The 112,371-nt window shown below is 71.4% G+C and carries 103 protein-coding genes and 2 pseudogenes (1 of these 105 only partly in view); 38 read left to right on the top strand and 67 right to left on the bottom strand.

Annotated elements, in window-relative coordinates; translation table 11 throughout:
* Nucleotides 1–106 precede the first annotated feature (106 nt).
* From ACQUQD_RS33250 to ACQUQD_RS33225, 6 genes are all read right to left on the bottom strand, one after another.
* Complete coding sequence (locus ACQUQD_RS33250) at nt 107–670, bottom strand: arginine repressor (protein WP_428955880.1); 564 nt, start codon at nt 668–670, stop codon at nt 107–109.
* Between the two features lie 17 nt (nt 671–687).
* Entirely contained in the window at nt 688–1,893 is a 1,206-nt protein-coding gene (locus ACQUQD_RS33245; RefSeq protein WP_428955879.1) for an acetylornithine transaminase, read from the bottom strand.
* Nucleotides 1,890–2,816, bottom strand: coding sequence for an acetylglutamate kinase (gene argB, locus ACQUQD_RS33240; RefSeq protein ID WP_428955878.1), 927 nt, complete (start codon nt 2,814–2,816; stop codon nt 1,890–1,892). The genes ACQUQD_RS33245 and argB overlap by 4 nt, the downstream gene beginning before the upstream one ends.
* Entirely contained in the window at nt 2,813–3,964 is a 1,152-nt protein-coding gene (argJ, locus tag ACQUQD_RS33235; RefSeq protein WP_428955877.1) for a bifunctional glutamate N-acetyltransferase/amino-acid acetyltransferase ArgJ, read from the bottom strand. Before argJ ends, argB begins: the two co-directional genes overlap by 4 nt.
* Before the next feature lie 88 nt (nt 3,965–4,052).
* A complete protein-coding gene (gene argC / locus ACQUQD_RS33230; RefSeq protein WP_428955876.1) occupies nt 4,053–5,081 on the bottom strand; it encodes an N-acetyl-gamma-glutamyl-phosphate reductase in 1,029 nt (342 codons plus the stop codon).
* A 123-nt stretch (nt 5,082–5,204) separates the two neighbouring features.
* Complete coding sequence (locus tag ACQUQD_RS33225; RefSeq protein ID WP_428955875.1) at nt 5,205–5,684, bottom strand: hypothetical protein; 480 nt, start codon at nt 5,682–5,684, stop codon at nt 5,205–5,207.
* A gap of 365 nt (nt 5,685–6,049) precedes the next feature.
* Between ACQUQD_RS33225 and ACQUQD_RS33220 the strand changes: the two genes are divergently transcribed.
* Complete coding sequence (locus tag ACQUQD_RS33220; protein ID WP_428955874.1) at nt 6,050–7,042, top strand: aldo/keto reductase; 993 nt, start codon at nt 6,050–6,052, stop codon at nt 7,040–7,042.
* 12 nt (nt 7,043–7,054) lie between these two features.
* The gene (locus ACQUQD_RS33215) at nt 7,055–7,873 is read left to right on the top strand and encodes a hypothetical protein (protein WP_428955873.1); all 819 of its coding nucleotides are present in this window, start codon (nt 7,055–7,057) and stop codon (nt 7,871–7,873) included.
* Nucleotides 7,874–7,877: 4 nt separating this feature from the next.
* On the opposite strand, the pseudogene ACQUQD_RS33210 reads toward ACQUQD_RS33215, so the two are convergent.
* Nucleotides 7,878–8,537, bottom strand: a pseudogene (locus ACQUQD_RS33210) (carbohydrate binding domain-containing protein); the annotation flags it as partial.
* Between the two features lie 130 nt (nt 8,538–8,667).
* Here ACQUQD_RS33210 and ACQUQD_RS33205 point away from each other — a divergent pair.
* Nucleotides 8,668–9,138, top strand: coding sequence for a DUF6314 family protein (locus ACQUQD_RS33205; RefSeq protein ID WP_428955872.1), 471 nt, complete (start codon nt 8,668–8,670; stop codon nt 9,136–9,138).
* On the opposite strand, the gene ACQUQD_RS33200 is transcribed toward ACQUQD_RS33205, so the two are convergent.
* Together ACQUQD_RS33200 and ACQUQD_RS33195 are read right to left on the bottom strand one after the other, a co-directional pair.
* The gene (locus tag ACQUQD_RS33200; protein WP_428955871.1) at nt 9,086–9,664 is read right to left on the bottom strand and encodes a histidine phosphatase family protein; all 579 of its coding nucleotides are present in this window, start codon (nt 9,662–9,664) and stop codon (nt 9,086–9,088) included. The two genes, ACQUQD_RS33205 and ACQUQD_RS33200, sit on opposite strands and share 53 nt — an antisense overlap.
* Before the next feature lie 82 nt (nt 9,665–9,746).
* Entirely contained in the window at nt 9,747–11,228 is a 1,482-nt protein-coding gene (locus ACQUQD_RS33195; protein WP_428955870.1) for a PLP-dependent aminotransferase family protein, read from the bottom strand.
* Between ACQUQD_RS33195 and ACQUQD_RS33190 the strand changes: the two genes are divergently transcribed.
* Nucleotides 11,182–12,129: a DMT family transporter gene (locus tag ACQUQD_RS33190; protein WP_428955869.1), complete on the top strand. Its 948-nt coding sequence runs from the start codon at nt 11,182–11,184 to the stop codon at nt 12,127–12,129. The two genes, ACQUQD_RS33195 and ACQUQD_RS33190, sit on opposite strands and share 47 nt — an antisense overlap.
* A gap of 81 nt (nt 12,130–12,210) precedes the next feature.
* Nucleotides 12,211–12,420 (top strand): DUF1918 domain-containing protein, encoded by a 210-nt coding sequence (locus ACQUQD_RS33185; RefSeq protein WP_428955868.1) that lies wholly within the window; start codon nt 12,211–12,213, stop codon nt 12,418–12,420.
* Here ACQUQD_RS33185 and ACQUQD_RS33180 read toward each other — a convergent pair.
* Nucleotides 12,417–13,637 (bottom strand): glycoside hydrolase family 10 protein, encoded by a 1,221-nt coding sequence (locus ACQUQD_RS33180; protein ID WP_428955867.1) that lies wholly within the window; start codon nt 13,635–13,637, stop codon nt 12,417–12,419. The genes ACQUQD_RS33185 and ACQUQD_RS33180 overlap by 4 nt on opposite strands.
* 157 nt (nt 13,638–13,794) lie before the next feature.
* Between ACQUQD_RS33180 and ACQUQD_RS33175 the strand changes: the two genes are divergently transcribed.
* Together ACQUQD_RS33175 and ACQUQD_RS33170 are read left to right on the top strand one after the other, a co-directional pair.
* Nucleotides 13,795–14,655, top strand: a complete 861-nt coding sequence (locus ACQUQD_RS33175) for a 3-hydroxybutyryl-CoA dehydrogenase (protein WP_428955866.1) — start codon at nt 13,795–13,797, stop codon at nt 14,653–14,655.
* A gap of 202 nt (nt 14,656–14,857) precedes the next feature.
* Complete coding sequence (locus ACQUQD_RS33170; protein ID WP_428955865.1) at nt 14,858–15,115, top strand: hypothetical protein; 258 nt, start codon at nt 14,858–14,860, stop codon at nt 15,113–15,115.
* Nucleotides 15,116–15,130: 15 nt separating this feature from the next.
* Here the strand turns inward: ACQUQD_RS33170 and ACQUQD_RS33165 are convergent, their stop codons facing one another.
* From ACQUQD_RS33165 to infC, 10 genes are all read right to left on the bottom strand, one after another.
* Nucleotides 15,131–15,661, bottom strand: coding sequence for an NUDIX hydrolase (locus tag ACQUQD_RS33165; RefSeq protein WP_428955864.1), 531 nt, complete (start codon nt 15,659–15,661; stop codon nt 15,131–15,133).
* A gap of 72 nt (nt 15,662–15,733) precedes the next feature.
* A complete protein-coding gene (locus ACQUQD_RS33160; RefSeq protein ID WP_428955863.1) occupies nt 15,734–17,074 on the bottom strand; it encodes a transcriptional regulator in 1,341 nt (446 codons plus the stop codon).
* A 257-nt stretch (nt 17,075–17,331) separates the two neighbouring features.
* Complete coding sequence (locus ACQUQD_RS33155) at nt 17,332–18,354, bottom strand: PP2C family protein-serine/threonine phosphatase (protein WP_428957717.1); 1,023 nt, start codon at nt 18,352–18,354, stop codon at nt 17,332–17,334.
* A gap of 294 nt (nt 18,355–18,648) precedes the next feature.
* A complete protein-coding gene (pheT, locus tag ACQUQD_RS33150; protein ID WP_428955862.1) occupies nt 18,649–21,171 on the bottom strand; it encodes a phenylalanine--tRNA ligase subunit beta in 2,523 nt (840 codons plus the stop codon).
* On the bottom strand, nt 21,171–22,298 hold the full coding sequence (gene pheS / locus ACQUQD_RS33145; RefSeq protein WP_428955861.1) for a phenylalanine--tRNA ligase subunit alpha: 1,128 nt from the start codon (nt 22,296–22,298) through the stop codon (nt 21,171–21,173). The genes pheT and pheS overlap by 1 nt, the downstream gene beginning before the upstream one ends.
* A 152-nt stretch (nt 22,299–22,450) precedes the next feature.
* Entirely contained in the window at nt 22,451–23,569 is a 1,119-nt protein-coding gene (locus ACQUQD_RS33140) for an ATP-binding protein (RefSeq protein ID WP_428955860.1), read from the bottom strand.
* 143 nt (nt 23,570–23,712) lie between these two features.
* Nucleotides 23,713–24,543, bottom strand: coding sequence for a TrmH family RNA methyltransferase (locus ACQUQD_RS33135; protein ID WP_428955859.1), 831 nt, complete (start codon nt 24,541–24,543; stop codon nt 23,713–23,715).
* A 175-nt stretch (nt 24,544–24,718) separates the two neighbouring features.
* Nucleotides 24,719–25,105, bottom strand: a complete 387-nt coding sequence (gene rplT, locus ACQUQD_RS33130; protein ID WP_006350245.1) for a 50S ribosomal protein L20 — start codon at nt 25,103–25,105, stop codon at nt 24,719–24,721.
* Nucleotides 25,106–25,205: 100 nt separating this feature from the next.
* A complete protein-coding gene (rpmI, locus tag ACQUQD_RS33125; protein WP_007829094.1) occupies nt 25,206–25,400 on the bottom strand; it encodes a 50S ribosomal protein L35 in 195 nt (64 codons plus the stop codon).
* Between the two features lie 123 nt (nt 25,401–25,523).
* Complete coding sequence (gene infC, locus ACQUQD_RS33120; RefSeq protein WP_428955858.1) at nt 25,524–26,207, bottom strand: translation initiation factor IF-3; 684 nt, start codon at nt 26,205–26,207, stop codon at nt 25,524–25,526.
* Between the two features lie 350 nt (nt 26,208–26,557).
* Between infC and ACQUQD_RS33115 the strand changes: the two genes are divergently transcribed.
* Complete coding sequence (locus ACQUQD_RS33115; RefSeq protein WP_428955857.1) at nt 26,558–26,938, top strand: DUF1844 domain-containing protein; 381 nt, start codon at nt 26,558–26,560, stop codon at nt 26,936–26,938.
* 3 nt (nt 26,939–26,941) lie between these two features.
* Here the strand turns inward: ACQUQD_RS33115 and ACQUQD_RS33110 are convergent, their stop codons facing one another.
* On the bottom strand, nt 26,942–27,673 hold the full coding sequence (locus tag ACQUQD_RS33110) for an SseB family protein (RefSeq protein WP_428955856.1): 732 nt from the start codon (nt 27,671–27,673) through the stop codon (nt 26,942–26,944).
* A 95-nt stretch (nt 27,674–27,768) separates the two neighbouring features.
* On the opposite strand from ACQUQD_RS33110, the gene ACQUQD_RS33105 reads away from it, so the two are divergent.
* On the top strand, nt 27,769–28,713 hold the full coding sequence (locus tag ACQUQD_RS33105; protein ID WP_428955855.1) for a serine hydrolase: 945 nt from the start codon (nt 27,769–27,771) through the stop codon (nt 28,711–28,713).
* Here the strand turns inward: ACQUQD_RS33105 and mycP are convergent.
* Entirely contained in the window at nt 28,697–29,857 is a 1,161-nt protein-coding gene (gene mycP / locus ACQUQD_RS33100) for a type VII secretion-associated serine protease mycosin (protein ID WP_428955854.1), read from the bottom strand. The genes ACQUQD_RS33105 and mycP overlap by 17 nt on opposite strands.
* Nucleotides 29,854–31,125, bottom strand: coding sequence for a hypothetical protein (locus tag ACQUQD_RS33095; protein ID WP_428955853.1), 1,272 nt, complete (start codon nt 31,123–31,125; stop codon nt 29,854–29,856). Before ACQUQD_RS33095 ends, mycP begins: the two co-directional genes overlap by 4 nt.
* A gap of 139 nt (nt 31,126–31,264) precedes the next feature.
* On the opposite strand from ACQUQD_RS33095, the gene ACQUQD_RS33090 reads away from it, so the two are divergent.
* Complete coding sequence (locus tag ACQUQD_RS33090) at nt 31,265–32,467, top strand: amino acid deaminase/aldolase (RefSeq protein WP_428955852.1); 1,203 nt, start codon at nt 31,265–31,267, stop codon at nt 32,465–32,467.
* A gap of 6 nt (nt 32,468–32,473) precedes the next feature.
* On the opposite strand, the gene ACQUQD_RS33085 is transcribed toward ACQUQD_RS33090, so the two are convergent.
* Genes ACQUQD_RS33085 through ACQUQD_RS33065 form a run of 5 tightly spaced genes read right to left on the bottom strand, consistent with a single transcriptional unit; the run spans nt 32,474 to nt 38,277 of the window.
* On the bottom strand, nt 32,474–33,397 hold the full coding sequence (locus tag ACQUQD_RS33085; RefSeq protein ID WP_428955851.1) for a DUF2510 domain-containing protein: 924 nt from the start codon (nt 33,395–33,397) through the stop codon (nt 32,474–32,476).
* Between the two features lie 28 nt (nt 33,398–33,425).
* Nucleotides 33,426–34,706, bottom strand: a complete 1,281-nt coding sequence (locus ACQUQD_RS33080; RefSeq protein WP_428955850.1) for a haloacid dehalogenase-like hydrolase — start codon at nt 34,704–34,706, stop codon at nt 33,426–33,428.
* A 33-nt stretch (nt 34,707–34,739) separates the two neighbouring features.
* Nucleotides 34,740–35,522, bottom strand: coding sequence for a 3-oxoacyl-ACP reductase (locus ACQUQD_RS33075; protein ID WP_428955849.1), 783 nt, complete (start codon nt 35,520–35,522; stop codon nt 34,740–34,742).
* Nucleotides 35,519–36,922, bottom strand: a complete 1,404-nt coding sequence (locus ACQUQD_RS33070) for an aldehyde dehydrogenase family protein (protein WP_428955848.1) — start codon at nt 36,920–36,922, stop codon at nt 35,519–35,521. The genes ACQUQD_RS33075 and ACQUQD_RS33070 overlap by 4 nt, the downstream gene beginning before the upstream one ends.
* Nucleotides 36,919–38,277 (bottom strand): glutamine synthetase family protein, encoded by a 1,359-nt coding sequence (locus ACQUQD_RS33065; protein ID WP_428955847.1) that lies wholly within the window; start codon nt 38,275–38,277, stop codon nt 36,919–36,921. The genes ACQUQD_RS33070 and ACQUQD_RS33065 overlap by 4 nt, the downstream gene beginning before the upstream one ends.
* 94 nt (nt 38,278–38,371) lie before the next feature.
* Between ACQUQD_RS33065 and ACQUQD_RS33060 the strand changes: the two genes are divergently transcribed.
* From ACQUQD_RS33060 to ACQUQD_RS33050, 3 genes are all read left to right on the top strand, one after another.
* Nucleotides 38,372–39,097, top strand: a complete 726-nt coding sequence (locus ACQUQD_RS33060) for a FadR/GntR family transcriptional regulator (RefSeq protein ID WP_428955846.1) — start codon at nt 38,372–38,374, stop codon at nt 39,095–39,097.
* Between the two features lie 128 nt (nt 39,098–39,225).
* Nucleotides 39,226–40,671, top strand: coding sequence for an ethanolamine permease (gene eat / locus ACQUQD_RS33055; protein WP_428955845.1), 1,446 nt, complete (start codon nt 39,226–39,228; stop codon nt 40,669–40,671).
* A gap of 38 nt (nt 40,672–40,709) precedes the next feature.
* Entirely contained in the window at nt 40,710–41,408 is a 699-nt protein-coding gene (locus ACQUQD_RS33050; protein ID WP_428955844.1) for a gamma-glutamyl-gamma-aminobutyrate hydrolase family protein, read from the top strand.
* Here ACQUQD_RS33050 and ACQUQD_RS33045 read toward each other — a convergent pair.
* Nucleotides 41,362–42,345: an aminoglycoside phosphotransferase family protein gene (locus ACQUQD_RS33045; protein WP_428955843.1), complete on the bottom strand. Its 984-nt coding sequence runs from the start codon at nt 42,343–42,345 to the stop codon at nt 41,362–41,364. The two genes, ACQUQD_RS33050 and ACQUQD_RS33045, sit on opposite strands and share 47 nt — an antisense overlap.
* A 158-nt stretch (nt 42,346–42,503) precedes the next feature.
* Nucleotides 42,504–43,454, bottom strand: coding sequence for a LysR family transcriptional regulator (locus ACQUQD_RS33040; RefSeq protein WP_428955842.1), 951 nt, complete (start codon nt 43,452–43,454; stop codon nt 42,504–42,506).
* A gap of 70 nt (nt 43,455–43,524) precedes the next feature.
* Here ACQUQD_RS33040 and ACQUQD_RS33035 point away from each other — a divergent pair, with 70 nt between their 5' ends.
* A complete protein-coding gene (locus ACQUQD_RS33035) occupies nt 43,525–44,652 on the top strand; it encodes a TDT family transporter (protein WP_428955841.1) in 1,128 nt (375 codons plus the stop codon).
* Nucleotides 44,653–44,656: 4 nt separating this feature from the next.
* Here ACQUQD_RS33035 and ACQUQD_RS33030 read toward each other — a convergent pair whose 3' ends face one another.
* From ACQUQD_RS33030 to ACQUQD_RS33010, 5 genes are all read right to left on the bottom strand, one after another.
* Nucleotides 44,657–45,367, bottom strand: a complete 711-nt coding sequence (locus ACQUQD_RS33030) for a helical backbone metal receptor (protein ID WP_428955840.1) — start codon at nt 45,365–45,367, stop codon at nt 44,657–44,659.
* Nucleotides 45,368–45,376: 9 nt separating this feature from the next.
* A complete protein-coding gene (locus ACQUQD_RS33025; RefSeq protein WP_428955839.1) occupies nt 45,377–45,964 on the bottom strand; it encodes a helix-turn-helix domain-containing protein in 588 nt (195 codons plus the stop codon).
* A gap of 94 nt (nt 45,965–46,058) precedes the next feature.
* The gene (locus tag ACQUQD_RS33020; RefSeq protein WP_428955838.1) at nt 46,059–47,048 is read right to left on the bottom strand and encodes a hypothetical protein; all 990 of its coding nucleotides are present in this window, start codon (nt 47,046–47,048) and stop codon (nt 46,059–46,061) included.
* Nucleotides 47,049–47,163: 115 nt separating this feature from the next.
* A complete protein-coding gene (locus ACQUQD_RS33015; RefSeq protein ID WP_428955837.1) occupies nt 47,164–49,770 on the bottom strand; it encodes an ABC transporter permease/substrate binding protein in 2,607 nt (868 codons plus the stop codon).
* The gene (locus tag ACQUQD_RS33010; RefSeq protein ID WP_428955836.1) at nt 49,763–50,911 is read right to left on the bottom strand and encodes a quaternary amine ABC transporter ATP-binding protein; all 1,149 of its coding nucleotides are present in this window, start codon (nt 50,909–50,911) and stop codon (nt 49,763–49,765) included. Before ACQUQD_RS33010 ends, ACQUQD_RS33015 begins: the two co-directional genes overlap by 8 nt.
* 241 nt (nt 50,912–51,152) lie before the next feature.
* Between ACQUQD_RS33010 and ACQUQD_RS33005 the strand changes: the two genes are divergently transcribed.
* From ACQUQD_RS33005 to ACQUQD_RS32995, 3 genes are all read left to right on the top strand, one after another.
* Nucleotides 51,153–52,103: a 5'-3' exonuclease gene (locus ACQUQD_RS33005; protein WP_428957716.1), complete on the top strand. Its 951-nt coding sequence runs from the start codon at nt 51,153–51,155 to the stop codon at nt 52,101–52,103.
* Nucleotides 52,104–52,158: 55 nt separating this feature from the next.
* Entirely contained in the window at nt 52,159–53,001 is an 843-nt protein-coding gene (locus tag ACQUQD_RS33000; protein ID WP_428955835.1) for a siderophore-interacting protein, read from the top strand.
* A 366-nt stretch (nt 53,002–53,367) separates the two neighbouring features.
* Nucleotides 53,368–54,315: an RluA family pseudouridine synthase gene (locus tag ACQUQD_RS32995; protein ID WP_428955834.1), complete on the top strand. Its 948-nt coding sequence runs from the start codon at nt 53,368–53,370 to the stop codon at nt 54,313–54,315.
* Here the strand turns inward: ACQUQD_RS32995 and ACQUQD_RS32990 are convergent.
* Genes ACQUQD_RS32990 through ACQUQD_RS32970 form a run of 5 tightly spaced genes read right to left on the bottom strand, consistent with a single transcriptional unit; the run spans nt 54,309 to nt 59,018 of the window.
* On the bottom strand, nt 54,309–55,877 hold the full coding sequence (locus ACQUQD_RS32990) for a cytochrome P450 (RefSeq protein ID WP_428955833.1): 1,569 nt from the start codon (nt 55,875–55,877) through the stop codon (nt 54,309–54,311). The two genes, ACQUQD_RS32995 and ACQUQD_RS32990, sit on opposite strands and share 7 nt — an antisense overlap.
* A gap of 58 nt (nt 55,878–55,935) precedes the next feature.
* Nucleotides 55,936–56,586, bottom strand: a complete 651-nt coding sequence (locus ACQUQD_RS32985) for a GTP-binding protein (RefSeq protein WP_428955832.1) — start codon at nt 56,584–56,586, stop codon at nt 55,936–55,938.
* On the bottom strand, nt 56,567–56,974 hold the full coding sequence (locus tag ACQUQD_RS32980; RefSeq protein ID WP_428955831.1) for a DUF742 domain-containing protein: 408 nt from the start codon (nt 56,972–56,974) through the stop codon (nt 56,567–56,569). The genes ACQUQD_RS32985 and ACQUQD_RS32980 overlap by 20 nt, the downstream gene beginning before the upstream one ends.
* Nucleotides 56,971–57,378, bottom strand: a complete 408-nt coding sequence (locus ACQUQD_RS32975) for a roadblock/LC7 domain-containing protein (RefSeq protein ID WP_356494233.1) — start codon at nt 57,376–57,378, stop codon at nt 56,971–56,973. The genes ACQUQD_RS32980 and ACQUQD_RS32975 overlap by 4 nt, the downstream gene beginning before the upstream one ends.
* Nucleotides 57,375–59,018: a sensor histidine kinase gene (locus tag ACQUQD_RS32970; protein WP_428955830.1), complete on the bottom strand. Its 1,644-nt coding sequence runs from the start codon at nt 59,016–59,018 to the stop codon at nt 57,375–57,377. The genes ACQUQD_RS32975 and ACQUQD_RS32970 overlap by 4 nt, the downstream gene beginning before the upstream one ends.
* Nucleotides 59,019–59,494: 476 nt before the next feature.
* Here ACQUQD_RS32970 and ACQUQD_RS32965 point away from each other — a divergent pair, with 476 nt between their 5' ends.
* Nucleotides 59,495–60,595 carry an LLM class flavin-dependent oxidoreductase gene (locus tag ACQUQD_RS32965; RefSeq protein WP_428955829.1) on the top strand — a complete coding sequence of 367 codons (1,101 nt, stop codon included), beginning with the start codon at nt 59,495–59,497 and terminating at the stop codon, nt 60,593–60,595.
* Between the two features lie 39 nt (nt 60,596–60,634).
* On the opposite strand, the gene ACQUQD_RS32960 is transcribed toward ACQUQD_RS32965, so the two are convergent.
* The 12 genes from ACQUQD_RS32960 to ACQUQD_RS32905 all read right to left on the bottom strand — a co-directional run bounded on the left by ACQUQD_RS32960 (nt 60,635) and on the right by ACQUQD_RS32905 (nt 72,852).
* Nucleotides 60,635–63,445, bottom strand: a complete 2,811-nt coding sequence (locus tag ACQUQD_RS32960) for a DEAD/DEAH box helicase (protein ID WP_428955828.1) — start codon at nt 63,443–63,445, stop codon at nt 60,635–60,637.
* Between the two features lie 43 nt (nt 63,446–63,488).
* Nucleotides 63,489–64,379: a diacylglycerol kinase gene (locus ACQUQD_RS32955; RefSeq protein ID WP_428955827.1), complete on the bottom strand. Its 891-nt coding sequence runs from the start codon at nt 64,377–64,379 to the stop codon at nt 63,489–63,491.
* Between the two features lie 43 nt (nt 64,380–64,422).
* Nucleotides 64,423–65,391 carry a twin-arginine translocase subunit TatC gene (tatC, locus tag ACQUQD_RS32950; RefSeq protein ID WP_428955826.1) on the bottom strand — a complete coding sequence of 323 codons (969 nt, stop codon included), beginning with the start codon at nt 65,389–65,391 and terminating at the stop codon, nt 64,423–64,425.
* A gap of 61 nt (nt 65,392–65,452) precedes the next feature.
* Nucleotides 65,453–65,752, bottom strand: a complete 300-nt coding sequence (gene tatA / locus ACQUQD_RS32945) for a Sec-independent protein translocase subunit TatA (protein ID WP_428955825.1) — start codon at nt 65,750–65,752, stop codon at nt 65,453–65,455.
* A gap of 259 nt (nt 65,753–66,011) precedes the next feature.
* On the bottom strand, nt 66,012–66,209 hold the full coding sequence (locus ACQUQD_RS32940) for a hypothetical protein (RefSeq protein ID WP_428955824.1): 198 nt from the start codon (nt 66,207–66,209) through the stop codon (nt 66,012–66,014).
* 9 nt (nt 66,210–66,218) lie between these two features.
* Nucleotides 66,219–66,464 (bottom strand): hypothetical protein, encoded by a 246-nt coding sequence (locus ACQUQD_RS32935; RefSeq protein ID WP_428957715.1) that lies wholly within the window; start codon nt 66,462–66,464, stop codon nt 66,219–66,221.
* A 110-nt stretch (nt 66,465–66,574) separates the two neighbouring features.
* Nucleotides 66,575–67,531, bottom strand: a complete 957-nt coding sequence (locus ACQUQD_RS32930; RefSeq protein ID WP_428955823.1) for a helix-turn-helix transcriptional regulator — start codon at nt 67,529–67,531, stop codon at nt 66,575–66,577.
* Nucleotides 67,532–67,560: 29 nt separating this feature from the next.
* Nucleotides 67,561–68,514, bottom strand: a complete 954-nt coding sequence (locus tag ACQUQD_RS32925; protein ID WP_428955822.1) for a helix-turn-helix transcriptional regulator — start codon at nt 68,512–68,514, stop codon at nt 67,561–67,563.
* A 129-nt stretch (nt 68,515–68,643) separates the two neighbouring features.
* Nucleotides 68,644–69,018 carry an FKBP-type peptidyl-prolyl cis-trans isomerase gene (locus tag ACQUQD_RS32920; RefSeq protein WP_428955821.1) on the bottom strand — a complete coding sequence of 125 codons (375 nt, stop codon included), beginning with the start codon at nt 69,016–69,018 and terminating at the stop codon, nt 68,644–68,646.
* 61 nt (nt 69,019–69,079) lie between these two features.
* Nucleotides 69,080–70,093: an FKBP-type peptidyl-prolyl cis-trans isomerase gene (locus tag ACQUQD_RS32915; RefSeq protein ID WP_428955820.1), complete on the bottom strand. Its 1,014-nt coding sequence runs from the start codon at nt 70,091–70,093 to the stop codon at nt 69,080–69,082.
* Nucleotides 70,094–70,221: 128 nt separating this feature from the next.
* The gene (pafA, locus tag ACQUQD_RS32910; RefSeq protein WP_164558827.1) at nt 70,222–71,583 is read right to left on the bottom strand and encodes a Pup--protein ligase; all 1,362 of its coding nucleotides are present in this window, start codon (nt 71,581–71,583) and stop codon (nt 70,222–70,224) included.
* 9 nt (nt 71,584–71,592) lie between these two features.
* Nucleotides 71,593–72,852: an MFS transporter gene (locus tag ACQUQD_RS32905; protein WP_428955819.1), complete on the bottom strand. Its 1,260-nt coding sequence runs from the start codon at nt 72,850–72,852 to the stop codon at nt 71,593–71,595.
* Between the two features lie 120 nt (nt 72,853–72,972).
* Here ACQUQD_RS32905 and ACQUQD_RS32900 point away from each other — a divergent pair, with 120 nt between their 5' ends.
* The gene (locus ACQUQD_RS32900; RefSeq protein ID WP_428955818.1) at nt 72,973–74,013 is read left to right on the top strand and encodes a LacI family DNA-binding transcriptional regulator; all 1,041 of its coding nucleotides are present in this window, start codon (nt 72,973–72,975) and stop codon (nt 74,011–74,013) included.
* A gap of 60 nt (nt 74,014–74,073) precedes the next feature.
* Here ACQUQD_RS32900 and prcA read toward each other — a convergent pair whose 3' ends face one another.
* The 6 genes and pseudogenes from prcA to arc all read right to left on the bottom strand — a co-directional run bounded on the left by prcA (nt 74,074) and on the right by arc (nt 79,819).
* The gene (prcA, locus tag ACQUQD_RS32895; protein ID WP_428955817.1) at nt 74,074–74,838 is read right to left on the bottom strand and encodes a proteasome subunit alpha; all 765 of its coding nucleotides are present in this window, start codon (nt 74,836–74,838) and stop codon (nt 74,074–74,076) included.
* Between the two features lie 61 nt (nt 74,839–74,899).
* The gene (gene prcB / locus ACQUQD_RS32890; protein ID WP_428955816.1) at nt 74,900–75,745 is read right to left on the bottom strand and encodes a proteasome subunit beta; all 846 of its coding nucleotides are present in this window, start codon (nt 75,743–75,745) and stop codon (nt 74,900–74,902) included.
* Nucleotides 75,697–75,843 (bottom strand): annotated as a pseudogene (locus tag ACQUQD_RS32885) (endonuclease domain-containing protein); the annotation flags it as partial. The gene prcB and the pseudogene ACQUQD_RS32885, both read right to left, overlap by 49 nt.
* A 58-nt stretch (nt 75,844–75,901) precedes the next feature.
* Nucleotides 75,902–76,120, bottom strand: a complete 219-nt coding sequence (locus ACQUQD_RS32880; protein WP_037739193.1) for a ubiquitin-like protein Pup — start codon at nt 76,118–76,120, stop codon at nt 75,902–75,904.
* A 163-nt stretch (nt 76,121–76,283) separates the two neighbouring features.
* Nucleotides 76,284–77,795 carry a depupylase/deamidase Dop gene (dop, locus tag ACQUQD_RS32875; protein ID WP_428955815.1) on the bottom strand — a complete coding sequence of 504 codons (1,512 nt, stop codon included), beginning with the start codon at nt 77,793–77,795 and terminating at the stop codon, nt 76,284–76,286.
* Between the two features lie 257 nt (nt 77,796–78,052).
* On the bottom strand, nt 78,053–79,819 hold the full coding sequence (gene arc, locus ACQUQD_RS32870; RefSeq protein WP_428955814.1) for a proteasome ATPase: 1,767 nt from the start codon (nt 79,817–79,819) through the stop codon (nt 78,053–78,055).
* A 264-nt stretch (nt 79,820–80,083) separates the two neighbouring features.
* On the opposite strand from arc, the gene ACQUQD_RS32865 reads away from it, so the two are divergent.
* Nucleotides 80,084–80,398, top strand: a complete 315-nt coding sequence (locus tag ACQUQD_RS32865) for a ferredoxin (protein WP_428955813.1) — start codon at nt 80,084–80,086, stop codon at nt 80,396–80,398.
* 78 nt (nt 80,399–80,476) lie between these two features.
* Here the strand turns inward: ACQUQD_RS32865 and ACQUQD_RS32860 are convergent, their stop codons facing one another.
* From ACQUQD_RS32860 to ACQUQD_RS32850, 3 genes are all read right to left on the bottom strand, one after another.
* Nucleotides 80,477–81,052 (bottom strand): hypothetical protein, encoded by a 576-nt coding sequence (locus tag ACQUQD_RS32860; RefSeq protein WP_428955812.1) that lies wholly within the window; start codon nt 81,050–81,052, stop codon nt 80,477–80,479.
* 215 nt (nt 81,053–81,267) lie between these two features.
* Nucleotides 81,268–82,173 (bottom strand): tRNA (adenine-N1)-methyltransferase, encoded by a 906-nt coding sequence (locus ACQUQD_RS32855; protein ID WP_428955811.1) that lies wholly within the window; start codon nt 82,171–82,173, stop codon nt 81,268–81,270.
* Between the two features lie 46 nt (nt 82,174–82,219).
* Complete coding sequence (locus tag ACQUQD_RS32850; RefSeq protein WP_428955810.1) at nt 82,220–83,692, bottom strand: site-2 protease family protein; 1,473 nt, start codon at nt 83,690–83,692, stop codon at nt 82,220–82,222.
* Between the two features lie 176 nt (nt 83,693–83,868).
* Between ACQUQD_RS32850 and ACQUQD_RS32845 the strand changes: the two genes are divergently transcribed.
* Together ACQUQD_RS32845 and ACQUQD_RS32840 are read left to right on the top strand one after the other, a co-directional pair.
* Nucleotides 83,869–84,744, top strand: coding sequence for a RecB family exonuclease (locus ACQUQD_RS32845; protein ID WP_428955809.1), 876 nt, complete (start codon nt 83,869–83,871; stop codon nt 84,742–84,744).
* Between the two features lie 38 nt (nt 84,745–84,782).
* Nucleotides 84,783–85,454: a response regulator gene (locus ACQUQD_RS32840; RefSeq protein WP_428955808.1), complete on the top strand. Its 672-nt coding sequence runs from the start codon at nt 84,783–84,785 to the stop codon at nt 85,452–85,454.
* A gap of 83 nt (nt 85,455–85,537) precedes the next feature.
* Here ACQUQD_RS32840 and ACQUQD_RS32835 read toward each other — a convergent pair whose 3' ends face one another.
* The 4 genes from ACQUQD_RS32835 to metH all read right to left on the bottom strand — a co-directional run bounded on the left by ACQUQD_RS32835 (nt 85,538) and on the right by metH (nt 93,465).
* Nucleotides 85,538–87,124, bottom strand: a complete 1,587-nt coding sequence (locus ACQUQD_RS32835) for an ABC transporter substrate-binding protein (protein ID WP_428955807.1) — start codon at nt 87,122–87,124, stop codon at nt 85,538–85,540.
* Nucleotides 87,125–87,198: 74 nt separating this feature from the next.
* Nucleotides 87,199–88,806 carry an ABC transporter substrate-binding protein gene (locus ACQUQD_RS32830; RefSeq protein WP_428955806.1) on the bottom strand — a complete coding sequence of 536 codons (1,608 nt, stop codon included), beginning with the start codon at nt 88,804–88,806 and terminating at the stop codon, nt 87,199–87,201.
* A 354-nt stretch (nt 88,807–89,160) separates the two neighbouring features.
* Entirely contained in the window at nt 89,161–89,856 is a 696-nt protein-coding gene (locus ACQUQD_RS32825) for an HAD-IA family hydrolase (RefSeq protein WP_428955805.1), read from the bottom strand.
* Nucleotides 89,857–89,955: 99 nt separating this feature from the next.
* A complete protein-coding gene (gene metH, locus ACQUQD_RS32820) occupies nt 89,956–93,465 on the bottom strand; it encodes a methionine synthase (protein WP_428955804.1) in 3,510 nt (1,169 codons plus the stop codon).
* A gap of 351 nt (nt 93,466–93,816) precedes the next feature.
* Here metH and ACQUQD_RS32815 point away from each other — a divergent pair, with 351 nt between their 5' ends.
* From ACQUQD_RS32815 to ACQUQD_RS32785, 7 genes are all read left to right on the top strand, one after another.
* Nucleotides 93,817–94,590, top strand: a complete 774-nt coding sequence (locus ACQUQD_RS32815; protein ID WP_428955803.1) for an IclR family transcriptional regulator — start codon at nt 93,817–93,819, stop codon at nt 94,588–94,590.
* 351 nt (nt 94,591–94,941) lie between these two features.
* The gene (locus ACQUQD_RS32810) at nt 94,942–95,733 is read left to right on the top strand and encodes an MIP/aquaporin family protein (protein WP_428955802.1); all 792 of its coding nucleotides are present in this window, start codon (nt 94,942–94,944) and stop codon (nt 95,731–95,733) included.
* Nucleotides 95,734–95,789: 56 nt separating this feature from the next.
* Nucleotides 95,790–97,328 (top strand): glycerol kinase GlpK, encoded by a 1,539-nt coding sequence (glpK, locus tag ACQUQD_RS32805; protein WP_428955801.1) that lies wholly within the window; start codon nt 95,790–95,792, stop codon nt 97,326–97,328.
* A 9-nt stretch (nt 97,329–97,337) separates the two neighbouring features.
* Complete coding sequence (locus ACQUQD_RS32800; protein WP_428955800.1) at nt 97,338–98,954, top strand: FAD-dependent oxidoreductase; 1,617 nt, start codon at nt 97,338–97,340, stop codon at nt 98,952–98,954.
* 119 nt (nt 98,955–99,073) lie between these two features.
* Nucleotides 99,074–100,186 carry an LLM class flavin-dependent oxidoreductase gene (locus tag ACQUQD_RS32795; RefSeq protein WP_428955799.1) on the top strand — a complete coding sequence of 371 codons (1,113 nt, stop codon included), beginning with the start codon at nt 99,074–99,076 and terminating at the stop codon, nt 100,184–100,186.
* On the top strand, nt 100,183–101,106 hold the full coding sequence (locus ACQUQD_RS32790; RefSeq protein ID WP_428955798.1) for an LLM class flavin-dependent oxidoreductase: 924 nt from the start codon (nt 100,183–100,185) through the stop codon (nt 101,104–101,106). Before ACQUQD_RS32795 ends, ACQUQD_RS32790 begins: the two co-directional genes overlap by 4 nt.
* Before the next feature lie 25 nt (nt 101,107–101,131).
* Nucleotides 101,132–102,190, top strand: a complete 1,059-nt coding sequence (locus ACQUQD_RS32785) for an LLM class flavin-dependent oxidoreductase (protein ID WP_428955797.1) — start codon at nt 101,132–101,134, stop codon at nt 102,188–102,190.
* 10 nt (nt 102,191–102,200) lie between these two features.
* On the opposite strand, the gene ACQUQD_RS32780 is transcribed toward ACQUQD_RS32785, so the two are convergent.
* Complete coding sequence (locus ACQUQD_RS32780) at nt 102,201–102,725, bottom strand: MarR family winged helix-turn-helix transcriptional regulator (protein WP_428955796.1); 525 nt, start codon at nt 102,723–102,725, stop codon at nt 102,201–102,203.
* 189 nt (nt 102,726–102,914) lie between these two features.
* Nucleotides 102,915–104,279: an MFS transporter gene (locus ACQUQD_RS32775; RefSeq protein ID WP_428955795.1), complete on the bottom strand. Its 1,365-nt coding sequence runs from the start codon at nt 104,277–104,279 to the stop codon at nt 102,915–102,917.
* 281 nt (nt 104,280–104,560) lie between these two features.
* Between ACQUQD_RS32775 and ACQUQD_RS32770 the strand changes: the two genes are divergently transcribed.
* The 9 genes in view from ACQUQD_RS32770 to ACQUQD_RS32730 are tightly spaced (at most 37 nt apart) and all read left to right on the top strand, a layout consistent with a single transcriptional unit that may run on beyond the window.
* Nucleotides 104,561–106,045 carry an aldehyde dehydrogenase gene (locus ACQUQD_RS32770; protein WP_428955794.1) on the top strand — a complete coding sequence of 495 codons (1,485 nt, stop codon included), beginning with the start codon at nt 104,561–104,563 and terminating at the stop codon, nt 106,043–106,045.
* Nucleotides 106,046–106,076: 31 nt separating this feature from the next.
* Nucleotides 106,077–106,982: a VOC family protein gene (locus ACQUQD_RS32765; protein WP_428955793.1), complete on the top strand. Its 906-nt coding sequence runs from the start codon at nt 106,077–106,079 to the stop codon at nt 106,980–106,982.
* Nucleotides 106,979–107,776 (top strand): aspartate dehydrogenase domain-containing protein, encoded by a 798-nt coding sequence (locus tag ACQUQD_RS32760; RefSeq protein ID WP_428955792.1) that lies wholly within the window; start codon nt 106,979–106,981, stop codon nt 107,774–107,776. Before ACQUQD_RS32765 ends, ACQUQD_RS32760 begins: the two co-directional genes overlap by 4 nt.
* Nucleotides 107,773–108,543 (top strand): alpha/beta fold hydrolase, encoded by a 771-nt coding sequence (locus ACQUQD_RS32755; protein WP_428955791.1) that lies wholly within the window; start codon nt 107,773–107,775, stop codon nt 108,541–108,543. The genes ACQUQD_RS32760 and ACQUQD_RS32755 overlap by 4 nt, the downstream gene beginning before the upstream one ends.
* Before the next feature lie 15 nt (nt 108,544–108,558).
* Entirely contained in the window at nt 108,559–109,080 is a 522-nt protein-coding gene (locus ACQUQD_RS32750) for a cupin domain-containing protein (protein WP_428955790.1), read from the top strand.
* A 10-nt stretch (nt 109,081–109,090) separates the two neighbouring features.
* A complete protein-coding gene (locus ACQUQD_RS32745) occupies nt 109,091–109,846 on the top strand; it encodes an SDR family oxidoreductase (RefSeq protein ID WP_428955789.1) in 756 nt (251 codons plus the stop codon).
* Nucleotides 109,847–109,883: 37 nt separating this feature from the next.
* Nucleotides 109,884–110,660, top strand: a complete 777-nt coding sequence (locus ACQUQD_RS32740) for an SDR family oxidoreductase (RefSeq protein ID WP_428957714.1) — start codon at nt 109,884–109,886, stop codon at nt 110,658–110,660.
* Between the two features lie 9 nt (nt 110,661–110,669).
* Nucleotides 110,670–112,301 (top strand): thiamine pyrophosphate-binding protein, encoded by a 1,632-nt coding sequence (locus ACQUQD_RS32735; RefSeq protein WP_428955788.1) that lies wholly within the window; start codon nt 110,670–110,672, stop codon nt 112,299–112,301.
* A gap of 12 nt (nt 112,302–112,313) precedes the next feature.
* A protein-coding gene (locus ACQUQD_RS32730) for a PDR/VanB family oxidoreductase (RefSeq protein ID WP_428955787.1) crosses the window boundary here: on the top strand, nt 112,314–112,371 show its start. Its footprint extends 887 nt past the window's final position; the window shows 58 of its 945 coding nt (coding positions 1–58); the start codon lies at nt 112,314–112,316; the stop codon falls past the right edge of the window.

Genomic DNA, 112,371 nt, shown 5'->3' with positions numbered 1-112,371 from the left:
GCCCCCGGCGCGGGAGTTCAGGTCTCGGGGCTCTGCCCCGGACCCCGCTCCTCAATCGCCGGAGGGGCTTGAATGTGCCGGACTGGCTTGAAGTGCTGGCCAGGGTTCAGTGGTCGTTCTGGGCCAGGCGCAGGAGGTGTTCCGCCAGGGCCTGGCCGCCGGCCGGGTCGCGGCTGATCAGCATCAGGGTGTCGTCGCCGGCGATCGTGCCGAGGATGACGTGGAGTTCGGCCTGGTCGATGGCCGAGGCGAGGAACTGGGCCGCGCCCGGTGGCGTACGGAGCACGACGAGGTTCGCCGACGCCTCCGCGGAGATGAGCAGCTCACCGGCGAGGCGGCGCATGCGCTCCTCCTTCGCCGACTCGCCGAGCGGGGCCTGCGGGGTGCGGAAGCCGCCCTCGCTGGGCACGGCGTAGATCAGCTCGCCGCCGGTGTTGCGGATCTTGACCGCGCCCAGCTCGTCCAGGTCGCGGGAGAGCGTGGCCTGGGTGACGTTCAGTCCGTCGTCGGCGAGCAGCTTCGCCAGCTGGCTCTGCGAGCGCACCGGTTGCCGGTTGAGGATGTCCACGATCCGGCGGTGCCGCGCGGTGCGCGTCTGCGGCACGGCAGGGCCGTGCGCGCCGTTCGCGCTCTGCTCACCGTTCTCGGCGTGCTCCGCTTTGCTACTCATCGTCGTCGTCCCATTCCTCAGGATCGTCCTTCCCCGTCGGCCGCGGCCGTGTCCAAGGCGGCGGGCAGCGCCGCGAGGAACGTGTCCGCTTCGGCGTCGGTCAGGTTGAGCGGCGGCATCAGCCGGACGACGTCGGGTGCGGGCGCGTTCACCAGGAGGCCCGCGTCCTGGGCCGCCTGCTGCACCTGAGGTGCGCGCGGCCCGGTGAGCACGATACCCAGCAGGAGGCCCGCGCCCCGGACATGGCTGACCAGCGGGTGGCCGAGTGATTCGATTCCGGCCGTGAGCTTGGCGCTGATGCTCTTGGTGTTCTGCAGCAGGTCCTCGGCCGTGATGGTGTCGAGGACGGCGAGTCCGGCGGCGCAGGCGACGGGGTTGCCGCCGAACGTCGTGCCGTGCTGTCCCGGCTTCAGCAGCTTCGCCGCCTCGCCGAACGCGACGGTCGCGCCGAGCGGCAGGCCGCCGCCCAGGCCCTTGGCGAGGGTGACGACGTCCGGCTCGATGCCTTCGTCGGCCTGGTAGGCGAACCAGTGGCCGGTCCTGCCGACGCCGGTCTGCACCTCGTCGAGGACGAGGAGGGTGCCGGTGGCGCGGGTGATCTCGCGGGCCGCCTTGAGGTAGCTCGGGGGCGGCACGACCACGCCGTTCTCGCCCTGGATGGGCTCGATGATGACGAAGGCCGTCTCCTCGGTGACCGCGGCCCGGAGTGCGTCCACATCGCCGTACGGGACGTGCGTGACGTCGCCGGGCAGCGGGGTGAAGCCGTCCTGCTTGCCGGGCTGGCCGGTCAGGGCGAGGGCGCCCATCGTCCGGCCGTGGAAGCCGCCGGTCGTGGCGACCATGTGGCGGCGTCCGGTGAGCCGGCCGATCTTGAAGGCGCCTTCGTTGGCCTCGGCGCCGGAGTTGCAGAAGTAGACGGCGCCGTCCCGGCCGAAGAGCTGGAGCAGCCGCTCGGCGAGCGCGACGGGCGGCTCGGCGATGAACAGGTTCGAGACGTGGCCGAGGGAGGCGATCTGGGAGCTGACCGCTTCGACGATCGCGGGGTGGGCGTGGCCCAGCGCGTTGACCGCGATGCCGCCGACGAAGTCGAGGTACTCGGTGCCGTCGGAGTCCCACAGCCTGGCGCCGGCGCCCTTGGCCAGGGGCAGGCGCGGGGTGCCGTAGTTGTTCATCAGGGCGTCCTGCCAGCGCTGGGTGAGCCCCTGGTTCGCGGTGCCGGTCATGATGCGTCCCCCTGTTCCCCGTGGTGCTCCGCATCGGGCACGACCATCGTGCCGATGCCTTCGTCGGTGAAGATCTCCAGCAGGATCGAGTGCTGGACGCGGCCGTCGATGACGCGGGCCGTGTGCACGCCGTTGCGCACGGCGTACAGGCAGCCCTCCATCTTCGGGACCATGCCGCTCGCCAGCTCCGGGAGCAGCTTCTCGAGTTCGGTGGCGGTGAGCCGGCTGATGACCTCGTCGGAGTGGGGCCAGTCCTCGTAGAGGCCCTCGACGTCGGTCAGGACCATCAGCGTCTCGGCGTCCAGCGCAGCAGCGAGTGCCGCAGCCGCCGTATCAGCATTGACGTTGTAGACATGGTGGTCGTCCTGGGAGCGGGCGATCGAGGAGACGACCGGGATGCGGCCGTCGGCGAGCAGGGCCTCGATGGCGCCGGTGTCGATCTCGGTGATCTCGCCGACGCGGCCGATGTCGACCAACTCGCCCTCGATGCGGGGCTGGTGCTTGGTGGCGGTGATGGTGTGGGCGTCCTCGCCGGTGAGGCCGACGGCGAGCGGGCCGTGCTGGTTGAGCAGCCCGACGAGCTCGCGCTGCACCTGTCCGGCGAGCACCATCCGTACGACGTCCATGGCGTCCTCGGTGGTGACCCGCAGGCCGGCCTTGAACTCGCTGACGATGCCGTGCCGGTCGAGTGCCTTGCTGATCTGCGGGCCGCCGCCGTGCACGACGACCGGCTTGAGTCCGGCGTGGTGCAGGAAGACGACGTCCTGGGCGAAGGCGGCCTTGAGCTCCTCGTCGACCATGGCGTTCCCGCCGAACTTGATGACGACGGTCTTGCCGTGGTGGCGGGTCAGCCAGGGCAGCGCCTCGATGAGGGTCTGGGCCTTGGGGAGCGCGGTGTGCTTCCGCGCGGCGGGCTGGCTCATGACGAGTACGCGCTGTTCTCGTGGACGTAGTCGGCGGTCAGGTCGTTCGTCCAGATCGTCGCCGTCTCGGCGCCCGCGGCGAGGTCGGCGGTGACGACGACCTCCCGGTAGCGCATGTCGACCTGGTCACGGTCCTCGCCGACGCCGCCGTTCTTGCAGACCCAGACGCCGTTGATGGCGACGTTCAGCCGGTCGGGCTCGAAGGCGGCCCGGGTGGTGCCGATGGCGGACAGGACTCGGCCCCAGTTGGGGTCCTCGCCGTGGATGGCGCACTTGAGGAGGTTGTTGCGGGCGATGGAGCGGCCCACCTCGACGGCGTCGTCCTCGCTCGCGGCGTTGATGACCTCGACCTTGATGTCCTTGCTGGCGCCCTCGGCGTCGCCGATGAGCTGGCGTCCGAGGTCATCGCAGACGACGCGCACGGCGTTCGCGAACTCGACGTACTCCGGGGCGACTTCGGAGGCGCCGGAGGCGAGGAGGAGCACGGTGTCGTTGGTGGACATGCAGCCGTCGGAGTCGACCCGGTCGAAGGTGAGGCGGGTGGCGTCGCGCAGCGCCTTGTCCAGCACCTCGCTGTCGAGGTCGGCGTCCGTGGTGAGGACGACGAGCATGGTGGCGAGGCCAGGGGCGAGCATGCCCGCGCCCTTCGCCATGCCGCCGACCGTCCAGCCGTCGCCCTCGTACACGGCGGTCTTGTGCACGGTGTCGGTGGTCTTGATGGCGATGGCGGCCTTCTCGCCGCCGTGCTCGGAGAGCTGACCGGCCGCGGTCTCCACGCCCGGGATCAGCTTGTCCATGGGGAGCAGGACACCGATGAGGCCGGTGGACGCGACGGCGACCTCGCCCGCGTTCAGGCCGAGGACCTCGGCGGCCTTCTCGGCGGTGGCGTGCGTGTCCTGGAAGCCCTTGGGTCCCGTACAGGCGTTGGCGCCACCGGAGTTGAGGACGACGGCGGAGACGAGTCCGCCCTTGAGGACCTGCTCGGACCAGAGGACCGGGGCGGCCTTGACGCGGTTGGAGGTGAAGACGCCCGCGGCGGCCAGGCGGGGGCCGCGGTTGACCACGAGGGCCAGGTCCGGGTTCCCGCTCTCCTTGATTCCGGCGGTGATGCCCGCGGCCTGGAATCCCTTGGCTGCCGTCACACTCACTGTGTCTCCTTGTTCGCTTCTCCGCCCGTGCAGCGCAGCGGTGCGGCCATCGTCGTCGTCTGCTGCCCGGCGGCCGCACGTGCGTCGCTCACGGCGCGACTCCGATCGTCGAGAGCCCGGTGGTCTCGTCGAGACCCAGGGCGATGTTCATGGACTGCAGGGCGCCGCCGGCGGTGCCCTTGGTGAGGTTGTCGATGGCGCTGATGACGATGACGCGGCCGGCCGCCTCGTCGTACGCGACCTGGATCTGCACGGCGTTCGACCCGTACACGGAGGCCGTGGCGGGCCACTGCCCCTCGGGCAGCAGCTCCACGAACGGCTCGTCGGCGAACGCCTTCTCGTACGCGGCCCGTACGCCCTCTGCGGTGACGCCGTCCTTGGCCTTGGCGCTGCACGTGGCGAGGATGCCGCGCGGCATGGGCGCGAGCGTCGGCGTGAAGGAGACGGAGACCCGCTCCCCCGCGGCGGCGCTGAGGTTCTGGATCATCTCGGGGGTGTGCCGGTGGCCGCCGCCGACGCCGTACGGCGACATGTTGCCCATGACCTCGCTGCCGAGCAGGTGCGGCTTGGCGGCCTTGCCCGCACCGGAGGTGCCGGACGCGGCGACGACGACGGCCTCGCTCTCCACGAGCCCCGCGGCGTACGCCGGGAAGAGGGCGAGGGAGACGGCGGTCGGGTAGCAGCCGGGCACCGCGATGCGCCTGGTCCCCGCCAGCGCGGCGCGGCCGCCCGGGAGTTCGGGAAGGCCGTAGGGCCAGGTGCCGGCGTGCGGGCTGCCGTAGAACTTCTCCCAGTCCCCCGCGTCCTGGAGCCGGAAGTCCGCGCCCATGTCGACGACGAGGACGTCGGGGCCGAGCTGCTCGGCGACGGCGGCGGACTGCCCGTGGGGCAGCGCGAGGAAGACGACGTCGTGCCCGGCGAGCACCTCGAGGGTGGTCTCCTGGAGGACGCGGTCGGCGAGCGGGCGCAGGTGGGGCTGGAGCGCACCGAGCCGCTGCCCCGCGTTCGAGTTGCCCGTCAGGGCGCCGATCTCCACCTCGGGGTGGGCGAGCAGCAGGCGCAGCACTTCGCCGCCCGCGTATCCACTCGCTCCCGCCACTGCTGCGCGTACCGCCATGGAACCCTCCTCTTGGATGGCATGACTATACGTCGCGATGCACGTTTATGCAATCGAATGCTCTGGTCGCCGGCCCTCCGTGTGACGTGCTCCCGCAGCGCCACCCCAGTGGCCCGCACTGCCTCACATGACGGACAGGCTCCATGCCCCTGCCGAGCGCACCTGGTAGTAGCCGCGGCCCGGCCACTGGAACGCGTGCTCGCCGGCACGTCCCTCGGCCACCGTCACCCGGTGGGCCATACGGTCGTCCAGGGCCTCCAGCTGGATCAGGCTCGGCCCGGCGTAGTGCAGGACGCCCGGGCCCGGTCCTCCTCGGTAGTGCACGACGTCCGATCCGGTTCCGTGGATGTCGTCGTGGAACCTCGGGACCTCTCGCAGCGGGGCCGCGGTCGCTGTCCACGCTTCCCGGTCGCCTTCGGCGAACACACGGAAGGCGACGGCCCTGCTCTCCTCCGGCAGCGGTACCCGGGCGGTGACGGGGGTGCCGTCACCGGACAGCCGGTACAGGCGTGAGGAGCGTCCCTTCTTGCCTTCGAAGCGCAGGTGGACGCGCGTCCGTCCGTCGGTCGAGAAGACCATCACGGCCGGGCGGTACGGCGGCATTCTCAGCTGATGGATCTGCTCACCGTTTCCCCCCTTCCCGCTGACCTGCGGCTCGGGGGTACGCCTCTGGGGCGTCGGGCGCGGCTGAACCCGGACGCGTCCGTCCGGGCCCGACTGTCCCGGAGCGATCGGGCGCGGGTTCTGCGCCAGACGGATCTCGTCCTCGATCGCGGCGAGCGCAGGCTCCCGGTGCCCCCGCCATGGCCACAGTCCGCGGAGTCCCCTGCTCGCCCCTCTGCCCATGCGCGCCATCATGCCGCACGGCCCGGCCGCCGCAGCGGCTGATCGCGTGCTTGACTTCGAGCGCACTCCAAGTCCTAGCGTCGATCCCGTCCACACCGGCCCCCCGCAAGGAGGCAGTACTCGTGACAGGCCTTCCCACCCGCCGCCTCGGCTCGCTCCCGGTCTCCGCGCAGGGCCTGGGCTGCATGGGCATGAGCCACGGCTACGGCGCGTCCGACGACGCGCAGTCCATCGACACTCTTCACGCCGCGCTCGACCTGGGCGTCACCCTGCTCGACACGTCCGACTTCTACGGCTCCGGGCACAACGAGGAGCTGATCGGCCGGGCCCTCGCGGCGCCCGGTCGGCGTGAACAGGCGGTGCTGGCGACGAAGTTCGGCTTCACGAACCGGCTGGGCGAAGCGACCGGGATCCGGGGCGACGCGGCGTACGTGCGCCAGGCGTGCGAGGCGTCGCTGCGTCGGCTCGGCGTCGACCACATCGACCTGTACTACGTGCACCGCGTGGACCGCGGCGTGCCGATCGAGGAGACCGTGGGCGCGCTCGCCGAGCTGGTGCGGGAGGGCAAGGTCCGCCACCTCGGGCTGTCGGAGGCGGGCGCGGGGACCCTGCGCCGGGCGCACGCCGTGCATCCGATCGCGGCGCTGCAGAGCGAGTACTCGCTGTGGACCCGGGACGTTGAGGACGAAGTGCTGCCGGTGTGCCGGGAGTTGGGCATCGGGCTCGTGCCGTTCTCGCCGCTGGGCCGGGGCTTCCTCACGGGCCGGTACACGTCGACGGACGGTCTGCAGGAAGGGGATGTGCGCCGCAGTCAGCCGCGGTTCGCCGACGGGAACCTGGAGCGCAACCTCGCCATCGTCGCCCGCCTGGAGGAGCTCGCGGCCCGCAAGGGCGTCACGGCGGGCCAGTTGGCGCTGGCCTGGGTGCAGCACCAGGGCGGCGACGTGGTGCCGATCCCGGGGACGCGGCGTCGCACGTACCTGGAGGAGAACATCGCGGCCGCCACGCTGGAGCTGTCGGCGGACGACCTCGCGGCGATCGACGCGGCGGCGCCCGCGGACGCGGTGGCGGGGGCCCGCTACGACGAGCGCAGCATGCAGTTCGTGAACGGATAGGCGGACCGGCGGATGGCGGCAGTTGTCTGGCTGGGCGGGCCGCCCGGCGTCGGGAAGTCGACGGTCGCCGAGCGGCTGGCCCGGCGTCACGGGCTGCGGCGGTACCACGCGGACACCCGCACCTGGGCGCACCGCGACCGGGCGCTCGCCGCGGGCAGCACTGCGGCGGCCCGCTTCGAGTCGCTCCCGCCCGAGGACCGCTGGGCGGCGCCCGTGCCGGACCTGCTCGCGATGTCGCTGCACCACGAGCGGGGCCGGATGGCCGCGGACGATGTACGGGCCCTGCCCTCGGCCCCGCTGACCGTGGCCGAGGGCACGGTGATCACCCCGGGGACGGCCCGGCTGCTGCCGGGCCGGGCCGCGCTGTGGCTGCTGCCCACGCCGGAACTGCTCGAGAAGCGGCTCGCGGAGCGGGAGTTGGGCCCCGGCCCCCTGGCCCTGTACCGGCGTCTCGCGGAGGTCATCGGGGACGAGGTACGGGCCTGCGGCGCCCCGCACCTCGTCGTCGACAGCGGCACCGACCTCACCGCGGAGGTCGGCGCACGGTGGGCCGGCCTGCTGGCCGCCGGGCCGCACGCCGCCTCCCGCGAGGAACGCCGCGCCCTGCTCCGCGAGGCCAACGAGGCCGTCGTGGCGCAGTACACGGGGTACTTCGCCCGCCCGTGGTCGCGCGGCGACGTGGCATCGGCGGTGGCCCGGTTCTCCTGCGAGTGCGGGGACACCGGCTGCACGGACCACGTGGAGCGGGCGGTCACGGCGCTTTTGCCGGCTCCGCTCGTGGCGCCGGGGCACTCCGCGACCGCCGCCCGGCCCGGGGTCAGCCCTTCTTGATCCTGGTGTCGCGCGGGAAGAGGGACACCATGTCGAGCGCGGCGTCCCGGGCGGTGGAGACGGAGAGGCGGCCGGTGGTGCTGCCCCGGGTCGCGGTGAAGGTCGCTCTGTACTCGGTCCAGCCTCCCTTGGTCGCCACCCGCTGCGGCGCGGCCAGCGAACCGTCCGCGTCGGCCAGGGTGACGGTCAGCGTGGAGTCGGCGCGGGCCCACACCGAGAAGTCGTACGCGGCGCCCTTGCGGACGGTGATGCCGCTGCCGTAGCCGGAGTTGGTGACGGACGCGCCGGCTCCCAGGGAAAGGTAGGCGCGGTTGCGCGCGTCGAGCCGGCCGTCGTCGTCGGTGACCCGGGCCGTGCCGCTGGTCGCCCATGCGGTCAGCGGCGTGTACGCCGTGTTGTCGGCGGTCGCGTACTCGAAGGAGCGATTCTGCACGAGTTCGGCGTAGAGCCCGCCGTCGGCGGCGCGGTTGATGTCCTCGAAGAAGACGCCGTACATCGAGTCGTCGATGGTCGCGCCCGTGCGGCTCCGGTCGACGGTGACGGTGCAGTCGGTGACGTCGGCCGCGTCGGCGGCCGACGACGGCAGCACGGCGGTCCCGGCGAGCAGGGAGCCCACCGCGGCCCCGAGCCCGATGCTCCAGCGCCTGCGTCGTCCACGCGTCATGCGCATCCCCTTGTCCGTAGCCCTCGAGTTGTTCGAGATCTCGTACGGCGTCCTAAACTGCGAACGGCAAGATAGGAAGCGGCGGTACGCGCGTCAACGGTTCGCGCAGAGGTGTACGGGAGTGATGTGCGTGACGAGTGAATTCTGGCCGGTTTCCGACGTGTTGGCGTTCCTGGCCGGGAGCTGGCGGGTGGAGCGGACCGTGCGGGATCTTGCCGCCGACGCGACGGGTACGTTCACCGGCACCACGGAGTTCACGGCGGCGGACGGCGACGGGCTGCTGCACTTCGAGTCGGGCACGTTCGAGTGGCGCGGGGTGTCCCGCCCCGCCGAGCGCACCCTGCGCTATCTGCCCGGCGAGACGCACGGCACGGCCGTGGTCCGCTTCATGGACGGCCGCTTCTTCCACGGCCTGGATCTGCGCGGCGGCCACCACATCGCCGACCACCCCTGCTCGGCGGACCTCTACCGGGGCGAGTTCGAGGTGTACGACGCCGGTCGCTGGCGGACGGTGTGGCGGGTGCGGGGACCGGCGAAGGACCTGGTCCTCACGACGGACTACCGCCGAGCCGCAGACTCCAGCGGCCCGGATACCCGATGACGGTGGCCGTCGACAGCGGGCGCACATCGAGGTTCCAGTACGCCGACGGCGGCGCCTTCAGGGCGTAGACGACGGCGGCCCTCACCACCGACGGCTCGGCGATGGCGACCATCCGTGTCCCGTCGTCGGAAGGCCGCGTGTCCAGCCAGGAGCCGATCCGCGAGATGAAGCCGAGCAGCGGCTCCCCGCCGTGCGGCGCCGAGCGGGGATCGGCGAGCCAGTGGTCGACGGCGGCCGGTTCGACGGCCGCGACCTCGGCGAACGTATGTCCCCGCCAGCGGCCCATGTCGCAGTCCCGCAGGGCGGGCTGGGCCAGCGGGGCGAGTCCCAGGGCGTCGCCGGTGGCGCGGCTGCGCGGGGTCGGCGAGCAGTAGCGCAGTTCGGCGGCGGCGAGCTGCCCGAGTTCGGGCGCCGCGCGCCGCACCTCGTACCAGCCGGCCTCGTCGAGCGGCCGGTCGTCGTCGAACCGCTCCGCGAGCAGGGACGAGCTGCGCGCGGCGGCCAGGAGCGTGACGCTGAGCTGCATGCGCGTGATCGTGTAACTCGCCAGTAGCCCAGGTCAAGACCTCGCCCCGCGTCACCGCACATTCACAGCCTCGGCCCGGGTCTCAGCCGGGCGGCAGTTCATCGCAGGCCGCCCTGAGCCGGCGCACTCCCTCGGTGATCTCCGCCGTCCCGCCGACCGCCACGAAGCTGAGCCGGAGGTACGGGGCCGGCGGTTCGGCCGCGAAGTACGGACGGCCGGGGGCGACGGCGACACCCGCGCGCAGGGCGCCCGCGACGAGCCGGCGCTCGTCCGTGCCGTCGGGCAGCCGCGCCCACAGGTGGTAGCCGCCCACCGGGATGTGCGGCAGGGACAGCTCGGGCAACTGCGCGGTGAGGGCCGCCGCGAGGGCGTCCCTGCGGGTTCTCAACTCCCCCGACACCGTGCGCAGATGGCGCGGCCAGGCCGGTGAGCCGACCAGTTCGAGCGTGGCCTCCTGGAGGGGACGCGGCACGAAGAGATGGTCGACGACCTGGATGGCGCGCAGCCGCTCCAGGACCGGGCCGCGGGCGGCGAGGCATCCGATGCGCAGGCTCGGCGAGGTCGCCTTGGTGAGGGAGCAGACGTGCACGACGACGCCGTCGGGGTCGTCGGTGGCCAGCGGCCGGGGCAGCGGTCCCGCGTCGTCGTGCACGAGGCGGCGCACGAAGTCGTCCTCGACGACGAAGGCCCCGGCCTCACGGGCGATGCGCAGGACCTCGGGGCGCCGCTCGGCGCTGAGCACCGCGCCGGTCGGGTTCTGGAACAGCGGCTGGCACACGAACAGGCGGGCACCGGTCGCCCGGAAGGCCTGCGCGAGCAGCTCCGGGCGGACGCCGTCCCGGTCGACGGGCACCGGCACGGGGCGCAGTCCCGCGGCCCGCGCGATCGCCAGCATGCCGGGGTAGGTGGGCGATTCGACCAGGACGGGGGCGCCGGGCGGGGCGAGCGCGCGCAGCGCCGTGGCGAGCGCCGACTGGCCGCCGGACGTGATCAGCACCTCGGCGTCGGTGATCGCGCCGCCGATGCCGCGGGCGAACCAGGCGCGCAGTTCGGGCAGTCCGTCGACGGGCGGCCGGTCCCACGCGCCGGGGCGCCGGCCCGCGCGGGCGAGCGCGGCGGCCATCGCGCCCGTGGGCTGCAGGACCTGGTGCAGATAGCCGCCGTTGAACTCGATGACTCCGGGCGGGGACGCGGCCAGCGTCACCAGCACCCCCGAGGCGTCGACGGCGCGCGGCACCGGGTCGGTGGCGGCGTCGGCGCTCAGCGCGACCTCCTGCCAGGACGTGTCGCCCACGGGGGCGGCGGAGCGCGGCGTCGACCTGAAGGCGCCCGCACCGGGCCGGGTCACCACGAGCCCTTCCGCGGCGAGCTGGGCGAGCGCCCGCGACACGGTCACCGGGCTGACCCGGAACCGCTCCACGAGGGCCCGGCTCGACGGCAGCTTCTCACCATCTGAGTAGCGGTTCAGCTCTTCTCGTAGCTGTTTCGCCAGATCACCCACACTGCTACGCTCATGCATGAGGACAGAGAATAGCGCTACCGAACACAATGCGATAGCAGTCACCGAGCGGCCCGCCCCGGGCCCGACGCCGGTCGCGGCGCGCGTCCCGACCGCCCGCGGCACGGTTCTGGCCGCTCTCGGCGTCATCGCGTTCTCCCTCACCTTTCCCGCCACCGCCTGGGGCCTGGAAGGCTTCGGCGCCTGGTCCCTGGTGAGCGTGCGCAGCGTGCTCGCGGCCGTGATCGCGGGGGTGTGCCTGCTCGCCCTGCGCGTACCGGTCCCGGAGCGGCGGCACTGGACGGGGCTCGCGGTCGTCGGGGCCGGTGTGGTCCTGGGCTTTCCGATCCTGACCACGCTCGCCCTGCGGACGGCGACGACCGCGCACTCGGCGGTGGTGGTGGGCCTGTTGCCGCTGACCACCGCCGTGTTCTCCTCGCTGCGCACCGGGGCCCGACCCTCGCGCGCCTTCTGGATCGCGGCGTGCGCGGGCGCCGCGGCCGTGATCGCGTTCACGGTGCAGCAGAGCGGGGGCGCCCTCACCCGGGCCGACCTGTATCTCTTCGCGGCGCTGCTGATCTGCGCGGCCGGCTACACCGAGGGCGGCCGGCTCGCCGGGGTCATGCCCGGCTGGCAGGTCATCGCGTGGGCGCTGGTGCTGTGCCTGCCGGTCGCCGTGGCGGGCACGGCGGTCGCGCTCGGCCACGAGCCGGTGCGGCTGACCGGACACGCCCTCGCGGGCCTGCTGTGGGTGGCGGCGGGCTCGCAGTTCCTCGGCCTGGTCGTCTGGTACAAGGGCATGGGGCTGATCGGCATCCCCAAGGCGAGCCAACTCCAGCTCGCCCAGCCGCTGTTGACGCTCGTGTGGTCGGTGTTCCTGCTGGGCGAGTCGCTGCCCGTCGCGGCGCCGCTCACGGCGGTCGCGGTCCTCGTGTGCATCGCGGTCACCCAGCGGGCCCGCGGCTGAGCACCCCACTCGGGGTACCAACTCCCTTGCCCCGCCGTAGACTTGGCGCAACTCACGGGCACGGCGAGGAGGTCACTCCTGATGCACGCAACCGTAGGCGACCAGCTCCTGGTGCACGGCCGGATCGTCGGACAGCACGACCGGGTCGGCCGGATCATCGAGGTCCTCGGCAGCGACGGCGGCCCACCGTTCCGCGTCCGCTTCGAGGACGGCCACGAGGCCATCATGTCGCCGGGCCCCGACGCGGTCGTCCGGCCCGTCGTCGGGGGCAAGGGCAAGGGCCTGTCCTAGGATCCGGCGCCGTAGTGGTCCGCGACGACGCGGGCCATGGCGCCGATCCGGTCCTGCCTCACCTCTTTCGCGGAGAAGAAGACGTGCCCGAGCGCCTCGGGGAAGGCGGCCGCGAACGTGAGGTGCCGGGACAGCTCGGCGGGGTCCTGCCAGGCGGCGGGCTGCGCCGGATCACCCGCCTTGTAGAGGGCCTCGCCGAGGTACAGGCGCACCCCGGTGCCGCGCACGGTGTCGGCCCACCACGGCACGAGCTTCGCGTAGTCGGCCGCGCGGAACCCGATGTTCCAGTACGCCTGGGGCACGACGTAGTCGATCCACCCCTCCCGCACCCATTTCCGGGTGTCCGCGTGCAGGTCGTCGTACGTCTGCACGCCGGCCGCCGTGTCGGACCCCGCGGGATCCGTCGCCCGGTTGCGCCACACGCCGAACGGGCTGATGCCGAACCGGACGCGCGGTCTGATCCGCTCGATGCCGAGGGCCGTCTCGCGCACCAGCCGGTCGATGTTGTCGCGCCGCCAGGCCGCCCGGTTCGGGAAGCCGCCGCCGTACCGCGCGTAGGCGGCCGCGTCGTCGAAGGTCCGGCCGGCGACCGGGTACGGGTAGAAGTAGTCGTCGAAGTGCACGGCGTCGATGTCGTATGTGGCGACGGCGTCGAGCATCGCCTGCCGGACGAAGCGCCGGACCTCCGGCAGGCCGGGGTTGTAGTAGAGCTTCCCGCCGTACGTGACGACCCAGTCGGGGTGGACGCGCGCCGGGTGCGTGGCGACCAGCCGGCGCGGGTCGGTGTGGTTGGCGACGCGGTACGGGTTGAACCAGGCGTGCAGTTCCAGGCCGCGGCGGTGCGCCTCCGTCACGGCGGTGCCCAGCGGGTCCCAGCCCGGGTTCGCGCCCTGGGTGCCGGTGAGGACCTCGGACCACGGCTCGTACGGGGAGGGCCACAGGGCGTCGGCGGCGGGCCGCACCTGGAAGATCACCGTGTTCAGGCGGCGGCGGACCGCCGTGTCCAGGTGCGCGAGCAGCTCGGCCCGCTGCTGGGCGGCGGTCAGTCCGGCGCGTGAGGGCCAGTCCCGGTTCGCCACGGTGGCCAGCCACATGCCACGCATCTCGGGCCCGGGACGGCCGTGGTGGCGGGGCCCCGCCACGGCGTCGCCCGCCGCGAGTCCGGTCAGCGCGAGTGCGGCCCCGGCCGTGAAGGCCCGACGTGAGATACGTCCCATGGTTCCCCTCGGATTCCTGTGCCACGGTGTGGGCGGATGAACAGGCGTTAACCCGGGCTCCACCCCTCCTATGTCTACGGGGTAACGTGCAGGTCCGGAAGACCCCGACTGCCGGCGACCCCGGACGAACTGCGAAAGGCACGAGGTGACGGACACCTTGACTGACATCACACGCGTCGGCGTGGTGGGCTGTGGCCAGATGGGCGCCGGAATCGCGGAGGTCTGCGCCCGCAGCGGCCTGGACGTGATGGTGGCCGAGACCACCGGGGAGGCGCTGGAGATCGGCCGGACGCGGCTGCTCAACTCCCTCGCGAAGGCGGCCGAGCGCGGCAAGATCACCGAGGAGGAGCTGGCGGAGACGCTGAACCGGCTCACCTTCACCACGGACCTGGGCGAGTTCGCCGACCGTGACCTCGTCATCGAGGCGGTCGTGGAGAACGAGCAGGTGAAGACGGAGATCTTCCAGGTCCTGGACCAGGTGATGACCCGTCCCGACGCGATCCTCGCCTCGAACACCTCGTCCATCCCGCTGGTGAAGCTGGCCGTGGCCACCTCGCGCCCGGACCACGTCATCGGCATCCACTTCTTCAACCCGGCCCCGGTGCAGAAGCTCGTCGAGCTCATCCCGGCGCTCACCACGTCCGAGGGCACCATCAGCCGTGCCCAGGCCCTGGTGGAGAAGATCCTCGGCAAGCACGCGATCCGCGCCCAGGACCGCTCGGGCTTCGTGGTGAACGCGCTGCTCGTGCCGTACCTGCTCTCCTCCATCCGGATGTTCGAGTCCGGCATCGCCAGCCGCGAGGACATCGACAACGGCATGGAGCTGGGCTGCGCCCACCCGATGGGCCCGCTCAAGCTGTCCGACCTGATCGGCCTCGACACCATCGTCTCCATCGCGGACTCGATGTACGCCGAGTACAAGGAGCCGCTGTACGCCGCTCCCCCGCTGCTCCAGCGGATGGTCGACGCGGGCCGGCTCGGCCGCAAGTCCGGCTCGGGTTTCTACACCTACGCCTGATCACGGGGCCGCGCCCCTGATCACACTCCGTGCTCGCCAGTGGGCCCGGTGCTCTTCGGAGCACCGGGCCCACTGCGTTCGCACGGGGTGTGCGCGAGTGACCCGCATATGCTCTTTGCACACGCTCCCGCCGCGTCCACCAGGCGAGTTGACTTCCGGTGCGCACATCAAGGATGTGCCGACTACGGAAAGGAGCGGACTAGTGACCACCGACCCGGAGCATTCCGTGGTCCCGGAAGAACTCGCAGAGTTACGCCGTGTCTTCGAGGTGGGGCTGACCCGTATCGACGGTCAGATGGCCCTGCTCGCCCACCGCGACGACCAGACGGTCAAGGATCATGACGATCTGAGCGCGCGGATCAGTGCGCTCGAACACACCCGCTGGCCCCTGCCCGCGGTCGCCGCGCTGACCGCGGTCGGGGCACTGGCCATCACGGTGTGGCAAGTGCTCGGGCATTAGCGGCGAGGGCGGGCGCTAGCCGAGCCGGAGATGGTGCAGGAGCAGTAACGCGGCCGCCATGTTGGCGGCCGGGACCTCTCCTCGAGCGATCATGTCGGGGACGAGTTTGAGCGGGACCCATTCCCTGCGGTCCGACTCGAAGTCGTCCTGGGGGTGGCCGATGTACGTTCCCTCGTCGGTCCAGTAGATGTGGTGCCGGGCGTCCGTGAGTCCGTTGGACGGTTCGACGCTCAGCAGGTGCCGCAGCGGTCCCGGCCGCCAGCCGGTCTCCTCCTCCAGTTCCCGGGCGGCCGCGTACGCGATGTCCTCGCCGTCCTCGACGACGCCCGCCGCCAGTTCCCAGCCCCAGCTGTCCGTGATGAAGCGGTGCCGCCACAACAGCAGTACCTCGTCCGCGTCGTTGACCACCGTGGCCACGGCCACGGGGCGGAGCCGGATGAGGAAGTGGTCGAGATGCCGGCCGTCCGGCAGTTCGACATCCGCCAAGTTGACGCTGAACCAGCGGTTTTCATACACAGTTTGTTCGTTCTGTTTCGTCCACTGCACGGTTCTGCCACCTTCCGTCGAGTTGATGGCAATATCGCAGCAGTGGCGCCCTCGGGCGTCCTACGTAATGGCTCAGAGCGGTACGCGCAGCGCCCCGTCGATGAGTTCGGCGGCCTCGGCCGTGCCGGCACAGCCGCTGGCGACGAGGTGCTCGCGTACCGCCCGGAGTCGGTCGCGCAGGCGCTGGGACTCCATCCCCCGCGCCGTCTCCGCCATTTCGACGGCGGTGGCCACCGCCTGTTCGGCGTTGCCCTGTCTGAGCTGGATCTGGCTGAGCACGGCGAGCCGGTGCACGCGCCCGCGGTCGTGCGCCGGGGTGTGCACGGCCTCGGTGGCGTGCTCCTTGGCCGCCGCGTAGTCGCCGAGGCTCAACAGGGCTTCCGCGATCTGGACGTTGACGAATCCGGGCTGCACGTATCCCGTCTCGTCCGGTTCGTGTCCGCGCCGGATGCGGTCGGCGGCGGACTCGGCACGGCGGATGCACTCCAGCGCGCTCGTGCCGTCACCGAGGTGCGCGTACGCCTTCGCCTGCATCGCGTACAGGTCGGAGGCGAGCGCCGGGGTGATGTGCCGTCCGGCGGCGCGCAGCGCGGCCTCGGCGAAGGCGACGGCCTGGCGGTAGTCACGCATGTGCAGCGACTGATTGACGAGGAGCGCTATGACGTAGGCCCCAAGTCCCCGGTCACCGCTGGCCTTCGCGAGCCGCAGGGCCTGGTGGAAGTAGCGCTGGGCGAGGCCGTGCGCGTCGGAGTCGTACGCGCAGATGCCCGCGATGGCGACCAGCCCGCCGGTGGCCCGGTGCAGTTGGCGGCCGGTGGCGTCGGTGTAGCTGCCGCGCAGCAGCGGCGTGGCCTCGGTGTTGAGGAAGCCGACGATGCGGGTGCGTGTCGCGATGCCGCCGGCCTTGCGGTACATCTGCTCGTAGTGGCTGCGGGCCGAACGCATCATCTCGATGTCGGCGGCGCTGACCAGATGGCGCCCGCCGCGCGAGACGTCGGTGTCCTCCGGCGGGTTCTCCCACTCCCACACGGGCATCACGGCGGGGGTGCCGGTGACGGCCGGGGCGTCGAGGACGTGGCGGCGCTGCTGTTCGTCGGAGCGCCACAGCGCGGTGGCCCGCTCGACGAAGCCGGACAGCGAGGAGCTGTGCGGGGCCGCCGGTTCGCCGGGGATGCCGAGGCCGATGTCGTCGAGGGTGACATGCCGCTGCAGACGGCCCGCCAGGACCTCACAGATCAGGTCGGGGACCTGTCCCCGTGGCCGCTGGCCCTTCAACCAGCGGGCGACGGCGGTGTGTTCGTAGCGCAGCGCGAGTCCACGGGCCTTCCCCGCGTGGTTCACATGGGCCGCGAGGCCCGCGTGGGAGATCCCGGCCTCGTCGAGAATCGCGTCGAGCAGGGTGTTGGGCTGCATGGATGCCCTCCGTTGGCTCGGTGGCGCCAGCCTAGTGGAGGTGGCTTCACACGGGGTGTGATCGGAATGCTCAACTCCGGGCGCTGTGCACTCTGTTGTGGCCGGTTTCCGCCCGCTTGACTGAACTGCCTCGAAAGAGGCCGGCCGGGCCGTCGGCTCCCCCTCGTACAGACGGCGGCCCGATCCCGCGTCGTCCGCCCGCTCGCCTGCCCACAACTCCGCGGCGGGCGGACGACGCCCCCCTGGGACGGGAGGTGTCAGAGAACGGTGTGGGCGGTGCGGACGACGGGCTCGCCGTGCTGGACGGGTACGCGCCTGCGGTCGTTGCGCAGGACGAGCAGGGCCGCGTCGTCGCTCGGCGGTCCGCCGATGTGCCGCAGCAGCCGGCTGTACACGGCGTGGATGGCGGCCTTCGGCACGACGGTCCGGCAGCCCATGGCCTCGGTGAGCGCGGCCTGCAGAGGAAAGAACCGGCCACGCGCGTCGCGGGCGTCCTCGATGCCGTCGGTGTGCAGCGCGAGCCCCTCCCCCGGCAGGATCCGTCCGCACCGCACCGGCGCGAGCTCGGCGGGCAGCGGGAACGGGCCGAGCGGCGGCATCGGATCGCCGCCGGGCAGCGGCTCGACGGAGCGTGCCGCGCCGGGCCGCAGCAGATAGGGCCAGGGATGACCGCAGTTGAGCGCGTACACCGCGCCGTCCTGCCGGATCTCCAGGAGCAGCACGGTGACGAACTCCTCGGCGAGCGGACTCTCCGGCTCACCGCCGCCGAAGGCCGGATGCTCGTCACGGGACCGCTGGCGCAGATGCCGCGCGTGGGCGCGCTCCAACCGCCGCAGCACCCGGCCGAGTTCGTCCTCGTCGTGGGCGGCCTCACGGAAACTGCCGAGGACCGCGCCGACCGTGGCGAGCGCGCCGAGCCCGTGCCCGCGGACGTCCCCCATGACCACCCGGACCCCGTGGTCGGTGGCGACGACGTCGTACAGATCGCCGCCGATGCTGGCGCCGCGGTCGGCGGAGAGCTGGCCCGCGGCGAGGGCGAGCCCGTCGAGCCGCGGCGGCAGGGGCCGCAGCAGCACGGACTGGGCGGCCCCGGCGACGGCCTTGAGCTCCCGCACCTCCCGCATCAGACCGTGCCGTACGTGGAGTATGAGTCCCGTTCCCACCACGAAGAAGACGGCGCTGCTCACGATCCGCGCGCCCAGTCCGTTCTGCTGCGCGAGCGGGCAGGTCAGCTTGTACGTGACGGCGACCGCGCCCCAGACCGTGGGCAGGCCCAGCATCAACGCACGCCGGATCCGCCGGGGTTCGGCCCGGACGACCTTCACGAGGCGGGTACGGAGAGAGGTGCGGAGGGCGGTACGGACGGATCGGGCGGGCGCCCTGGTCTTGGTACGAAACATGCCGCCGGCCCCCTAGGCCCCGTTCAGCGCGCTCGCCGGTCGGCCCGACGACCGGATCGATTCTTACGACCGTCTGCCCCGATCGGGCCAGATCGCCAAGAATCCTCACTCGAACGAGTGAGGGGCGCACCCGGTGATCCGGATGCGCCCCTCAACGGGCTCCTGCCTGCGCCGTTACGCGCCGCGCAGCACCGCGCCCGCGCTCTCGGCGGCCTGGGCGACCGCCGCGTCCCGGGCGGCGCTGGCCTCGTCGACCGTCAGGGTGCGGTCGGCGGCACGGAAGCGCAGCGCGTACGCGAGGGACTTCTTGCCCTCGCCGAGCTGCTCCGCGTTCTCGTACACGTCGAACAGGCGGATGGACTCGAGGAGTTCACCGGCGCCGAGGCGCAGGTAGTGCTCCACGGCCGCGGCCGGGACGTCCTGGTCGACGACGAGCGCGACGTCCTGGGTGGCCACGGGGAACGTCGAGATCCGCGGCGCCTGCAGGGCACCGTCGCTCGCCTGCTCCACGAGGTCCAGGTTCAGCTCCATCGCGCTGGTGCGGGCCGGCAGGCCGAGGGCCTTGACGACGCGCGGGTGCAGCTCACCGGCGTGGCCGACGAGGGTCTTCACCCCGTCGATCACGGCGTACAGCGCGGCGCACCGGCCGGGGTGCCACGGCCCGTACTGGCCCTGGTCCACGGCCAGCTGGGTGCCGGCCTCGGTGGCGATGGTGCGCGCCGCCTCGACGGCGTCGGCCCAGGTCGCCGGGTGGCCCTTGCCCCACCAGCCGGACTGCTCGCGGGCGCCGGACAGGACGACCGCGGCGTGCCGGGGCTGGTTCGGGAGGGCGGCCGTGAGGGACGCGATCTCCTCGTCGGTGGGACGCCGGTCGACGGGCAGCCGGGTGGCGATGCGCAGCTCGTCCTGGGGGTGGAAGACCAGGCCGGTCTCGAAGAGCGCCAGGTCGTGGCTGCCCCGCCCGTCGTTGCGGCGCAGCGCGGACAGCAGGCCCGGCAGCAGCGTCGTACGGAGGGCGGGCTCCTCGTCGGAGAGCGGGTTGACGAGGGTGACGACGCGGCGGGCCGGGTCGTCCTTCTCCAGGCCCAGCTGGTCGAAGACGCCCTCGCCGATGAACGGGTAGCTCAGCGCCTCGACGTATCCGGCGCCGGCCAGGGCGCGGCCGACACGGCGGTGCGTGCGCTGGCGCTCGGTCAGGCCGCGGCCCGCCGGGGGCTTGGGCAGCGTGGAGGGCAGGTTCTCGTAGCCCTCCAGGCGGATGACCTCTTCGGCCAGGTCGTTCGGGTCGGTCAGGTCGGGCCGCCAGGACGGCACGGTGACCGTCAGGGCGTCCTGGCCGTAGACGTCGCAGCCGACCTGCTGGAGGCGGCGCACGACGGTCTCGCGGCCGTAGGCGACACCGGCCACCTTGTCCGGGTGGTCGGCCGGGATGGTGAGGGTGCGCGGGGCGCCGGGCGCGATGACCTCGGTGACGCCTTCCTCGGCGGTGCCGCCCGCGAGCAGCACGAGGAGGTCGACGACGCGCTGGGCCGCGGCGGACGTGGCCTGCGGGTCGACACCGCGCTCGAACCGCTTGGCCGCCTCGGAGGACAGCTTGTGGCGGCGCGAGGTGCGGGCGATGGTGAGCGCGTCGAAGTGCGCGGCCTCGATGACGACGTCGGTGGTCCCGGCGGCCCCCGTGGGATCGGCGTGGTCGGCGATCTCCGTGTTGGCGCCGCCCATCACGCCGGCGAGGCCGATGGGGCCGCGCTCGTCGGTGATGACGAGGTCCTCGGCGTCGAGCGTGCGCTCGGTGCCGTCGAGGGTCTTGAGCTTCTCGCCGGGCAGGGCGCGGCGCACCCCGATCGCACCCTGCACGAGGGAGCGGTCGTAGGCGTGCAGCGGCTGGCCGAGCTCCAGCATCACGTAGTTCGTGACGTCGACGGCGAGCGAGATCGGGCGCATGCCGGCCTTCTGCAGGCGGCGCTGCAGCCAGATCGGCGAGCGGGCCTCGGGGCTGAGGCCGGTGACGGTGCGCGCGGTGAAGCGGTCGCAGGCGATCGGGTCGGAGACCTGGACCGGGTAGCCGAACGCGTTCGGCGCGGGCACGTCCAGGAGCGCCGGGTCGCGCAGCGGCAGCCCGTACGCGGTGGCGGTCTCGCGGGCGATGCCGCGCATCGACAGGCAGTAGCCGCGGTCGGGCGTGACGGCGATGTCGAGCACCTCGTCGACGAGCTCCAGGAGCTCGATGGCGTCGGTGCCGGCCTCGTGCTCGGGCGGCAGCACGATGATGCCGTGCGTGCCGTCGTCGCCCATGCCCAGCTCGTCGGTGGAGCAGATCATGCCGTGCGAGGTCTTGCCGTACGTCTTGCGCGCGGCGATCGCGAAGCCGCCGGGCAGCTCGGCGCCGGGCAGCACGACGACGACCTTGTCGCCCACCGCGAAGTTCCGGGCGCCGCAGACGATCTCCTGCGGCTCGCCCGTGCCGTTGGCCTGGCCGACGTCGACCGTGCAGAACCGGATCGGCTTCTTGAAGCCTTCGAGCTCCTCGATGGTCAGCACCTGGCCGACGACGAGGGGGCCCTTGAGGTCGGCGCCGAGCTGCTCGACGGTCTCGACCTCAAGCCCTACGCCGACCAGCTTGGCCTGCACGTCGCGGCCGGTCTCGGTGGCGGGGAGGTCGACGTACTCCCGCAGCCAGGAAAGCGGGACCCGCATCAGATCTCCATCCCGAACGGCCGGGTGAACCGGACGTCACCCTCGACCATGTCTCGCATGTCTTCGACGTTGTGGCGGAACATCAGCATCCGCTCGATGCCGAACCCGAAGGCGAATCCGCTGTACTTCTCGGGGTCGACGCCGCACGCGGTCAGCACGCGCGGGTTGACCATGCCGCAGCCGCCCAGCTCGATCCAGCCCTCGCTGCCACAGGTGCGGCACGGCCGGTCCGGGTTGCCGACGGACTCGCCGCGGCACACGTAGCAGACCATGTCCATCTCGGCGGACGGCTCGGTGAACGGGAAGTAGTTCGGCCGCAGCCGCGTCTTCATGTCGTCGCCGAAGAGCGCCTTGACCATGTGGTCCAGGGTGCCCTTCAGGTCGGCCATGGTGAGGCCCTCGTCCACGGCGAGCAGCTCGATCTGGTGGAAGACCGGGGTGTGCGTGGCGTCCAGCTCGTCGGTGCGGAACACGCGACCGGGGCAGACGACGTAGACGGGCGGCTCACGGTCGAGCAGCGTGCGGGCCTGCACGGGCGAGGTGTGCGTGCGCAGCACGACACCCGACTCGTCTCCCTCGGTGCCCTTGGGGCCCTGCACGAAGAAGGTGTCCTGCATCTGCCGCGCCGGGTGATCCGGCGTGAAGTTCAGGGCGTCGAAGTTGAACCACTCCGCCTCGACCTCGGGGCCCTCCGCGATCTCGTATCCCATGGACACGAAGACGTCCGCGACGCGCTCCATCATCGTCGTGAGGGGGTGGCGGGCGCCGGCCGGAGTGCGGTCGTAGGGCAGCGTGACGTCCACGGCCTCCTCGACCAGGACGCGCGCGTCGCGCTCGGCCTCCAGCTCGGCCTGGCGGGCGGCGAGGCCCCGGCCGACGGCGGCGCGGGCCTGCCCGACGAGCTTTCCGGCCGCGGCCTTGGCCTGCGGCGGCAGCGCGCCGATCTCGCGGTTGGCGAGCGACAGCGGCGACGTGCCGCCGGTGTGCGCGACCTTGGCCTCCTGAAGCGCCTCGAGCGAGTCCGCGGCGGCGAAGGCGGCGAGCGCCTCGTCCCGCACGCGCTCGATCTCTTCCGGTTTCAGTGCCTCGACCTCGACAGGGTCGTACGACTTGTTCGGTGCCGACATCTCTTCCCGTGCTTCCGATTGGCTGGCGGATGGCCCCGTCTACGACCCGTCCCTGATTCGCTGACGAACCGTCCCTGACGTGGAGACGCAATGTGCCAAAGGACGAGTCTAACGGGGGTGAGGTGTACGAACGCGCCCGTGGGGGCCGGTGCTCAGGCGTTGAGGTACGCCGGCGCCGCCACGGGCAACGTAAATCGGAACTGGGCGCCGCCACCGGGCGCCCGCCCGACGGTGATGGTGCCGCCGTGGGCTTCGACGATGCCCTTGACGATGTAGAGGCCGAGCCCGGTCCCGCCGCGCTTGCTGCCCCGCCAGAAGCGGGTGAAGACGCGGTTCATGGACTCCTCCGGGATGCCGGGCCCCTCGTCGCTGACGGTGACCGAGGTGGATTCCTTGGCCGTCGTGGTGGGCTCTACGTCAATGGTGACGGCTCCCTCGCCGTGCCGCACGGCGTTTTCCAGCAGGTTGCTCAGCACCTGGTCGACCTTGTCGGGGTCGGCCCACAGGTCGGGCAGCGGCTGGCCGACGCGGAGCAGGAACCGCTGGGCCGGCTGACCTGCGGCGACATGGGCCTGGATGTGCCGGGAGACGGCGGCTCCGATGTCGACGGGCTGCCGGCGCAGTTCGAGGCGTCCGGAGTCGATCCGCGAGATGTCGAGGAGCTCGGCGATCAGCCGCGTCACCCGGTTCGCGTCGGCGTCGACGGTCTCCAGCATCAGCCGCTTCTGCTCGTCCGTGAACCGCTCCCACTTGGCGAGCAGGGTCGCCGTGAACCCCTTGACCGAGGTCAGCGGCGAGCGCAGCTCGTGGGCGACGGTGGCGATGAGCTCGGCGTGGCTGCGCTCGGTGCGGCGCCGGGCCTCCGTGTCGCGGATCGAGACGACGACCCGGCGCACGGGCCCGGTCGGGCGGGTCCGCACGTAGCGCGCGGTCACCAGGACCTCCCGGCCGCCCGGCAGCAGCAGGTTCCGCTCGGGCTGTCCCACGCGGGTGGCGAGGCCGCCGTAGGGGTCGGTCAGCTGCCACCAGCGGCGGCCTTCGAGGTCCTCCAGGGGCAGCGCACGCTCCAGCGCCGTGCCGAGGGCGCGTGCGGCGGGTACGGCGGTGATGCGCTCCGCGGCGGCGTTGAAGCAGACGATGTGGCCGCTCTCGTCGGCGACGACGAGTCCGTCGGGCAGGTCGTCGGGGTGGAGGCCGGGTCCGGCGGAACCGAGCGTGGCCATCTCCGGGGGTGTGCTCACCCTCGATGCCCTGCTGGTGCGGACCGTCATCTCCCCGTACCCCACCTCTCGAAACGGCACAGTGGGCCCCGAGTTCGCCACCCTACTAGTCGCAGGTGACGGACTACCAGTCACCGGTGACGCAGAGAGAGCGCACGAGGCCCGCGCGCGCCGCGCCGGAGCGCCGGTGCCGGTCAGCGGCGGCATCCTCCGGGGGCGCGCTGGGCGCGGGCGGAGGCGTACAGGCAGACGGCGGCGGCCGTCGCGAGGTTGAGGCTCTCGGCCTTGCCGTGGATGGGCACGCGGACGACGGCGTCCGCGAGGGCGCGGGTCTCCTCGGGCAGCCCCCACGCCTCGTTGCCGAAGACCCAGGCGGTCGGGGTGCCCATGGTGCCCTTGTCGAGCTCGTCGTCGAGGTCGTCGTCACCGGCGCCGTCGGCGGCGAGGATGCGCACACCGGCGGCCTTCAGCCCGGCCACGGCCTGCTCGACGGGCACGCCCACGGCGACCGGCAGATGGAACAGCGACCCGACGGACGCCCGGACGGCCTTGGGGTTGTACAGGTCGACGGACGCGTCGGTGAGGACCACGGCCTCGGCGCCCGCGGCGTCGGCGCAGCGCAGCACGGTCCCGGCGTTCCCGGGGTCGCGCACGTGCGCGAGGACGGCGACGAGCCGGGGCCGGGCCGCGAGGATCTCCTCGAACGGGGTGTCCAGGAACCGGCAGACGCCCACGAGTCCCTGGGGCGTCACGGTCGTCGAGATGTCGGCGACGACGCTCTCGTCGGCGAGGTGCACCCGGGCGCCCGCGGCGCGCGCCTCCCCCACGATGTCGGCGTACCGCTCGGCGGCGTCGAGGGTGGCGAACATCTCGACGAGCCCCCCGTGCGCGGCGGCCTCCCGCACGGCCTGCGGCCCCTCGGCGAGAAACAGCCGTTCCTTCCCCCGGAAGTTCCGCTTGCCGAGCCGCCGGGCGGCGGACACACGGGACGACTTGGGAGAGATCAGCTCGGGAACGGCAACCATGACAACTCACCTGGGGAGGAAGCGCCCCGAAGGGGGCGCGGGGAACTGCGCGACCAGCCACAACCGGCCCGCGCACGGCACACGACGCTCGACGGCAGACGAGCCGCCGAACGCACTCGGACCCGCAAGCACTCGGCTTGCGGGTCCGAATATCACGTCCGGCTCAGCGGAGCGATCAGGCGGCAGCCTTCGGGGCGTTGACGTCCGCCGGCAGAGCCTTCTGCGCGACCTCGACCAGCGCGGCGAACGCGTTGGCGTCGTTGACGGCGAGCTCCGCGAGGATCTTGCGGTCCACCTCGATGTTGGCGGCCTTCAGACCCTGGATGAGGCGGTTGTACGTCATGCCGTTCTGGCGGGCAGCGGCGTTGATGCGCTGGATCCACAGCTGACGGAAGTCGCCCTTGCGCTTCTTGCGGTCGTTGTAGTTGTAGACCAGGGAGTGGGTGACCTGCTCCTTGGCCTTGCGGTACAGACGCGAACGCTGACCGCGGTAGCCGCTGGCCTGCTCGAGGATCGCCCGACGCTTCTTGTGCGCGTTGACTGCGCGCTTGACGCGTGCCACTTGTTAACTCCTTGTAGCGGGGCCGGGGTTGACGTCACCCGACCCGAATTCGAATAGGTCCCGGTCTAGCCGACGTGCGCGGCGCCGAAGCGCCGGTACGTCACTTGCCGAGAAGCTTCTTGATCTTCTTGGCGTCGCCCGGGGCCATCTCGGCGTTGCCGGTGAGGCGACGCGTCAGGCGCGACGACTTGTGCTCGAGCAGGTGGCGCTTGCCGGCGCGCTCACGGAGCACCTTGCCGGAGCCGGTGACCTTGAAGCGCTTGCTGGCACCGCTGTGCGACTTGTTCTTCGGCATAGCGCCGTTCTCTCCTCGTCAGTGGCGTTCCCGGCCGGTTCGTGCCGTGGGCGCGAACCGGCCGTGAGGGAACGTCAGTTGTGTCAGTTGGTATCCGTGGCGCACAGGCTGTACGCCGCCGGATCATGCCTCGGCAGGAGCCTCGGCGGGGGCTTCGGCAGGAGCCTCGGCGGGCTGCTCCTCGGCGGCGTTCTGCGAACGCCCCGGGTTGGCCTTCGCGTCGGCCTTGCGGGCGGCCTGCGCCTCGCGAGCCTCGGCCATCGCCTCGGTCTTCTTCTTGTGCGGACCGAGGACCATGATCATGTTTCGACCGTCCTGCTTCGGGTTCGACTCCACGAAACCGAGGTCCTCGACGTCGTTCGCGAGACGCTGCAGCAGTCGGTAGCCGAGCTCCGGCCGGGACTGCTCGCGACCACGGAACATGATCGTGATCTTGACCTTGTCGCCCTGCTTGAGGAACCGGACGACGTGACCCTTCTTGGTGTCATAGTCGTGCGGGTCGATCTTCGGCCGGAGCTTCATCTCCTTGATGACCGTGTGCGCCTGGTTCTTGCGCGCCTCACGGGCCTTCATGGCCGACTCGTACTTGAACTTCCCGTAGTCCATGAGCTTGCAGACGGGCGGGCGGGCGTTCGCCGCCACCTCGACCAGGTCGAGGTCGTACTCCTGAGCAAGCTCAAGGGCCTTGGCAAGCGGAACAATCCCGACCTGCTCGCCGCTGGGACCGACAAGACGCACTTCGGGAACGCGAATCCGGTCGTTGATGCGGGGCTCGGCGCTGATGGATCCTCCTCGGTAGCACCACACGACGGCCTGGCGGACCGCCGCGTACGATTTTTCCTAAGTACCAACCGCGCCGACGCACAAAAAATGCCCCGGACGGTACACACGCGGGGCTCCAAGGAAGTACCGGAACACCGCCACGGTGGACCGCGGGGCGCAACTCGGACGGCTCCATCGTCCGTACGGAACGATGGGGACCGCCTGACCGGTGACCCGCCGCCCGTGAGGGCGGTCAGGTGGGAGATCGGAGCCTCCACTTGTGGGCCGGGTACTCAGGTCGTGCAGACGTGGGTCTCCGGCCGGTCGTTACACAAGGTTAGCAGCACTTGGGGGGTGCGCCCAACCGGGTGCGCGGGCGGCATATCGTGTGGGGCATGAGTGACGCCATCCCCGCAACCCCGTCTCTTGATTCCCCCGAGACTCCCGACTACGACGCGCTGACCCGCGACATCGCCGAGGTGCCCGCCGTCGAGGTCATCGTGACGGTCGCGGTGAACCTGATGAGCGCCGCCGCGGTGAAGCTGGGCCTCACCGAGGAGGGTGACGCCCACAAGGACCTGGACGAGGCCCGCAAGCTGATCCACGCCCTGGCCGGACTGCTCGACGGCAGCGCCACGGAGATCAGCTCCTTCCACGCGGCCCCGCTGCGCGACGGTCTGAAGTCGCTGCAGCTGGCGTTCCGCGAGGCCTCGCTGGTGCCGGACGAGCCGGGGCAGGGCCCGGGCGAGAAGTACACGGGGGCCGTGTACGGCTAGATCTCAGTCGCGTACGTAGAGGGGCTCGCCCGGTGGGGTCGCCTCGGCCGGCAGCAGCGCCAGGTCGAGGCCGCGCACCAGGCGGGCCCTCAGTGTTTCGTCGGCGGCGATGCGCCGGGCCACGGCCTGCGCCGTGGCCGCCGGGTCGGCGCCGGGGTCGATGACCAGGGCCACGACGCCGTCCGCCGGGCCGGGGCCCAGGTGGGCCCGGCGCACCGCGGGCTCGGCGGCGACCGCGGCGCGGACCGCCTCGGTGACCGCGGGGTCGGCCAGCGGGTCGGCCGAGGTGCGGCCCTCGGCGAGGGCGTAGAGCGCGGCGCCCGTCAGCTCGTAGGGGACCGGGCCCGCGAGGTCGAGGACGACGGTGTCCGCCTTCTCGTGGGCGGCGGCCTGCAGCGCCTGGTGGAGCGGGACGGCGACCGGGCGGGCCTCGGGGTCCCACAGGGCCAGGGCCGCGGTGGAGGTGAAGGCGGGGAGCGCCGTGCGCGAGCCGGCCTTCAGGGTCGGGACGGCCATGTCGCTGGTCTTCTCGCGGCGCAGCCCGTTCTCGTCCTCCTCGACCTCGCCGAGGACCGCGACGACCGGGACCAGGAGCCGGGCGTCCTTCAGCGCCTCCAGGACCGGTCCGTGGGCCGTGCGGTCCTGGGACCAGGCGGCCAGGGCCTCGGCCAGACGCGGGTCCGCGGTGCCGTCGTCGTCGGAGAAGCCGGGGTCGGGAATGTTCTTGTTCGCCACGTTCACCGACCCTACCGAGCGGACGGGCCCGGGTTCTCAGCGGACCCTGAGGTGCGGCTCATGGTCCGCACAGGACGGCGCCGGAGCATCGCGGCATGCCCCACGGAACCAGTCGTCGGCGGGCCCGTACCGACCGCCGGCATCCTCTGCTGTACGCGGCCGCCGCCTCGGCGGTGCTCGTCGCCGCCACCGCCGGCACTACGGTCTACGTGAAGGCGCAGGCACACGACGCGGCCGTCCTGGTCTCGCACGTGGCGTCCGAAGGAGGCTCCGTGTCACCGTCCCCCTCCCCCTCTTCCGCCCCCACCGTGGATCTGGACACCCGGCTCGCGAAGGCGGTGCGGGCCGCCGCCGCCGGGCAGGACGGGGACTTCGCCGTGGCCGTCCTCGACGTGGCGGGCGGCACGGGCGCGACGTACGCGTCGGACGACGGGACGTACGACACGGCGAGCGTGGTGAAGGTCGACGTGCTGGCCGCGCTGCTCCTGCAGGCGCAGGACGACGGGCGGGCGCTGACCGCGCAGGAGAAGACGTACGCCGTCGCGATGATCGAGAACAGCGACAACGCGGCGACCACCGCGCTGTGGGACACCATCGGCGGGGCGGACGGGCTCGACGCGGCGAACGAGCGGCTCGGGCTGTCCGGAACCAGTGGCGGCGACGGGCCGTTGTGGGGGCTGACCCAGACCACCGCCGACGATCAGCTCACGCTGCTGCGACAGGTGTTCGGCGTCGGGGACACCGTGTTGAGCGAGGCCTCACGGGCGTACGTCCAGGAGCTGATGGGGAACGTCGCGGCCGATCAGCGGTGGGGGATCTCCGCGGCCGGCTCGGTCGACGCCGCCGCGCTGAAGAACGGGTGGCTGCAGCGGAGCACCACCGGGCTGTGGGACATCAACAGCGTCGGCCGGGTGGAGGTCGACGGGAAGCGGTACCTGGTGGCCGTGGTCTCCCGCGGCAGTGCGACGAAGGACGCGGGGATCTCGCTGGTGGAGAGCGTGGCGCGGGCCGCGGTGGGGGCGGTCAGCGACGACGGCTGAGCCGGTGGCCGCGCCACAGGTGGACGGCCGCCCCGAGGAGCAGCGCGCCGAGCACGTAGGCGACCGGGGCGACCCAGCCGGCCGGTCCGTCGTCGTCCGGGTCGTCCGGGCCGGGGCCGAAGTACTTCTCGCCGTACGAGGCCGAGGTCAGGCCCTGCGGCTTCAGCTCCGCGCCCTCGCGGATCGCGGCGGCCGGGTCGACCATGCCGAAGCCGCGTGAGTCGTCGCGGCCGCCGGTCGGCGGGTCCTCGGCGGTGTCCTCCATGAGCTGCTTGATCTGGGCCGGGCTCAGGCCCGGGTGCGCGGCGCGGACCAGGGCGACGGCGCCCGAGACGAACGCGGAGGCGGCGCTGGTGCCCCACGCCGAGTAGTACTTGCGGTCGGGGTCGGCGGTGACGATGCCGCGGCCCGGGGCGGCGACGGTGGCGTACCAGCGGCGGGTGGAGAAGTAGGCCCGGTTGCCCGCGGCGTCGACGGCCGTGGCCGTGATGACGCCGGGGTAGGCGGCCGGGTAGGAGATGTGGTCGCCCTTCTTGCCGCCGTTGCCCGCGGAGGCGACGACGGAGACGCCCTTCTTGAGCGCGTACTGGACGGCCTCGTCCTCGCCCGCCTCGGCGTGGGCGGTCGGGGAGTCGTCGCCGAGGGAGAGGTTGATCACGTCGGCGCCGTGGTCGGCGGCCCAGCGGATGCCCTCGGCGAGCGCGTTGCCCCGGGTCTCGCGGGCCTTGGCGCGGGACGAATCGCCGTCCTCCAGGATCACGCGGACGGGCAGGATCTTCGCTTCCGGGGCGATGCCGATGACGCCGTCGCCGTGGTCCGGCCCGTGGCCGTGGCCCGCGATGATGCCGGCGATGGCGGTGCCGTGGCGGGCCCAGGGGCGGTCGCCGCGCTCGGCGCCGAAGCCGATGAGGTCCTTGCCCGCGAGGACGTTGCCCGCGAGGTCGGGGTGCTGGTCGTCGACGCCGGTGTCCAGGACGGCGACCGTGATGCCCTTGCCCTTCGTGGTGCGCCACGCCTCCTGGGTGTGCATGGCCTCCAGGCCCCACTGCTGGGCGCGGACCGAGTCGGCGTGCGCGGCGGTGGACGGGAGCAGGGCGAGGGCCGCCGCGCCGGTGAGGGCGGCGATCCGGTGGCGGCGGTTCATGACGGCTGCTCCGTGGACTTCTGTACGGCCTTGCGCAGGCCCCGTTCGACCCGGTCGGCGATGCCCTGGGCCTCGTGGCCGAGTCCGGCCTGGGCGGCGGTCGTGGTGGCGCCCTGCTTCATGGCGTCGGCGGCGGGCTGGGGGTCGGTGAAGGTGCGGCCGTCGGCGAAGCCCGAGACCGCGTAGACGACGACCGGCGCGTCGGTCAGGACGTTGATGCTCCAGGACGCGCGCTGGGCGTCGCCGAAGTCCGCGGCGGCGGTGCCCGGCACGGCGAACGGGCGGGGCACGAGGTCGGTGCGCCGGTCGAGGCCCTCGTCGGTGAGGCGGGTGCGCAGCGCCTTGGCCGCCTCGGAGTCGGCGCTGGTGAACATCAGGCCGACGGTGGTGACGTTGCTCTGTGTGGCGTCGGTGTACGTGGCCCGCAGCAGACGCTGGCAGCCGACGGGGCGCAGCGCCTTGTACAGGAGGGGGTCGAAGGCCTTTTGGCAGCCGCTGTCGGGGGCGACGCCGATCCGGGTCCAGGTGCGGTCGGCGCCGCCGGGGCCGGCCCCTTCGCCGTTGAGTGTGCGGGGGAAGAGCGCGTCGACGGGGATGCCGTGCCACAGGTCGGCGGCGCCGCGGTAGGCGCTCTGCGCGGACAGGGTGCCGTCGCTCTCGGCGCCGGTCAGCAGCGAGCCGGTGGCGGCGCCGCCGATCAGGCCGAGGCCGAGCACGAGGCAGGCCGCGGCGGCCGCGGCGCGCGGGCGCAGCCGGGCGCCGACGGGGCGCAGGCGGGTGGTGCTGTCGTCGTAGTGCTCGGGGCGGGCGAAGCGGACGAAGGGCCTGCCGGCCGCTCCCGGGAGGGGGGTGAGGTCGACGGTGCCCACCGCCCTGCGGGGGGCGGGTGTGCGGGGTGCTCCGGGCGGGGCCGGGGGGACGGGGCGCAGGCGGGTGGTGGTCTCGTTGGGGTGCGCATCGCCGCCGTCGGTGGTCGCGCCGCGCCCCGCGGGTGCGGCGCCGTTGTGGCTGCTCGCGCCGTTCCCCGCGCCCGTGGGCGGGATCGCCTCGGGGGGCAGTGGCACGGCGCGGGGCGTCGGCATCGGGGGCGGGGTGTCCGGGAACCGGGACGAGGGGACCGGCGGGGGTGGCGTGGCGGGCAACGGGGGCGCGCCGTCGGGGAGTTGGGGCTCGTCCGGCCGCGCGGACGCGGGCGCGCGGCCCGGTGGGGCGGTCGGCGGCGGGGGTGTCGTGGGACGCGGCGGGACACGTCGGGCTTCCGTGCTCATGCCTCCCCGTTTCCTCAGCCTGCGTGCGCGTCACTCTAACGGGCCTGCCCATGTACCGGGCGCATCAGTCCGCGGGCTCGGCCGATCTGCCCGGATCGTCCCTCTACCCTGCGGTAATCGGGTCTGGCAGGCTTCGGTCATGACACCGCGCGCCGCCGACCGGGCCCGCTTCGACCGGGCCACCGCACACCTCGACGCCCCCGTGGCGATCGTCGATCTGGACGCCTTCGACGCCAACGCCGACGATCTCGTCCGCCGGGCCGCCGGGAAGCCGATCCGGGTGGCCAGCAAGTCCGTGCGGTGCCGGGCGCTGTTGGAGCGGGTGCTGGCGCGGGACGGGTTCGCCGGGATCATGTCGTTCACGCTGGCCGAGTCGATCTGGCTGGCCCGGTCCGGGTTCGACGACGTGCTGCTCGCCTATCCGTCGGCGGACCGGGCCGGTTTCGCCGAGCTCGCGCACGACCCGAAGCTGGCCGCCGCCGTGACCGTGATGGTCGACGACCCCGCCCAGTTGCGGCTGATCGACGACGCCAGGGACGGGGGCCGCGAGGAGATCCGGGTGTGCCTGGAGCTCGACACGTCGTGGCAGGTGCTCGGCGGGCGGGTGCGGATCGGCGCCCTGCGTTCCCCGTTGCGTACGCCTGCCCAACTCGCCGATCTGGCACGGGTGGTGGCGCGCAGGCCCGGGTTCCGGCTGGTGGGGATCATGGCGTACGAGGGGCATGTGGCCGGGGTCGGGGACGCGGTCGCGGGGCGTCCGGTGCGCTCGCGCGCGATCCGGCTGATGCAGGCCGCGGCACGCAAGGAGCTGGCCGTGCGGCGCGGCGAGGTGGTGCGGGCCGTGCGGGCGGTGGCGCCGGACCTGGAGTTCGTGAACGGCGGCGGGACCGGGAGTGTGCAGCACACCGCCGCCGAGGACGCGGTCACCGAGATCGCCGCCGGGTCGGGGCTGTACGTACCGCGGCTCTTCGACAACTACACGTCGTTCAGCGGGCGTCCGGCGGCGCTGTTCGCCCAGCCGGTGGTGCGCAGGCCGGGGGTCGGGGTCGTCACGGTGCTGGGCGGCGGGTATCCGGCGTCGGGCGCGGCGGGTCCCGACCGGCTGCCGGTGCCGTATCTGCCGGAGGGGCTGCGCTACGACCCCCAGGAGGGTCCGGGCGAGGTGCAGACGCCGCTGCTGGGCGCGCCCGCCGACGATCTGCTGATCGGGGACAAGGTGTGGTTCCGGCACGCGAAGGCCGGTGAACTGTGCGAGCGGTTCGAGGTGCTGCACCTCGTGGCGGGCGACGCGGTGACGCGGACCGTGCCCACGTATCGCGGTGAGGGCTACACGTTCCTGTAGCCCCCGTCAGTCGCCGGGGCCGACGCTGCTGCCCACTCCCCCGCCGCCGTCCGTGGTGCCCACCGGCCGGATGCCCTTGACGATCCTGTCGAGGTCGGCGAGCGGCGGGGACGCGTGGCTCGCGTCGAGGGTGCAGCGCACGGCGACGAGCGACTGGGAGCCGACGCTGGAGGGGAACACCACCGACTGCACATAACCGCCGGGCCCCTCGGCCGTCGTGACCTTCCAGCGCACGAGGAAGCCCGCGCGTCCGGCGACCGCGATCTGCTGGGCGGCCGTGACCTTGTGGGAGGTCATGCCGCCGAACGGCCGCTGTCCGACGGCGTTGGTGTCGTACGCGAGGTCGGCGGCGTCGGCGACGTCCTTCCTGGCCAGGGCCTGGACGCTCGCGCCGACTTCAGCGTTGGTCACGGTGTGCGTGGCGACGGTGCCGCGGCGGCACAGGCCGTCGTCGTACGGGCAGGTGTAGGTGCCGGGCGTGGTCAGCAGGACGTCGTCGTCGGCGACGTTCTCGGCCTTCTGCCAGCCGTCGACGACGGGCAGCGTGATGCCGTTGAGCTGGTCGGTGACGCGGGTGGGGTCCTCGCTCGGGGACGGCGCCGCGCTGGTGGTGCGCGGCGGCGCCGTCGGCGAACCGGGCTGTGCGGTCGGCCCGTTGCGCGCCCGCGCCTCGTCCGGGCCGGCGTCGTCGCCGAGGATCACGACGACTCCGGCGACGATCGCCACGACGAGCGCGATCCCGGTGGCGACCACGGCGGCGATCCTGCCGCGGCCGCCGCCCGGCCGGGGCGGCGGCGCGAACGCCACCGGCGCGGGAGCCGCCGGCACCGGCTGTCTGCGGGCCTGGGTCCATGCCGTCCCGTCCCACCAGCGTTCGGTGGCCGGAGCGTGCGGATCCGGGTACCAGCCGGGCGGCGGCATCATGCTCATCCCGGCACTGTAGGCCGGGCTCCGAAGGTCAGTACACCGAGTCGGTCTGATCGGGCACGACCGAGCCGTCGTCCCTCAGCAGTGGCCCGAATCCGCCCTCGGGCAGGTTGTCGGCGGCCGTCGAGCAGGGGTACGTGCCGGACTTCCGCGGCAGCGGCTCGACGAACATCGGGTTGGCGACCCAGCGTCCGTCGGCGTTGTCGTAGGCGCGGCACATGATCTCGTTCTTGTTGCGGTTGAGCACGAGGTGGGCGCCCGTCGCGTCGCCGACGAACGTGACGTCGGTGTCGGCGTCACCGCCGCCGAGCGCGATGCGCCGGTCCCAGCGCTGCTTGTCCCAGGCCGGCTTGCCCTTGATGCGGAAGATCTCCTGGTTGATCCAGCAGCGCTTGCCGTCGATGTAGGGGATGGCCTCGCCCTGGCTCACGGGGACGCCGCCGCAGCCTTCGTTGTACGTCGTGATGCGGCCCTTGCGGTCGAGCACGGAGCGGATGGCGATGGTGTGCTTCCGGTCGATGCCGACGCCGCGCGACCATACCTCGGTCACGGGCTCGGACCCGGCGGACACGATGTAGACGTCGAAGCCGGCCTTCTGGAGCGTACGGATCAGGTCGCGCTGCTGGTCGTAGTAGCGGACGTAGCCGGGGATGGTGTGCGTGCCCAGTTTCTGGGTGGCGCCGACCGGCGCGGCCAGGGCCTCCTTGCGGGCGGCGGCCGCGTACGACTCCAGCTCGGGAACGGTGTGCCCGGCGAACAGCTGCGGCACCCAGGCGTACTGGGGCACCGTGCGGCGGTGGTTCCAGTCGCCCGCGAAGGCGGCCGCGCCGCTCATCGTCCTGCCGGACTCGCGGATGTTGAAGATCTCGTCCGTGCAGTCGGTGTCGGTGGAGGTGGGCAGCGGAGCGCCCACGGGGACGTCCGTGCCGCAGGCCGCGGTGAGGGCCTTGTCGGCCTCGTCCGTCAGCCACTTGCTGGTCTTCCTCCAGCTCGCGGGGCGCAGGATCTTGTCGTGCTTGAGGGACCAGGCGATGGTGGCGTCGGTGACGTCGTTCTTGGAGACGGTGTTGTCCCAGTCGAACGCGGCGACGGGACGCGGGCCGTGGTGGCCGTTGCAGGTCCCGCGCTCGTCGATCATGCGCTGGAGTTTCGCCCGGTTCTCGCCGTACCACGGCAGCTTCTTCGACAGCTGCGGGCAGGCGCGGTCGGTGGTGGGAGCGGACGTGGCGGCGGCCGCAGGAGAGACGAGAGCCGTGGCCACCAGTGCGGTGACCACGGCCGAAGTCCACGCGGAAACATTTCTGTTACGCATGCCTGGGGACCGTACACCTACATGACGCGTCCCCTACAGAGGCGTGACGTACGCGCCCGAGATCCCGCCGTCCACCAGGAAGTCGGTGGCGTTCACGAACGCCGCGTCGTCGCTGGCGAGGAAGGCGACGGCCGCCGCGATCTCGTCGGCCTCGGCGAACCGGCCGACCGGAATGTGCACGAGCCGGCGTGCCGCCCGCTCCGGGTCCTTGGCGAACAGCTCCTGCAGCAGCGGGGTGTTGACCGGGCCGGGGCACAGGGCGTTGACCCGGATCCCCTCGCGGGCGAACTGCACGCCCAGTTCGCGGGACATGGCGAGGACGCCGCCCTTGGAGGCGGTGTACGAGATCTGCGAGGTGGCCGCGCCCATCCGCGCGACGAACGACGCCGTGTTGATGATGGAGCCCTTGCCCTGGCGCCGCATGTACGGGATGGCGGCCTTGCAGCAGAGGTACACGGATGTGAGGTTGACGTCCTGGACGCGCTTCCAGGCCTCCAGGCCGGTGTCCAGGATGGAGTCGTCGTCCGGCGGCGAGATGCCCGCGTTGTTGAAGGCGATGTCGACCGAGCCGTAGGTGTCGTACGCGGTCTTGAAGAGCGCCTCGACCTGTTCGGCGTCGGTGACGTCGACCCGTACGAAGGTCCCGCCGACCTCGTCGGCGGCCTTCTTGCCCGCGGTCTCGTCGATGTCGCCGCAGACCACGTGCGCGCCCTCGGAGGCGAGGCGGCGCGCGGTGGCGAGGCCGATGCCGCTGCCGGCGCCGGTGATGACGGCGGTGCGGCCGACGAGCCGGCGGCAGATGTTCTCTTCGGTCACTGTGCGGGGCCCTCCGTGCTGATGAAGACGTTCTTGGTTTCGGTGAAGGCGGTGAGGGCGTCGGGGCCCAGCTCGCGGCCGAGGCCGGACTGCTTGAAGCCGCCGAACGGGGTCCAGTAGCGCACCGCGGAGTGCGAGTTGACGGACAGGTTCCCGGCGCGGACGGCGCCCGACACGCGCAGGGCGCGGCCCAGGTCCCGGGTCCAGATCGAACCGGCGAGGCCGTACGGGGTGGCGTCGGCGAGGCGGATCGCGTCGGCCTCGTCGGTGAACGGCAGCAGGACCGCGACGGGCCCGAAGATCTCCTCCACGGCGGCGTGCGAGTCGGCGGCTTCTGCGGTCAGCACGGTCGGCGCGAACCAGAAGCCGGGCCCGGTGGGCGCGGTGCCCCGGATGCCGGGGGCGGAGTCGGGCACGAAGTGCCGTACCCGGTCGAGTTGCCGACGGGAGATCAGCGGGCCCATCTGCGTCTTCTCGTCCAGCGGGTCGCCCACGACGACGGCGCCGAGCGCGTCGGTGAGCAGCGCCGCGCACTCCTCGTACACGGACTCCTGGACGAGGATGCGGGTGCGGGCGCAGCAGTCCTGGCCGGAGTTGTCGAGGAACGAGAACGGGTCGAGGGCCTGGCTCAGGTCCGCGTCGGCGAAGACGACGTTGGGGCTCTTGCCGCCGAGTTCGAGGGTGACCGGTTTGACCAGGGCGGCGCAGCGCTCCATGATCGCGCGGCCGGTGCGGGTCGACCCGGTGAAGACGATCTTCGCGACGTCCGGGTGGTCGACGAGGGCGCGGCCCGCGGTGTTCCCGTAGCCCGGCAGGACCTGGAAGAGGCCCTCGGGAAGGCCCGCTTCCAGGGCGAGTTCGGCCAGGCGCAGGGCGGTGAGCGGGGTCGTCTCGGCGGGTTTGAGGACGACCGCGTTGCCCGCCGCGAGGGCGGGGGCCGTGCCCCAGGCGGCGATCGGCATCGGGAAGTTCCAGGGGGCGATGACGCCGACGACGCCGAGCGGTTCACGGAAGGTGACGTTCCAGCCGCCGGGGGCGGGGATCTGCGCGCCGGTGAGGCGTTCGGCGCCACCGGCCGCGTACAGGAGCAGGTCCCGTACGTTGCCGGCCTCCCAGCGGGCGTTGCCGATGAGATGTCCGGCCTCGCGGACCTCCAACTGGGCCAGTTCTTCCAGGTGTCGGTCGACGGTGTCGGCGAAGCGGCGCAGCAGACGGGCGCGGTCGGCGGGGGCCGCGGCGGCCCAGCCGCGCTGCGCCTCGGCCGCGCGGCGCACGGCGCGGTCGACGTCTTCCGGGTCGGCGGCGGGGACGGCGGCCACCACCTCCTCGGTGGCGGGGTTCAGCACGGTCAGTGTGCTCGGATCGGCGCTCAGGTCGGTCTCCCGGTCGGGCACGGTCACAGCCTCTCGAATCCTCGGCGGAGCTCCCAGTCGGTCACGGCTGCGTCGAACGCGTCGAGCTCGACCCGCGCCATGTTGCGGTAGTGGGCGACGACCTCGTCCCCGAAGGCGGCCTTGGCGATGGGGCTGTTCTCCCAGAGCTCGGCGGCCTCGCGCAGGGTGGTGGGGACGTGCTCGTACTCGGCGGTGTAGGCGTTGCCGGGGCAGGCGTCGGGGAGTTCGAGCTTGTGCTCGACCCCGTACAGGCCGGCCGCGACGAGTCCGGCGACGGCGAGATGCGGGTTGACGTCGCCGCCGGGCAGCCGGTTCTCGAAGCGGAGCGAGCGGCCGTGGCCGACGACGCGGAGCGAGCAGGTGCGGTTGTCGTGGCCCCAGGCGACGGCGGTCGGGGCGAAGGAGCCCGGCTGGAACCGCTTGTAGGAGTTGATGTTCGGCGCGTAGAGGAGGGAGAAGTCGCGCAGGGCGGCGAGCTGTCCGGCGAGGAAGTGCCGCATCAGCTCGGTCATCCCGTCCGGCCCGGCCATCGCGTTGGCGCCGTCGGCGTCGGTGAGCGAGAGGTGGATGTGGCAGGAGTTGCCCTCGCGCTCGTTGTACTTGGCCATGAAGGTGAGCGAGACGCCCTCCTGCGCGGCGATCTCCTTGGCGCCCGTCTTGTAGATGGCGTGCTGGTCGCAGGTGACGAGGGCCTCGTCGTAGCGGAAGACGATCTCGTGCTGGCCCGGGTTGCACTCGCCCTTGGCGGACTCGACGGTGAGGCCGGCGCCCGCCATCTCGTTGCGGATGCGGCGCAGCAGGGGCTCGATGCGGCCGGTGCCGAGGACGGAGTAGTCGATGTTGTACTGGTTGGCCGGGGTCAGGCCCCGGTAGTTCGCGTCCCAGGCCTGCTCGTAGGTGTCCTTGAAGACGATGAACTCCAGCTCGGTGCCGACCTGGGCGGTGAGGCCGAGCTCGGCGAGGCGGTCCAGCTGGCGGCGCAGTATCTGGCGGGGCGCGGCGACGACGGGCGAGCCGTCCTCCCAGGCGAGGTCGGCGATGAGCATCGCGGTGCCCGCGTTCCAGGGGACTCGGCGCAGGGTGCTCGGGTCGGCGTGCAGGGCGAAGTCGCCGTAGCCGCGGTCCCAGGAGGACATCGCGAAGCCGTCGACGGTGTTCATCTCGGTGTCGACGGCCAGCAGGTAGTTGCAGCCCTCCGTGCCGTGCTCGAGCACCTCGTCGAGGAAGAACCGGGCGGCGAACCGCTTGCCCTGGAGCCGCCCTTGCATGTCGGGGAAGGCCAGGACGACAGTGTCGATCTCTCCGCTCGCGACGAGGGCGTGCAGCTCCTCGACGGCGAGCGGGGGTGTGCGGTCTGCCACGGGAAATCCTCCTTGGGTCCCTGGGGTCCCTTGGGTCGGCCGAGGGCCATAAGGTATTTCGGAGAACCATTGCTTGGGAAGGGGGTTGGGCCAGATGTCGCACACGGATGCCGACGGCGGCCTCGCGACGGTGCTGCGTCCGGTGCGGGCGGGCAACGGCTTCGAGGAGGCGCTGGAGCAGATCCTCCAGGTCGTCCGGCTCGGTCTGGTGCCGGGGGGCGAACGGCTGCCGTCGGAGCGGGAGTTGGCGGACCGGCTCGGGATCAGCCGGGTCACCCTGCGCGAGGTGCTGAAGGTGCTGCAGGACCAGGGTCTGGTCGAGTCGCGGCGCGGGCGCTACGGCGGCACGTTCGTGCTGCCCCGCCCCGGGGCGGCGGGCGAGGACGAGCTGCGGCGCCGCATCGAGGGCGTGGACGTGGAGGACGTGCTGCGCTTCCGCGAGGTCCTGGAGGTGGGGGCCGCCGGACTGTGCGCGGCGCACGGGCTCGACGAGACGCAGGCCGGCCGGCTGCGCGCCGCCCTGGCCGACACCCACGACGCGCCCCTCGCCGACTACCGCCGCCAGGACACCCTCCTGCACCTCACCCTCGCCGAACTGTGCGGCTCCCCCTCGCTGACCGCCCAGTACGCGGCGGTCCGCGCGACGGTGAACGATCTCCTGGACTGCATCCCGCTGCTGGTGCGGAACCTGGAGCATTCCCAGCGTCAGCACACCGCCCTGGTGGAGGCCGTGCTGGACGGGGACGCGGACGGGGCGCGGGAGATGATGCGCGAGCACTGCGGCGGCACGGCCGCCCTGTTGCGCGGCTTCCTCACCTGATCCGCCGAGGGCCCGCCACCCCGGGGTCGATTAACCGACGTGTAACGCAAGGGACTTGATTTCCGCACCGACCCCCGGCAAAGGTATGGCTCCATTCCATTGGACCTGAGCCGGGGAGCGGCCGCGCCATGACCTTGGGCAACCAGAACGCGCGCACACCAGCAGAGGGCGACGACTATCTGGAGCGCAGGACCCTGCGCCGCGGCAGCGCCGGCTGGCTGCTGCTGACCGGACTCGGCGTCGCGTACGTCGTCTCCGGCGACTACTCGGGCTGGAACTTCGGCCTCGCGGAAGGCGGCTTCGGCGGTCTCGGCATCGCGATGGCCCTGATGGGCGTGATGTACGCCTGCATGGTCTTCTCCCTCGCCGAGCTGTCGTCGGTGCTGCCGACGGCGGGCGGCGGTTACGGCTTCGCGCGCCGGGCGCTCGGCCCCTGGGGCGGATTCCTCACCGGCACGGCGATCCTCATCGAGTACGTCCTCGCGCCGGCCGCCATCTCGATCTTCATCGGCGACTACGTCGAGTCGCTCGGCCTGTTCGGGCTCACCTCCGGCTGGCCGGTGTACCTGGCCTGCTTCGTCGTCTTCATCGGCATCCATCTGTGGGGCGTGGGCGAGGCGCTGCGGTTCAGCTTCGTGGTGACGGGCATCGCGGTGGCGGCCCTGGTCGTCTTCGCGGTGGCGGCGCTCACCGACTTCGACCCGTCGCACCTCGACGACATCCCGGTGGACGCGAGCGCGTTCGGCGCGAACTCCTGGCTGCCGATGGGCGTGCTGGGGATCTGGGCGGCGTTCCCGTTCGGGATGTGGTTCTTCCTCGGCGTGGAGGGGGTGCCGCTGGCCGCGGAGGAGACGAAGGACCCGGCGCGGACGCTGCCGCGCGCGATCCGCTGGTCCATGGCGATCCTCGTCGTCCTGGCCGTCGTGACCTTCTTCGCGGCGGCGGGCGCGCGCGGCTCGGCGGCGATCCAGGAGGCGGGCAACCCGCTGGTGGCGGCGCTGCAGCCGGACGGGAAGGCCACGGCCTGGAGCCGCATCGTGAACTACGCCGGTCTGGCGGGCCTGGTGGCCTCCTTCTTCTCCCTCATCTACGCGGGCTCGCGCCAGCTGTTCGCGCTGTCCCGCGCGGGGTACCTGCCCCGCTTCCTCTCCCTCACCAGCCGCCGCAAGGCGCCGTACCTGGGGCTGCTCGTACCGGGCGCGATCGGGTTCGCGCTGGCGGCCGCGACGGGGGACGGTGCCCGCATGCTGAACGTCGCGGTGTTCGGCGCGACGATCTCGTACGCTCTGATGTCCCTGTCGCACATAGTGCTGCGGCGCCGGGAGCCGGAGCTCGCGCGGCCGTACCGCACACCGGGCGGCGTGCTGACCTCCTCGGTGGCGCTGGTGCTCGCGTGCGCGGCGCTCGTGGCGACGTTCCTCGTCGACGTGACGGCGGCGCTCATCGCGCTCGGCGTGTACGTGGTCGCCCTCGGGTACTTCGGGGCCTACAGCCGCAGGCATCTGGTGGCGCGGGCGCCGGAGGAGGAGTTCGCCGCACTGGCCGCGGCGGAGGCGGAGCTGGCGCGGGACTGACGGCTACAGGCACGACCGAGGTTGGGGAGCACGGCACCATGGTGAGCAGGCCGCTGATCGGCATCAGCACCTACCTGGAGAAGAACACCAGTTGGGGGGTGTGGGAGCTGCCCGCGGCGCTCCTCCCGGTCGGCTATCCGCAGCTGGTCCAGTCCTCCGGCGGGCTGGCCGCGATGGTGCCGCCCGACGACCCGAAGCACGCGCCGTCGGTGGTGGCGCGGCTCGACGGCGTGATCGTCGCGGGCGGCCCCGACGTGGACCCCGCCCGGTACGGCGCCGGGCGCGACCCGCGCACGGGCCCCGCGGCGACCGAGCGGGACGCGTGGGAACTCGCCCTGATCCGGGCGGCGATGACGTCGGGCACCCCGTTGCTCGGCATCTGCCGCGGCATGCAGCTGCTGAACGTGGCGCTCGGCGGGACGCTGACGCAGCACCTGGAGGGCCATGTGAAGGAGGTCGGGACCTTCGGGCGGCACACCGTGACTCCGGTGCCCGGCACGCGGTACGGGGATCTGGTGCCGGAGGTGACGGACGTCCCGACGTACCACCATCAGGCCGTGGACCGGCTCGGCCGGGGGCTCGTGGCCTGCGCGCACGCCGACGACGGCACCGTGGAGGCCGTCGAACTGCCCGGCATGACCTGGGTCATGGGGGTGCAGTGGCATCCCGAGATGGGTGAGGACGCGCGCGTCACGGAAGGTCTGGTACGAGCCGCTGCCGCACCGCACGGCTTCTGAGCCAGGTCAGCGCGGCCTCGCCCTGGGCCCGTTGGAACGCGCGCAGCGTCGGCAGTCCCGGCGGGGCCGGCCGCGCGGCGTGCTCCAGCAGGAACCCGGCGAATCCGGCGAGCGTCCGCGTGACGCCCTCCGGGTCGGCGGTCCGGCCCAGCGGATGCCCGGTGAAGACCGCTTCGGGATCGGGGCCGCCCTGGGCCCGCACGCACGGCAGCATGACGAGCAGGTCGAACCAGTCGGCGGCGCGCACCGCGTGCGGCCAGTCGACGAAGACCACGTCCTCGGCGGTGAGCAGCATGTTGTCGGCGCGCAGGTCGGCGTGGGCGAGCGTGTCGCCCTCGGCGAACTCGACCCAGGGCGCGGCGAGTTCGGCCAGCGCGGCGGCGTTGCGGGAGGCCCACGCGTCGAGCCCGGCGCTCTCCACCCGCCCCTCGTCCACCAGGCGCCGCCAGCCGTCGAAGTTCTCGGTGAACACGTCGCCGACGCGGCGGGCCGGGAACGGGGCGGGGGTGAGCGTCCGGGCCAGCCGCTCCACGGCCTCCAGCACTCGCCTCAACTCGTCGCCCTCCCACGGCACTTGCGGCTGTCGCCCGGCCACGTCCTCGAAGACGAGAGCCACCCAGGTGCCGTCGTCGTAGGTGGCGAGCAGGCGCGGGGCGGGCACCTCGGGCGGCAGCGCGGCGGCGTTCTTCGCCTCGGCGCGATGGAAGCGGGGGCTCACCGGGTTCGCGTCCGCGCTGACGGCCTTGACGAAGACCCGACGCCCGTCGGCGAGCACGACCCGGGCCGCGACACCGGGCGAGAACCCGCCGCCCTGCGTCCGCGCCGCCACGACCGCGGCGCCGAGCGCGTCGGCGACCCCCTGCTTGACGCGTTCGGGAAGAGCGGCCCAGGGCGTACGGGGGCCACTGGCGGGCGGGGCTTGGCTCACCGGCGTCATGGGACGAGCTTGGGGGACGGCGGGCGGACGACGCCAACGGGTTTCCCCCCGACCAAACCCCACCGAGCGCCCTCCGGCGCTTGAGCAGCGGGGCCCGGGCGGAGCCCCGCGACCTCGGCCACAGCGCCCCGCACCACGTGGCCCGCCCGCGATCCGGCTCAGGCGGCCGACCGCGTCAACCCCAGCAGATCCCTGGCGGGCCCCACCGGCCGGTGCCCCGCGGGCCAGACCGCCCTGAGATCCCGCGCAAGCCGGACCCCTTCCAGCGGAATCCGGACCAGCCGCCGCGCGGACAGCTCCTCCCCGACCGCCAGCTCGCTCAGAACGGAGGGCCCCGCCCCGCTCACCGCCGCCGCCTTCACCGCCGTCGTCGACGACAGTTCGATCAGGGGGCGGGCCAGACCGCCGAGCGCCGCGTCGAGCACCTGCCGGGTACCCGACCCCTGCTCCCGGAGGATGAGCGGCGTGGCCGACAGCTCCTCCGCGGTGAGCGGCCGGCGCCGGCGGGACCACGGATGACTCGGGGCCGTCACCACGATCAGCCGGTCGTGTGCGATGACCGTCGCGTCCAGACCGGCGGGGACCGACAGGCCCTCCACGAACCCCAGATCCGCCTCACCCGCGAGCAACCGCTCGGCGACCGTCGCGGAGTTCCCGGCGAGCAGCGACACCGCCGTGTCGGGCCGCGCCGCCCGCAGCGCGATCAGCCAGCGCGGCAGCAGGTACTCGGCGATCGTCATGCTCGCCGCCACCCGCAGGCGCGAGTCCCGCCGGTCGCGCAGCGCCTGCACCCCGGCGTCGAACTCCTCCGCCGCCTCCACGACGCGCCGCGCCCAGTCCGTGACCAGCGCGCCGGTGTCCGTGAGCCGGGAGCCGCGCGGCGAACGGTCGACGAGGGCGAGTCCGAGCTGCCGCTCCATGGACCGGATCCGGCTGCTCGCGGCGGGCTGGGTGATACCGAGCTCGCGCGCGGCCCCGCCGAGACTGCCAAGACGCGCCACGGCCAGCAGCAGTTCCAGCGCGCCGAGATCGGGGATGCGGTGCGCGAGCATGCCGGGCGGCAGCGCCGGGTCCGTGGGAACCGTGGGCTCACTGCGCTCCTTGCTCATAAAGGCAGCTTATGCCCCCATAGCGGCAACGTCCCTGGTGGGGGCCCCGGCCGCGCGCGACGGTGGAGCCATGGTCACCGTCGCCCACCCCACCGCCCCCACCGCGGCCCTGAACGTCCGCGCCGCCGCCGTCCGCCACCTCGGCCCCAACTGGTACGCCGCCGTCATGGGCACCGCGATCGTCGCGAACGCGGGCGCGACCCTCCCGGTGCGGTTCACCGGACTGCGGACGGCCTGCACGGTCGTCTGGGCGCTGGCGTGCGCGGCGCTGCTCGTGCTCCTCACCGCGCGGGCCCTGCACTGGAGGCACCACCGCGACCAGGCCCGGGCGCATCTCCTGGACCCCGCGGTGGCCCCGTTCTACGGCTGCCTGTCGATGGCGCTGCTCGCGGTGGGCGGCGGCACGCTGCTGGTGGGCCGGGACTGGATCGGGCCCGAGGCCGCGGTGTCCGTCGGCGCGGCACTGTTCGTCGCGGGCACGCTCATCGGGCTCGTCGCGGCCGTGACCGTCCCGTATCTGATGGTGGTCCGGCACCGGATCGAGCCGGGTCAGGCCTCTCCGGTGTGGCTGCTGCCCGTCGTGGCGCCGATGGTCTCCGCCGCCGTCGGACCGCTGCTGGTGCCGCACCTGCCGGCCGGGCCGTGGCAGCAGACCCTGCTCCTCGCCTGTGACGGCATGTTCGGCGTGAGTCTGCTCGCGACCCTCGTCATGCTGCCGGTGATCTTCGCGCGCCTCGTCACCACGGGTCCGCTCCCCCTGGCGCTGACGCCGACCCTGTTCCTCGTGCTCGGCCCGCTGGGCCAGTCGACGACCGCCGCGAACAAGTTCGCCGATGCCGCGGCCGGTGTGCTCCCCGCGTCGTACGCGCACGGCTTCACCGCGTTCGCGGTCCTCTACGGCGTCCCGGTGATGGGCTTCGCCCTGCTGTGGCTGGCGCTCGCCACCGCCCTCGTGGTGCGGGCCCGCCGCCGGGGCATGGGCTTCGCGATGACGTGGTGGGCGTTCACCTTCCCCGTCGGCACCTGTGTCACCGGCGCGGAGGGGCTGGGCCGGCACACCGGCCTCGCCGCGTTCGACACGCTCGCCGTCGTGCTCTATGCCGTCCTCGTCGCGGCCTGGGCGGTGGCCGCGGCGCACACGGCACGCGGCCTGCTCGGCGGCCGGCTCCTCGCGGCGCCCGCACCCGCCGGGGCCTGACGGCTCAGCGCCCGCGCAGGGCCGCGCCGAGCACCTGTGGCGCCTCCCCCAACGAGGGCCCGTACCAGGTCAGGTGGCGCCCGCTGACCAGCGCCGCGGGAACGGCGAACGCCTCCGGCCCGTCGTCGGCCGTGAACCGGTACGGCTCGTCGGGGAGGACCACCAGGTCCTTCTCCACCGCGTCCAGTGCGTCGAGCGGGGTCCGCGGGTAGCGCTCGGCGTGGCCCGCGTACACGTTGTCGACGCCGAGCCGGGCCAGCAGGTCACCGGCGAAGGTGTCCCGGCCGAGCACCATCCACGGGCGGCGCCAGATCGGCACGACGGCCCGCAACCGGCGCTCGGGCGCGGGCAGTCCGGCCCACGCCGCCTCCGCCTCGTCGAGCCAGCGGGGCCGCGAGAGCGCCCCGCACACACGCAGCACCCGGTCCAGTTCCCTGATGGCCTGCGGCAGTTCACGGATCTCGGTGACCAGCACCTCGATGCCGGCGGCGCGCAGGGCCGCCAGATCGGGCTCCCGGTTCTCCTCCTCGTTGGCGAGAACCACGTCGGGGCGCAGGGCGACGATCGCCGGCACGTCGGGGTTCTTGGTACCGCCGATCCGGACCACGTCGAGGTCCACGGGGTGGCTGCACCAGTCGGTCGCGCCGGCCAGTGCGCCCGGCAGGGTGACGGCGACGGCCTCCGTGAGCGACGGGACCAGGGAGACGACCCGCACGGCGGCCGGCTACTTGGGTCCGGGCTCGTCGACCGCGTCGATGTGCTCCGCGACCGCGACCACGAGGACCCGCGCCTCCGCCACGGTGGCCCGCCACCGGTGCCGTACGCCACCGGTCAGATACAGCGTGTCGCCGCGCACCAGCCGGTAGGCGCGCCCCTCGGCCTCCACCTCGACGGCGCCTTCGGTGACATGCATCAGGACGTCGTTGCGCAGCTGGAACTCGCGGCCCGGGTCGTGGTCGCCGACGAACTCCTGGGCGTGCATCTGGTGGTGGCCGCGGACCAGGGAGCGGACGACGAAGCCCGCGCCGTCGCCGCCGGCGGTGTCCTCGACGCTGGTGTCGTCGGCGCGCACCAGGTCGACGGTGCGGGCCGGATCCGCGGCGGCGAGCAGTTCGACGGCGGTGGTGCCGAGGGCGTCGGCGACCTTCTCCAGGGAGCGGCGGCTGGGCCGGGCCCGCTCGTTCTCGACCTGGCTGAGGAACGGCACGGACAGGCCGCTGCGCTCGGCGACGGCGGAGAGGGTCAGTTCGAGAGTCCGTCGCCGGCGCCGGACGGCCGCGCCCACGCGCAGTGTCTCCTTGTGCTCATCCATGACTTCCGCTCCCTCCCGCCGATTGCCCTGTTCGTTTGATTGCACCCTACGCATGTTCGCCAGGCGGTTTCATGCGAGCGGAGGAAGCCGTGCGTCACGATCGGGCCGTCGACCCCAGCTCCCGCCAGTACAGAAGCTGGCCCGACTCACCCGGCGCCGCACCCTCCCTGGGGATGAACAGGCTTACCAGGAGCGCGGGGCGGCCGCCAGGGTCGGTGAGGAGGGTCGCCGACGGATTGGCGAAGGACGTCGAGCCGCGGTGGGTGCGCAACGGGATCCGGTCGGCTCGGCCGGACGCGGGATCGTAGGCGTACGTGGACCAGCCCGCGAAGTCGTCGCGCAGCCGTTGCCCCTCGATGAGTACCATCGGCTGCCCGGCCAGTTCGAGCGGGGCGCGGTCGCCTATGTTCCCGGAGTTGCCGTACGCCTCGACGGCCCGGTCGAGACGGGGCACCGGCGCCGCGTGCCAGTGGGTGAAGTCGCGCAGGGTCGCGGTGAGCTGGCGGTCGGTGTCGCAGTCGGCGCGGTAGTGGCCGGTCAGTTCGACGGTGTCACCGTGCACGGCCGTGATCGCCGGGGTGCCCTCGGCGCAGGACGACAGGGTGCGGGGCGCGTCGAAGGAGCGCGCGGACCGTCCGGCGAGCAGCGCCCGCGGACCGTCGTAGCCGCGGACCGCGATGTGGTTGTCGGGGTCCTTCTCGTACGCGAGGACGTAGCCGCCGCGGCCGTCGGCGGCGAGCGTCGGCTGGCTGGATCCCGGGCCGAAGTCGTGGCGGCGCTGCCAGTGCACGAGGTCGGCGGAGGTGGCGACGGCCGCGTGGAACCGGCCGTCGGCCAGCATCGTGTGGTACACGGCCAGATACGTTCCGTCGCCGTCCTGGACGATCTGCGCGGCGTCCATGGTGCGGCCGGTGCGGTCCGTGGCCCCGTAGCGGTGGCCGTCCGCCTGCGTGACATAAGCGGCAAGTGCCGCAAAACGGGCGGTGGCCGCTGAGGCCGGGGAGGCGCTGGCGGCGGGCAGCTGCGTCAGGAGCAGGACGGCGGCGAGCGCGGCGGCAAAGGCACGGAGCCCGGCGGCGGTCACGGTGCTGTCGAGCGTACGAACGCGAGCGGTGCGCGGGGAACCGAACGAGGGGTGGGTTCCCTCACAGCGACTGCTGCGACGGAACCCACCCCTCGGGTGCGCAACTCCGGGATCGTCAGGAAGCGGTCATCCGCTGCTCGACGTCCTGGTGCTCCTTCAGCCAGGCGGCGACGGCCTCTTCCTCATGGCCCTGACCGCGGTTCTTGATCTCGGCCTCCAGGCTGCCCAGCTCGTCCTCGCTCATCTTGAAGTTCTTGAACCACTTCGTGAGCTGCGGGTACTTGCTCGGGAAGTCCTTGTGGGAGATCGTCCGGATCGTGTTGCCCTCACCGAACTTCTTCTTCGGGTCGGCCAGCTTGGTGAGCTTGTAGTCGCTGTACGCCCAGTGCGGCGACCAGAGCACGACCGCGATCGGCTCCTTCTTCGCGTAGGCGCGCTTCAGCTCGGCCAGCATCGCCGGCGTGGAGCCGTCGACGACCTTGTACTCCTTGTCGAGGCCGTAGCCCGGCAGCACGTCCTTCTTCAGGAGGTTCATCTCGCCGGTGCCCGGCTCGATCCCGATGATCTTCCCGTCGAAGGTCTTCGACTTGCCCTTGAGGTCCGCGAGGGACTTGACGCCCTTCACGTACGACGGGACGGCGACTTCCAAGGAGGTCGGGCTGTACCAGCTGCCCAGGTCCTTCAGATTCGCCTTGTTCTTGTTCCAGTAGTTGCTCTGGGCGTACGGCAGCCAGGCGTCGAAGTTGACGTCGAGGTCACCGCTGGCCAGGCCGGTGTAGACCGGGCCGACGTCCATCTGCTTGAGGTTCAGCTTGTAGCCGCGCTTCTCCAGGACGTTCTTCCAGAGATACGTGACGGCGACGTCCTCGTCCCACGGGAACCAGGCGACGTTCACCGGACGCTTGGTCTCGGCCGCGTTCGACTTCTTGACCGGGGCCAGCTTGTCGACGACGCCCGGGTTCTTCTTCAGCCAGGCCTTGACGGCGTCCTGCTGGTTGCCCTTGCCGGCCTTGTTGATCTCGGCCTCGAGACTCGTGAGCTGCTTCTCGCTCAGCTTGAAGTCCTTGAGCCACTTGTTGACCTCGGGGAACTCGGTGCCGAAGCCCTTGCGCGCCAGCGAGTGCACGCCGTCGCCCTTGCCCCAGGCGCCCTTCGGGTCCTTGAGCTTCTTCAGGTCGTAGTCGTTGTACGCCCAGTGCGGCGACCACAGCGGAACGACGATCGGCTGCTTCTTGGCGTACGCGCGCTTCAGCTCGGCCAGCATCGCCGGCGTGGAGCTGTCGACGACCTTGTACTCCTTGTCGAGGCCGTACTCCTTGAGGATCTTGCTCTTCAGCAGAGCCGTCTCACCGGCGCTGGACTCGATGCCGGTGATCTTGCCACCGAACTTGGAGCCCTGGCCCTTGAGGTCCTCGAGGGAGTCGATGCCCTTCATGTACGCGGGCACGGTCAGCTCCAGGGACGTCGGGCCGTACCAGGAGCCCAGGTCCTCGAGCTTGTCGCCGTACTTCTTCCAGTACTGGGCGTGCGTGGTCGGCAGCCAGGAGTCCGTCTCGAAGTCGACGCTGCCCTGGGCGAGCGAAGTGTAGAGCGGTCCGGCGTCGAACTGCTTGGCCTCGACCTCGAACCCGCGCTGCTCCAGGATCTCCTTCCACAGGAACGTGGAGGCGACGCCCTCGTCCCAGGGGATGTAGCCGATGGAGATCTTCTTGCCCTGGCCGACGTTCGAGCTGTCGCCGGAGGCCGTCGTCGACGAGGAGCCGCCGAAGATGCCCATGCCGCCCGCGACGAGCGCGAGGACCACGACACCGACCACGGCGACGGCCGGGCGGGGACGGTACGACCAGATCTTCAGGCCCTGCGCGGAGCGCACCTTGGCGAGCGCGCGGCGGCCGAGCGGCGAGACCTGCTGGCCGAGCGAGCTGGTCATGCGGTCGAGGTAGATCGCCAGGATGACGATCGAGATGCCGGACTCGGCGCCGAGGCCCACGTTCAGCTGGCCGATGGCCTCGTTGACCGCGCCACCGAGGCCGTCGGTGCCGACCATGCCCGCGATGGCGGCCATGGACAGACCCAGCATGATGACCTGGTTGACACCGGCCATGATCGTCGGCAGGGCGAGCGGCAGCTGGACGCGCAGCAGGGTGTTGCGCGGCGTCGTGCCGAACGCGTCGGCGGCCTCGACCAGTTCCTTGTCGACCTGCCGGATGCCCAGCTCGGTCATGCGCACGCCCGGGGGCAGCGCGAAGATCAGGGTCGCGACGATGCCGGCGGGCGCGCCGGAGCCGAAGAACAGGATGGCCGGGATCAGGTAGACCATCGCCGGCAGCGTCTGCATCAGGTCGAGGACCGGCCGGAAGAGGCCGCTGACCCGGTTCGACCGGGCCGCCCAGATGCCGAGCGGCACGGAGATGACCAGCGCGATGATCGTCGACACCAGGACGAGCGACAGCGTGAGCATCGCGTCGTCCCACAGTTCCAGGTTGTCGATGAACCAGAACCCGGCGAAGGTCAGCACACCCGCGGTCGTGCCGCGCAGCCAGAAGGCGATCACGGCGAAGATGCCGGCGAGCAGCAGCGGCTCGGGGGCCTGCAGTACGTCGCCGATGCCGGTGTAGAGGCCGTCGAAGACGTCCTTGAAGAAGTCGAAGAGCCAGGCCATGTGGTCGAGCATCCAGTCGACCACGTTGTTGACCCAGTTGCCGAAGGGGATCCTAGGCACCGGCGTTCACCTTCTCCACCGGGCCGTCGCCCTCGCCACGCGGCGTCGGGACGGCGTCCTTCGGTTCCTCGGCGAGGCCCGTGGCCGCGCCGTCGCTCTCGTGCCCGCTCTCCACGGACTTCATGGGCTCGCCCAGCACCGCGAGCAGCCGCTCGCGCGGGACGACACCGACGACCTCGCCGTCGTCGCCGGTCACGGCGACGGGTGTCTCGCTGGTCGCGCAGGGCGTGAACAGCTCGATGATCGGGGTGTCCTCGGTGACCGTGGCCGGGGCGTCGGCCGCCGTGTACCCCTTGCCGGGCGTGGCCATGATCGCGCCCGCGGTCAGCACGCGGGCCCGGTCGACGTCCTGGGTGAAGGACGCGACGTAGTCGTTGGCCGGGGTGACGAGGATGTCCTCGGCGCTGCCGATCTGGACGATGCGGCCGTCACGCATGACGGCGATGCGGTCGCCCAGGCGCATGGCCTCGTTCAGGTCGTGGGTGATGAAGACGATGGTCTTCTTCAGGGTCTTCTGCAGGTCGAGCAGCTGGTCCTGCATGTCGCGCCGGATCAGCGGGTCGAGCGCGCTGAACGACTCGTCCATGAGGAGCAGGTCGGCGTCGGTGGCCAGGGCGCGGGCAAGACCCACACGCTGCTGCATACCGCCGGACAGCTCGTCGGGGAAGGACTTCTCCCAGCCCTCCAGGCCCGCGAGACGCAGCGCCTCGGAGGCACGGGCCTCCCGCTCGACGCGGGGCACGCCCTGCACCTCGAGGCCGTACGCCGCGTTCTCCAGGACGGAGCGGTGCGGGAACAGCGCGAAGTGCTGGAAGACCATGCTGATCTTCTTCGAGCGGACCTCGCGCAGCTCACGGGACGACAGCTGCGTCAGATCCTCGCCGTCGAAACGGACGTGTCCCGCAGTGGGCTCCAGCAGTCCGTTCAGCATGCGCAGAAGGGTGGACTTGCCGGATCCCGACAGACCCATGACGACGAAGATCTGGCCGGGCTCAACGGTGAAGGAAGCGTCGATCACGGCGGCCGTGGTGCCGTCGGCGCGCAGTTCCTCACGGTCGGCTCCGCGACGGAGTGCCTCCACCGCCTCATCGGGTCGTCTGCCGAACACCTTGTACAGGTCTTCGGCTTCAAGCCTGGACACATACACCTCTCGGGTCGAACCAAGACGGCCCGCCTCCCCCGCCGGCGGGCCGTGGAGCGGTGCGGGGTCTGCCCGCTGGGCCGGTCAAACGTTCACTAGTTGAACGTGTGACTGGATTCGCTCCGGATCGGCGCCTGCCCGGGCTTATGCCGATCAAACAGAAGAGTGGCCCAGTTCACATTCCGTTCACGATCATCGACAGATCCCGCACAACCGGTGACTGTCGGTGCGGTGCGGCATGATGCGAGGCGTGACCCCAGAACCCACGGCCAACCAGCGCCTGATGCTGCTCGACACCGCGTCCCTGTACTTCCGGGCCTACTTCGGGGTGCCGGACTCCGTGAAGGCCCCGGACGGCACGCCGGTCAACGCCGTGCGCGGGCTGCTCGAATTCATCACCCGCCTCGTCCACGACCACCACCCGACCCATCTCGTGGCGTGCATGGACGCGGACTGGCGCCCCCAGTGGCGCGTCGACCTCATCCCCTCGTACAAGGCGCACCGCGTCGCCGAGGAGACGGCGGCCGGGACGCCGGACGAGGAGGAGATCCCCGACACGCTCTCCCCGCAGGTCCCGATCATCGAGGCCGTCCTGGACGCGGTGGGCATCGCGCGCGTGGGCGTCGAGGGGTACGAGGCGGACGACGTGATCGGCACGTTCACCGGCCGGGCCACGGGCCCGGTCGACATCGTCACCGGTGACCGCGACCTGTTCCAGCTGGTCGACGACAAGCTGGAGCGCCGCGTCCTCTACCCGATCAAGGGCGTCGGCACGCTGCAGATCACGGACGAGGACCTGCTGCGCGAGAAGTACGGCGTCGACGGCTCCGGCTACGCGGACATGGCGCTGCTGCGCGGCGATCCGAGCGACGGCCTCCCGGGCGTGCCCGGCATCGGCGAGAAGACGGCCGCGAAGCTGCTCGCGCAGTTCGGGGACCTGGCCGGGATCATGGCCGCGGTCGACGACCCGAAGGCCAAGCTGACACCGACCCAGCGCAAGCGGCTGGACGAGTCGCGCCCGTATCTGGCGGTGGCGCCGAAGGTGGTCCAGGTCGCGGGCGACGTCGCACTGCCCGCCGTCGACACGGCCCTGCCGCGCGAGCCGCGCGACCCGGCCGCGGTCGACGCGCTGGCGGCCCGCTGGGGATTGACCGGATCCCTGCACCGACTCCTCACCACCCTCTCAGAATGAGGTGTTAACTTAGGTAAACCTAAGTTACGCAGTGATGGATCAAGGGAGACCGCACATGGCCGAGCGTCCCGCACGCAAGCCCCGCAAGGCCCGCGCCGCACAGGTCGTCCGCACCGAGCGGCTGTCCGAGCACATGCAGCGGGTGGTCCTCGGCGGGGACGGGCTGGCGGACTTCCCGGAGCTCGAACACACCGACCACTATGTGAAGTTGCTCTTCGCGCCGGCGGGTGTGACCTACGCCGAGCCGTTCGACGTCGAGCGGATCCGGGAGGAACTGCCGCGCGAGCAGTGGCCGGTGACCCGTACGTACACGGTGCGGGCCTGGGACCCGTCGGCACGCGAGCTGACCATCGACTTCGTGATCCACGGCGACGAGGGCCTGGCCGGACCGTGGGCGGCGACCGTCCAGCCGGGCGAGACGCTCCACTTCATGGGTCCGGGCGGCGCCTACGCGCCCGACCCCTCGGCCGACTGGCACCTCCTCGCCGGCGACGAGAGCGCGCTGCCCGCCGTGGCCGCGGCCGTGGAGGCCCTGCCGGCGGGAGCGCGGGCCCACGTCTTCGTGGAGATCGAGGGCCCCGAGGAGGAGCAGAAGATCGACTCCCCGGTCGAGATCACCTGGCTGCACCGCTCGGGCCGCCCCGTCGGCCAGGCGCTGATCGCGGCCGTCACCGAACTCGACTTCCCCGAGGGCCGGTTGCACGCCTTCGTGCACGGCGAGGCGGGCTTCGTGAAGGAGCTGCGCCGTCATCTGCGCGTGGACCGCCAGATCCCGCGCGAGGACCTCTCCATCTCCGGCTATTGGCGCCTCGGCCACAACGAGGACGGCTGGCAGGCGTCGAAGAGGGACTGGAACGCCCAGGTGGAAGCCGAACAGGAGCCTCCAGCGGCGTCCTAGCGATATCTGCGGGGGCCCGCTGGTCCGTCGCCCTGCGCTGCACCCCAGCCCCGGGGCTCCGCCCCGGCCCCCGCTCCTCGATCGCCGACGGGGCTCGATCTGCGCAGCCCCCACCGGCGATCAGTCGCGTACGAGACGGGAGGGGCCGGTCTGGGTATGTGCGCGCGCAGCACAGCTCACGCGGTGACGAAGCGCGAAGCAACCGGCGAGGCCATCAAGATGGCGAGCACGGACATGCCCAGGGCGGCCCCGCACCCACCCACACACCTGTCGGAGACAACGGAAAGCCGCCAACCAAGCCCCAGACGGCCACCGTCCCTTCAAAGCGCATCCGGCCCACGAAGCCCCCGTACGCTGACCCCCGAGATGAGAAACCGCAGGCACCGCACCCCACCCTCCCCGCTCCCCCAACGCAACGGCATCGACCCCGTCCGCGTACGGATGCCGGCCGACGGCCCCTGGGACACCGTGCGGGACCACCTGCTGGCGCGCCTGGCCGCCGGAAACGGCGTGGTCGACGCGATGATCGCCGAGGGCCGGATCGTCGGACGGGACGGAACGCCCATCACCCCGGACACGCCCTACGAGCCGGGCGCCCACGTGTGGTTCCACCGGGACCTGCCCCCCGAGCCCCCCGTCCCGTTCGCCCTCGACATCGTGTACCGCGACGAGCACATCCTCGTCGCCGACAAACCCCACTTCCTCGCCACGACCCCCCGCGGCAGCCACGTCGCCGAGACCGCCCTGGCCCGCCTGCGACGCGATTCGGGAATCGAGTCCCTCGGCCCGGCACACCGCCTCGACCGCCTCACCGCCGGGCTCATGCTCTTCGTCGTACAGCCACAGGAGCGAGGCGCGTACCAGACCCTGTTCCGGGACCGCCTGGTCGGCAAGGAGTACGAGGCAGTGGCCCCGTACGACCCGGCCGTGGAGCTCCCGGTCACCGTCCGCAGCCGTATCGAGAAGGAGCGGGGCGTGCTCACCGCCCACGAGGTGCCGGGCGGTGAGCCCAACGCCGAGAGCCGCATCGAACTGGTCGAGCACAGAGACGGCCTGGGCCGGTACCGCCTGACGCCGCACACCGGCCGCACCCACCAACTGCGCGTCCACATGACGGCCCTGGGCCTGCCGATCCTGGGCGACCCGCTCTACCCACGGATCATGGATCCCGTCGCACCCGACGACTTCCGCAGGCCCCTGCAACTGCTGGCGCGCACCCTGGAGTTCAGGGACCCGGTCACCGGCCGGGAGCACCGGTTCGTGAGCGAACGGCAGTTGGGGGCCTGGGAGTCGTACGGGGACTGGGATCAGTAGCCGCGCCACCACCGCAGGAACCGCTGCCAGGCACCGAGCCGCTGACGCGGCTCGACGGGCTCCTGACGGCCCCCCGCCCCCACGGCCGAGCCCGAAACAGGAGCGGACGCAGGCACAGAAGCAGCCGCAGTCGCAGCCGAAGAAGCAGAAGCAGAAGCACCCCCCGCCCCAGGTCCCCCCGACGACACATGCCAGTCAGGCCGCTGCGGCGGCACCATGCTCGGCTTGCTGATGACGTCCTGCTGCGACCGCGGCGTGAACGACACCGGCAGCGCGACGAGATGCTGCGAGAGAATCGTCGAGCGCCACTTCAACTCGCTCTCGGCGATGGAGAGTTCGGCATCGGGCAGCCGCATCAGGAACGCGTCGACACCGATGTCGGCGATGGCGCGCCCGATGTCCTGCCCGGGGCACTCGTGCGGCCCGCCGCCGAAGGCGAGGTGCGACCGGTTGCCCATCATGTGCGCGCCCGGATCGGGCCGCACGGCCGGGTCGACGTTCCCCGGCGCGATGCCGAAGATGAGGCCGTCGCCGGCCCGGATCTGCTGCCCGCCGAGCTCGGTGTCGACCTTGGCGAAGTAGCCGACCATGGCGCTGAAGGGCGGCTCGTCCCACAGCGACTGCTCGACCGCCTCGGGCACGGTCATCTGACCGCCGTTGAGCTGGGCACGGAAGCGCGGGTCGGTGAGCACGGTGCGCAGCACGTTGGCGATGAGGTTGGCCGTGCCCTCGTACGCGGCGATGAGCACCAGCCGCAGGTGCTGGCCGACCTCGTCGTCGGTGAGGGCGGCGGGCGCGGCGATGAGGCGGCTGGTGAAGTCGTCCTCGGGGGCGGCCCGGCGGCGCGCGGTGAGCTCCATCAGGGCGCCCATGATGAACTCGTTGCTGGCGATCGCCGTCTCGGTGCCCTTGATCATGTCGCGGGCGGCCTGCACGAACCGCTCGCTGTAGACCTCCGGGGCACCGAGGATCTCCAGCATCACCATCATCGGCAGATGCTCGGCGAACTCGCTGACGACCTCGCACTCGCCGCGCTCGGAGAACCGGTTGATGATCTCCTGGGTCGCCTTGTTGATGGAGCGGCGCAGGCTGCGGTGGTCGATGATCTCCAGGGCCTCGTTGACCGCGCCGCGCAGCCGCAGCTGCTCGGCGCCCTCGGTCATGGAGGTGATCGGCTGCCAGCTGAACACGGGCGCGAGCGGGTGGGTCGGCTTGACCGTGCCGTTCTTGAGGGCGGTCCAGTTGCGGGAGTCCCGGTTGTACTGGGACGTGGCGCGGACCATGTGCAGGTTCTCGCTGTGGCCGAGCACCGCCCACATGCGGACGTCGTCGTGGATCAGCACGGGGGCGACCGAGCCGTGTTCGGCACGCAGCTTCTCGTAGACACCGGCGAGGTCCGCGTCGGCCTCGGGCCCGTAGAGCCGGCGCATCCCGTCCGGACCGAGGGCGTGGGCGGGGCAGCCCGGCGGCGGGGCGGACGAGGGATCTGCGAAGGCGGCGTCGAATCCGCTGGACGGCTGGGAGGGATGGGAGGGAGACGTCACGGTGTTCGCTCCGGTCATGAGATGAACTGGTACGTGAACAACGGAAGTGGCGAAGGCGGCACAGGCCGCTGCCCGCTCAGGCGCGGTGCAGAGCCATCTCGTGCAGATAACGCATGAGGGTCATGAGGACGTCGCGGCTGGAGGCCCGACGGCGCGCATCGCACTCGATGATCGGCACGTGGGCGTCGAGGTCGAGGGCGTTGCGCAGTTCCTCGGTGGGGTAGCGCGGCCCGTCCGGGAAGGCATTGTTGGCGATGACGAACGGGACGCCCCGCTCCTCCAGGCGGCCGATCACGTCGAAGCTGACCTCGAGGCGGCGGGTGTCGATGAGCACGACGGCGCCGAGCGCGCCCTCGAACAGGCCGTTCCACAGGAACCAGAAGCGCTCCTGGCCGGGCGTCCCGAAGAGATAGAGGACGAGCTCGTCGGTGATGCTGATGCGCCCGAAGTCCATGGCCACGGTGGTGGCGGTCTTGGTGTCCGAGCCGTAGTTGTCGTCGACGCCGATGCCCGCCTGCGTCATGGTCTCCTCGGTGGTGAGCGGGCGGATCTCGCTGACGGAGCCCACCATCGTCGTCTTGCCGACGCCGAAGCCGCCCACGATGACGATCTTCACGGCGGAGGTGACCGTCTCGGGCATCCGGTCCTCGGCCCGCGGGCCGGGGATGTGCACGCTGCCGACCGCCATGTCCGTGGCGCCGGTGGCGTCAGAGCTTCTGTAGTCCATGCATCACCGCTTCGAGGAGGGAACGGTCCGCGACGGCGCCACGGATCACCGGTGCGCGCGCCTGGACCAGTTCGGCCGCGAGGAGTTCGCCGAGCAGCACGGTGACCACGCTGAACGGCAGGCTGAGGTAGGCCGAGATCTCGGCCGTGGACAGGGGCGACCGGCACATGCGCAGGACGGCGGCCTGTTCGGGGGGCGCGGAGACCGGCGGGTCGGCGCGCGCCACGATCAGGGTGACCAGATCGAGGGGCGCGCGCTCGGTGCCGTCGGTGCCGCCGGTGATGACGTAGAGCCGCTCGAGATCCTTGGGGTCCTGCGCGGAACGGCGCTCGCGTTGCGGGGGTGGTTCCGGTTCTCGGAACGGGGGTTCGGGAGGGCGCGGAGTCATACGGTCTGGCCGTTGCGTCGGGGCGGGCTGGTCAGGTGGGCGCCGATCCGGATGACGAGGTCGCGCATCTGGTGGCTGATGAGGCCCGCGTCGACGTACGGATCGGCGAGGACGGCCAGGTACGCGCCCTTGCCCGCGGCCATCAGATAGAAGAAGCCGCCGTCGACCTCGATGATGACCATGTTCATCTTGCCGTTGCTCTCCGGGATCTCGGAGGCGACGGCGGAGGCGAGGGACTGAAGTCCCGCGCAGGCAGCGGCGATCCGGTCGGCGCCGTCGGGGTCCCCGCCGAACCGGGCGATGCGCAGACCGTCGGCGGAGAGCACCACCACCTGGCGCACATTGGGCACGCCGTCGGCGAGCTCCTTGAGCATCCAGTCGAAGTTGGCGCGTTGCTGGATCACTGGTGGTCTCCCTCGTCGACCTGCTGGTAGTACGCGTCGTCGTGCGGCTTGTCCGCTCCCGGGCCCGGTTCGCCGGTCCCGTCGGGCTTGAGGCCGTTCATGAACGCCTCGACCCACAGGCCGGGTTCGGGCTGGGCCGGCTTGTCGTGCTCCGGCTCCACGGACGGCCCGGGCACGGGGGCTGCGGGTGGCGCAGCGGCCGCCGGGCCGGATCCGGGCGGCGGCATCGTCAGGTCGGGGTTGCGCGGCGTCACGATGATCTGGTTCTCGATGATCTTCGTGTCGACTTTCCTGCGGCGTTGCGGCAGCCCGTTGGCCCGCCATTCGGTGACCACGGGTTCGTCGTCCTCCCTCGCCGCGACGAGCGGGGCGGAGGGGCGCGGTCCCGTGGTGGGGCGACGCGTCTTCTTCAGCCGCGGCTCTTCCTTGATCGGTACGCCGTTGTGGTCGACGCGCGGCACGGCGGTGGCGCCGATGCCGTGGGCGAGGCCGGGCGCGGGCTGGGTGCTCATCATGTCGCGCGGGACGACGAGCACGGCGCGTACGCCGCCGTAGGCGGACTGGCGCAGCGAGATCTGCATGTCGTACATCGCGCAGAGCCGGCCGACGATGGCGAGGCCGAGGCGCGGGTTCTCGCCGAGGTCGTTGAGGTCGACGCCGGCCTTGGCCTTGTCGAGCATCCGCTCGGCCCTGGTGCGCTGTTCCTCGCCGAGGCTGACGCCGCCGTCCTCGATCTCGATGGCGATGCCGGTCTGCACCTCGACGGCGGTGACGTGCACCCGGGTCTGCGGCGGCGAGTAGCGGGTGGCGTTGTCGAGGAGTTCGGCGCAGGCGTGGATGAGGGGCTCGACGGAGATGCCCTTGATGGCCACGTCGCAGATCGCGTGCAGATCGATGCGCGGGTACTCGAGGATGCGCGACATGGCGCCGCGCAGCACGCTGTAGAGCTTGACGGGCTTGGGCCACTGGCGGCCGGGGCGGGCGCCGCCGAGGACGGTGACGGAGTCGGCGAGGCGGCCGATCAGGGCGGTGCCGTGGTCGATGCGCAGGAGGTCGTCGAAGACCTCGGGGTTGCGGCCGTGGTCCTCTTCCATCTCGCGGAGTTCCTGGGCCTGTTTGTGCACGATGGCCTGGACGCGGCGGGCGATGGAGACGAAGGCGCGCTGCGCGGCGTCGCGCATGGCCTCCTCGCGGTCGATCTCCTTGAGGGCCAGGCGCAGGAGTTCACGCTCGCCCGGGGTGGTGTCGCGGAAGGCGGGGTCGGAGTCGCAGGTGTTGCGGACGGCGTCCTTGGGGTTGTCGCCGGTGCGCATCCGGTACAGGGCGTGCGGCAGGACTTCCTTGGCGACGCGCATCGTCCGCTGTTCCTGGGCGGCGATGTGCGCCTCCAGTTCGGCGACGTGGCGCGTGTACTGGGCGCGCAGGCCCCGGACGACACGACCGCGCCGGACGGCCTCGGCCGCGACGGCGATCACCAAGAGCGTGCCGAGCGCGCCGCACAGGGTGACGGCGACGCGCGCGGGCTCCGTGACCAGGGCGACGGCCGCTCCGGTGGCGGCGGCCATGACCATGGCGGGCAGCAACAGCACGCGTGTGTAGGGGACTTCTCGGCCACCGGGAGGCGATTGAACACTCACCATGTATGCCCTCTGAAACGGTCGGGTCGGGGAAGTTTGCGATGGTTCGTCGCGCTTCGTTCGGGGGGTCAAAGCGAACCATCGGCGCATGGGGGAACAAGCGACCGAATCCATCTCAACTCGGTGCGCTGCGGGCGAGCTTAGTCCGACCGGATCATCGCCGAGTCATATTCAGCAAGCCCCTGAAATACCTCCCGTCGCAGGCATACACTCGCTCCCATTTACACGCTCAGCTCCGATTCGCACACATGGAGTGAGGGCGTCCGGCTGTCCGAACCGACCCGGCTCGGCGGCGAAAAGGGGTGGTTGACGTTTCACGCGCCGCCCTGTTCCACTGAGCACATGCGCCCTCAGCTGCGGCTGGTCACCCGCGACCACATCGACTTCGGTCGGGTGTGGTCGGCGGCGTGTTGCGTCTGACGACGATCAGGCCGACCCACTGACCCGTTCCCGCAGCACAACAGAAGAGGCGTATCCCCATGCCCGTAGAGTTCCTCGGCATAGCCGCGACCAACGAAGGCTCCGAAGTCACCGCGCGCTCCGGCGCGTCCTTCGACAAGGACTACACCCTGCGGCTCGCCCGCGCCCACGAGGAGTACGGCTGGGACCGGATCCTCTTCGCGTACGGCTCCGGCTCCCCCGACCCGTCCCCCGCGGCCGCCTTCATCGCGGCGCGCACCGAGAAGATCCGGATCCTGGTGGCGCACCGCCCGAACGTCTCGTACCCGACGTTCGCCGCGAAGACCTTCGCCACGCTGGACCGGATCAGCGACGGCCGGCTCGCGGTCCACTTCATCACGGGTGGCAACGACCACGAGCAGCAGCGCGAGGGCGACTTCCTCACCAAGGACGAGCGCTACGCCCGCACCCGTGAGGCGATCCAGATCATCAAGAAGGCGTGGACGTCGCACGAGCCGTTCGACCACGAGGGCACGCACTACCGCTTCCACGACTTCGTGAGCGACACCTTCCCGGTCCAACAGCCGCACCCGCTGGTCTCGTTCGGCGGTTCCTCGCCCGCGGCGTACGCGGCGGGCGGCGCGGAGGCCGACATCTACTGCCTGTGGGGCGAGCCCCTCGCCGAGACCGCCGAGCAGATCGAGTCGGTCAAGGCGGCGGCGAAGGCGGCGGGCCGCACGGACGTGCCCCGCATCCAGGTCGCGTTCCGCCCGATCATCGCGCCGACGGAGGAACTGGCCTGGGAGAAGGCCCATGCGACGCTGGCCCGCATCAAGGCCCGCAAGGCGGGCAGTCCGCTCTCCCGCCGCCATCCGCTGAAGAACCCGGAGAACGCGGGTTCGCAGCGGCTTCTCGCGGCGGCGTCCCAGGGCGAGCGCCACGACCGCGCCCTGTGGACCCCCACGGCGACGGAGACCGGCGGCGCGGGCAACTCGACGGCTCTCGTCGGCACCCCGGAGACCGTGGCCCAGGCCCTCCTGGACTACTACGACCTGGGGGTGGAGATCCTCTCGGCCCGTGGCTACGACCTGCTCGACGACGCGATCGACTTCGGCCGCCACGTGATCCCGATCGTCCGCGAGGAGGTCGCGAAGCGGGACGCGTCCCGCGCGGCGGCGTGATCCTGCGGGGCCCGGCCGGTGCCGGGCCCCGGTCGGGTCTCAGCCCAGCGACGAGTAGGCGACCACTCCGCGCAGCAGGCCGTCCACGGCCTTGCGCGCGTTGCGGGCGACCGTCGACGAACCGTCGTGGGGCGCCGCCGCCGCGATCTGCCCCAGCACGTCGATGACCTGCTTGCACCACCGGACGAAGTCGCCGGCCGGCATCTCCGCCTCCCGCAGCACCTCGTCCAGGCCCTTGCCGGAGGCCCACTGGTACGCGGCCCAGGCGAACCCGAGATCGGGTTCGCGCTGGCCGACGCCCTCGGCCTGGTTGATCCGGAACTCCTCTTCCAGGGCGTCGAGCCGGCCCCAGATCCGCACCATCTCGCCGAGCGCGGCCTTCGCCTTGCCGGACGGCACCTTCGGCGCGAGCGCGTCGTCCGCGACCCGCGCCTCGAACACCAACGCCGAGACGCACGCGGCGAGTTCGGCCGGGTTCAGGTCCTCCCAGACGCCGTCGCGCAGGCACTCACTGGCCAGCAGATCGAGCTCGCCGTAGAGCCGCGCGAGCCGCTTGCCGTGCTCGGTGACCTCGTCGCCGCGCAGATAGTCCATCTCGGTCAGCAGCTTCACGATGCGGTCGAAGGTCCGCGCGATCGTGTTCGTCCGCCCCTCGATCCGCCGCTCCAGCTGCACGGTGTCCCGCCGCAGCCGGTGGTAGCGCTCGGCCCAGCGGGCGTGGTCCTCACGCTCGGAGCAGCCGTGGCAGGGGTGGGCCCGCAGCTCGGCCCGCAGCCGCGCGATCTCCCGGTCGTCTGCGGCCGCCGCGCGCCCCTTCTTGTGCCGGTCGGGCACGATGTGCCCGGCCTTGGTGCGCAGCGCGGACGCGAGATCGCGCCGGGACTGCGGCGAGCGCGGGTTGAACGACTTCGGGATCCGCATCCGCTCCAGCGCCTCCACGGGCACCGGGAAGTCGATCGAGGCGAGCCGCTTGACCTGCCGCTCCGCGGTCAGCACGAGGGGACGCGGACCGTCGTGGTGCTCGAATCCGCGGTGCCCGTTGGACCGCCCGGCCGGCAGCCCGGGGTCCAGGACGAGCGCGAGGCCCGCGAACTTGCCCGTCGGTACGTGGATGACGTCGCCCGGCTTGAGCTTCTCCAGCGCCGCCGCGGCCTGAGCCCGGCGCTGGGCCGCGCCCTGCTTGGCCAGCTCCGTCTCGCGGTCCTTGAGGTCGCGCCGCAGTCGCGCGTACTCGTCGAAGTCCCCGAGGTGGCAGGTCATGGACTCCTTGTAGCCCTCGAGCCCTTCCTCGTTCCTCTGCACCTGCCGCGAGATCCCGACCACCGACTTGTCGGCCTGGAACTGCGCGAACGAGGTCTCGAGCAGCTCGCGCGAGCGGTGCCGGCCGAACTGCTCGACCAGGTTCACCGCCATGTTGTACGAGGGCTTGAAGCTGGACTTCAGCGGATACGTGCGCGTGCCCGCGAGTCCCGCGAGGTGCTCCGGGCTGAAGCCGCGCTGCCACAGCACGACGGCATGCCCCTCGACGTCGATGCCGCGCCGGCCCGCACGTCCCGTCAGCTGGGTGTACTCACCGGGTGTGATGTCGGCGTGCTGCTCCCCGTTCCACTTGACGAGCTTCTCCAGCACCACCGATCTGGCGGGCATGTTGATACCGAGGGCCAGCGTCTCCGTGGCGAAGACGGCCTTCACCAGGCCCCGCACGAACAGCTCCTCGACGACCTCCTTGAAGGTCGGCAGCATGCCCGCGTGGTGGGCGGCGATGCCCCGCTCCAGCCCTTCGAGCCACTCGTAGTAGCCGAGGACGTGCAGGTCCTCGTCCGGAATGGACGCGGTCCGCTCCTCGACGATCTCGCGGACCGTGGCCCGCGCCTCCTCGTCGTTCAGCCGCAGCCCGGCGTACAGGCACTGCTGCACCGCCGCCTCGCACGCGGCGCGGCTGAAGATGAACGTGATGGCCGGCAGCAGCCCCTCGGAGTCGAGCCGCTCGATGACTTCGGGACGGCCCGGTGTCCAGATCCGGGAGCGCTGACGCCGCTCCCGCTCCCGGTCGGCCTCCCGCATGTTCCGCCCGCGCCGACGGTCCTGGTACGAAGGACGGCTCGCCTCCATGCGCGCCATCCGCGTCAGGTCGGGGTTGACGGCCTTCTTGTGGCCCTCACCCTCCTCGAAGAGGTCGTACATCCTGCGCCCGGCGAGCACGTGCTGGAACAGCGGCACGGGCCGGTGCTCGGAGACGATCACCTCGGTGTCGCCGCGCACCGTGTCGAGCCAGTCGCCGAACTCCTCGGCGTTCGACACCGTCGCCGACAGCGAGACGAGCGTGACCGACTCCTGGAGGTGGATGATCACCTCTTCCCATACGGCGCCGCGGAAGCGGTCGGAGAGGTAGTGCACCTCGTCCATGACCACATAGCCGAGATTGAGCAGCGACTGGGAGCCCGCGTACAGCATGTTGCGCAGCACCTCGGTGGTCATCACGACCACGGGCGCGTCACTGTTCACACTGTTGTCGCCGGTCAGCAGGCCGACCTTGTCGGCGCCGTAGCGCTTGGCGAGGTCCTGGTACTTCTGGTTCGACAGCGCCTTGATGGGTGTCGTGTAGAAGCACTTCTTGCCCTGCTGGAGGGCGAGGTGCACGGCGAACTCGCCGACGATCGTCTTGCCGGAGCCGGTGGGTGCGGCCACCAGAACGCCCTTGCCCGCCTCGAGCGCCTGACACGCCTCGATCTGGAAGGGGTCGAGGCCGAAGTCGTACATCTCGCGGAAGGAAGCGAGCGCGGTGGCCTGCTCGGCGGCCCGCTGACGGGCTGCCGCATACCGCTCGGCCGGTGAGAGGTCCTCTGTCATCGTGCTTTCGAGCCTACCGGCCACCACTGACATCGGACGATCATTATCCGGTAAGGACGCGGACCGCCCCCGGCACACACTCGGCGACCAGCGGAAGCGGCCCGACCGGTTCGCCGTCCGCGTATCCCGTGATGTCGTCCGCCGCCAGCTCCACCCGGGCCGCACGGAACACGCTCACCACAGGGTGGGTGAGATGCGTGCCCTTGTAGACGCGCGGGAACACCCGCAGCAGCGTCGTACGGGAGCAGTCCCCGACCACGGTGACGTCGAACAGTCCGTCGCTCATGTCGGCGTCGGCGCAGATCCGCATGCCGCCCCCGTACGAGGTGCCGTTGCCGACGGCGACGAGGGTCGCGGCGATCTCGCGCACGGAGTCGTCGTCGAGCGTCAGACGGAAGGGCACCGGCTTGAAGGCGGCCAGCTCCGCGACGATCGCCAGGTCGTACTTGAACCGGCCGAGGGGCAGCCGCATACGGTTGCCGCGGTCGTTGACCCGGGAGTCGAAGCCGGAGGCGAGGACGGTGCCGAACCAGTGGTCGCCGATCCGCCCCAGGTCGATGTCGCGGATCATCGAACCCTTGAGGGCCTCGGCGACGAGCGTGCCCGCCGCGGCCGGCTCGCGCACGGGCAGTCCGAGGGAGCGCGCGAAGTCGTTGCCGGTGCCGACGGCGACCACGCCGAGCGGGGTGCGGGTGCCGGCGACGGCCTGCAGGGCGAGGTTCACCAGCCCGTCCCCGCCGACGGCGACCAGGGCACCGGTCCCCCGGGAGACCGCCGCACGCGCGCGTACCAGCGCGTCGGCGGCGTCCTCCCCGATGACGGTACGCACGGAGAAGCCGGCCGCCCGCAACGCGGAAGCGGCCGGCTGCGCAGCACCTGCGCCCCGGCCGCGTCCCGCGGTGGGATTGACGAAGAGGGTGATGTCGCTGCTCACGGGCCGGACCTTAACAACTGCCCGACCACGAGCAGGGGTTGCCTCAGGTCACATCGTCGTAACCGTTGATCCGGTCGTTCTCGCCCGTCGACTGCTCGGGCAGGGCCCGGCTGGCCGACACCGTCTCCACGTCGCCGATGTCCTCGGGCGTGAGGTCGAGGTCGGAGGCCTCGTCGTCGCCCGGTCCCGCTTCCGCGAGGCGCCGCTTACGACGGTCGTTCAGCAGGGAGAAGGCGGTCGCCGCGAAGTACAGGACCCAGATCGGCCCGGCGAGGGCCAGCATCGTGAGGGGGTCCGTACTGGGCGTGGCCACCGCGGCGAACACGGTGATGCCCATGATCATGCCGCGCCACCAGCCGAGCATCCGCTTGCCGGTGATCACGCCCGTGAGGTTGAGCATGACCAGGAGCAGCGGCAGCTCGAAGGAGAGTCCGAAGACGATCACCATGCGGGTGATCAGGTCGAGCAGCTCGTCCAGCGGCAGCTGGTTGTCGATATTCGCGGGCGAGAAGTCCAGCAGCACGCGCGCCATGGTCGGCAGCGTCTTGTACGCGAAGAAGGCGCCACCGAGGAAGAGCGGCACGCCGGTCGCGACGAACGCGGTCGCGTACTTCTTCTCGTGCTTGTGCAGGCCGGGGGCGATGAAGCCCCACAGCTGGTACAGCCAGATCGGCGACGCCCCGACGACACCGGCCATCAGCGACACCTTCAGCGCGAGCGTGAAGGGCGTGATCAGGCCGTTGAGCACGATGCGGGCGCACTGCTCGTTGGCGTCCTTGTTGTCGGCGGCGCGGGCCGTGAGCTCCGAGAAGGTCTTGTCACAACCGACCGAGTCCAGCACCGGGTTCGTGAAGAACTCGATGATGTCCTTGTAGTAGAAGGCAGCGACGATCGTCACGACGAGGATGGCCAGGACGGCCTTCCCGAGCCGGTTGCGAAGCTCACGCAGGTGCTCCGCGAGCGGCATCCGCCCCTCGGGGTCCTTCTCCTGCTTGCGGGCAGACTTGAGCAACCCACGTCCTCATCTCGTGCGGCAGGCCGCCTGACAGGGGCGGCCTTCGATCAGCTCTTGATCAGCTCTGCGTCGTCTGGTTGGTCGACTCGGACACGGGACGCGAGCTGGTCACGTCGCCCGGGGCGGCCTGGATGGTGCGCTGGGCCGGCGGCTGCTGGTCGTCCTTCTTCGGCGGGTCCGAGGGAGCGGCATCCTTGTTGCCACCCTCACTCTTCATGGCCTTGGCCTCGCTCTTGAGGATGCGGGCCGACTTGCCGAGCGAGCGCGCCATGTCCGGGAGCTTCTTCGCGCCGAACAGGAGGAGGATGACCACGAGCAGGATGATCAACTCGGGGGCGCCGATCTTTCCACCGAACATATGCGTTTACCTTCTCACTGAGGCGGCAGGGGCGGGACTGCCGGTACCGGTCGGACTTCGGACTGTTGTCCGACCACCGTGCTGGCAGCGATCGTATCCCGTGGGGGTGAACACGGGGCAATCCCTGTGCGTACTCCCAGTTGCGGCCCGCGCCTCACTCCCGGGCCGCGTAAGCGAGCGTACCCGCCGAACCTGGCAGACGGACAGGCCACAGCGGTAAAGCGCTTTCCATCCCTCCCCGCAGGTCACGGCGAGGAGGTCAGAGGGCTTCACCGCCGGCCTTCGCCACGGTGACCGCGGCCCGCTCCAGTTCCTCGGCGGCGCGATTGATCTGCTGTGTGGTGTCGGCGACTTGACGCCCGAGGCGCTGCGCCTCGACGAACACCTTGATCGCGAGGACGGCCAGCACGGCAAGCCCCACGAAACCCACAGCCACGGCCAGCATCGCCCAGAACATGCGCCGAGCCTAGACGGTCTGGTGGAGGCGGAGCGTGCGCACCCCGCCGCCCGTGAGGAGTTCGACGATGCGCTCACCGGCGGGCTTGCGCACCGCGGCGTCGCACTCGGGGCAGGTGAAGGAGTAGAAGGTGGTCCTGCGGCTCGCGCCGATCGCCAACCGGATCGCTGTCGCGGCCAGTTCGAAGCGGGCGCGGCAGTCCGGGCAGGCAGCCTTGAAGACGACGGGCGCCGGGGCGGCGACCGTGGCGGACATCGTGGCGATATCAGTGAAACCGGCCACATGAGTCATTTCGACCACCTCGCACCTTTCATCCGTTCTGCGCCATGTATCCCGGAGAGCGTGTCCGACTGCCTCACGCTCCCTCACGCGGCCCCGTCGTACGCGGCCAGCGCCTGCCGCGCCGCGTCCCGCGCGCTCACGGCCAGCTCGGCCGGTGCCACGATGTGCCCGTCCCGGCCGAGCCGCAGCGCGAGCCGGCGCAGCGAGGAGGGGTCGGGCGTGCGCAGCGTGATCCGCAGACCACCGTCCGCCAGCTCCTCGGCGCTGTCGTGCGGGTAGTACTCGGCCACCCAGCGCCCGCCGGGTCCGACCTCGACGACGACCTCCGGGTCCTCGGCCGCGGGCTGCACGAGTCCCTCGGAGAGATCACGCAGCTCCACCTCGGGCGGTGCCGCGGCCTCGTCCAGGATCCGGATCTCGGCGACCCGGTCGAGCCGGAACGTGCGCCGCGCCTCGGACCTGCGGCACCACGCCTCTACGTAGGTGTGACCGACGCTGACCAGGCGGATCGGGTCGATCTCCCGCTCGGTGACCTCGTCGCGCGCGGGCGAGTAGTAGCGGATCCACAGGCGGCGGCGCTCGGAGATCGCACGGTCGACGTCGGCGAAGACACCGCCTTCGGACTCGAAGGTGACGTTCAGGCGGGCGCTCGCGCTCGCCACCTCGCCGGCCGCCGCCTCCAGTTTCGCGGTGGCGCGCAGCAGCGCGAGCCGGTCGCTCTCGCGCAGCCCCGGCAGCGTGGCCACCGCGCGCGCCGCCACCAGCAGCGCGGTCGCCTCGTCGGCGGCGATGCGCAGCGGCTCGGCGACGTCGTCGGGGTTGTGCCACCAGATGCGGTCGCCGTCGGTGTCGATGTCGAGCAGGTCGCCGCCGCGGAAGCTCGTGCCGCACAGGGGCAGCACGTCCAGGTCGGAGATCAGCTCGTCCTCGGTGATGCCGAAGGCGCGGGCGACGTCCTCGACGCGGGCGCCCGGGCGCTCACGCAGATACGTCACCAGCGACAGCATCCGCCGGGTCTGGTCGATGGCGTTGGCAGCCATGCTCGTCCGTGCTCCCCTCAGTCCCGCGCTCAGCCCTTGGCCACGGCGCGCAGCCGGTCCACGACATCGGCCCGCAGCTCGGCGGGCTCGAGGACGACCACGTCGGGGCCGAACTCCACGAGCCAGGCGTCGAGCCCGTGCCCGTACGGGATCTCCAACTCGTCCCAGCCCTCGCCCCGTTCCCGTACGGCGACGGCCTTGGCGCGCAGCGGGTAGCCAGCGCCCGTGCGCAGCCGGATCAGCGCGGAGCGCGTGGCGCTCTCCCCCGCCCAGCTCGCGACGGTCTCCCGCACGGTCACCACGTCCGGCACCGGCGCCGTGAAACGGCCGGCGCGGGAGCGGACCTTGCCGGTGATCCGGGAGAGCCGGAAGACCCGCTCGGCCTGCCGGTCGCGGTCCCAGCCCGCCAGGTACCAGTGGCCGCGCCAGCACTCCAGGGCCCACGGCTCGACGTGCCGGGGCTCGGGCCGGGCCGCGGTGGCCTTGCGGTAGTCGAAGACGACGGGGCGGCGGTCGCGGCAGGCCAGCATCAGCGGCTCGAAGGACGCCTCGTGCACGGGGATCCGGGGTTCCAGCGCGCTGTGGGCCTCGTACGGGTCCACGTCCTCGGGCATCCCGGCAGCGCGCAGCTTCTGCAGGGCGCCGCTGGCGGCCCCGGCGAGGCGGGCCTGCTGCCAGACCTTCGCGGCGAGACCGAGGGCCGCGGCCTCCTCGGCGTCGAGCGTGACCGGGGGCAGCCGGTTGCTGTCGCGGCGGGCGAGATAGCCGACCTCGCCGTCCAGGTTCTCCACGGTCTCGATGACCAGGCCGAGCTCGCGCAGGTCGTCCTTGTCACGCTCGAACATCCGGTTGAAGGAGTCGTCGTTGCCGGCTTCCAGGTAGGCCTCGATGGACCCCCGCAGCTCGCGCTTGCTGAGCGGACGCCGGGTCCCGAGCAGGCACAGCGCCAGATTCATCAGCCGCTCGGCCTTGGCAATGGCCATCGACGCCCTTTCCTCATGTGGCTCCCGACCGTTGACCGTACCGCCCCCGGGTGTCGTGGCAAAAGCCGAGGGCCCATGCCAACAGGCATGGGCCCAGGGATGACCGCTTGCGGTCGTTGTCTGACGATCTCAGACGGAGATCAGGTCACAGACGAAGATCAGCGTCTCGCCGGGGGCGATACGGCCACCGCCGGCGCCACGCTCGCCGTAGGCGAGGTGCGCGGGGATGGTCAGCTTGCGACGGCCGCCGACCTTCATGCCCTGGACGCCCTTGTCCCAGCCCTGGATGACCTGGCCGGCACCGAGCTGGAACTCCAGCGGGTTGCCGCGGTTCCACGAGGCGTCGAACTCCTCACCGGAGGAGAAGGACACACCCACGTAGTGGACCTTGACGAAGTCCCCGGCCTTGGCCTCGGCACCGTCGCCCTCCCAGATGTCCACGATCTCCAGGTCAGTGGGGACCGGACCGTCCGGGAAATCGATCTCGGGCTTGTCGATGTTCACGAGAAGTGCTCCTGCTTGTTGGCGGTTGGGCAACCGGGACAGTCTGCCATTTCTCCGGCGGTCAGTGCGCGGAGAGGATGTCGACCACGAAGACGAGCGTCGAGTTGGCCGGCAGGGTCTTGCCCTTGGCCTGCTTGCCGTACGCCTGGTCGGCCGGGATCACCAGGAGCACCCGGTCACCGATGTGCTTGCCGACGATGCCGGTGTCCCAGCCCTTGATGACCTGGCCCTTGCCGATGACGGTCTGGAACGGCTGGCCGGTGTTGTAGGACGAGTCGAACAGCTCGGCCTTGTCCTTGCCCTCGTTGGGCTTCCAGGCGGCACCGCTGTACTGCATGCTGACCGTCTGGCCGCTCTTGACCTCGGCGCCCTTGCCCTGGATCAGGACCTTGTCGACGAGGTCCTTGGGCGGGTCGTTCTTCGGGACGGAGATCTTCGCGGGCGCCGGCTGGTCGGCGTTGATCTGCGGCAGGTCCGACGGGATGGCCGACTGCTTGGCCGCGGAGTCCCGGACGACCTTGCCGATGTCCATGGCGAAGACGAGCGTGTCCGAGCCGGAGATGCCGACCTGCGGGTTGCCCTGGCTGCCGAAGCCCGCGGCCGGCGGCGCCACGACGAGGACCCGGCTGCCCTCCTTCTGCCCGAGCACGGACTGCGCGAAGGCCGGGAGCTGGCCCTCGCCGCCCGCGGTCACCATCTGGTCGCCGCCGCCCTGCGCCCCGTACGTGGTGCCGAGGTCCTTGCCGCCCTTCCAGAGCTTGCCGGTGAAGTTCATCGACACCAGGTCGTTCTTCTTCACCTCGGCGCCGCTGCCCTCGGAGAGCGTGTGCACGACGAACTTGCCGCTCGGGTCGCCCTTGGGCAGCTTGATCGTCGCCTTCTTGCCGACGGCGCCGCTCACCTCGGGCATCGGGTCGGCGGTGTCGACCGCCTTGGGCACGTCAGCAGCCTTGGGCGCCGCGGACGAGGACTCCGCCTTGTCCGTCGCGTCCTTCTTGCCGTCGTCGCTGCCGCAGGCCGTCGCGGTCAGCGCCAGTGCCGGCACGATCAGTAGAGCTGCAAGTCGGCGTCGCACAGTGATCCTCAAGTCGCTCGAGTACAGTCCGGCCACTCTAGGCCCTCGCACAGCTTTTCCAAGGACGGCCGAAGGCCCCGTACGAATGATTCGTACGGGGCCCTTCAAAGGATTGCTCGACCGTCGGACTACATTCCGGCGATCAGCTTCTCCACCCGGTCGTCCACGCTGCGGAACGGGTCCTTGCACAGCACCGTGCGCTGCGCCTGGTCGTTCAGCTTCAGGTGCACCCAGTCGACCGTGAAGTCACGGCGCTGCTCCTGGGCCCGGCGGATGAAGTCGCCGCGCAGCCTCGCGCGCGTGGTCTGCGGCGGCACGGACTTGCCCTCGAAGATCTTCAGGTCGTTGCAGATCCGGGCGGCCTGGCCCTTCTTCTCCAGGAGGTAGTAGAGGCCCCGGCGGCGGTGGATGTCGTGGTACGCGAGGTCTATCTGCGCGACCCTCGGGTGCGACATGGTCATGTTGTGCTTGGCCCGGTACCGCTCGATGAGCTTGTACTTCATGACCCAGTCGATCTCGGTGCCGATGCGGTCGAGGTCCTCGGCCTCGATCGCGTCGAGCGTGCGGCCCCACAGCTCCAGGACCTGGTCGACGGTGCCGGTGCGGATGCCCCGGCGCTCCACGAAGTCGACGGCCTTCTCGTAGTACTCGCGCTGTACTTCGAGAGCCGAGGCCTCGCGGCCGCTGGCCAGGCGCACCTTGCGGCGGCCCGTGATGTCGTGGCTGACCTCGCGGATGGCCCGGATCGGGTTCTCCAGGGTCAGGTCGCGCATCACCGTGCCCGCCTCGATCATGCGCAGCACCAGGTCGGTGGCGCCGACCTTGAGGAGCATGGTCGTCTCGGACATGTTCGAGTCGCCGACGATGACGTGCAGACGGCGGTAGCGCTCGGCGTCCGCGTGCGGTTCGTCGCGGGTGTTGATGATCGGCCGGGAACGCGTCGTCGCGGAGCTGACGCCCTCCCAGATGTGCTCGGCGCGCTGGCTCACGCAGTACACGGCGCCGCGCGGAGTCTGCAGCACCTTGCCCGCGCCGCACAGCAACTGACGCGTGACCAGGAAGGGGATGAGGATGTCCGCGAGCCGCGAGAACTCCCCGTGCCGCGCCACCAGGTAATTCTCGTGGCAGCCGTAGGAGTTTCCCGCCGAGTCGGTGTTGTTCTTGAACAGGTATACGTCGCCTGCGATTCCCTCCTCGTGCAGGCGTCGTTCGGCGTCGACGAGCAGGCCTTCCAGAATGCGCTCGCCCGCCTTGTCGTGGGTGACCAGTTCGGTCACGTTGTCGCATTCCGGTGTTGCGTATTCCGGATGCGAACCCACGTCAAGATAGAGGCGGGCACCGTTCCGCAGAAAGACATTGCTGCTGCGGCCCCATGACACGACACGGCGGAAGAGGTACCGCGCCACCTCGTCAGGTGACAGGCGTCGCTGTCCCCTGAACGTGCATGTGACGCCGTACTCGTTCTCCAGCCCGAAAATGCGGCGGTCCATGACTGAACATTACGCCCGATCCCCCGAGCTGAAACGGGGTTCGGCAGCACGGTTTGGATCATTTTCCGACGCGAGCGCGACACGCCCGGACGTGCGCGGGACCGTGAGAACCCGGCCCATGGCCAACAGCACGAGCAGCGCGACCGTCCCGGTGGCGGCCGGCACGGTGAAACCCCACCGGGTGCCGCCCCACTCGACGACCGGTCCCGCGACGGCCGTGCCCGCGCTGGCGCCGACCGTGAACGTCGTCACGAGCCAGGAGAACGCCTCCGTCACCGTCCCCCGCGGCGCGTGCCGGTCGACGACGATGAACGCGCAGGCGATGCACGGCGCGAGGAAGACCCCGGCGACCGCCGTGAGCGCCACCATCGCCGCCGGTCCGGGCATCAGCGTCAACGGGACGTAGAACAGGGCGAGAAGAGCCACCAGCACCCGAAGCCGCGCCTCCGGGGCGCCGCCCCACTGCCGGGCGCCGTACGCGGTGCCGCCCACCAGGGCGCCGAGCCCCAGCGCCGCCATCATCCAGCCGTAGGTGGCGTCCCCGCCGTTCCCGTCCGCGTACGAGACGCCGGCCACGGTGATCGAGCCGAGTGCGAGCCCGATGAACAGGAAGGCGGCGAGCAGGACGAGCAGGCCCGGCGAGCGCAGGGCGCCCAGCCAGTGCGCCTCGCGCGGCGCCGAACGCCACTCCCGCGAGGGCTTGGACAGCACGACCGACAGCGCCCCCAGCACACCGATCACGTTCAGGACCAGCAAGGCGGCCTGCGCGGACCACAGCGAGACGCAGACGGTCACCAGCAACGGGCCGACGGTGAACATGACCTCCTGGGCGATCGCGTCCATCGCGTACGCGGTGTGCACCTGCTCCTCGCGCGACAGCACGCTCGGCCAGAGCGCCCGCAGGCCGCCCTCCAGCGGCGGCGTGAGCAGACCCGCGACGGCGACGGCGCCGTACGCCAGCGGCAGCGAGCCGGTCCCGGCGAAGGCGAACACGGCCGTCGCGAGGGCGGACGACAGCGCCGCGGGCAGCTGCACCTTCGGCTGGCCGTGCAGGTCGACGAGGCGGCCGAGCAGCGGCTGCCCGATCGCGTTGCCCACTCCGTAGACCGCCGCGAGCGCTCCGGAGAGGCTGTACGTGCCGCCCTCGTCGCGGATGAACAGGACGATGGCGATCGCCGCCGTGGCGTTCGGCAGCCGGCCCACCAGCGTGCCCGTGAGCAGCCGCATCGCGTGCCGCGCCCTGAGGATCTCCGCATATCCCGCGGCCATCGCCCCGCCCTCTGCTGAAGTTTTACGTATAACGTCGAGGGGTTATACGTACCACGCACGCCGTCCGGGGAGCCACCCGATAACGTCGAGCACCCGGGGACGAGACACACGGAGGCAGCAGTGAGCAGCGGTACGGACGGGCCGGCGACCACCCGCCCCACCAGCCGGGACGTGGCCCGCGCCGCCGGCGTCTCGCAGGCCGCCGTCTCCCTGGTCATGGGCGACAAGTGGCGCGGCCGGGTCGCCGTGGCCACGGCCGAGCGGGTCCGGGCGGCGGCCCGGGAGCTGGGGTACCGCCCGAACCTCGCGGCCCGCAATCTCCGTCTCGGGCGCACCCGCACCGCCCTGCTCGTCGTGCCCGCGCTCACGAACGAGTTCTTCGCCGGCGTCTACACGGGAGCGGCCCGGGTCGCGGCCCGGCACGACTTCGGTGTCGTCCTCTACCCGTCGCCGGTCGGCGTCGGCCCGGCCCGCGATCCGTTCCCCTCCGCCCGCGCCGCCCTGGACGGCATCCTGGCCTCGTCCATGGCCGCCGACGCCGTCACCGCGCTGCGCGGCGACGACCTGCCCCTCGTCATGCTGGACAGCGATCCGGCCGGCAGCCTCGGCGCCGCGACGGTGAACCTGGACCTCACCGACGGCATCCGGCAGATCACGGACCATCTGCTGGAGCTCGGCCACCGCGACTTCCTGCACCTCGCCTCGGCGGTGCGGTCGTGGACCTTCGACGTGCGCGCCCGTGAACTGGCCGCCAGGACCGCCCGGTTGCCCGGCACCACGGTCCGTACCGTCCGTTCCGCCCTCACCGTCGAGGACGCCCTGGTCGCCACGGAGCGGGCCCTGCGCACCTCGGGCCTGGTCCGGCCCACCGCGATCGTCTGCGACGACGACAAGCTCGCGACGGGCGCCTACAAGGCCGCCCGGCGCATGGGGCTGCGCATCCCCGAGCAGCTCTCGGTCACCGGCTTCGACGATCTGTCGCTGGCCACCGCCGTCGAGCCCGAGCTGACCACGGTGCGGCTGCCGGCGGAGGAGTTCGGCGAGCGGGGCATGGCGGCGCTGCTCGCCGTCCTGGAGGGCCGTGAGCCCGAAACGGGCCCGCTGCCGGTCGAGTTGATCGTGCGCGGCTCGACGGCGCCGGCGCCGCCCGCCGAGGCGTGACATGCGTGTGCCCCGGCCGGTTCGGGAACCGGCCGGGGCACACGCACGACGAACCGGTGGCTACTCCTCGGTGGAGTCGTCGTCGGACACCGCGTCGGACGCGGCCTTCGACACCTCGGCGGCGCCCTCGGCCGTCAGCAGGCGCGACAGCTGCCGCCCCGCGATCCGCTTGAACTTGCGCTGCTGCGGCCGCGTACGGTCCAGCACCGCCACCTCGAGACGCTCCGCGGGGATCTCCCGCTCGCTGCCGTTCGTGTCGCGCGACAGCGCCTGCACGGCCAGCTTCAGCGCCTCGGACAGCGACATGCCGTCCTGGTGGCGCTGGTCGAGATAGCCGCTGATCTGCTCGGCGTTGCCGCCGACCGCCACCGAGCCGTGCTCGTCGACGATCGACCCGTCGTGCGGCAGGCGGTAGATCTGGTCGCCCTCGGCGGACTCACCGACCTCCGCGACGACCAGCTCCACCTCGTAGGGCTTCTCACCCGCACTGGAGAAGATGGTGCCCAGCGTCTGCGCGTACACGTTCGCCAGACCACGGGCCGTCACATCGTCACGGTCGTACGTGTAGCCGCGCAGATCCGCGTAGCGCACGCCGCCGATACGGAGGTTCTCGTACTCGTTGTACTTGCCGGCGGCCGCGAAGCCGATCCGGTCGTAGATCTCGCTGAACTTGTGCAGGGCACGGGACGGGTTCTCGCCGACGAACACGATGCCGTCGGCGTACTGCAGCACGACCAGGCTGCGACCGCGGGCGATGCCCTTGCGCGCGTATTCCGCGCGGTCGGCCATCGCCTGCTGGGGTGAGACATAGAACGGCGTCGACACCGGCTATCCGTCCCTTTCTGTCAGTAACGCGTCAGTGGGGCAAGAAGAGCGAACAGTCAGCTCACAGCAGCGCGGCGCGCGGCCCGTCCGGCTGTTCCAGACGCCGCTCGAGGATCGAGCGGGCGATCTCCGACGACTCGTCGTCCGTCAGACGACGGAACCCGTCCTCCGAGATCACCGTGACGATGGGGAAGATCCGCCGGGCCATGTCCGGACCACCCGTCGCCGAGTCGTCGTCGGCCGCGTCGTACAGCGCCTGCACGACCAGCGTCGTGGCCTGCTCCTCCGTCAGATCCTCGCGGTAGAGCTTCTTCATCGCCCCGCGCGCGAAGACCGAGCCGGAACCGGTGGCGGCGTAGCCGTGCTCCTCACTGCGCCCGCCCGTGACGTCGTACGAGAAGATGCGGCCCTTCTCGCGGTCGACGTCGTACCCGGCGAACAGCGGCACCACGGCCAGCCCCTGCATCGCCATGCCGAGGTTCGACCGGATCATCGTGGACAGCCGGTTCGCCTTGCCCTCCAGCGACAGCTGGGCGCCCTCGACCTTCTCGAAGTGCTCCAGCTCCAGCTGGAAGAGCTTGACCATCTCGACGGCCAGACCGGCGGTGCCGGCGATGCCGACGGCCGAGTACTCGTCCGCCGGGAAGACCTTCTCGATGTCGCGCTGCGCGATCACATTCCCCATCGTGGCCCGCCGGTCACCGGCGAGCACCACGCCTCCGGGGAACGTCACGGAGACGATGGTCGTGCCGTGCGGGGCTTCGATGACGCCCTGCGTCGGCGGCAACTGCCGGTTGCCGGGCAGCATTTCGGGCTGGTGCTCGGACAGGAAGTCCATGAAGGACGACGATCCCGGCGTCAGGAAGGCTGCCGGTAGACGCCCGGTGCTACGAGGGTTGGCTTCCACGCGTTTCCTTCCACGTAAATGCAGTTGAAGCACAGTACGCCACGGACCCTACCCGTCTCGTGGCGGTGATCCACCTGTGCGGCCGGAGCCGTGCGACAACGCTTCGCGGGCTCCGGCACGCACCGGAGGAACCTTCGGGCCGCAGGCCGAGGTGACCTACTGGCCGCCCTTCTGCACGAAGGAACGCACGAAGTCCTCGGCGTTCTCCTCGAGGACGTCGTCGATCTCGTCCAGAACCGAGTCGACGTCGTCGCTCAGCTTCTCCTGGCGCTCCTTGAGGTCGTCGGTCGCCTGCGCGTCCTGCGCCTGCTCCTCGACCTCCTCGGTGGAACGCGTCGCCTTCTGCTGTCCGCCGCCGGTGTCCTTGGTCGCCATATCCAGCTCACCCCGCTCGGTTCGACATTCACGTCGTACAGGTCGTTCGTGATCAGAACCCTACAAGTCGGGTCCGACATCGGCCTCGCACTTTGTGCAACGTGCTCGGCCCACCTCTGTGATTCCCCTGCCGCCGACTTTTCAGCCGTGGATCAGGCGCCGATCAGCCGCCGGACAGCACGCGCACCAGATCTTCGGCCGTCCGGCACCGGTCGAGCAGCTCCTTCACGTGATTTCGCGTTCCGCGAAGGGGTTCGAGGGTTGGGACCCGTTGCAGTGAGTCACGGCCGGGCAGGTCGAAGATCACCGAGTCCCAGGAGGCCGCGGCGACGTCGTCCGCGTACTGCTCCAGGCAGCGCCCGCGGAAGTAGGCCCGGGTGTCCTCCGGCGGCTTCGTACGGGCCCGCTCGACCTCGCCCTCGTCCAGCAGGCGCTTCATCTTGCCGCGGGCCGCGAGACGGTTGTACAGGCCCTTCTCGGCCCGTACGTCGGCGTACTGCAGGTCGACGAGGTGCAGCCGGGCCGCGTCCCAGTCCAGGTCGTCGCGCCGGCGGTAGCCCTCCATGAGCTCGCGCTTGGCGACCCAGTCCAGCTCGCCGGAGAGGCTCATGGGGTCGCTCTCCAGGCGGCCCAGGACGTCCTCCCAGCGGGTGAGGACGTCCTTGGTCTGGTCGTCCGCGTCGGCGCCGAAGCGCTCCTCGACGTACTTCCTGGCGAGCTCGTAGTACTCCATCTGGAGCTGGACCGCGGTGAGCGTACGGCCGCTACGGAGCGTGATCAGATGCTGGAGGGTCGGGTCGTGGGAGACCTGGTGGAGGGTGCGGACCGGCTGGTCCACGGCCAGGTCCACCGCGATGAAGCCGTCCTCGATCATGGAGAGGACCAGAGAGGTTGTGCCGAGCTTCAGGTACGTCGAGATCTCGGAGAGGTTCGCGTCGCCGATGATCACGTGGAGCCGGCGGTACTTCTCGGCGTCCGAGTGCGGCTCGTCGCGGGTGTTGATGATCGGGCGCTTGAGCGTGGTCTCCAGGCCGACCTCGACCTCGAAGTAGTCCGCGCGCTGGCTGAGCTGAAAGCCGTGCTCGTGCCCGTCCTGACCGAGGCCGACGCGGCCCGCTCCGGTGACGACCTGACGGGAGACGAAGAAGGGCGTCAGGTGGCGCACGATGTCCGAGAAGGGGGTCTCCCGCTTCATCAGATAGTTCTCGTGCGTGCCGTAGGAGGCGCCCTTGTTGTCGGTGTTGTTCTTGTAGAGGTGGATCGGCTGGGCGCCGGGAAGCTGGGCGGCCCGCTCGGCGGCCTCGGCCATGATGCGCTCGCCGGCCTTGTCCCACAGGACGGCGTCCCGGGGGTTGGTGACCTCCGGGGAGCTGTACTCGGGGTGTGCGTGGTCGACGTAGAGGCGCGCGCCGTTGGTGAGGATGACATTGGCCAGGCCGATGTCCTCGTCGGTGAGCTGGCTGGAGTCGGCGGCCTCCCGCGCGAGGTCGAAGCCCCGGGCGTCGCGCAGCGGGTTCTCTTCCTCGAAGTCCCAGCGGGCGCGGCGGGCCCGGTGCATCGCCGCCGCGTACGCGTTGACGATCTGGGACGAGGTGAGCATGGCATTGGCATTGGGGTGGCCGGGGACGGAGATCCCGTACTCCGTCTCGATGCCCATTACTCGCCGTACGGTCATGCGGCCCTCCTTGCCCGGCGGCGCCCTCGGTCGGGGGCGGCGCTCAAGTACCGCTGGTTCTCCGGTGCGCGTGCGGTGCCCGTCCCCGCACGGCGCGACTCGGCGGTATTGAAGAGCCTAGAACGCCTCTGCGCTGGTGGGGAGATCATTTGCGTCATTGCTTCGCTCCGACGTCGAGCGGGTGGCCGCGTGGTAGTTGCCCGGAAAAACAGTGGGCTGCGGGTGCCCGGTCCGGGCACCCGCAGCCACCCTGTCATTTACAGGTACTGACCGGTGTTCGCCACCGTGTCGATGGAGCGTCCGGTGTCCGCGCCCTGCTTTCCGGTGACGAGCGTACGGATGTAGACGATCCGCTCGCCCTTCTTTCCGGAGATCCTGGCCCAGTCGTCCGGGTTGGTGGTGTTCGGCAGGTCCTCGTTCTCCTTGAACTCGTCGATGCAAGCCTGGAGGAGATGAGAGACCCTGAGGCCCTTCTGGTTCTGCTCGAGGAAGGCCTTGATGGCCATCTTCTTGGCGCGGCCGACGATGTTCTCGATCATTGCGCCGGAGTTGAAGTCCTTGAAGTACAGGACTTCCTTGTCGCCATTGGCGTACGTGACTTCCAGGAAGCGGTTTTCCTCGGATTCCGCGTACATGTGCTCCACGGCGGTCTGGATCATGCCGTGGACCGTGGCCACCTTGTCGCCGCTGTGCTCGCCGACGTCGTCGGTGTGCAGCGGCAGACGGTCGGTGAGGTACTTCCCGAAGATGTCCTTGGCCGCCTCGGCGTCCGGGCGCTCGATCTTGATCTTCACGTCGAGTCGTCCGGGGCGCAGAATGGCCGGGTCGATCATGTCCTCACGGTTCGAGGCACCGATCACGACCACGTTCTGCAGGCCCTCCACGCCGTCGATCTCGGCGAGCAGCTGCGGGACGATGGTGTTCTCCACGTCCGAGCTGACACCGGAGCCACGGGTGCGGAACAGGGACTCCATCTCGTCGAAGAAGACGATGACGGGCGTGCCCTCGCTGGCCTTCTCGCGGGCACGCTGGAAGACGAGGCGGATCTGCCGCTCGGTCTCACCGACGTACTTGTTGAGAAGCTCAGGACCCTTGATGTTCAGGAAGAAGCTCTTGCCCTGGCCCTGTCCGGTCACCTCGGCGACCTTCTTGGCGAGCGAGTTCGCGACTGCCTTGGCGATCAGGGTCTTGCCGCATCCGGGGGGCCCGTACAGCAGGACACCCTTGGGCGGCCGCAGTTCGTGCTCCCTGTAGAGGTCCGGGTAGAGGTAGGGCAGCTCGACCGCGTCGCGGATCAGCTCGATCTGGTTGCCCAGGCCGCCGATCTGCTCGTAGCCGATGTCCGGGACCTCTTCGAGGACGAGTTCCTCTACTTCGCTCTTCGGTACGACTTCGTAGACATAGCCGGAACGGGGCTCGAGAAGCAGCGCGTCACCGGGGCGGATGACGACGTCGAGCAGCGGCTCGGCGAGCCGTACCACCCGTTCCTCGTCGGTGTGCCCGGTCACGAGGGCTCGCTCGCCGTCCTCGAGGATCTCCTTGAGGGTGACGATGTCGCCGACGCTCTCGAACTCCATGGCCTCGACCACGTTGAGCGCTTCGTTGAGCATTACTTCCTGGCCGCGCCGTAGCTCTTCGAGCTCGACGCTGGGGCTCACGTTCACCCGGAGCTTGCGGCCGCCGGTGAAGATGTCGGCGGTGCCGTCCTCGTTCGCGACGAGGAAGACTCCGAAGCCGGCCGGCGGCTGCGCGAGCCGGTCGACCTCTTCCTTGAGGGCCACGATCTGGTCGCGGGCCTCGCGGAGTGTGTTGGCGAGCCGCTCGTTCTGCGCGGACACGCCGGCCAGGTTGGTCTGCAGCTCGACGATCCGCTCTTCGAGAATCCTCGTATGACGCGGAGAGTCGGCGAGCTTGCGCCGCAGGACGGCGATTTCCTGCTCGAGATAGGCAATCTGCCCGGCGGGGTCGTCGGACCCTCGTCCCGGGCGGATGCCGCGGTTGATGTCGTCGTCGTGGGCTGCCACGGTCCTCACCTCCTCCAAGGGGAGCTGGACGCTTCCAGACCCTACCTGGGTGGGTGTTGATTGAAACCCCTAGATCACAAAGACGGTCGGGGTGTGTCCGATCTTCACCCTTGCGCTCTCCCTCACGCCAGGGGAATACCCACCCAACAACATCGGAAAGCGGGCGGTTGTAGGGTCGAAGTGTTCAACACCCGTCAGACCTGGCCCGACTTGCTTCTGCGAAGTCGGTTTTCCGGGGCCACGAGGCAGGAAACGGCAGGAGACATGACCGTGCAGCAAGAGGCCGGATCCGGCGCCGACAGCAGTGTTCCGCTGGAGGTGTGGATCGATCAGGACCTCTGCACCGGCGACGGGATCTGCGCCCAGTACGCTCCGGAGGTCTTCGAACTGGACATCGACGGTCTCGCGTATGTGAAGAGTGCGGACGACGAGCTGCTCCAGGACCCGGGCGCCTCAACACCCGTACCGCTCCCGCTCCTCACCGATGTCGTGGCGTCGGCGAAGGAGTGCCCGGGTGATTGCATCCATGTGCGACGCGTTTCGGACAGCGTCGAGGTGTACGGACCCGACGCGGCGTGACGGCGCGCTGACCGTCCGGACGGACGACGAAGACCCCGCGACCGGTGTTTCCGGTGTGCGGGGCCTTTTCGTGCCGGCTCAGACGCTGCTCGCGGCGGCCGGGGTGGAGCGGACGAACGCCCCGTTCCGCCACTGCCACTTGGCCTTGTCGTGGACGTCCGGGCGGTAGCGCGGGACCGCGTCGGAGGAGTAGCCGTCGAGGGTCGCGGTGACGGCTCCGTCCTGTACGCCGAGGGCGCTGACGGAGAACCGGTCCTTCGGGTCGACGAGCGTGGCGACGATCCGCGGCTCGGCCCCGGCGGGCTGGGTGAGGACGTAGACGCCGCTCGGCGGGGTGCCGGAACCGGCGTCGCAGCGGACGGCCGCGACCGTCTCGGGCCTGCCGTCGCCGTCGAGGTCGCCGGAGGCCTTCTTCTGCACCAGGACCTTGACCGGCCCGCAGTTGAGCGGGAAGTGGACCGCGGCCGGGTCCGGCGGGGCGACGGCCCGGGTCTTCGTGACGGTGGCCTTGGAGTCGGCCTGCGCCGCGGTGGCGGAGCCCGGCTGGAGGAAGCCGGAGGCCGCGACGACAGCGGCGAGCGCGGCCGCGGTGGCCAGCCAGTGGATGGGTCGGGTGGTGGTGTGCGCCAGTTCCGGGACGGCGGGTTGCTGCACTAGGAGCGTCTCCTGTGAGGGCTGTGCCGGTGGGGGTGGCCAGCATCGTGCCATACGTCACAGTGCAGGGGAACGCCGGGGTCCGGCGTTTCTGCGGTGGCTCCTGGAGGTGGTGCTGCCGCTGTGTCAACGAACGGACGCCGTCGCCCAGTTCCCGTACGGGGCGGGGAACTGGGCGACGGCGTCGATGCGTTGTGCGGTGGTACGTCCTCGGCTCAGCGGCCGCGGTTGCCGCCGTCGGCGTTGGGGCCGTCGTAGTCCTCGCCGTAGGCGCCCTTGGCGGGGCGGCGGCGGCGCATGGGCGGCTCGACGCCGTCCGCGAGGCGCCGGGCGGTGAGCAGGAAGCCCGTGTGGCCGATCATCCGGTGGTCGGGGCGGACGGCGAGGCCCTCCACGTGCCAGTTGCGGATCATCGACTCCCACGAGGTCGGCTCGTTGAAGCAGCCGATCTCGCGGATGGACTCGACGGTGCGGGCGAGCTGCGTGGTCGTGGCGACGTAGCAGCACAGGATGCCGCCGGGGACGAGCGCCTTCTTGACGACGTCGAGGCACTCCCAGGGGGCGAGCATGTCGAGGATGACGCGGTCGACGTCGCCGTCGGACAGGTTGTCCTGCAGGTCGCCGACGGTGAGCTGCCAGGCGGGGTGCGGGCCGCCGAAGTAGCGCTCGACGTTGCCCCTGGCGATCTCGGCGAAGTCCTCGCGGCGCTCGTACGAGTGCAGCATGCCCTCGTCGCCGATGGCGCGCAGCAGGAAGCTGCTGAGCGAGCCGGAGCCCACGCCCGCCTCGACGACGCGCGCGCCGGGGAAGATGTCGGCGAAGGCCAGGATCTGCCCCGCGTCCTTGGGGTAGACCACGGCGGCGCCGCGGGGCATGGACAGGACGTAGTCGGGGAGCAGGGGGCGCAGCGCGAGGTAGGCGACGTTTCCGGTGGTGCGGACAACGCTGCCCTCGGGAGCGCCGATCAGCTCGTCGTGCGGGAAGGAACCCTTGTGGGTGTGGAAGTTCTTCCCGTCCTCGAGCGTGAACGTGTAGTGGCGGCCCTTGGGGTCGGTCAGCTGTACCTGGTCCCCGACCTTGAAGGGCCCGCGTCGGCGGGCGGCACCGGTCGGTTCGGACATGTGACCAGCCTACCGGGCGCGGCGGGAGCCGCCGACCACACGGCGGTCAGCTGGGCCGGGCCATGGCCTTCACGAAGGCGCGCTCGACGTCCGCCGCGGAGAGGACGCCGTAGATCGCGCCGTCGTTCTCGACGACCAGGTACTCGGTCGCCGGGGCCGCGCGCAGGGTGTCGAGGAGCTCCTCCCCCGCCAGCTCGGCGGAGACCCGCATGCCGTCCGTGAGGTCCTGGGCGAGGCCGCTGACCGGAACCCAGGGGCGGCGGTGTTCGGGGATGCCGACGATGGCGGCCTCGCGGACCAGGGAGCGGGCCTCGCCGTCGGCGTCGACGACGACGAGGGCGCGGGCCCCGGACTCGTTGGCCCGGCGCAGGGCCTCGGAGAGCGGGGTCGCGGGCTCGACGGGGACGGCGCGGCGGGTGAGGGTGCGGGCGCGCAGTTCGGGCAGGTGTTCGCGCAGCCGGGCCATGCGCAGGCTGTTGCCGGCGCCGGTCCAGATGATCGCGGCGAGGATGGCGGCCAGGAGCGCGTCCATGACGGTGTCCATGCCGCCGACGTCCTCCGCGCCCTCGCCGAGCGCCCCGGACTGGGTGAGCAGCGGGAGGCCGATGAGGACGGTGATGGCGAGGGCGCGGCCGACCCAGGCGGCGGCGACGGTGCCGCTCATGGGCTTGCCGGTGATCTTCCAGACGACGGCGCGGAGCATCCGGCCGCCGTCGAGGGGCAGGCCGGGCAGCAGGTTGAACGCGGCGACGATGAGGTTGGAGACCATCAGGCCCGCCAGGAGGACGCCCGGGACGGTGCCCGGCTCGACGGCCATCATGCCGAGGTAGAAGACGCCGGCCAGGACCAGGGAGAGCAGCGGGCCGACGAAGGCCAGCACGAACTCGCGGCCGGGGGTCTCGGACTCCTTCTCGATCTCGGACACCCCGCCGAAGAACTGCAGCTGGATCCGGCGGACCGGGAGCTTGAAGCGCAGGGCGGCGACGGTGTGGGCGAGTTCGTGGACGAGGACGGAGGCGTAGAACGCGACCGCGAAGAAGAGGGAGACGAGGTAGCGGGCCGCGCCGAGTTCGGGCAGGACGCGGTCGAGCTGGCCGCCGAACACCCAGGTGATCAGGGCGGCGACGAGGAACCAGCTGGGCGCGACGTAGACCGGCACGCCGAAGGGGCGTCCCATGAGGATGCCGCCCCGGGGCTCGGGGGGCTTGGCCGGGCCCTTGCGCTTGCCGGAGGTGGCGGCGGCCCGGTCGGGGTGGCTGTCGTAGGGGTGTGCCGGGGCCTCGTCCTTGCGGGCGGGGTCCGCCGGTCCGGCCCCGGGTTTCCCGGCCGTGCCGGTGCCCGCCGGAGCGGAGTCCGCCGCGGGCTCCCGCGGCGGCGCCGGGTCCGTGCCGCCCGCGGCGGAGTCCGCCGGGGCGGGTGGTGCGGCGTCGGGCCGGGTCTGTGCGGGATGCCCCCCGGTGTCCTCCGTGGGCGGCGTCGCCTCGTCGGTGCCGGACTGCGGCTGCCCGCTCTCGTCCACGGTGATCCCTCGGTCCCCTCGTTCGAAGCGTTTCCCGCCGGAGCGGGACGTTCTGGCGTCGATGGTATGCGGACGGTGTCCGATGGCCCCCGTCGACTCCCCCGGGCCACGCTACGCAAGACGCCTGCGACGCGCAGGTGCCTGACTGTCAGTGGCGGGCCGTATCGTCGTGGGTCATGGAGACCAGTACCGAGACGGGCCCCGAGCACGGCCCCGCCAAGGCCGCCGTCGCGCCGGCGTCGCTCTCGCCGTCGCGCGCGAGCGATTTCATGCAGTGCCCGTTGCTGTACCGGTTCCGGGTGATCGACAAGCTGCCGGAGAAGCCGAGCGAGGCGGCGACGCGGGGCACGCTGGTCCACGCCGTGCTGGAGAGACTCTTCGACGTGCCGGCCGGCGAGCGGACCGCGCCGCAGGCCAAGTCGCTGATCCCGGGCCAGTGGGACCGGCTGCGGGAGTCGAGGCCGGAGCTGGTCGAGCTGTTCGCCGACGATGCCGAGGGCGAGCGGATGACCCGGTGGCTCGGTGAGGCGGAACGGCTCGTCGAGCGGTGGTTCACGCTGGAGGACCCGACCCGGCTGGAGCCCGCCGAGCGGGAGCTGTTCGTCGAGGCCGAGCTGGAGTCCGGGCTCAAGCTGCGCGGGATCATCGACCGGGTGGACGTGGCGCCCACCGGCGAGGTCCGGATCGTCGACTACAAGACGGGCAAGGCGCCCCGGCCCGAGTACGCCGAGGGCGCGCTGTTCCAGATGAAGTTCTACGCGCTGGTGGTGTGGCGGCTGAAGGGGGTCGTGCCGCGGCGGCTGCAGCTCGTGTATCTGGGCAGCGGGGACGTGCTGACCTACGACCCGGTGATCGCCGACCTGGAGCGGGTGGAGCGCAAGCTGCACGCGTTGTGGGACGCGATCCAGCAGGCCACCGCGTCGGGTGAGTGGCGGCCGCGGCCGACGAAGTTGTGCGGTTGGTGCGACCACCAGGCCGTTTGCCCGGAATTCGGCGGGACTCCCCCGCCGTATCCGCTTCAGGTGAGGGTGGCCGGGTCCGGCGAGGTGTAGCAGGGCAGAATGGGGCCGGACTATCGAAGGAGAGTTTCGTGGCCATCCGCGTCCTACTGGTCGACGACCAGCCGCTGCTGCGCACCGGCTTCCGCATGATCCTGGAGGCCGAGCAGGACATCGCGGTCGTGGGTGAGGCCGGAGACGGCCTGCAGGCTCTCGATCAGGTCCGGGCCCTGCAGCCCGATGTGGTGCTCATGGACATCCGGATGCCCCGGATGGACGGTGTCGAGGCGACCCGGCAGATCACCGGCCCCGACCGGGACGGTCCGGCGAAGGTGCTCGTCCTGACGACCTTCGATCTCGACGAGTACGTGGTGGAGGCGCTGAAGGCGGGGGCCAGCGGCTTCCTCCTGAAGGACGCCCCGGCCAACGAGCTGGTGCAGGCGATCCGGGTGGTCGCCGCCGGCGAGGCGATGCTCGCGCCGAGCATCACGCGGCGGCTGCTGGACAAGTACGCGGACCATCTGCCGTCGGGCGACGAGCCGGTGCCGGACACCCTGCACACGCTGACCGAGCGTGAGGTCGAGGTGCTCAAGCTGGTGGCGCGCGGCTTGTCGAACGCGGAGATCGCCGCCGATCTGTTCGTGAGCGAGACGACCGTGAAGACCCATGTGGGCCATGTGCTCACGAAGTTGGGGCTGCGCGACCGGGTGCAGGCGGCCGTGTACGCGTACGAGAGCGGACTCGTCCGCCCCGGCGCCCAGTAGCCCCGCGGGTCACCCGCGACGTACGGCGAAGGCGGCGGTCACCCGGAGGTGGCCGCCGCCTTCGTGTCTGCCGGGCGGGACGGTCAGCCCTTGCTGATCTCCCAGAACCGGAACACGGTGGACGCGTCGAGGCAGTTCTCAAGGCCGTAGACGTTGTCGCGGGCGACGGCGTACTGCTTGGCCTGCCACACCGGCAGGATCGGCAGCTGCTCGGCGACGATGTCCTGGAGCTGCTCGTACTGCTTGGTGGTGGCGGAGCGGTCGCTCTGGGCGCCGGTGTCCGGGATGATCGCGTCGGTGATCGTCTTGTTGGTGTAGTTGTTGCCGAGGACGTTGCCCGCGCCGAAGAACGGCTGGGTGAAGTTGTCCGGGTCCGGGTAGTCGGGCACCCAGCCCTTGACGTAGACGCCGTACTTGCCGGACTTGATGTCCCGTTCGTACTGCGCGAATTCGACGGACTTCACGTCGGCGTCGAACAGACCGCTGGCGTTGAGCTGCTTGGCGATGGCCTTGAACTCGGCGTCGGTGGCCGGGCCGTAGCGCGACGGCGTGGACCAGAGGGTGAGCTTGACCTTGCCGGTGATGCCGGCACCGCGCAGCGCGGCCTGGGCCTTGCTCTGCGAGGGGCGGGCGCCGTAGGTGTCGAAGAACGCGGTGTTGTGGCCGCTGATGCCCGCCGGGATGATCGAGTACAGCGAGGTCGCGGTGTTGTCGTAGACCTCGTCGATGAGGGCGTCGCGGTCGATCAGGTAGGCCATCGCCTTGCGGACGGCGAGCTTGCCGACGACCGGGTCCTTCATGTTGAAGACGAGGTGCTGGACCTCGGCGCTGGTGCCCTCGACGACGTCGATGTCCTCGCTGCCCTTGCCGGTGGCCGCCTCGATGTCGGCGACGTCCTTGGCGGCGAGCCCGCGGTAGGTGAGGTCGACGTCGCCGTCGAGCAGGGACTTCTTCAGGCCCGCCTGGTCACCGTGGAAGAACCTCATGGTGACGCCGGTGTTCTTGACCTTGGCGGTGCCCCGGTACTTGTCGTTGACCGAGAAGACGGCCTGGTCCTTGCCGAACGAGTCGAGCTTGTACGGGCCCGAGCCGTCGGCCTTGCCGTCCGTGCGCAGGCGGTCGGCCGGGTACGCGGTGTGGTCGACGATCGAACCGGCGCCCGAGGCGATCTTGCTGGGGAAGGTCGCGTCGGCGTACTTGAGCTTGAAGACGACGGTGTCGGCGTCGGGCGTCTCCACCTTGTCCAGCATCGGGAACATGATGGCGGGACCGGCGTCGTCGTTGATCTTCATCATGCGGTCGAAGGAGAACTTGACGTCCTTCGACGTGAGCGCGTTGCCGTTGCTGAACTTCAGCCCCGAACGCAGGGTGCACGAGTAGACCTTGGTGGCCGTGTCGCTGAAGTGGCAGTCCTTGGCGGCCTCGGGCTGCGGCTCGGTGCCTCCGTTGGGGAAGCTGAGCAGCGACTGGAAGACGTTGTTGAACAGCAGCCACGAGCCCGGGTCGTAGCCGGACGCCGGGTCGGTCGCCTGGATGTCGTCGGACATCCCCATGACCACGGAGTCACCGGAGCCGGCCGAGCCGCCCTGGTCCGAGCCACAGCCGGTCAGCAGTGCCGCGGCGAGTCCCGCGCCGAGGGGCAGGGCCAACCACTGGTTGCGCTTTGTCACGTACGTGCCTTGTCGTCGGTCGTGCGATAAGGAGCGGGGCCGGCCGCGGCTTCGGGACCGGCCCCACGGTGAGCTCAGCCGCTGACGCCGCGGCCCAGCTCCCACAGCTGAAGGACGGAGGAGGCGGACAGCGCCCACTCCACGCCCGTGATGTCGTCGCGCGCGGCGACGTACTGCTTGCCCTGCCACAGCGGGAGCACCGGCACGTCGTCGGCGACGATGTCCTGGATCTGCTGGATGCTCTTGGACGCGGTGAGCCGGTCCGCCTCGCGGCGCTCGGCCGGGATCAGCTGGCCGCGGATGCGGCCGTTCGCGTACGGGGAGGCGAGGAAGTTGTCCTTGTCGAGGAACGGCGCGAGGAAGTTGTCGGCGTCCGGGAAGTCGGGGAACCAGCCGAGGCCGTAGACGTCGTACTTGCCCTTGAGCTGGGAGTCGCGGAACGTCTCCCACTTGTCGCCCTTGATGTCGACGTCGAACAGGCCGCTGTCGTTCAGCTGCTTCTGCAGGACCTCGAATTCCTTCTTGGTGCCCGAGCCGTAGTGGTCGGTCGTGTAGTGCAGGGTGACCTTGATCGGCGTGCTGATGTTCGCCCGGTTCAGCGTCGCCGCGGCCTTGGCCTTGTCCGGGTCGCCGTACTCGTTGAAGAACGAGTTCTGGTGGCCGGTGATGCCCGCGGGCACCAGCGAGTAGAGCGGCTCGGCGCTGGTGCCGTACACGCTGGACGCGAGCTCGCCGCGGTCCACGACCTCCGCCATGGCCTGGCGCACGGCCTTGCTCTTGACGCTGTCCGCAACGGTGTTGAAACCGAGGTAGCGGATCTCCATGCCCGGCATCTCGACCAGGTTGACGTTCTTGGGGGGCGTCGTCGAGTACTTGTTGATCTGCTCCGGCGACATGGTGCGCGTCATCAGGTCGATGTCGCCCTTCTCCAGCGCCGTGCCCATGGCGTCGGCGTCGGCGAAGGAGACCAGCTCCACCTTGTCGTTCTTCGGCTTCAACTGCCCCTTGTAGTTGGGGTTCTTGGTGAAGACGGTCTTGACGACGGCGTTGCCGTCGGTCTCGGCCTTCATCGTGTACGGGCCGGAGCCGTCCACGTCGAAGCCGTTGCGCAGCTTGCGCTTGTCGTAGTCGTCGGGGTTGACGATGCCGGCGGTGGGCGTGGCCAGCTTGTACGGGAAGGTGGCGTCCGGGGTGTTGAGGTGGAAGATCACCTTGCGGGCGCCCTGCGTCTCGATCGTGTCGATCGTGGAGAGCAGGCCGTACGAGGCGCTCTTGCTCTTGATGGTGCGGACCCGGTCGATGGAGTACTTCACGTCGGCGGCGGTGACCGGGTCGCCGCTGGCGAACTCCAGGTCCTTGCGCAGCGTGCAGACGTACCGCTCGCTGCCGGTGTCGGTGAAGATGCAGCTCTCGGCGGCCTCGGGCACCGGCTCGCCGCTGCCGCTGCGGGGCATCGCCATCAGCGTCTGCACGGTCTGGCGCAGCACGTTCCAGGACCCGGCGTCATAGGCGTACGCGGGGTCGAACGGGGCGGGTTCCTGCTTCGTCGCGACGAACCGGTCGGTGGTGCCCACGGCGATCCCGTCGCCGTCCGAACCCCCACTGTCGGACCCGCCGCACGCGGCGAGCACCGGGGCCAGCAGGCCGACGACGGCCGGCAGCACCAAAGTCTTGCGGTTCATGCTCGAAGTTCTCCAGAGCTGTTGATCCCGTGGGCCGGAACAGGGGTGGTGCACAGGGACACGGGAGGTTACGGCGATGTTCTCGCGACGACATTAATGGGCCCGCCGCGACGGTTCGCAGGCACTGGAGCCGGGCGCCCATCACGCTGCGGAACCAGGCGTGGACGCACCGAAAACACCTGAGGGGGAAGGTTCGGCACAGGGAGCGACCAATCAGGACACAAGGTCCCGACCGGGCGCACCCGAGGTGATGGCGCAGCACGGCGATCCGAACCTGTCGACCCTCCATCGAGTGGGAAAGGTCACATGGCCAACTGGATTGGCGGCTGCGGCGATTCAGCCACCCGGCAGCCGTCAGGGCGTCATCAGGCCATGCAGGAAAGGCAGGTTGACGTGCTCGAGGGACGACACGACGGTGCGCCGGTGGGCCGGCTCGATCGGAGCGACGGACGGGACGGCGACGACATGACAGCCCGCCGCCTCGGCGGCGGCGACGCCGGTGGCGGTGTCCTCGATGACGGCGCAGCGCCCGGGCTCGGCGCTCAGTCCGGAGGCGGCGAGCAGGTACGGGTCGGGGTGCGGCTTGGTGTGCGAGACCTCGTCGCCGGCGATGGTGAGGCGGAAGTTCTGTACGCCGAGCGACTGCAGGACGCGGTCGATGATGCGCCGGTGCGAGGCGGAGACGAGCGCGGTGGGCACCTGGTGCGCGGCGAGCTCGGCGAGGAGTCTGGCGGCCCCGGGCATCAGCGGCAGCGACTGGCCGATGCGCCGCTCGAAGGCGTCGTTGAGCAGGACGGTCAGCTCGGGGACGGTGATGTCGGCGCCGGTCGCCTCGATGAGGAAGCCCGCGCTGCGGGTCATCGGACCGCCGACGACGACCTGTTTCCAGGCCGGGTCGAGGGTGTGGCCGAGATCGGCGAAAACGGCGCTCTCGGCGTCCCACCAGAAGCCCTCGGTGTCGACGAGGGTTCCGTCCATGTCGAGGAGCACGGCCTGAAGGGTGGAGCCTTCGGCCGTTCGGGTACCGAGTGCGGGAACCGTACTGGTCATCCGTGGACACCTCCATGAGGGACGAGAAGGCCGGTCGCCCTCCTTGAGCGGGAGGGCGACCGGCCTGCGCTGGACCGACCAGTGTACGACTGCCGCGGATTACCGCGCGTTGAAGTACTTCGCCTCGGGGTGGTGGATGACGATCGCGTCGGTGGACTGCTCGGGGTGGAGCTGGAACTCCTCGCTGAGCTGGACGCCGATCCGCTCGGGCTCGAGCAGCTCGGCGATCTTGGCGCGGTCCTCCAGGTTCGGGCAGGCGCCGTAGCCGAGCGAGAAGCGGGCGCCCCGGTACTTCAGGGCGAACATGTCCTCCATCTCGGCGGGGTCCTCGCCGGCGAAGCCCAGCTCGGAGCGGACCCGGGCGTGCCAGTACTCGGCGAGTGCCTCGGCCAACTGGACGGACAGGCCGTGCAGTTCGAGGTAGTCGCGGTAGGAGTCGGAGGCGAACAGCTCGGCGGTGGCCTCACCGATCTTCGAGCCGACGGTGACGACCTGGAGGCCGACGACGTCGGTCTCGCCGGACTCCTCCGGGCGGAAGAAGTCGGCCAGGCACAGCCGGCGGCCGCGGCGCTGGCGCGGGAAGCTGAACCGGGTCCGCTCGTTCCCGGCGTCGTCCAGGATGATCAGGTCGTCGCCCTTGGACACGCAGGGGAAGTAGCCGTAGACCACGGCCGCTTCGAGCATGTTCTTGGTGTGCAGCTCGTCGAGCCAGCCGCGCAGCCGCGGCCGGCCCTCGGTCTCCACCAGCTCCTCGTACGTGGGCCCGTCCCCGGTGCGCGCCTGCTTCAGGCCCCACTGGCCCTTGAAGAGGGCGCCCTCGTCGAGCCAGGACGCGTACTCCTTGAGCTGGATGCCCTTGATGACGCGGGTGCCGCGGAACGGCGGTTCGGGGACCGGGTTGTCGGTGGCGACGTCGGAGCGCGCGGGCCCCTCGTCGGGCCGCTCCTCGACCTGTACGGCGCCGGCCTTGACCCGGCGCTGCTTCAGTTCGGGCAGCGTGGCGCCGGGCACGCCGCGCTTGACCGCGATGAGCGCGTCCATCAGGCGCAGGCCCTCGAACGCGTCGCGGGCGTAGCGGACTTCGCCCTCGTAGATCTCGTGCAGGTCCTGCTCGACGTAGGCGCGGGTGAGCGCGGCGCCGCCCAGGATCACCGGGAAGTCGGCGGCCAGCTTGCGCTGGTTGAGCTCCTCCAGGTTCTCCTTCATGATCACGGTCGACTTGACCAGGAGCCCGGACATGCCGATCACGTCGGCCTTGTGCTCCTCGGCGGCTTCCAGGATCGCCGAGACGGGCTGCTTGATGCCCAGATTGACCACGTTGTAGCCGTTGTTGGACAGGATGATGTCGACAAGGTTCTTGCCGATGTCGTGGACGTCGCCGCGCACGGTGGCCAGCACGATGGTGCCCTTGCCCTCCGTGTCCGACTTCTCCATGTGCGGTTCCAGGTAGGCCACCGCGTTCTTCATCACCTCGGCCGACTGCAGCACGAACGGCAGCTGCATCTGGCCGGAGCCGAACAGCTCGCCGACCACCTTCATGCCGTCCAGCAGGATGTCGTTGACGATCTCCAGCGCCGGGCGGGACTCCAGGGCGGCGTCGAGGTCGGCCTCCAGGCCGTTCTTCTCGCCGTCGATGATGCGTCGCTTGAGGCGCTCCTCCAGCGGCAGCGCCGCCAGTTCCTCGGCCTTGCCGGCCTTCAGCGACTTCGCGGTGGCGCCCTCGAACAGCGCCATCAGCTTCTGCAGCGGGTCGTAGCCCTCGGACCGGCGGTCGTAGATCAGGTCGAGGGCCGTCTTGACCTGTTCCTCGTCGAACCGCGCGATGGGGAGGATCTTCGAGGCGTGCACGATCGCCGAGTCCAGGCCGGCCTTCACGCACTCGTCCAGGAACACGGAGTTGAGGACGATGCGGGCGGCCGGGTTCAGGCCGAAGGAGATGTTCGACAGGCCCAGCGTGGTCTGCACGGCGGGGTGGCGCTTCTTCAGCTCGCGGATCGCCTCGATGGTGGCGATGCCGTCGCCCCGGGACTCCTCCTGCCCGGTACAGATCGTGAAGGTCAGGCAGTCGATCAGGATGTCCGACTCGTGGATGCCCCAGTTCCCGGTCAGGTCCTCGATGAGGCGCTCGGCGATGGCCACCTTGTGCTCGACCGTGCGGGCCTGGCCCTCCTCGTCGATGGTCAGCGCGATCAGCGCGGCGCCGTGCTCCTGCGCGAGCCGGGTGACCTTCGCGAAGCGGGACTCCGGGCCGTCGCCGTCCTCGTAGTTGACCGAGTTGATGACCGCGCGGCCGCCGAGCTTCTCCAGCCCGGCCTGGATCACCGGCACCTCGGTCGAGTCCAGCACGATCGGCAGGGTGGAGGCGGTGGCGAAGCGGCCGGCCAGTTCCTCCATGTCGGCGACGCCGTCGCGGCCCACGTAGTCGACGCAGAGGTCGAGCATGTGCGCGCCCTCGCGGATCTGGTCGCGGGCCATCTCCACGCAGTCGTCCCAGCGGCCTTCCAGCATGGCCTCGCGGAACTTCTTCGACCCGTTGGCGTTCGTCCGCTCGCCGATCGCCATGTAGGCGGTGTCCTGGCGGAACGGCACGGTCTGGTAGAGGGAGGCGGCGCCCGGCTCGGGGCGCGGCTCGCGCTGGGTGGGGCGCAGGTCGCGGACCCGCTCGACGACCTGGCGCAGGTGCTCGGGCGTGGTGCCGCAGCAGCCGCCGACCAGGGACAGGCCGTACTCGCGGACGAAGGTCTCCTGCGCGTCGGCCAGCTCGGGCGCGGTCAGCGGGTAGTGCGCCCCGTCCTTGGTGAGGACCGGCAGGCCCGCGTTGGGCATGGCCGAGATCGGGATGCGGGAGTGGCGGGAGAGGTAGCGCAGGTGCTCGCTCATCTCGGCCGGGCCCGTCGCGCAGTTCAGGCCGATCATGTCGATGCCGAGCGGCTCCAGCGCGGTCAGCGCCGCGCCGATCTCCGAGCCCAGCAGCATCGTGCCGGTCGTCTCGACGGTGACCGAGCAGATCAGCGGCAGCGTGGTGCCGGTGGCGTCCAGGGCGCGGCGGGCGCCGAGGAGGGCGGCCTTCGTCTGGAGGAGGTCCTGGGTCGTCTCGACCAGCAGCGCGTCCGCGCCACCGGCGATCAGGCCCTCGGCGTTCTGCTGGTAGGCGTCCCGCAGCGTCGTGTAGGGGGCGTGGCCCAGGGTGGGCAGCTTGGTGCCGGGGCCCATCGAGCCGAGGACCCAGCGCTGCTGTCCGGTCGACGCGGTGAACTCGTCGGCGACCTCGCGGGCCACGCGGGCGCCGGACTCGGAGAGCTCGAAGACGCGGTCGGCGATGTCGTACTCGCCGAGGGCCGCGTGGTTGGCGCCGAACGTGTTGGTCTCGACGCAGTCGACGCCCACGGCGTAGTACGCCTCGTGGACGGAGCGCACGATGTCGGGGCGGGTGAGGTTCAGGATCTCGTTGCAGCCCTCGAGCTGCTGGAAGTCGTCGAGGGTGGGATCCTGCGCCTGCAGCATGGTGCCCATCGCGCCGTCGGCCACCACGACTCGGGTGGCGAGGGCTTCGCGGAGGGCGTCCACGCGGGCGCGGGCATCGGCGGCGGGCGTTGGCAACGAGGCCATGAAAGTGCTCCCTGAGGTGCGACGGCTGTCGGCTTTGCGGCTCCACTGCTGGAGGCGCACCCGGCCAGGGTAGCCGGGACCAAGGTCTCGTCGTGGAGGCGTCCACGGGGCGGAACGCCGGACGGCCGCGCCGCGCCACACTGTCCGGTGGCGGTCCCCGACGGGAAACGGGTCGAAATATAGGCTCACGCCGCATTAGCAGGAGGTCGGCAACGACCGATACTGTTCAGCATTGTCGAACGTTGCTCGGTGGCCCCGGTCATCGACGAGTCATCGATCGACGAGATCGACGAGATCGACGAGATTGGCGACCCCCGTCGTCGAGAGGAACCGAGGGAGGAAGGGACTGCGATGGCACGCAACATCCAGTCGCTCGAACGGGCCGCGGCGATGCTCCGGCTCCTCGCGGGCGGTGAGCGGCGGCTCGGCCTCTCGGACATCGCCTCCGCCGTCGGTCTCGCCAAGGGCACGGCCCACGGCATCCTGCGCACGCTGCAGGCCGAGGGCTTCGTCGAGCAGGACGCGGCCTCGGGGCGGTACCAGCTGGGCGCCGAGCTGCTGCGCCTGGGCAACAGCTATCTGGACGTGCACGAGCTGCGGGCACGGGCCCTGGTCTGGACGGACGACCTGGCCCGCTCCAGCGGGGAGGCCGTCTATCTGGGGGTGCTGCACCAGCAGGGCGTGCTGATCGTGCACCACGTCTTCCGGCCGGACGACAGCCGGCAGGTCCTGGAGGTCGGGGCGATGCAGCCGCTGCACTCGACGGCTCTGGGCAAGGTCCTGACCGCGTACGACCCGGTGGCGCACAGCGAGGTCATCGAGGCCGAGCGCAAGGAGTTCACGCCGCGCACGGTGTCCGATCTCGCGGGCTTCGAGGCGGTGCTCGACCTGACCCGGGCGCGCGGGTACGCCGACGACGTGGAGGAGACCTGGCAGGGCGTCGCCTCCGTCGCGGCCCCGATCCACGACCGGCACCGGATGCCGGTGGGTGCGGTCGGCATCACCGGCGCCGTGGAGCGCGTCTGCGGGGCCGACGACAAGGGCGCGCTGCGGCCCGAGCTCATCGCGGCCGTGCGGGACTGCGCCCGCGCCGTCTCCCGGGACCTGGGGGCCAGCCGGTTCTGACGCCGCGCCCCTCACGCCCCCGACCCAGGCCCCGTCTCCGGACGGGGCTTTCGCCGTTCCAAGGTGCAGGGTGCACCTTTCCGCGCGACCATCGATGGACACCCTGGCCGCACGGTCACCGATAGGCACGATCGATCAATAACGATCGTGCTTTGAATAACAGAACCCTTGACGATCCAGTAACCCCGGAGCAAGACTCGCGTCCATCGGTCGGCATTGTCGAACACCTACCGGCAATACGCGTTAGAGTGTGACAAGGCCAGGCCGAAACCGCCCTCACTGGAGGGCGCGGACCACCGGAGAGGGACCCGGGGTTCGGTTTCCCCTGGACGAAGGACAAAGGAGTCGCGGGTGTCCAGCTCCGACATCTTCATCGGCGAGACCATCGGTACCGCCGTGCTCATCCTGCTGGGCGGTGGCGTCTGCGCCGCCGTCACTTTCAAGCGCTCGAAGGCGTACGACGCCGGCTGGGTCGCCATCGCCTTCGGTTGGGGCTTCGCGGTCCTGACCGGCGCCTACCTCGCGGGCGGCGTCTCCGGCGCGCACCTGAACCCCGCGGTCACCATCGGCCTCGCCATCGAGGGCGGCACCAAGTGGAGCGATGTCCCGCTCTACCTGGGCTCGCAGCTCCTCGGCGCGATGATCGGCGCCGTGCTGGTCTGGGCGACGTACTACGGGCAGTTCCGTGCGCACCTGACGGACCCGGAGATCATCGCCGCGCAGCCGGCCGACGAGGGCCTGGTCGACCAGAAGTCCGCGCCCAAGGCGGGCCCCGTGCTCGGCATCTTCTCGACGGGCCCGGAGATCCGGAACGTCGTGCAGAACCTGATCACGGAGATCATCGCGACGGTCGTGCTGGTCATCGCCATCCTCACGCAGGGCCTGAACGACGGCGGCAACGGCCTGGGCACCCTCGGCGCCCTGATCACCGCGCTGGTCGTCGTCGGCATCGGTCTCTCGCTCGGCGGCCCCACGGGCTACGCGATCAACCCGGTCCGTGACCTCGGCCCGCGCATCGTGCACGCGCTGCTGCCGCTGCCCAACAAGGGCGGCTCCGACTGGTCGTACGCCTGGATCCCCGTCGTGGGTCCGCTGATCGGCGGCGCCATAGCCGGTGGCCTCTACAACATCGCGTTCAAGTAGGCCGCCCGACACCGCGAGCACCCCGCCCGAGCACCGAGAACTTTCAGGAGCAACCCGTGACCGACGCACACACCGCAGGCCCCTTCATCGCGGCGATCGACCAGGGCACCACGTCCAGCCGCTGCATCGTCTTCGACAAGGACGGCCGGATCGTCTCCGTCGACCAGAAGGAGCACGAGCAGATCTTCCCGAAGCCGGGCTGGGTCGAGCACGACGCGAACGAGATCTGGGCCAACGTCCAGGAGGTCGTCGCCGGAGCCATCACCAAGGCCGGCATCACCCGCGACGACATCAAGGCCATCGGCATCACCAACCAGCGCGAAACCACTCTCCTCTGGGACAAGAACACCGGCGAGCCCGTCCACAACGCGATCGTCTGGCAGGACACCCGCACCGACGCCCTGTGCAAGGAGCTCGGGCGCAACGTCGGGCAGGACCGCTTCCGCCGCGAGACCGGTCTGCCGCTCGCGTCGTACTTCGCCGGGCCCAAGGCCCGCTGGCTGCTCGACAACGTCGAGGGGCTGCGCGAGCGCGCCGAGGCGGGCGACATCCTCTTCGGCACCATGGACAGCTGGGTCATCTGGAACCTGACCGGCGGGGTCAACGGCGGCAAGCACGTCACCGACGTCACCAACGCCTCCCGCACGATGCTGATGAACCTGCACGAGATGCGCTGGGACGAGCGCATCTGCTCCTCCATCGGCGTCCCGATGGAGATGCTGCCGGAGATCCGGTCCTCCGCCGAGGTCTACGGCGAGGTCACCGGCGGCACGCTCGGCGACGTCCTGGGCGGCGTCCCGGTCGCCTCGGCGCTCGGCGACCAGCAGGCGGCCCTGTTCGGCCAGACCTGTTTCGCCGAGGGCGAGGCCAAGTCCACGTACGGCACCGGCACCTTCATGCTGATCAACACCGGTGACAAGGCCATCAACTCCTACTCGGGCCTGCTGACCACGGTCGGCTACCAGATCGGCGACGCCAAGCCGGTCTACGCCCTGGAGGGTTCCATCGCCGTCACCGGTTCGCTGGTGCAGTGGATGCGCGACCAGATGGGCCTGATCAAGTCCGCCGCCGAGATCGAGACGCTCGCGTCGTCGGTCGAGGACAACGGCGGCGCGTACTTCGTGCCGGCCTTCTCCGGCCTGTTCGCCCCGTACTGGCGCCCCGACGCCCGCGGTGTGATCACCGGCCTGACCCGGTACGTCACCAAGGCGCACATCGCGCGCGCCGTCCTGGAGGCCACGGCCTGGCAGACCCGTGAGATCAGCGACGCCATGACGAAGGACTCCGGCGTCGAGCTCACGGCCCTCAAGGTCGACGGCGGCATGACCTCCAACAACCTGCTGATGCAGACCCTCTCCGACGTTCTGGACGCCCCTGTGGTGCGCCCGATGGTCGCCGAGACGACCTGCCTCGGCGCCGCTTACGCCGCCGGTCTCGCCGTCGGCTTCTGGTCCAGCACCGACGATCTGCGCGCCAACTGGCGCCGGGCCGCCGAGTGGACGCCCCGCATGGACGCGGACACCCGCGACCGTGAGTACAAGAACTGGCTCAAGGCCGTCCAGCGGTCCATGGGCTGGCTCGAAGACGAGGAGTAAGACCCCACCATGAGTACCCAGTCCACCCTGCAGACCGTGCCTGCCCTCGGAACGCACCCGGCCGCCGGCTCCAACCCGAGCCGCGCCGAGACCCGCGAGCAGCTTTCCAAGGCGACGTACGACCTCCTGGTGATCGGCGGCGGCATCCTGGGCATCTCCACTGCCTGGCACGCGGCGCAGTCCGGTCTCAGGGTGGCCCTGGTCGACGCCGGCGACTTCGCCGGCGCCACGTCCTCCGCCTCTTCGAAGCTGCTCCACGGCGGCCTGCGCTACCTGCAGACCGGCGCGGTGAAGCTGGTCGCGGAGAACCACTTCGAGCGGCGTGCGGTGTCCCGGAACGTGGCCCCGCACCTCGCGAACCCGCTCACTTTCTACCTGCCCGTCTACAAGGGCGGCCCGCACGGCGCGGCCAAGCTGGGCGCGGGTGTCTTCGCGTACAGCGCGCTGTCGGCGTTCGGTGACGGCGTCGGGCACCTGCTCTCCCCTGCCAAGGCGCAGCAGGACGTGCCCGAGCTGCGCACGGAGAACCTCAAGGCCGTGGCCGTGTACGGCGACGACCAGATGAACGACGCGCGGATGGCGCTGATGACGGTGCGCGCCGCTGTCGACGCCGGTGCCGTCGTCCTCAACCACGCCGAGGTCACCGGCCTGCGCTTCACCAAGGGCCGGGTCACGGGCGCGGAGCTCAAGGACCGCACCAGCGGTGACGAGTTCGGCGTGAGCGCGCGGCTCGTGCTCAACGCGACGGGCCCGTGGGTCGACCACCTGCGCACCATGGAGGACCCGAACGCGGCGCCCTCCATCCGCCTCTCCAAGGGCGCGCACCTGGTCATGAAGCGCACGTCCCCGTGGAAGGCCGCGCTCGCGACACCGATCGACAAGTACCGCATCACGTTCGCCCTGCCCTGGGAGGACATGCTGCTGCTCGGGACGACCGACGAGGAGTACGAGGGCGACCCGGCGGACGTCTCGGTCACCGAGAAGGACATCGCGCAGATCCTCGACGAGGCCGCCTTCTCCGTGCGCGACCAGCAGCTCGACCGGGACCTGATGACCTACGCGTTCGCCGGTCTGCGCGTGCTGCCGGGCGGCCCCGGCGACACGTCGAAGGCCAAGCGCGAGACCGTCGTCACCGAGGGCAGGGGCGGCATGCTGTCCGTCGCCGGCGGCAAGTGGACGACGTTCCGGCACATCGGCCGCACCGTCATGAAGAAGCTGGAGTCGCTGCCCGGTCACCCGCTCGGCGACGACTTCGAGCCGATCAACGAGCTGCCGAAGCGGATGCCGCTCCCGGGTGTCGCCAACCCGCGGGCCGTCGCGCACCGCCTCCTGGTGGACAACCCGGCGCCCGGCCCGCGGATGGCCGCGGACACCGCCAAGCACCTGGCGACGCACTACGGTTCGCTGGCCTTCGACATCGCGCGCCTGGCCAACGAGGACCCGGAGCTCGGGCAGCGGGTGCACCCGGACGCGCCGGAGATCTGGGCGCAGGTCGTGTACGCGCGCGACCACGAGTGGGCCGAGACGGCGGACGACGTGCTGCGCCGCCGCACGACGCTGACGATCCGCGGCCTCGCCACGGACGACGTGCGCGGCAAGGTCCAGGACGTGCTCGACAAGAAGTAGGCACGTACGCAAGGACGTGAGGGGCGGCTCCCACGGGGGGGGGCCGCCGCTTTCGCATGCCCGGCGCACTGCCATGCCGCGTACATACATCCGCAATGTCCGGGAGCAAGAGTGGGGGTATGCCTCCGGTTCCGCTCTCCGTGCTCGATCTCGTGCCCCTGACCTCCGGCTCCGACGCGGCCACCGCGCTGCGGGAGACCGTCCGACTGGCGCGCGCCGCCGAGGAGTTCGGCTACCGGCGCTACTGGCTGGCCGAGCACCATCTCAATCCAGGGGTCGCCGGTTCCGCGCCGGCCCTGGTGATCCAGGCGGTCGCGCAGGCGACGTCGCGGATCCGGGTGGGGTCGGGCGCTGTGCTGCTCGGGCACCGCACCCCGCTGTCGGTGGTGGAGGAGTTCGGGATCCTGGACGCCTTCTTCCCCGGGCGGATCGATCTCGGGCTCGGGCGGTCGGGCCGGCCGCGGGTCGGCGCGCCGCCCGGGGCCGCGGTTCCGGAGCCGGGTGAGGGCACCTTCACGGACGAGGGGCTCTACATCCCGCCCCGGTTCACCGGGTTCGCGAGGCTGCTCGGATCGCCGCGGTTCCAGCGGCAGTTGGAGCTGTTGCAGCAGCCGGGCGCGCAGACCCCGCCGTACGCGGACCAGCTCGCGGAGCTGCTCGACCTGCTCGCCGGCACGTCGCCGGGAGCGCGGGCGGTACCGGGCGAGGGCGCCGACGTCGAGGTGTGGGTGCTGGGCAGCAGCGGCGGCGAGAGCGCGGAGCTCGCCGGGGCGCGGGGACTGCCGTTCGCGGCGAACTACCACGTCAGCCCGGGGACGGTCCGCGAGGCGGTGGAGGCGTACCGTGCCGCGTTCAAGCCGTCGGACGTGCTCACCGAACCGTACGTCGTGGTGTCGGCGGACGTGGTCGTGGGCGAGGACGACGCGGCCGCGCGGGAGCTGGCCACCGGGTACGCGCCCTGGGTGCGGTCGATCCGCAGCGGCGAGGGGGCGATCCCCTTTCCGACACCCGAGGAAGCCCGGCGGCATCAATGGACCGATGCGGACCGGGAGTTGGTGGCCGACCGGGTGGACACCCAGTTCGTGGGCTCCGCGCGGACGGTGGCGGAGCGCCTCGCGGTCCTGCAACGGGCCACCGGTGCCGACGAGTTGCTGGTGACGACGATCACGCACGACCACGGCGACCGGGTCCGGTCGTACGAGCTGCTGGCACGGGAGTGGGGACTGATATGACAGACACGACGAGCCCGTTCGTCCTCGGCATCGCCCTCAGCGCGGACGCCGGGTACGCGCCCGACGACTTCGTCCGCCTCGTCCGCCGGGCCGAGGCGGCCCGCGTCGCCTTCGTGACCGTCGAGGACGGACCCGGCCGGCTCGACTCGGCGCTGCTGCTGACGCTCGCCGCGCGCGAGACGACCCGGATCGGGCTCGTGCCGCTCGGCCCGGTGCTCGGGCAGCCCGCCGGGTACGCGGCGCGGTTCGCGACCCTCGATCTGATCAGCGGCGGGCGCGCCGGGGTGCGGCCGAGGATCGCGGCGGACGACGTGGAGCACGACCGGATCGTGCGGCTCATCGGCACTCCGGAGGGCGACGCGCTGGTCGGCGAACTCTTCGACAAGGCAGCCGGGTTCATCGGCCGGGTCACCGAGGAGTGGGACAAGGACGCGACGGCGCCGCAGGGCCGGCCGCCGCTGATCTCGCTCGCGCACGACACCGTGCCGTACCGGTTCGCGGCGCGCCGCGCGGACGCCGTGCTGATCACCCCGTTCGACGTGGCGGGGCTGCGCCGGATCCGCGCCGAGGTGGACGCGCTCGCCGCCGAGGAGGGCCGGACGCTGAAGGTGCTCGCCGAGCTGAACGTGCTGCTGGCGCCCACGGAGTCCCAAGCGGCGGAACGACGTGCCGCGCTCGGGGAGTTCGACTCCGACGCCGCCCTGTTCACCGGCACCCCGGAGGGCCTCGCCGACCATCTGGAGGAGTGGTACCGCGAGGGCGGCGCCGACGGCTTCCGGATCCGGCCGGTCGCCGTGCCGCAGGACGTGTACGCGCTCGTGGACCGCGCCGTGCCGGAACTGGTCCGGCGCGGACTGCTCCCGGCGGCGTACGAGAGCGGCACCCTGCGCGGCCATCTGGGCCTCACGACCGCCGGCTGAGCCGTCCACCGAACGAGAGGGCACCATGAAGTTCCAGGTCCTGTCCATCATCGGCCACGCACCCCACCCACTGACCGGTGAACTCCCCACTTCCGCCGACCGGTTGACGCAGGTCGTCGAGGTGGGCACAGCGGCCGAGCGGCTCGGCTACGACGCGTACGCGGTCGGCGAGCGGCACGCGGGCCCCTTCCTGTCGTCGTCTCCGACCGTGGTGCTCGGCGCCCTTGCGGCGCGTACGACGCGGATCAGACTGCTGACGGGCGTCACGGTCGTCGCGATCCTCGACCCGGTACGGGTCGCCGAGGACTACGCGACGCTCGACCAGCTCTCGCACGGGCGGATCGAGCTCGTGATCGGCAAGGGCGCGGAGGCGGGCCACTTCGATCTGTTCGGGCTCGACGAGGCGCGGCAGTGGGATCTGCAGAAGGAGAAGTACGAGCTGCTGCGCCGGCTGTGGACGGAGGAGGGCGTCGACTGGGAGGGCGAGTTCCGGCCCGCGCTGAAGGGGGTGACGACGGTGCCGCGCCCGTACGCGGGGCTCCCCCGTGTCTGGCACGGCTCGGCGACCTCCCGCAACTCCCCCGAGCTGGCCGCCAAGCACGGGGATCCGCTGTTCACGGCGAACGCCGTCCAGCCGCGGGCGGCGTACGCGGAGCTCATCGACCACTACCGGGAGCGGTTCGCGGCGTACGGCCACGATCCGGCGCGGGCGCATGTGGCGGCGGGCTCGGGCGGGCTGCTGATCGCGGACACCGCCGAGCAGGCCGTGGAGCGGTACAAGGAGCTGTACGAGGCGAAGGTCGCGCAGTCCTTCCGGCCGCACCTGGCCGGGAAGGCCGGCTACAACACGCCGTTCCGCACGATCGAGGACGCGATCGCGGACGGGCCGCAGCTCATCGGTTCGCCGGAGCAGATCATCGACAAGATCCTCGGGTACCACGAGGTGTACCGGCACGATCTGCAGTCGATCACCGTGGACGGGTTCGGGCAGGGCACGAGCGAGCAGATCGAGACGCTGCAGCGGTTCGCCGAGGAGATCGCGCCCGTGGTGCGCGAGGAGGCGCCGAGTTCGCTGTGGGAATGAGCGCCGCCGCTCAGCCCGCCTCGCCGGAGTCGACGATGGATCGCTCCAACTTGCCGAGCAGACGGGCGAGTTGGCGGCGCTCCGAGGGGGAGAGTCCGGCGAGCATCCGGCGCTCGTTGTCCAGGTGGTCGGCGAACACCTCGTCGACCTTGGCGAGCCCCTCGTCGGTCAGCCGGGAGTAGACGACGCGCCGGTCGTCGGCGTCGCGCTCGCGGGCGATCAGGCCGTCCTTCTCCAGGCGGTCCATGCGCAGCGTGACACCCGCCGAGGAGACGAGCCCCGAGGCGGCGAGCTGTCCGGCGGTCAGCCGGTACGGCTCGCCGGAGCGGCGCAGCGCCGTCAGCACGTCGAAGCCGGCGACGGACAGTCCGTGCCGCTCGATCGACGCGTTCAGCTTGGTGTTGTAGCGCAGGAACGAGCGGTGCAGGCGTGCCAGCACCTCCAGCGGGCTCGTGTCCAGCTCGGGCCGCTCCCGCGCCCAGTCCGCCACGACCTGGGTCACGGCGTCCTGCCCCGGCGCCTTCCGCTCGGTCATCCCCGCCCCCTCGCACGATTCACGGTGGGGACGTGAGGTCGTACGCCCCTGAAAATTCTACCCCTGAAGCGATCACGGTCGGCGCCGTACGTCAGCGGGCCCGGCGGCCGAGGAGCCGGGCCGGCACCACCGCGCGGCGCCGGCCCCTCCGCACCGGGACCGGCGCCGCGGCTTCACGACGGGTCGGCGTTACGCGTTGAGCTCCTCCAGGGTCCGTCCCTTCGTCTCCACGGCGAACAGCGCGATCAGCGCGCCCACGCCCGCCACGCACGCCAGCTGGACGAAGACCAGGCTCAGGCTGCCGCCGGCGCCGAGGATCGCGCCGACCGTGACCGGGCCGAGGATGACGCCGAGCCGGTTCCACAGACCGCCGAAGGCCGCGCCCCTGGCCCGGTTGGCCGTCGGGTAGAGCTCGGGCGAGTACAGGTAGAGGCCCGCGTTGATCGCGTAGACGAAGAAGGTCGTGCAGGAGGCGAAGACGGCGACCTGGATGCCCGAGGTGACCCCGGCGAGGGCCAGGGTGCCGAGGGCCAGCGCGGTCCCGCCGAGCGCGGCGACCAGGGCGGGGCGCCGGCCGATCCGGTCGATGACGAGCGCCACGGCGAACGTGCCGAACAGCCCGGTGACGTTGCTGAGCAGCGTGTAGACCAGGGCAGTCGTCAGGTCGAGGCCGAAGTTCTTGGTGTAGAGCGACGGCAGCCAGGTCGAGATGCCGTGGTTGACGTAGTACGCCACGAACCACAGGCCGGAGAGGACGGCGGTGCGGCGCAGATAGCGCCCGGTGAACAGGTCGCGCAGCCGTCCGCGCGCGACTTCCTCCCCGGGCTCGGCCGTGGGCGCCGGCAGCGGCTCGCCGACCGCCCGCTCGACCTCCTCCTCGATCCGGGCGATGACCCGCTCGGCCTCCTCGACCCGCCCCTGCGAGAGCAGCCAGCGCGGCGACTCCGCGACGTGCCGGGGCAGCAGCACCGCGACCAGGACGGGCAGGGCGCCGATCACGAACATCGCCCGCCAGCCGAGGTTCGGCACGACCCACACGGCGACGAGGCTGGCGGCCGCGAGTCCCGCCGGGAAGATCATCTCGTAGAGCAGGACGAACCGGCCGCGCTTGTCGGAGCGGGCGATCTCGTTGATGTACGTGGCCGCGACGGGCACCACGCCGCCGATGCCGAGGCCCTGCACGAACCGGAACAGCGAGAACAGCTCGATCCCGTTCGACAGCGCGACGGCGAGGCTGGCCAGGCCGGTGATCGCGACGCCGAGCGCCACGGTGCGCACCCGGCCGATCCGGTCGCCGAGCCAGCCCGCGGCGAGGGCCCCGAGCAGCATGCCGATGGAGCCGGCGGTGACGGCGAAGGTCGCCTGCCCCGTACTGAGGTGCCAGTCCTTCATCAGCACGGGCAGCGCGGAGGCGGCGAGGAGCTGGTCGAAGGCCTCGAAGAACGTCACGGCACCGATCAGGAACCGGACCTTGACATGCCATCGGGAGTGCGGCAGCCGTTCGAGCCTGGCTGCGATCGAGCCGAGGCCCTGTTTGCCGGCCACAGTCGTCATGGAGGGGTCCTTCCGCGAACACGCGAACAGAGGAGTTCCGGAGACAGTAGAAGTGGATACCTAAGTGGTCAATGGTTAGGGACTTAGACACATCGAAGGTGATGCCACCGTCACCTCCATGTAACTCGCGCTGGACATCGGCGAGTACGCGCCCGCGAACGCCTCTCGAACAGGGTCTTGCGCGGAAACATTTAAGCCCTTAGATTTCTAGCACTTCAGCGATTCCACCTTGCTCCCGCTGTCCGTCACCGCATCGTCCCGCACCATCTGGAGGTCCTGCCGTGCCTCACCACTCCACCGACATCCTCATCGCGGGCCAGTGGCGGCGCGGCGGCGGCGAGCCCGTCGACACCGTCGATCCGGCGACCGGCCGGGTCCTCGCCACCGTGCACACCGCGTCCGCCGAGGAGGTCGACGAGGCGGCACGGGCGGCGGCCGCGGCCGCGGCCGACCCGGCCTGGCGCGACCTCCTCCCCCACGAGCGGGCCCGACTCCTGCACCGTGTCGCGGAGTTGACGGAGCAGGCCGCCGACGAGCTGGCCGCCACCCAGACCGCCGACACCGGCAAGACCCTCGCCGAGACGAAGGCGCTCGCCCTCAGCGCGGCAGGCACCTTCCGCTACATGGCGGCGGCGCTGGAGACCGCCGAGGACGCACTGACCCCTTCGCGCGGCGCGTACGTGACGATGAGCGTGCACGAGCCCATCGGCGTCGTCGGCGCGATCAATCCGTGGAACTCGCCGGTGGCCAGCGACGCGCAGAAGATCGCCCCGGCCCTCGCCGCGGGCAACGCGGTGCTGCTCAAGCCCGCCGCCTGGACCCCGCTCGTCTCGCTCGCGCTGGGCCGGATCGTCACCCGCGCCCTGACCGGACTCGGCCTGCCCACAGCTCTGTTGTCGGTGCTTCCGGGCAGCGGCCGGGTGGTCGGCGACGCGGTCGTACGGCATCCGCTGGTCGGCCGCATCGGCTTCACCGGCGGCACGGAGACCGGCCGGTCCATCGCGGCGATCGCCGCGCAGAAGCTGATCCCGGCCTCGCTGGAGCTGGGCGGCAAGTCACCGACGATCGTGCGCGCCGACGCCGACATCGAACAGGCGCTGGCGGGCGTGCTGTTCGGGATCTTCTCGTCCAGCGGGCAGTCCTGCATCGCCGGTTCGCGGCTGTTCGTGGCCCGGGAGATCCACGACTCCTTCGTCGGTGAACTCGTCGCGCGGGTGCGCACGTTGCGGGTCGGTCCCGGCACCGACCCCGACACCCAGGTCGGCCCGCTGGTCCACCACAAGCACCGCGACGCCGTCGCCGCCTACGTGGACCTCGCCCGGTCCGAAGGCGCCGAGGTGCTGTGCGGCGGCGGCGCGCCCCAAGGCCCCGAGTACCGCGACGGGGCGTACTACCTGCCGACCGTGCTCGCCGGCCTCGACAACTCCTCGCGCACCTGCCAGGAGGAGATCTTCGGCCCGGTCCTGGTCGTGCTGCCCTACGACGACGAGGACGACCTGGTCGAGCGGGCCAACGACTCCGTGTACGGCCTGGCCTGCGGGATCTGGACCCGGGACCACCGGGCCGCCTGGCGCCTGGCCCGGCGGATCGACGCGGGCACCGTGTGGATCAACACGTACAAGCAGTTCAGCGCCTCCACCCCGTTCAGCGGGATGAAGGACAGCGGTCTCGGCACGGAGAAGGGCCGCGACGCCATCCGTGCCTACCAGCGCCAGAAGTCCCTGTACTGGGGCACCTCCGACGCGCCGCTGCCCTGGGCCAACTGACCACCCCCTCACCGGAGTTCCGGAGTTCCCCATGTCCCACCCCCCGATAGCCCGGCTGCGCGCCCTGCGCTCCGTCGAGCTGCTCACCCCCTCCTTCGCCGAGGCCACCGACTTCTACGAGGACGTCTGGGGCCTGGAGGTCGTCGAGTCCGAGCACAGCGCGAGCTGGCTGCGCGGCACCGGCGACGAGCACCACGCCCTGCAGCTGACCCGCTCCGAGCGCACCGGCCTCGGCCGCCTCGTGTTCGCCGTCGCCACCCCGGCCGAGATCGACGAGGCGGCGCGCAGGCTGGAGGCGCGCGGCATCGTCCCGGTCGCCGGACCCGGCCCGCTCGACCAGGTCGGCGGCGGCTACGGCCTCCGGTTCCACGACCACGAGGGCCGCCTCGTCGAGCTGTCCGCCGAGACCTGGGCGGTCCGGCCGCGCGGCCGTGAGGCCGCGGTCCCGGTCGGCGTCACGCACACCGTCCTCAACACCCCCGACATCGACGCCGCCGTCGCCTTCTACTGCGACGTGCTGGGGCTGCGCGTCTCCGACTGGTCCGAGCACCAGATGGCGTTCCTGCGCTGCAACGCCGACCACCACTGCATCGCGTTCAACCAGGCCGCGTGGGTGTCCCTGAACCACGTGGCGTACGAGATGAGTTCGGTCGACCACTTCATGCGCGGGCTCGGCCGGCTGCGGCACCACGGGATCGTCCCGCAGTGGGGCCCGGGGCGGCACGGCCCCGGCAACAACACCTTCTCCTACTTCACCGACCCGACCGGGCTCGTGTGCGAGTACACGTCCGAGGTCGCGCAGGTCGTCGAGGACCGGTGGATCGCCAAGGTGTGGCGGCGCGTGCCGGAGCTCTCCGATCTGTGGGGCACGGCGGGCCCGCCGTCGAAGGAGATCCGCTGTCACATGGCCGGTTCGCCGGAAGGAGCACTGCAGTGAGCAGCACCCTCAAGGTCGGGCTCGTCGGCTGGGGCGCCATCGGGCGCGTCGTCGGCACCGCCCTCGCCCGGCAGGACGTCCCCGGCGCCGAATTGACCTGCCTGGTCGACAACCGGCCGCTCGGCGAGACGGCTCCGGCCCCGCAGGTCTCCTTCGAGGACGCCATCACCCGCTGCGACCTGATCGTGGAGGCGGCGGGCCAGGGTGTCGTACGGGAGTGGGGCGAGCGCGTCCTGACCTCCGGCACCGACCTGCTCGTGGCCTCGACCGGGGCCCTCACCGACGACGAGCTGGCCAAGCGCCTGCTCGCCGCCGGGCCCGGCCGGGTCTTCTTCACGGGCGGCGCGGTCGGCGGCCTCGACCTGCTCCAGGCCGTCCGCTCCTTCGGCCCGCTGGACGAGGTCCGCCTCACCACGACGAAGCTGCCCTCCACCCTCGAACAGCCGTGGATGGACGAGGAGTTGCTGGCCCGGCTGCGTGCAGCGACCGGGCCCGTCGAGGTCATGGCCGGGACCGCGCGCGACGTCCCGGTGAAGTTCCCGAAGTCGACGAACGTCGCGGCCTCGGTCGCCCTCGCCGTCGGCGACCTGGACGCTGTGCGGGTCCGGGTCGTCGCGGACCCGGCGGCCGAGCGGACCCGGCACGTGATCGAGGCGTCCGGGCCGCACGGCGCGTACCGCTTCGAGGTGGCGCACGTACCCGACCCGGCCAACCCGGCGACCAGCCGCGTCGTGCCGTACGCGGTGCTGCGCTCGCTGGCGGCGCTGGCCGGGCGGTCGGGGCAGATCCTGTGAGCGCCGTCCATGTGGAGGAGGCCGGCGCGGCCGGTCCGCTGCTGCTGTGCCTGCACGGCATCGGATCGTCGTCGGCCGCGTTCGCGCCGCAGCTCGACGCCCTGTCCGAGCACTGCCGCGTCATCGCGTGGGACGCGCCGGGATACGCCAAGTCCGCCGATCCGGACGGCCCGTTGGACCTGGACGGGTTCGCGGACGCGGCGGCCGGCGTGATCCGCTCCCACGGTTCGTCGGCGCATGTGCTCGGGGTCTCCTGGGGCGGCGTGATCGCGGTGCGGCTCGCCACCCGGCACCCGGACCTCGTGGACTCGCTGATCCTCGCCGACTCCAGCGCCGGCTCCGGCACGGACGAGGCGAAGGCCGCCGGGATGCGGGCACGCGCCGCCGAGCTGGCCACGCTCGGGGCGCGGGCCTTCGCCAAGCGGCGCGGGCCCCGGCTGGTGTCGGACCGCGCGCCCGCCGAGCTCGTCGAGCGGGCCGTGGACACCATGGCCGGCGCCGTGCGGCTGCCCGGCTACGGCTACGCCGCCGAGGCCATGGCCGCCGCCGACCTGCGGCCCGAACTGTCCCGCGTCACCGCCCCCGCGCTGGTCGTGTGCGGCGACCGCGACACGGTCACCGGCGTCGAGGCCTCCCAGGTCCTCGCCGGGGGCCTGCACAAGACCGCCTACGTGATCGTCAAGGACGCCGGTCACCTGGCCAACCAGGAACAGCCCGAGCGCTTCAACGCCTGGGTCCTGTCCCACCTGCACATCGTCACCCGTTAACGAAGGGCTCCACTCATGCCTCTGACCACCACCGAGTACGACAACGGCGGCGACCTCGGCGCGTACACCGACTCGCTGATCGCCTCGAAGGACTCGCGCGTCGCCGACTTCGACACCCTCTCCTTCCAGGAGAAGGCGGGCCCGCAGTACCGCCGCGGCCAGATCCGGTACGTCGGCTCCGGCGCCACCGGCAACCACGAGGGCGACAAGCGCATCCTCCCGTCCGGCGGCTTCACCTTCTCCAACATGCTGCTGCCGCCCGGCGCCGAGGGCCCGGCCCACACGCACCACGACGTGGAGGAGGCGTTCTTCGTCCTGGAGGGCGAGGTCCGCGTGGGCGTCCACCGCGGCCCGGACGAGGTCGAGTACCGCACTCTCGGCTACCGCGACATGATCGTGGTGCCGGCCGGGGTGACCCGCTCCCTGAAGAACGAGGGGGACACCGACGCCCTGTTCTGCGTGGTCATCGGCACGCAGAAGCCGCAGGTGCCGTCCTACCCCGCGTACTCGCCGATGCACGGCGTCACCCGTGACTGAGCAGTCATCCATGGCTGAGCAGTCCCCCGACGGCGTCCGTACGGTCGTCGTGACCGGGGCGGGCCGTGGCCTGGGACTGGCCATGGCCCGCCGGGCCGGCACCGACGGTTTCCGGGTCGTCGTCGCCGAGGTCGACGCCGCGCGCGGCGCGGCCGCGGCCCAGGAGCTGCGGGTCGAGGGCATCGACGCGCGCTTCGTGCGCTGCGACGTCGCGGACCCGGCCTCGGTGGACGGGCTCGCCGCCTTCGTCCGTGGCCTGGGACCGCTGTACGGGCTGGTCAACAACGCCGCGCTCGCCAACGGGGTCGGCGGCAAGGAGTTCCAGGACATCGACCTCGAGGCCTGGGACCGCCTGATGACGGTGAACGCGCGCGGACCCTGGCTCGTGGCGAAGGCGCTGCACCCGCTGTTCGGGCCCGTCGGCCGCATCGTGAACATCGCCTCCGACGCGGCGCTGTACGGCTCCCCGCGGCTCGCCCACTACATCGCCTCCAAGGGTGCCGTGATCGCGCTGACCCGGGCCATGGCGCGGGAGTCGGGCGAGCGCGGCATCACGGTGAACGCGCTCGCGCCGGGTCTGACCGAGTGCGAGGCGACGGAGACGGTGCCCGCCGAGCGGCACGACCTGTACCGGTCGAACCGGGCGATCGAGCGTCCTCAGCAACCCGACGACCTGGTCGGTCTCGCCTCCTTCCTCCTCTCGGAGGAGTCGCGCTACCTCACCGGACAAGTGATCGCCGTCAACGGCGGCTTCACGATGAACTGACGTGACTGACGTAACTGACGTACTGGAGAAGACAGTTATGGATCTGGGCCTCGCCGACCGGACCTATGTGGTCACCGGAGGCAGCTCGGGCGTCGGCCTGGCCACGGTCCGCGCCCTGCTCGCCGAGGGCGCGAACGTCGCCACGTGCGGGCGCGACGCCGAACGCCTGAAGCGGATCGGCACGCACGAGCGGCTGTTCACGGACGTGTGCGACGTACGGGACGCCGACGCCGTACGGGGCTTCGTGGCCGCGTCCGCCGACGCGTTCGGCGGCCGGCTCGACGGTCTCGTCAACAACGCCGGGCAGTCCCGCATGAAGCGCCTCGACGAGACCACCGCGGACGACTGGCGCGACGAGCTGGACCTGAAGTTCGCGGGCGTGCTGCATCCGCTGCAGGCCGCGCGGGACCTCCTGAAGGCCTCCGACGCGGCGTCCGTCGTCAACGTCAACGCCGTCCTCGCCAAGCAGCCCGAGCCCCGGCTGATCACGACGAGCGCGGCCCGCGCCGGCATCCTCAACCTCTCCAAGTCCCTGTCCGTGGAGCTCGCCGCGGACGGCATCCGGGTCAACTCCGTGTGCCTCGGGCTCATCGACACCGGGCAGTGGACCCGTCGGCACGCCGCCGCGGACTCCGGCCTGTCGTACGAGGACTGGCAGGCGGAACTGGCCGCCGACCGGGGCGTCGCCCTGGGCCGGCTCGGCCGGGCCGAGGAGGTCGCGTACGCGGTCCTCGCGCTGCTCGCGCCCCGCGCCTCGTACATCACCGGAACCAGCATCGACGTCTGCGGCGGAGTCGGCCGCGGGATTCTCTGAGGAGTTCGCATGCGTTACGACAATGGAGGCGCGCTCCTCGTCGCCGTCCTGAAGGAACTGGGCATCGACACGGTCTTCGGGATCGTCTCGGTGCACAATCTGCCGCTGGTCGAGGCCGTCGACCGCGAGCTGCGCTTCGTACCGGTGCGGCACGAGGCGACCGCGGTGAACGCCGCCGACGCGTACGGGCGGGCCCGCGGCACCCTCGGCTGCGCGCTCACCTCGACCGGCACCGGCGCGGGCAACGCGGCCGGGTCCCTCGTCGAGGCGCTGGCCTCCGGCACGTCGGTGCTGCATGTCACCGGGCAGGTCGAGACGGAGTTCCTGGGCAGCGGGCGGGGCTTCATCCACGAGACGAAGGACCAGCTCGGCATGCTGGCCGCCGTCTCCGCGTACGCCGCCACGGTGCCCTCCGCCGACGAGGCCGGCCGGGTGCTGCGCGCCGCGGCCCGCGCGGCCCTCGCCTCGCCCGGCGGCCCGGCCAGCGTGGAGTGGCCGATCGACCTGCAGTACGCGGCGCAGACCGATGCCCCCGAGGAGGCGCCGGAGCCGGCGCGGCCGGCGCCCGACGCGGCCGCGGCGGCGGCCGCGGGCGCCCTGCTGGCCTCGGCGCGGCGGCCGCTGATCTGGGCCGGCGGCGGCGCCGTCCGGGCGGGCGCCGAACTCACCGCGCTCGTCGAGGCCACCGGTGCCGGGCTCCTCACCTCCAACTCGGGGCGCGGCGCCGTCCCCGAGGACCACCCGCAGGTCATCGGCAACTTCGCGACGACCCCGGCGGGCCGCGCCCTGCTGGCCGACGCCGATGTGCTCCTGACGACCGGCACGCACTTCCGGTCCAACGAGACGGCGGACTACGGGCTGAAGCTGCCCGACGCCGAGCGGCACATCCAGATCGACGTGGACGCGGCGGCGCTGGGCCGGGTCTACCCGGCCGCGCACGCCCTGCACGGCGACGCCGCCGACGTGCTGACGGCCCTGCTCCCCCACGCCCGCGGCGCCGACCCGCAGTGGACGCGCCGCGTCGGGCAGGTCCGCGCCGACGTCCGGACCACGCTGCACGACAACATCGGCCCCCAGGCCGCGATCTGCGACGCCCTGCGCGCCGTGCTGCCGCGGGACGCGGTCGTCGCCCGGGACGTCACCATCGCCTCCAGCAGCTGGGGCAACCGGCTGCTGGAGATGTACGACCCGCGGGCCAACGTCTTCCCGCGCGGCGGCGGTATCGGCCAGGGCCTCGGCATGGGCATCGGGGCCGCGCTGGCCGCCCCGGACCGGCCCACGGCCGTCATCGCGGGCGACGGCGGCCTGGCCGTGCACCTGGGCGAGCTGCTCACGGTCGCGCAGGAACGGCCCCGGCTGACCGTGCTGGTCTTCAACGACGGCGGCTACGGCGTGCTGCGCAACATGCAGGACCGCTACAGCGAGCGCCGCTCCGGCGTCGACCTGACCACGCCCGACTTCGAGCACCTCGCCCGCGCCTGCCGGCTGCCGTATCTGCGGATCGCGGACGCCGGGCACGCCCGGCCGGTGATCGAGGAGGCCGTCGCCTCCGACGGGCCGGTGCTCGTCGAGGTCGACCTGGCGGCGCTCGGCCCGATGAAGAACCCGTTCACCCCGCCCGTGAAGATCCCCACCGCGTAGGGAGGCCGCGCCATGACGACGACCGAAGACCGTGAACTGTCCCTGCTGGTAAGGCGGATGACCTGGGAGG

It is taken from the genome of Streptomyces sp. cg35, from assembly GCF_050410835.1.
Taxonomy (GTDB): Bacteria; Actinomycetota; Actinomycetes; order Streptomycetales; family Streptomycetaceae; genus Streptomyces.
Note: the sequence above shows the minus strand (reverse complement) of the source record. Positions and strands in the feature narration are given on the sequence as shown.

Excerpts from the sequence above, each read along its gene's own strand:
- ACQUQD_RS33250 (WP_428955880.1), bottom strand. The coding sequence starts at position 670 with ATGAGTAGCAAAGCGGAGCACGCCGAGAACGGTGAGCAGAGCGCGAAC.
- ACQUQD_RS33245 (WP_428955879.1), bottom strand. The coding sequence starts at position 1,893 with ATGACCGGCACCGCGAACCAGGGGCTCACCCAGCGCTGGCAGGACGCC.
- argB (WP_428955878.1), bottom strand. The coding sequence starts at position 2,816 with ATGAGCCAGCCCGCCGCGCGGAAGCACACCGCGCTCCCCAAGGCCCAG.
- argC (WP_428955876.1), bottom strand. The coding sequence starts at position 5,081 with ATGGCGGTACGCGCAGCAGTGGCGGGAGCGAGTGGATACGCGGGCGGC.
- ACQUQD_RS33225 (WP_428955875.1), bottom strand. The coding sequence starts at position 5,684 with ATGCCGCCGTACCGCCCGGCCGTGATGGTCTTCTCGACCGACGGACGG.
- ACQUQD_RS33215 (WP_428955873.1), top strand. The coding sequence starts at position 7,055 with ATGGCGGCAGTTGTCTGGCTGGGCGGGCCGCCCGGCGTCGGGAAGTCG.
- ACQUQD_RS33200 (WP_428955871.1), bottom strand. The coding sequence starts at position 9,664 with ATGCAGCTCAGCGTCACGCTCCTGGCCGCCGCGCGCAGCTCGTCCCTG.
- ACQUQD_RS33190 (WP_428955869.1), top strand. The coding sequence starts at position 11,182 with ATGAGGACAGAGAATAGCGCTACCGAACACAATGCGATAGCAGTCACC.
- ACQUQD_RS33185 (WP_428955868.1), top strand. The coding sequence starts at position 12,211 with ATGCACGCAACCGTAGGCGACCAGCTCCTGGTGCACGGCCGGATCGTC.
- ACQUQD_RS33180 (WP_428955867.1), bottom strand. The coding sequence starts at position 13,637 with ATGGGACGTATCTCACGTCGGGCCTTCACGGCCGGGGCCGCACTCGCG.
- ACQUQD_RS33160 (WP_428955863.1), bottom strand. The coding sequence starts at position 17,074 with ATGCAGCCCAACACCCTGCTCGACGCGATTCTCGACGAGGCCGGGATC.
- ACQUQD_RS33155 (WP_428957717.1), bottom strand. The coding sequence starts at position 18,354 with ATGCTGGGCCTGCCCACGGTCTGGGGCGCGGTCGCCGTCACGTACAAG.
- pheT (WP_428955862.1), bottom strand. The coding sequence starts at position 21,171 with ATGCGGGTCCCGCTTTCCTGGCTGCGGGAGTACGTCGACCTCCCCGCC.
- pheS (WP_428955861.1), bottom strand. The coding sequence starts at position 22,298 with ATGTCGGCACCGAACAAGTCGTACGACCCTGTCGAGGTCGAGGCACTG.
- ACQUQD_RS33140 (WP_428955860.1), bottom strand. The coding sequence starts at position 23,569 with ATGACGGTCCGCACCAGCAGGGCATCGAGGGTGAGCACACCCCCGGAG.
- ACQUQD_RS33135 (WP_428955859.1), bottom strand. The coding sequence starts at position 24,543 with ATGGTTGCCGTTCCCGAGCTGATCTCTCCCAAGTCGTCCCGTGTGTCC.
- rpmI (WP_007829094.1), bottom strand. The coding sequence starts at position 25,400 with ATGCCGAAGAACAAGTCGCACAGCGGTGCCAGCAAGCGCTTCAAGGTC.
- ACQUQD_RS33115 (WP_428955857.1), top strand. The coding sequence starts at position 26,558 with ATGAGTGACGCCATCCCCGCAACCCCGTCTCTTGATTCCCCCGAGACT.
- ACQUQD_RS33105 (WP_428955855.1), top strand. The coding sequence starts at position 27,769 with ATGCCCCACGGAACCAGTCGTCGGCGGGCCCGTACCGACCGCCGGCAT.
- mycP (WP_428955854.1), bottom strand. The coding sequence starts at position 29,857 with ATGAACCGCCGCCACCGGATCGCCGCCCTCACCGGCGCGGCGGCCCTC.
- ACQUQD_RS33095 (WP_428955853.1), bottom strand. The coding sequence starts at position 31,125 with ATGAGCACGGAAGCCCGACGTGTCCCGCCGCGTCCCACGACACCCCCG.
- ACQUQD_RS33090 (WP_428955852.1), top strand. The coding sequence starts at position 31,265 with ATGACACCGCGCGCCGCCGACCGGGCCCGCTTCGACCGGGCCACCGCA.
- ACQUQD_RS33085 (WP_428955851.1), bottom strand. The coding sequence starts at position 33,397 with ATGAGCATGATGCCGCCGCCCGGCTGGTACCCGGATCCGCACGCTCCG.
- ACQUQD_RS33080 (WP_428955850.1), bottom strand. The coding sequence starts at position 34,706 with ATGCGTAACAGAAATGTTTCCGCGTGGACTTCGGCCGTGGTCACCGCA.
- ACQUQD_RS33060 (WP_428955846.1), top strand. The coding sequence starts at position 38,372 with ATGTCGCACACGGATGCCGACGGCGGCCTCGCGACGGTGCTGCGTCCG.
- eat (WP_428955845.1), top strand. The coding sequence starts at position 39,226 with ATGACCTTGGGCAACCAGAACGCGCGCACACCAGCAGAGGGCGACGAC.
- ACQUQD_RS33050 (WP_428955844.1), top strand. The coding sequence starts at position 40,710 with ATGGTGAGCAGGCCGCTGATCGGCATCAGCACCTACCTGGAGAAGAAC.
- ACQUQD_RS33045 (WP_428955843.1), bottom strand. The coding sequence starts at position 42,345 with ATGACGCCGGTGAGCCAAGCCCCGCCCGCCAGTGGCCCCCGTACGCCC.
- ACQUQD_RS33040 (WP_428955842.1), bottom strand. The coding sequence starts at position 43,454 with ATGAGCAAGGAGCGCAGTGAGCCCACGGTTCCCACGGACCCGGCGCTG.
- ACQUQD_RS33035 (WP_428955841.1), top strand. The coding sequence starts at position 43,525 with ATGGTCACCGTCGCCCACCCCACCGCCCCCACCGCGGCCCTGAACGTC.
- ACQUQD_RS33025 (WP_428955839.1), bottom strand. The coding sequence starts at position 45,964 with ATGGATGAGCACAAGGAGACACTGCGCGTGGGCGCGGCCGTCCGGCGC.
- ACQUQD_RS33005 (WP_428957716.1), top strand. The coding sequence starts at position 51,153 with ATGCGAGGCGTGACCCCAGAACCCACGGCCAACCAGCGCCTGATGCTG.
- ACQUQD_RS33000 (WP_428955835.1), top strand. The coding sequence starts at position 52,159 with ATGGCCGAGCGTCCCGCACGCAAGCCCCGCAAGGCCCGCGCCGCACAG.
- ACQUQD_RS32995 (WP_428955834.1), top strand. The coding sequence starts at position 53,368 with ATGAGAAACCGCAGGCACCGCACCCCACCCTCCCCGCTCCCCCAACGC.
- ACQUQD_RS32990 (WP_428955833.1), bottom strand. The coding sequence starts at position 55,877 with ATGACCGGAGCGAACACCGTGACGTCTCCCTCCCATCCCTCCCAGCCG.
- ACQUQD_RS32985 (WP_428955832.1), bottom strand. The coding sequence starts at position 56,586 with ATGGACTACAGAAGCTCTGACGCCACCGGCGCCACGGACATGGCGGTC.
- ACQUQD_RS32980 (WP_428955831.1), bottom strand. The coding sequence starts at position 56,974 with ATGACTCCGCGCCCTCCCGAACCCCCGTTCCGAGAACCGGAACCACCC.
- ACQUQD_RS32970 (WP_428955830.1), bottom strand. The coding sequence starts at position 59,018 with ATGGTGAGTGTTCAATCGCCTCCCGGTGGCCGAGAAGTCCCCTACACA.
- ACQUQD_RS32965 (WP_428955829.1), top strand. The coding sequence starts at position 59,495 with ATGCCCGTAGAGTTCCTCGGCATAGCCGCGACCAACGAAGGCTCCGAA.
- ACQUQD_RS32960 (WP_428955828.1), bottom strand. The coding sequence starts at position 63,445 with ATGACAGAGGACCTCTCACCGGCCGAGCGGTATGCGGCAGCCCGTCAG.
- tatA (WP_428955825.1), bottom strand. The coding sequence starts at position 65,752 with ATGTTCGGTGGAAAGATCGGCGCCCCCGAGTTGATCATCCTGCTCGTG.
- ACQUQD_RS32940 (WP_428955824.1), bottom strand. The coding sequence starts at position 66,209 with ATGTTCTGGGCGATGCTGGCCGTGGCTGTGGGTTTCGTGGGGCTTGCC.
- ACQUQD_RS32935 (WP_428957715.1), bottom strand. The coding sequence starts at position 66,464 with ATGTCCGCCACGGTCGCCGCCCCGGCGCCCGTCGTCTTCAAGGCTGCC.
- ACQUQD_RS32930 (WP_428955823.1), bottom strand. The coding sequence starts at position 67,531 with ATGGCTGCCAACGCCATCGACCAGACCCGGCGGATGCTGTCGCTGGTG.
- ACQUQD_RS32925 (WP_428955822.1), bottom strand. The coding sequence starts at position 68,514 with ATGGCCATTGCCAAGGCCGAGCGGCTGATGAATCTGGCGCTGTGCCTG.
- pafA (WP_164558827.1), bottom strand. The coding sequence starts at position 71,583 with ATGGACCGCCGCATTTTCGGGCTGGAGAACGAGTACGGCGTCACATGC.
- ACQUQD_RS32905 (WP_428955819.1), bottom strand. The coding sequence starts at position 72,852 with ATGGCCGCGGGATATGCGGAGATCCTCAGGGCGCGGCACGCGATGCGG.
- ACQUQD_RS32880 (WP_037739193.1), bottom strand. The coding sequence starts at position 76,120 with ATGGCGACCAAGGACACCGGCGGCGGACAGCAGAAGGCGACGCGTTCC.
- dop (WP_428955815.1), bottom strand. The coding sequence starts at position 77,795 with ATGACCGTACGGCGAGTAATGGGCATCGAGACGGAGTACGGGATCTCC.
- ACQUQD_RS32865 (WP_428955813.1), top strand. The coding sequence starts at position 80,084 with ATGACCGTGCAGCAAGAGGCCGGATCCGGCGCCGACAGCAGTGTTCCG.
- ACQUQD_RS32855 (WP_428955811.1), bottom strand. The coding sequence starts at position 82,173 with ATGTCCGAACCGACCGGTGCCGCCCGCCGACGCGGGCCCTTCAAGGTC.
- ACQUQD_RS32845 (WP_428955809.1), top strand. The coding sequence starts at position 83,869 with ATGGAGACCAGTACCGAGACGGGCCCCGAGCACGGCCCCGCCAAGGCC.
- ACQUQD_RS32830 (WP_428955806.1), bottom strand. The coding sequence starts at position 88,806 with ATGAACCGCAAGACTTTGGTGCTGCCGGCCGTCGTCGGCCTGCTGGCC.
- ACQUQD_RS32825 (WP_428955805.1), bottom strand. The coding sequence starts at position 89,856 with ATGACCAGTACGGTTCCCGCACTCGGTACCCGAACGGCCGAAGGCTCC.
- metH (WP_428955804.1), bottom strand. The coding sequence starts at position 93,465 with ATGGCCTCGTTGCCAACGCCCGCCGCCGATGCCCGCGCCCGCGTGGAC.
- ACQUQD_RS32815 (WP_428955803.1), top strand. The coding sequence starts at position 93,817 with ATGGCACGCAACATCCAGTCGCTCGAACGGGCCGCGGCGATGCTCCGG.
- ACQUQD_RS32800 (WP_428955800.1), top strand. The coding sequence starts at position 97,338 with ATGAGTACCCAGTCCACCCTGCAGACCGTGCCTGCCCTCGGAACGCAC.
- ACQUQD_RS32795 (WP_428955799.1), top strand. The coding sequence starts at position 99,074 with ATGCCTCCGGTTCCGCTCTCCGTGCTCGATCTCGTGCCCCTGACCTCC.
- ACQUQD_RS32790 (WP_428955798.1), top strand. The coding sequence starts at position 100,183 with ATGACAGACACGACGAGCCCGTTCGTCCTCGGCATCGCCCTCAGCGCG.
- ACQUQD_RS32785 (WP_428955797.1), top strand. The coding sequence starts at position 101,132 with ATGAAGTTCCAGGTCCTGTCCATCATCGGCCACGCACCCCACCCACTG.
- ACQUQD_RS32780 (WP_428955796.1), bottom strand. The coding sequence starts at position 102,725 with ATGACCGAGCGGAAGGCGCCGGGGCAGGACGCCGTGACCCAGGTCGTG.
- ACQUQD_RS32775 (WP_428955795.1), bottom strand. The coding sequence starts at position 104,279 with ATGACGACTGTGGCCGGCAAACAGGGCCTCGGCTCGATCGCAGCCAGG.
- ACQUQD_RS32765 (WP_428955793.1), top strand. The coding sequence starts at position 106,077 with ATGTCCCACCCCCCGATAGCCCGGCTGCGCGCCCTGCGCTCCGTCGAG.
- ACQUQD_RS32750 (WP_428955790.1), top strand. The coding sequence starts at position 108,559 with ATGCCTCTGACCACCACCGAGTACGACAACGGCGGCGACCTCGGCGCG.
- ACQUQD_RS32745 (WP_428955789.1), top strand. The coding sequence starts at position 109,091 with ATGGCTGAGCAGTCCCCCGACGGCGTCCGTACGGTCGTCGTGACCGGG.
- ACQUQD_RS32740 (WP_428957714.1), top strand. The coding sequence starts at position 109,884 with ATGGATCTGGGCCTCGCCGACCGGACCTATGTGGTCACCGGAGGCAGC.
- ACQUQD_RS32735 (WP_428955788.1), top strand. The coding sequence starts at position 110,670 with ATGCGTTACGACAATGGAGGCGCGCTCCTCGTCGCCGTCCTGAAGGAA.